Origin of the sequence: uncultured Parvibaculum sp., from assembly GCF_963975745.1 — a bacterium.
In the GTDB taxonomy this organism is placed as follows: domain Bacteria; phylum Pseudomonadota; class Alphaproteobacteria; order Parvibaculales; family Parvibaculaceae; genus Parvibaculum.
Genome location: NZ_CAXBIB010000004.1, coordinates 111,371 through 213,838, shown reverse-complemented (window position 1 = coordinate 213,838; position 102,468 = coordinate 111,371). Strand labels below are relative to the sequence as shown.

General features: G+C 62.5%; 98 protein-coding genes, 1 tRNA gene, 1 other RNA gene and 1 riboswitch (1 of these 101 running past the window's edge). Of the genes, 61 read left to right on the top strand and 39 right to left on the bottom strand.

Annotation, left to right across the window (positions count from 1 at the left end):
- The first annotated feature begins 155 nt into the window (after positions 1 to 155).
- The gene (locus AAC071_RS05225) at positions 156 to 980 is read left to right on the top strand and encodes an SDR family NAD(P)-dependent oxidoreductase (RefSeq protein ID WP_339830685.1); all 825 of its coding nucleotides are present in this window, start codon (positions 156 to 158) and stop codon (positions 978 to 980) included.
- Positions 981 to 1,059: 79 nt separating this feature from the next.
- Here the strand turns inward: AAC071_RS05225 and AAC071_RS05220 are convergent, their stop codons facing one another.
- Positions 1,060 to 1,431 (bottom strand): response regulator, encoded by a 372-nt coding sequence (locus tag AAC071_RS05220; RefSeq protein ID WP_339830684.1) that lies wholly within the window; start codon positions 1,429 to 1,431, stop codon positions 1,060 to 1,062.
- 124 nt (positions 1,432 to 1,555) lie between these two features.
- Here AAC071_RS05220 and AAC071_RS05215 point away from each other — a divergent pair, with 124 nt between their 5' ends.
- Both AAC071_RS05215 and AAC071_RS05210 read left to right on the top strand, forming a co-directional pair.
- Positions 1,556 to 3,361 carry a hypothetical protein gene (locus AAC071_RS05215; protein WP_339830683.1) on the top strand — a complete coding sequence of 602 codons (1,806 nt, stop codon included), beginning with the start codon at positions 1,556 to 1,558 and terminating at the stop codon, positions 3,359 to 3,361.
- 8 nt (positions 3,362 to 3,369) lie between these two features.
- Positions 3,370 to 5,454: an ATP-binding protein gene (locus tag AAC071_RS05210; protein ID WP_339830682.1), complete on the top strand. Its 2,085-nt coding sequence runs from the start codon at positions 3,370 to 3,372 to the stop codon at positions 5,452 to 5,454.
- Between the two features lie 118 nt (positions 5,455 to 5,572).
- On the opposite strand, the gene AAC071_RS05205 is transcribed toward AAC071_RS05210, so the two are convergent.
- From AAC071_RS05205 to AAC071_RS05195, 3 genes are all read right to left on the bottom strand, one after another.
- On the bottom strand, positions 5,573 to 6,313 hold the full coding sequence (locus AAC071_RS05205) for a cell cycle transcriptional regulator TrcR (RefSeq protein WP_339830681.1): 741 nt from the start codon (positions 6,311 to 6,313) through the stop codon (positions 5,573 to 5,575).
- A gap of 199 nt (positions 6,314 to 6,512) precedes the next feature.
- On the bottom strand, positions 6,513 to 7,073 hold the full coding sequence (locus AAC071_RS05200; RefSeq protein WP_339830680.1) for a lipid-binding SYLF domain-containing protein: 561 nt from the start codon (positions 7,071 to 7,073) through the stop codon (positions 6,513 to 6,515).
- A 178-nt stretch (positions 7,074 to 7,251) separates the two neighbouring features.
- Positions 7,252 to 8,250: an NAD(P)H-quinone oxidoreductase gene (locus tag AAC071_RS05195; RefSeq protein WP_339830679.1), complete on the bottom strand. Its 999-nt coding sequence runs from the start codon at positions 8,248 to 8,250 to the stop codon at positions 7,252 to 7,254.
- Positions 8,251 to 8,343: 93 nt separating this feature from the next.
- Here AAC071_RS05195 and AAC071_RS05190 point away from each other — a divergent pair, with 93 nt between their 5' ends.
- The gene (locus AAC071_RS05190) at positions 8,344 to 8,544 is read left to right on the top strand and encodes a DUF1192 domain-containing protein (protein ID WP_339830678.1); all 201 of its coding nucleotides are present in this window, start codon (positions 8,344 to 8,346) and stop codon (positions 8,542 to 8,544) included.
- Positions 8,545 to 8,868: 324 nt separating this feature from the next.
- The gene (locus AAC071_RS05185; RefSeq protein ID WP_339830677.1) at positions 8,869 to 9,459 is read left to right on the top strand and encodes a DUF1465 family protein; all 591 of its coding nucleotides are present in this window, start codon (positions 8,869 to 8,871) and stop codon (positions 9,457 to 9,459) included.
- Positions 9,460 to 9,531: 72 nt separating this feature from the next.
- Here the strand turns inward: AAC071_RS05185 and rpmE are convergent, their stop codons facing one another.
- The gene (gene rpmE, locus AAC071_RS05180) at positions 9,532 to 9,756 is read right to left on the bottom strand and encodes a 50S ribosomal protein L31 (RefSeq protein WP_339830676.1); all 225 of its coding nucleotides are present in this window, start codon (positions 9,754 to 9,756) and stop codon (positions 9,532 to 9,534) included.
- Between the two features lie 292 nt (positions 9,757 to 10,048).
- On the opposite strand from rpmE, the gene AAC071_RS05175 reads away from it, so the two are divergent.
- Complete coding sequence (locus AAC071_RS05175) at positions 10,049 to 11,917, top strand: ABC transporter transmembrane domain-containing protein (RefSeq protein ID WP_339830675.1); 1,869 nt, start codon at positions 10,049 to 10,051, stop codon at positions 11,915 to 11,917.
- 23 nt (positions 11,918 to 11,940) lie between these two features.
- Positions 11,941 to 13,044, top strand: coding sequence for an SMP-30/gluconolactonase/LRE family protein (locus AAC071_RS05170; protein ID WP_339830673.1), 1,104 nt, complete (start codon positions 11,941 to 11,943; stop codon positions 13,042 to 13,044).
- Here the strand turns inward: AAC071_RS05170 and AAC071_RS05165 are convergent, their stop codons facing one another.
- The 12 genes from AAC071_RS05165 to tkt form a co-directional block, all read right to left on the bottom strand.
- Positions 13,045 to 14,067 (bottom strand): peptidoglycan -binding protein, encoded by a 1,023-nt coding sequence (locus tag AAC071_RS05165; RefSeq protein ID WP_339830671.1) that lies wholly within the window; start codon positions 14,065 to 14,067, stop codon positions 13,045 to 13,047.
- Positions 14,068 to 14,073: 6 nt separating this feature from the next.
- On the bottom strand, positions 14,074 to 15,039 hold the full coding sequence (locus tag AAC071_RS05160) for a flagellar motor protein MotA (protein WP_339830670.1): 966 nt from the start codon (positions 15,037 to 15,039) through the stop codon (positions 14,074 to 14,076).
- 37 nt (positions 15,040 to 15,076) lie between these two features.
- Positions 15,077 to 15,484, bottom strand: a complete 408-nt coding sequence (locus tag AAC071_RS05155) for an OmpA family protein (RefSeq protein WP_339830669.1) — start codon at positions 15,482 to 15,484, stop codon at positions 15,077 to 15,079.
- 151 nt (positions 15,485 to 15,635) lie between these two features.
- On the bottom strand, positions 15,636 to 16,379 hold the full coding sequence (locus tag AAC071_RS05150) for an OmpA family protein (RefSeq protein WP_339830668.1): 744 nt from the start codon (positions 16,377 to 16,379) through the stop codon (positions 15,636 to 15,638).
- Positions 16,380 to 16,499: 120 nt separating this feature from the next.
- The gene (locus tag AAC071_RS05145) at positions 16,500 to 17,303 is read right to left on the bottom strand and encodes an inositol monophosphatase family protein (protein ID WP_339830666.1); all 804 of its coding nucleotides are present in this window, start codon (positions 17,301 to 17,303) and stop codon (positions 16,500 to 16,502) included.
- Between the two features lie 20 nt (positions 17,304 to 17,323).
- Positions 17,324 to 17,887, bottom strand: coding sequence for an elongation factor P (gene efp / locus AAC071_RS05140; RefSeq protein WP_339830664.1), 564 nt, complete (start codon positions 17,885 to 17,887; stop codon positions 17,324 to 17,326).
- Positions 17,888 to 18,014: 127 nt separating this feature from the next.
- Complete coding sequence (locus AAC071_RS05135; RefSeq protein WP_339830662.1) at positions 18,015 to 19,094, bottom strand: tetratricopeptide repeat protein; 1,080 nt, start codon at positions 19,092 to 19,094, stop codon at positions 18,015 to 18,017.
- Complete coding sequence (gene thiE, locus AAC071_RS05130) at positions 19,094 to 19,762, bottom strand: thiamine phosphate synthase (protein ID WP_339830660.1); 669 nt, start codon at positions 19,760 to 19,762, stop codon at positions 19,094 to 19,096. The genes AAC071_RS05135 and thiE overlap by 1 nt, the downstream gene beginning before the upstream one ends.
- A 129-nt stretch (positions 19,763 to 19,891) precedes the next feature.
- Positions 19,892 to 20,911, bottom strand: a complete 1,020-nt coding sequence (locus tag AAC071_RS05125) for a class I fructose-bisphosphate aldolase (protein ID WP_339830658.1) — start codon at positions 20,909 to 20,911, stop codon at positions 19,892 to 19,894.
- Between the two features lie 39 nt (positions 20,912 to 20,950).
- On the bottom strand, positions 20,951 to 22,159 hold the full coding sequence (locus AAC071_RS05120; RefSeq protein WP_339830657.1) for a phosphoglycerate kinase: 1,209 nt from the start codon (positions 22,157 to 22,159) through the stop codon (positions 20,951 to 20,953).
- Between the two features lie 18 nt (positions 22,160 to 22,177).
- The gene (gap, locus tag AAC071_RS05115) at positions 22,178 to 23,185 is read right to left on the bottom strand and encodes a type I glyceraldehyde-3-phosphate dehydrogenase (RefSeq protein ID WP_339830656.1); all 1,008 of its coding nucleotides are present in this window, start codon (positions 23,183 to 23,185) and stop codon (positions 22,178 to 22,180) included.
- A 27-nt stretch (positions 23,186 to 23,212) separates the two neighbouring features.
- Positions 23,213 to 25,261, bottom strand: a complete 2,049-nt coding sequence (tkt, locus tag AAC071_RS05110) for a transketolase (protein WP_339830655.1) — start codon at positions 25,259 to 25,261, stop codon at positions 23,213 to 23,215.
- 288 nt (positions 25,262 to 25,549) lie between these two features.
- Between tkt and AAC071_RS05105 the strand changes: the two genes are divergently transcribed.
- The 23 genes from AAC071_RS05105 to AAC071_RS04995 all read left to right on the top strand — a co-directional run bounded on the left by AAC071_RS05105 (position 25,550) and on the right by AAC071_RS04995 (position 44,827).
- Entirely contained in the window at positions 25,550 to 25,816 is a 267-nt protein-coding gene (locus AAC071_RS05105) for a DUF4164 family protein (RefSeq protein ID WP_339830653.1), read from the top strand.
- Between the two features lie 26 nt (positions 25,817 to 25,842).
- Positions 25,843 to 26,202: a cell division protein ZapA gene (gene zapA / locus AAC071_RS05100; RefSeq protein WP_339830651.1), complete on the top strand. Its 360-nt coding sequence runs from the start codon at positions 25,843 to 25,845 to the stop codon at positions 26,200 to 26,202.
- Between the two features lie 67 nt (positions 26,203 to 26,269).
- Positions 26,270 to 26,426: non-coding RNA, 6S RNA (gene ssrS / locus AAC071_RS05095), on the top strand.
- A 27-nt stretch (positions 26,427 to 26,453) separates the two neighbouring features.
- Positions 26,454 to 27,041 carry a 5-formyltetrahydrofolate cyclo-ligase gene (locus AAC071_RS05090; RefSeq protein WP_339830649.1) on the top strand — a complete coding sequence of 196 codons (588 nt, stop codon included), beginning with the start codon at positions 26,454 to 26,456 and terminating at the stop codon, positions 27,039 to 27,041.
- A gap of 2 nt (positions 27,042 to 27,043) precedes the next feature.
- Positions 27,044 to 27,859: a TIGR00282 family metallophosphoesterase gene (locus tag AAC071_RS05085; RefSeq protein ID WP_339830647.1), complete on the top strand. Its 816-nt coding sequence runs from the start codon at positions 27,044 to 27,046 to the stop codon at positions 27,857 to 27,859.
- Positions 27,860 to 27,864: 5 nt separating this feature from the next.
- Positions 27,865 to 28,893 carry a glycosyltransferase gene (locus AAC071_RS05080; protein WP_339830645.1) on the top strand — a complete coding sequence of 343 codons (1,029 nt, stop codon included), beginning with the start codon at positions 27,865 to 27,867 and terminating at the stop codon, positions 28,891 to 28,893.
- A gap of 98 nt (positions 28,894 to 28,991) precedes the next feature.
- Entirely contained in the window at positions 28,992 to 29,738 is a 747-nt protein-coding gene (locus AAC071_RS05075) for a YebC/PmpR family DNA-binding transcriptional regulator (protein WP_339830643.1), read from the top strand.
- A 101-nt stretch (positions 29,739 to 29,839) separates the two neighbouring features.
- Positions 29,840 to 30,367 carry a crossover junction endodeoxyribonuclease RuvC gene (gene ruvC, locus AAC071_RS05070; protein ID WP_339830641.1) on the top strand — a complete coding sequence of 176 codons (528 nt, stop codon included), beginning with the start codon at positions 29,840 to 29,842 and terminating at the stop codon, positions 30,365 to 30,367.
- Positions 30,364 to 30,975 (top strand): Holliday junction branch migration protein RuvA, encoded by a 612-nt coding sequence (gene ruvA, locus AAC071_RS05065; protein ID WP_339830639.1) that lies wholly within the window; start codon positions 30,364 to 30,366, stop codon positions 30,973 to 30,975. Before ruvC ends, ruvA begins: the two co-directional genes overlap by 4 nt.
- Positions 30,972 to 32,024, top strand: a complete 1,053-nt coding sequence (gene ruvB / locus AAC071_RS05060; RefSeq protein WP_339830637.1) for a Holliday junction branch migration DNA helicase RuvB — start codon at positions 30,972 to 30,974, stop codon at positions 32,022 to 32,024. Before ruvA ends, ruvB begins: the two co-directional genes overlap by 4 nt.
- Positions 32,021 to 32,506: a YbgC/FadM family acyl-CoA thioesterase gene (locus tag AAC071_RS05055; RefSeq protein WP_339830636.1), complete on the top strand. Its 486-nt coding sequence runs from the start codon at positions 32,021 to 32,023 to the stop codon at positions 32,504 to 32,506. The genes ruvB and AAC071_RS05055 overlap by 4 nt, the downstream gene beginning before the upstream one ends.
- A gap of 239 nt (positions 32,507 to 32,745) precedes the next feature.
- Positions 32,746 to 33,471, top strand: a complete 726-nt coding sequence (gene tolQ / locus AAC071_RS05050) for a protein TolQ (RefSeq protein ID WP_339830635.1) — start codon at positions 32,746 to 32,748, stop codon at positions 33,469 to 33,471.
- Between the two features lie 3 nt (positions 33,472 to 33,474).
- Positions 33,475 to 33,933, top strand: a complete 459-nt coding sequence (locus tag AAC071_RS05045) for a biopolymer transporter ExbD (protein ID WP_339830633.1) — start codon at positions 33,475 to 33,477, stop codon at positions 33,931 to 33,933.
- Positions 33,934 to 33,942: 9 nt separating this feature from the next.
- A complete protein-coding gene (locus AAC071_RS05040; RefSeq protein ID WP_339830631.1) occupies positions 33,943 to 34,749 on the top strand; it encodes a hypothetical protein in 807 nt (268 codons plus the stop codon).
- Between the two features lie 184 nt (positions 34,750 to 34,933).
- Positions 34,934 to 36,208 (top strand): Tol-Pal system beta propeller repeat protein TolB, encoded by a 1,275-nt coding sequence (gene tolB / locus AAC071_RS05035; protein WP_339830688.1) that lies wholly within the window; start codon positions 34,934 to 34,936, stop codon positions 36,206 to 36,208.
- 345 nt (positions 36,209 to 36,553) lie between these two features.
- Entirely contained in the window at positions 36,554 to 37,048 is a 495-nt protein-coding gene (gene pal, locus AAC071_RS05030) for a peptidoglycan-associated lipoprotein Pal (protein ID WP_339830629.1), read from the top strand.
- Positions 37,049 to 37,193: 145 nt separating this feature from the next.
- Positions 37,194 to 38,126, top strand: coding sequence for a tol-pal system protein YbgF (ybgF, locus tag AAC071_RS05025; RefSeq protein ID WP_339830627.1), 933 nt, complete (start codon positions 37,194 to 37,196; stop codon positions 38,124 to 38,126).
- Between the two features lie 25 nt (positions 38,127 to 38,151).
- Positions 38,152 to 39,501, top strand: a complete 1,350-nt coding sequence (tilS, locus tag AAC071_RS05020; RefSeq protein ID WP_339830625.1) for a tRNA lysidine(34) synthetase TilS — start codon at positions 38,152 to 38,154, stop codon at positions 39,499 to 39,501.
- A 150-nt stretch (positions 39,502 to 39,651) separates the two neighbouring features.
- Complete coding sequence (ftsH, locus tag AAC071_RS05015) at positions 39,652 to 41,559, top strand: ATP-dependent zinc metalloprotease FtsH (protein WP_339830623.1); 1,908 nt, start codon at positions 39,652 to 39,654, stop codon at positions 41,557 to 41,559.
- A 699-nt stretch (positions 41,560 to 42,258) separates the two neighbouring features.
- Positions 42,259 to 42,912: a DUF433 domain-containing protein gene (locus AAC071_RS05010; RefSeq protein ID WP_339830621.1), complete on the top strand. Its 654-nt coding sequence runs from the start codon at positions 42,259 to 42,261 to the stop codon at positions 42,910 to 42,912.
- Entirely contained in the window at positions 42,909 to 43,325 is a 417-nt protein-coding gene (locus AAC071_RS05005) for a DUF5615 family PIN-like protein (RefSeq protein WP_012112382.1), read from the top strand. The genes AAC071_RS05010 and AAC071_RS05005 overlap by 4 nt, the downstream gene beginning before the upstream one ends.
- A gap of 348 nt (positions 43,326 to 43,673) precedes the next feature.
- Positions 43,674 to 44,021 carry a DUF6634 family protein gene (locus tag AAC071_RS05000; RefSeq protein WP_339830619.1) on the top strand — a complete coding sequence of 116 codons (348 nt, stop codon included), beginning with the start codon at positions 43,674 to 43,676 and terminating at the stop codon, positions 44,019 to 44,021.
- A gap of 197 nt (positions 44,022 to 44,218) precedes the next feature.
- Positions 44,219 to 44,827, top strand: a complete 609-nt coding sequence (locus AAC071_RS04995; protein WP_012112380.1) for a hypothetical protein — start codon at positions 44,219 to 44,221, stop codon at positions 44,825 to 44,827.
- Between the two features lie 106 nt (positions 44,828 to 44,933).
- On the opposite strand, the gene AAC071_RS04990 is transcribed toward AAC071_RS04995, so the two are convergent.
- Together AAC071_RS04990 and AAC071_RS04985 are read right to left on the bottom strand one after the other, a co-directional pair.
- The gene (locus AAC071_RS04990) at positions 44,934 to 46,097 is read right to left on the bottom strand and encodes an NAD(P)/FAD-dependent oxidoreductase (RefSeq protein ID WP_245545176.1); all 1,164 of its coding nucleotides are present in this window, start codon (positions 46,095 to 46,097) and stop codon (positions 44,934 to 44,936) included.
- Between the two features lie 45 nt (positions 46,098 to 46,142).
- Positions 46,143 to 48,269 carry a heavy metal translocating P-type ATPase gene (locus AAC071_RS04985; RefSeq protein WP_339830613.1) on the bottom strand — a complete coding sequence of 709 codons (2,127 nt, stop codon included), beginning with the start codon at positions 48,267 to 48,269 and terminating at the stop codon, positions 46,143 to 46,145.
- A 66-nt stretch (positions 48,270 to 48,335) separates the two neighbouring features.
- Here AAC071_RS04985 and AAC071_RS04980 point away from each other — a divergent pair, with 66 nt between their 5' ends.
- The 8 genes from AAC071_RS04980 to AAC071_RS04945 all read left to right on the top strand — a co-directional run bounded on the left by AAC071_RS04980 (position 48,336) and on the right by AAC071_RS04945 (position 59,092).
- Positions 48,336 to 48,746 (top strand): helix-turn-helix domain-containing protein, encoded by a 411-nt coding sequence (locus AAC071_RS04980; protein ID WP_012112307.1) that lies wholly within the window; start codon positions 48,336 to 48,338, stop codon positions 48,744 to 48,746.
- A 122-nt stretch (positions 48,747 to 48,868) separates the two neighbouring features.
- Positions 48,869 to 49,186 carry a hypothetical protein gene (locus tag AAC071_RS04975; protein WP_012112306.1) on the top strand — a complete coding sequence of 106 codons (318 nt, stop codon included), beginning with the start codon at positions 48,869 to 48,871 and terminating at the stop codon, positions 49,184 to 49,186.
- A gap of 121 nt (positions 49,187 to 49,307) precedes the next feature.
- Positions 49,308 to 50,531, top strand: coding sequence for a TolC family protein (locus tag AAC071_RS04970; protein ID WP_012112305.1), 1,224 nt, complete (start codon positions 49,308 to 49,310; stop codon positions 50,529 to 50,531).
- A complete protein-coding gene (locus AAC071_RS04965) occupies positions 50,528 to 51,634 on the top strand; it encodes an efflux RND transporter periplasmic adaptor subunit (protein WP_012112304.1) in 1,107 nt (368 codons plus the stop codon). The genes AAC071_RS04970 and AAC071_RS04965 overlap by 4 nt, the downstream gene beginning before the upstream one ends.
- 11 nt (positions 51,635 to 51,645) lie before the next feature.
- Complete coding sequence (locus AAC071_RS04960) at positions 51,646 to 54,828, top strand: CusA/CzcA family heavy metal efflux RND transporter (RefSeq protein WP_012112303.1); 3,183 nt, start codon at positions 51,646 to 51,648, stop codon at positions 54,826 to 54,828.
- Positions 54,829 to 55,029: 201 nt separating this feature from the next.
- Positions 55,030 to 57,459, top strand: a complete 2,430-nt coding sequence (locus AAC071_RS04955; protein ID WP_012112302.1) for a heavy metal translocating P-type ATPase — start codon at positions 55,030 to 55,032, stop codon at positions 57,457 to 57,459.
- Between the two features lie 147 nt (positions 57,460 to 57,606).
- Positions 57,607 to 58,401: a universal stress protein gene (locus tag AAC071_RS04950; protein WP_012112301.1), complete on the top strand. Its 795-nt coding sequence runs from the start codon at positions 57,607 to 57,609 to the stop codon at positions 58,399 to 58,401.
- Positions 58,402 to 58,858: 457 nt separating this feature from the next.
- Entirely contained in the window at positions 58,859 to 59,092 is a 234-nt protein-coding gene (locus tag AAC071_RS04945; RefSeq protein ID WP_049767825.1) for a hypothetical protein, read from the top strand.
- A 191-nt stretch (positions 59,093 to 59,283) separates the two neighbouring features.
- Here the strand turns inward: AAC071_RS04945 and AAC071_RS04940 are convergent, their stop codons facing one another.
- The 4 genes from AAC071_RS04940 to AAC071_RS04925 all read right to left on the bottom strand — a co-directional run bounded on the left by AAC071_RS04940 (position 59,284) and on the right by AAC071_RS04925 (position 64,245).
- Positions 59,284 to 61,068 (bottom strand): hypothetical protein, encoded by a 1,785-nt coding sequence (locus AAC071_RS04940; RefSeq protein ID WP_012112299.1) that lies wholly within the window; start codon positions 61,066 to 61,068, stop codon positions 59,284 to 59,286.
- A 120-nt stretch (positions 61,069 to 61,188) separates the two neighbouring features.
- On the bottom strand, positions 61,189 to 62,442 hold the full coding sequence (locus AAC071_RS04935; RefSeq protein WP_339830608.1) for a cytochrome P450: 1,254 nt from the start codon (positions 62,440 to 62,442) through the stop codon (positions 61,189 to 61,191).
- A gap of 198 nt (positions 62,443 to 62,640) precedes the next feature.
- Positions 62,641 to 62,964, bottom strand: coding sequence for a 2Fe-2S iron-sulfur cluster-binding protein (locus tag AAC071_RS04930; RefSeq protein ID WP_339830606.1), 324 nt, complete (start codon positions 62,962 to 62,964; stop codon positions 62,641 to 62,643).
- 18 nt (positions 62,965 to 62,982) lie between these two features.
- Complete coding sequence (locus AAC071_RS04925; RefSeq protein WP_339830605.1) at positions 62,983 to 64,245, bottom strand: cytochrome P450; 1,263 nt, start codon at positions 64,243 to 64,245, stop codon at positions 62,983 to 62,985.
- Positions 64,246 to 64,444: 199 nt separating this feature from the next.
- On the opposite strand from AAC071_RS04925, the gene AAC071_RS04920 reads away from it, so the two are divergent.
- The 4 genes from AAC071_RS04920 (at position 64,445) to thiD (ending at position 68,253) form a co-directional block, all read left to right on the top strand.
- A complete protein-coding gene (locus tag AAC071_RS04920; RefSeq protein ID WP_339830604.1) occupies positions 64,445 to 65,080 on the top strand; it encodes a TetR/AcrR family transcriptional regulator in 636 nt (211 codons plus the stop codon).
- Entirely contained in the window at positions 65,077 to 65,901 is an 825-nt protein-coding gene (gene folP, locus AAC071_RS04915; RefSeq protein ID WP_339830603.1) for a dihydropteroate synthase, read from the top strand. Before AAC071_RS04920 ends, folP begins: the two co-directional genes overlap by 4 nt.
- A 150-nt stretch (positions 65,902 to 66,051) precedes the next feature.
- Positions 66,052 to 67,398 (top strand): phosphoglucosamine mutase, encoded by a 1,347-nt coding sequence (gene glmM, locus AAC071_RS04910; protein ID WP_339830602.1) that lies wholly within the window; start codon positions 66,052 to 66,054, stop codon positions 67,396 to 67,398.
- Positions 67,399 to 67,428: 30 nt separating this feature from the next.
- Positions 67,429 to 68,253: a bifunctional hydroxymethylpyrimidine kinase/phosphomethylpyrimidine kinase gene (gene thiD / locus AAC071_RS04905; RefSeq protein ID WP_339830601.1), complete on the top strand. Its 825-nt coding sequence runs from the start codon at positions 67,429 to 67,431 to the stop codon at positions 68,251 to 68,253.
- Here the strand turns inward: thiD and AAC071_RS04900 are convergent.
- Positions 68,242 to 69,666, bottom strand: a complete 1,425-nt coding sequence (locus AAC071_RS04900; protein ID WP_339830600.1) for a PLP-dependent aminotransferase family protein — start codon at positions 69,664 to 69,666, stop codon at positions 68,242 to 68,244. The two genes, thiD and AAC071_RS04900, sit on opposite strands and share 12 nt — an antisense overlap.
- 151 nt (positions 69,667 to 69,817) lie before the next feature.
- Here AAC071_RS04900 and AAC071_RS04895 point away from each other — a divergent pair, with 151 nt between their 5' ends.
- Together AAC071_RS04895 and AAC071_RS04890 are read left to right on the top strand one after the other, a co-directional pair.
- A complete protein-coding gene (locus AAC071_RS04895; protein WP_339830599.1) occupies positions 69,818 to 70,615 on the top strand; it encodes a PhzF family phenazine biosynthesis protein in 798 nt (265 codons plus the stop codon).
- Positions 70,616 to 70,637: 22 nt separating this feature from the next.
- Complete coding sequence (locus tag AAC071_RS04890; RefSeq protein ID WP_339830598.1) at positions 70,638 to 71,231, top strand: LysE family translocator; 594 nt, start codon at positions 70,638 to 70,640, stop codon at positions 71,229 to 71,231.
- Here the strand turns inward: AAC071_RS04890 and AAC071_RS04885 are convergent.
- The gene (locus AAC071_RS04885) at positions 71,228 to 72,121 is read right to left on the bottom strand and encodes a DMT family transporter (protein ID WP_339830597.1); all 894 of its coding nucleotides are present in this window, start codon (positions 72,119 to 72,121) and stop codon (positions 71,228 to 71,230) included. The two genes, AAC071_RS04890 and AAC071_RS04885, sit on opposite strands and share 4 nt — an antisense overlap.
- 226 nt (positions 72,122 to 72,347) lie before the next feature.
- Here AAC071_RS04885 and AAC071_RS04880 point away from each other — a divergent pair, with 226 nt between their 5' ends.
- A complete protein-coding gene (locus AAC071_RS04880) occupies positions 72,348 to 73,523 on the top strand; it encodes a phosphoserine transaminase (protein WP_339830596.1) in 1,176 nt (391 codons plus the stop codon).
- Between the two features lie 76 nt (positions 73,524 to 73,599).
- Positions 73,600 to 75,177, top strand: coding sequence for a phosphoglycerate dehydrogenase (gene serA / locus AAC071_RS04875; protein WP_339830595.1), 1,578 nt, complete (start codon positions 73,600 to 73,602; stop codon positions 75,175 to 75,177).
- 51 nt (positions 75,178 to 75,228) lie between these two features.
- Here serA and AAC071_RS04870 read toward each other — a convergent pair whose 3' ends face one another.
- Positions 75,229 to 75,813, bottom strand: a complete 585-nt coding sequence (locus AAC071_RS04870) for a hypothetical protein (protein WP_339830594.1) — start codon at positions 75,811 to 75,813, stop codon at positions 75,229 to 75,231.
- 154 nt (positions 75,814 to 75,967) lie between these two features.
- Here AAC071_RS04870 and AAC071_RS04865 point away from each other — a divergent pair, with 154 nt between their 5' ends.
- Positions 75,968 to 76,459, top strand: a complete 492-nt coding sequence (locus AAC071_RS04865) for a PAS domain-containing protein (protein WP_339830593.1) — start codon at positions 75,968 to 75,970, stop codon at positions 76,457 to 76,459.
- A 34-nt stretch (positions 76,460 to 76,493) separates the two neighbouring features.
- On the top strand, positions 76,494 to 76,979 hold the full coding sequence (locus AAC071_RS04860; RefSeq protein WP_339830592.1) for a PAS domain-containing protein: 486 nt from the start codon (positions 76,494 to 76,496) through the stop codon (positions 76,977 to 76,979).
- A 10-nt stretch (positions 76,980 to 76,989) separates the two neighbouring features.
- Here AAC071_RS04860 and AAC071_RS04855 read toward each other — a convergent pair whose 3' ends face one another.
- A complete protein-coding gene (locus AAC071_RS04855; protein WP_339830591.1) occupies positions 76,990 to 77,661 on the bottom strand; it encodes a pentapeptide repeat-containing protein in 672 nt (223 codons plus the stop codon).
- 231 nt (positions 77,662 to 77,892) lie between these two features.
- Here AAC071_RS04855 and AAC071_RS04850 point away from each other — a divergent pair, with 231 nt between their 5' ends.
- Together AAC071_RS04850 and AAC071_RS04845 are read left to right on the top strand one after the other, a co-directional pair.
- Positions 77,893 to 79,038: a hypothetical protein gene (locus AAC071_RS04850; RefSeq protein ID WP_339830590.1), complete on the top strand. Its 1,146-nt coding sequence runs from the start codon at positions 77,893 to 77,895 to the stop codon at positions 79,036 to 79,038.
- 154 nt (positions 79,039 to 79,192) lie between these two features.
- Positions 79,193 to 80,485 (top strand): adenylosuccinate synthase, encoded by a 1,293-nt coding sequence (locus AAC071_RS04845; protein WP_339830589.1) that lies wholly within the window; start codon positions 79,193 to 79,195, stop codon positions 80,483 to 80,485.
- Between the two features lie 123 nt (positions 80,486 to 80,608).
- On the opposite strand, the gene AAC071_RS04840 is transcribed toward AAC071_RS04845, so the two are convergent.
- Complete coding sequence (locus tag AAC071_RS04840) at positions 80,609 to 81,010, bottom strand: MAPEG family protein (RefSeq protein WP_339830588.1); 402 nt, start codon at positions 81,008 to 81,010, stop codon at positions 80,609 to 80,611.
- An 88-nt stretch (positions 81,011 to 81,098) separates the two neighbouring features.
- The gene (locus tag AAC071_RS04835; RefSeq protein WP_339830587.1) at positions 81,099 to 81,515 is read right to left on the bottom strand and encodes an MAPEG family protein; all 417 of its coding nucleotides are present in this window, start codon (positions 81,513 to 81,515) and stop codon (positions 81,099 to 81,101) included.
- A 96-nt stretch (positions 81,516 to 81,611) separates the two neighbouring features.
- Positions 81,612 to 81,723, top strand: a riboswitch (TPP riboswitch).
- 63 nt (positions 81,724 to 81,786) lie between these two features.
- On the opposite strand from AAC071_RS04835, the gene thiC reads away from it, so the two are divergent.
- Positions 81,787 to 83,658: a phosphomethylpyrimidine synthase ThiC gene (thiC, locus tag AAC071_RS04830; protein WP_339830586.1), complete on the top strand. Its 1,872-nt coding sequence runs from the start codon at positions 81,787 to 81,789 to the stop codon at positions 83,656 to 83,658.
- A gap of 51 nt (positions 83,659 to 83,709) precedes the next feature.
- Here thiC and AAC071_RS04825 read toward each other — a convergent pair whose 3' ends face one another.
- Positions 83,710 to 84,399, bottom strand: a complete 690-nt coding sequence (locus AAC071_RS04825; RefSeq protein ID WP_339830585.1) for an outer membrane beta-barrel protein — start codon at positions 84,397 to 84,399, stop codon at positions 83,710 to 83,712.
- Positions 84,400 to 84,603: 204 nt separating this feature from the next.
- Here AAC071_RS04825 and AAC071_RS04820 point away from each other — a divergent pair, with 204 nt between their 5' ends.
- The 3 genes from AAC071_RS04820 (at position 84,604) to msrA (ending at position 87,493) form a co-directional block, all read left to right on the top strand.
- Positions 84,604 to 85,146: a mismatch-specific DNA-glycosylase gene (locus AAC071_RS04820; protein ID WP_339830583.1), complete on the top strand. Its 543-nt coding sequence runs from the start codon at positions 84,604 to 84,606 to the stop codon at positions 85,144 to 85,146.
- 66 nt (positions 85,147 to 85,212) lie between these two features.
- The gene (locus AAC071_RS04815; RefSeq protein ID WP_339830581.1) at positions 85,213 to 86,763 is read left to right on the top strand and encodes a phospholipase D family protein; all 1,551 of its coding nucleotides are present in this window, start codon (positions 85,213 to 85,215) and stop codon (positions 86,761 to 86,763) included.
- A gap of 82 nt (positions 86,764 to 86,845) precedes the next feature.
- The gene (gene msrA, locus AAC071_RS04810; protein WP_339830579.1) at positions 86,846 to 87,493 is read left to right on the top strand and encodes a peptide-methionine (S)-S-oxide reductase MsrA; all 648 of its coding nucleotides are present in this window, start codon (positions 86,846 to 86,848) and stop codon (positions 87,491 to 87,493) included.
- Between the two features lie 220 nt (positions 87,494 to 87,713).
- Here msrA and rpoH read toward each other — a convergent pair whose 3' ends face one another.
- Positions 87,714 to 88,673, bottom strand: a complete 960-nt coding sequence (rpoH, locus tag AAC071_RS04805; protein WP_339830578.1) for an RNA polymerase sigma factor RpoH — start codon at positions 88,671 to 88,673, stop codon at positions 87,714 to 87,716.
- A gap of 211 nt (positions 88,674 to 88,884) precedes the next feature.
- Between rpoH and AAC071_RS04800 the strand changes: the two genes are divergently transcribed.
- On the top strand, positions 88,885 to 90,144 hold the full coding sequence (locus AAC071_RS04800; protein WP_339830577.1) for a MarR family transcriptional regulator: 1,260 nt from the start codon (positions 88,885 to 88,887) through the stop codon (positions 90,142 to 90,144).
- Positions 90,138 to 90,905: a hypothetical protein gene (locus AAC071_RS04795; RefSeq protein ID WP_339830576.1), complete on the top strand. Its 768-nt coding sequence runs from the start codon at positions 90,138 to 90,140 to the stop codon at positions 90,903 to 90,905. The genes AAC071_RS04800 and AAC071_RS04795 overlap by 7 nt, the downstream gene beginning before the upstream one ends.
- 122 nt (positions 90,906 to 91,027) lie before the next feature.
- On the opposite strand, the gene AAC071_RS04790 is transcribed toward AAC071_RS04795, so the two are convergent.
- Both AAC071_RS04790 and AAC071_RS04785 read right to left on the bottom strand, forming a co-directional pair.
- On the bottom strand, positions 91,028 to 91,417 hold the full coding sequence (locus tag AAC071_RS04790; protein WP_339830575.1) for a helix-turn-helix domain-containing protein: 390 nt from the start codon (positions 91,415 to 91,417) through the stop codon (positions 91,028 to 91,030).
- Positions 91,414 to 91,713 (bottom strand): DUF6516 family protein, encoded by a 300-nt coding sequence (locus AAC071_RS04785; RefSeq protein WP_339830573.1) that lies wholly within the window; start codon positions 91,711 to 91,713, stop codon positions 91,414 to 91,416. Before AAC071_RS04785 ends, AAC071_RS04790 begins: the two co-directional genes overlap by 4 nt.
- Before the next feature lie 316 nt (positions 91,714 to 92,029).
- On the opposite strand from AAC071_RS04785, the gene AAC071_RS04780 reads away from it, so the two are divergent.
- Both AAC071_RS04780 and AAC071_RS04775 read left to right on the top strand, forming a co-directional pair.
- Positions 92,030 to 93,184 (top strand): hypothetical protein, encoded by a 1,155-nt coding sequence (locus AAC071_RS04780; protein ID WP_339830572.1) that lies wholly within the window; start codon positions 92,030 to 92,032, stop codon positions 93,182 to 93,184.
- Positions 93,185 to 93,349: 165 nt separating this feature from the next.
- Positions 93,350 to 93,853: a DUF6082 family protein gene (locus tag AAC071_RS04775; RefSeq protein WP_339830570.1), complete on the top strand. Its 504-nt coding sequence runs from the start codon at positions 93,350 to 93,352 to the stop codon at positions 93,851 to 93,853.
- A gap of 31 nt (positions 93,854 to 93,884) precedes the next feature.
- On the opposite strand, the gene AAC071_RS04770 is transcribed toward AAC071_RS04775, so the two are convergent.
- From AAC071_RS04770 to AAC071_RS04760, 3 genes are all read right to left on the bottom strand, one after another.
- On the bottom strand, positions 93,885 to 94,238 hold the full coding sequence (locus AAC071_RS04770; RefSeq protein WP_339830569.1) for a transcriptional regulator: 354 nt from the start codon (positions 94,236 to 94,238) through the stop codon (positions 93,885 to 93,887).
- A 215-nt stretch (positions 94,239 to 94,453) separates the two neighbouring features.
- Complete coding sequence (locus AAC071_RS04765) at positions 94,454 to 97,198, bottom strand: ATP-dependent DNA helicase (protein WP_339830568.1); 2,745 nt, start codon at positions 97,196 to 97,198, stop codon at positions 94,454 to 94,456.
- Between the two features lie 118 nt (positions 97,199 to 97,316).
- On the bottom strand, positions 97,317 to 98,384 hold the full coding sequence (locus tag AAC071_RS04760; protein WP_339830567.1) for an RluA family pseudouridine synthase: 1,068 nt from the start codon (positions 98,382 to 98,384) through the stop codon (positions 97,317 to 97,319).
- Between AAC071_RS04760 and AAC071_RS04755 the strand changes: the two genes are divergently transcribed.
- Together AAC071_RS04755 and AAC071_RS04750 are read left to right on the top strand one after the other, a co-directional pair.
- On the top strand, positions 98,383 to 98,778 hold the full coding sequence (locus AAC071_RS04755) for a hypothetical protein (protein ID WP_339830566.1): 396 nt from the start codon (positions 98,383 to 98,385) through the stop codon (positions 98,776 to 98,778). The two genes, AAC071_RS04760 and AAC071_RS04755, sit on opposite strands and share 2 nt — an antisense overlap.
- A gap of 1,336 nt (positions 98,779 to 100,114) precedes the next feature.
- Positions 100,115 to 100,189, top strand: a tRNA-Glu gene (locus AAC071_RS04750).
- Positions 100,190 to 100,221: 32 nt separating this feature from the next.
- On the opposite strand, the gene AAC071_RS04745 is transcribed toward AAC071_RS04750, so the two are convergent.
- From AAC071_RS04745 to AAC071_RS04735, 3 genes are all read right to left on the bottom strand, one after another.
- Complete coding sequence (locus tag AAC071_RS04745; RefSeq protein WP_339830564.1) at positions 100,222 to 100,629, bottom strand: MAPEG family protein; 408 nt, start codon at positions 100,627 to 100,629, stop codon at positions 100,222 to 100,224.
- Positions 100,630 to 100,745: 116 nt separating this feature from the next.
- Positions 100,746 to 101,450: a hypothetical protein gene (locus AAC071_RS04740; protein ID WP_339830563.1), complete on the bottom strand. Its 705-nt coding sequence runs from the start codon at positions 101,448 to 101,450 to the stop codon at positions 100,746 to 100,748.
- An 83-nt stretch (positions 101,451 to 101,533) separates the two neighbouring features.
- The gene (locus AAC071_RS04735) at positions 101,534 to 102,175 is read right to left on the bottom strand and encodes a DUF1134 domain-containing protein (RefSeq protein WP_339830562.1); all 642 of its coding nucleotides are present in this window, start codon (positions 102,173 to 102,175) and stop codon (positions 101,534 to 101,536) included.
- A 169-nt stretch (positions 102,176 to 102,344) separates the two neighbouring features.
- Between AAC071_RS04735 and AAC071_RS04730 the strand changes: the two genes are divergently transcribed.
- On the top strand, positions 102,345 to 102,468 hold the 5' end (the start) of the coding sequence (locus tag AAC071_RS04730) for a YdbH domain-containing protein (RefSeq protein WP_339830560.1). The gene runs 1,952 nt beyond the window's last position; 124 of the gene's 2,076 nt are visible here — the first part of the coding sequence; the start codon lies at positions 102,345 to 102,347; the stop codon falls past the right edge of the window.

Genomic DNA, 102,468 nt, shown 5'->3' with positions numbered 1-102,468 from the left:
AACTGTTGCACTTCAAATGTGAATCCACACCCCGGCTTTCGCCGGGGTGACACTTGCGGGTTGGGTTCAGGCAGCGTGAAACGCCCCACCACCGCCCCTCTCCCCCTCACATCCCTCAAGTGCTATAACGCCCCCTCCCGAACCGGAGCATCCTCATGGCGACAGGCGAGACACTCAAGGGCAAGGTGGCGATCGTCACCGGCGGCGCCAGCGGCATCGGCCGCGCCATCGCGCATGCCTATGCCGATCAGGGCGCGAAGGTGATGGTCTGCGACATCGACGAGGAAGCGGGCGAGGGCGTCGCCGCCGATATCGTCGACAGCGGCGGCGAGGCGCGCTTCCGGCATTGCGATGTCGGCGAGCGTCTCGATGTGCGCAATCTGATCTGTGCCACGACCGATGCCTTCGACCGTCTCGACATTCTCGTCAACAATGCCGGCATCGTCGCCGGCGGTGATTTCCTGACGCTGACCGAAGAGGATTTCGACCGCGTCATCCGCGTCAATCTCAAGGGCCATTTCCTGGTCGGCCAGGCGGCGGCGCAGCAGATGGTCCGGCAGATCGAGGCGGGCGGCGCGCCCGGCACGATCATCAACATGTCGTCGATCAACGCTGTCGTCGCGATCCCGACACAGGCCGCCTATGCCGCCTCCAAGGGCGGCGTCAAGCAGCTCACCGAAGCGATGGCACTGTCGCTGGCGCCTTACGGCATCCGCGTCAACGCGATCGGTCCCGGCACCATCGCCACGCCGATGGCCGGCGCCGTCAACAGCGATGCAGCGGCGCAGCGCATGGTGCTGTCGCGCACGCCGCTGGGCCGCATCGGCCAGCCCGGGGAAATCGCCTCGGTCGCCGTCTTCCTGGCGTCGGACGCCGCCAGCTACATGACCGGCGAAACCATCTATGTCGATGGCGGCCGCCTCGCGCTCAACTATCTGGCCCAGCGGCCGGTCAAGGCCGGCGAGGAAAAGAAGAAATAGGGGCAGGCGCGCGCCCCGGTCGTCCGATCGGAAAGACGTCCGTCGCCAGCCTTGACCGAAGCCGCGGCTGGTGCGGATTTTACATCAGCAGCTTCTCGATCGTCTGGGCGAGTTCGGCCGGACGGAACGGTTTGGCGAGCGATGCATTGGCGCCGAGCTTCTCGGCCGTTTTCAGGAAATCCAGCCGCTTCGTGCGGCCGCCGCCCGAGATGGCCACGATCGGGATCGTCGTATTGACCTCCCGGATCGCCATGATCGTCTCGATCCCTTCCTGCACCGGCATCAGGATATCCGTTATCACGATATCGGGCGCAGGTTTGCTTCGCTGCAACTGGGCCAGACCGGCCGCGCCGTCGCCCGAACAGGTCACATTGTGACCGTATCTTGCCAGGGCCGATTTCAGCATTCGCGCCACATCGGGGTCGTCTTCAATCAGCAGCACATTTGCCATTTTCGGGGGGCCCTCGGGAGCGGGTTCATAGCCCACCAAACTGTCAGCAACCGGTTTCCGAACTGTTAAGACCTCTGTCCTATTCATGGTCACGGGGGCTGTTCATGTTGCGCGGAAAATTCGAATGGCCGCAGGATTGCACACTACTCAACGGACGCTCGCCGGCTGGTTTGGGCGGTTTTGGCCTTTCGGACGTGCCGATGCGCGACCGTCCGCACTGGCCGAACCCCGGCATGTCGGCGGACCGCAGGCGCCGGAAGCCGAGGCGCGGCTCCGGGCGCTTTTCGCCGATGCATCCGATCGCGGGCCGGTCGCGCTTGCTCATCTGCAATTGCTGAATCTTGCGGCAATCCGTCAGCAGGTCGGTGCCCGCTGGCCGCAGGTTCGGCGGCTGGTCCATCTCCTCACCGAAACGACACTGTACCGCTATCTCGGACCCGACGATTTCTTCTTCGTCTGCCGCGAAGACGTCTATGTCGTCGCCTTTCCGCGTCTGACGCCGGACGAGGCGGCCGCGGCCTGCCAGCGGATCGTCGATGAGATATCGCATCACCTGTTCGGCAAGGAGGACGGCGCAGGGGAAGCTGTCCCGGGCAGCGATGGGGTCGGCCGGCTGGATGTCGTCGCAACGTCGTTCGAGGTCGATCGACAGCAACTTCGCGAAGCGCCCTCGGCGCGCGATCATATCGCCGGTGCCGCCCTGGATATCGCCGACCGGAATGCGCTCGCAATGAGCGCGCTGGACCGCAAGATGGAACAGGCCCTCGATGCGGCGGAGACCTTTCTCGCCGGCATGTCGGAAGAGCAGCCGGCCGCCAGCGTACCGGAGATCGTGCGGCGGCTCGGCCTCCTGGTCGATCAGCTTCGCGCATTGGAGCGGGAACTCGTCGGGACGGCCGCAGCCGGCACCCCGAGGCCGGAAGCTGGGATTTCCTGTCGTCCGATCGAATGGGACGGGCTCAAGAAGGGACACGATTTCGAGGCGCCGCAGGAATGGCGCGCCATCCCGGGATCGCGGCAGGATGCGCTGTCGCGCCTGTCGCAGACATTGATCGTCGCCACGGAACGTCTGGCGCATTTCGAGAGTCTTGCCGCGTCGAGCGCCACGGCGGGCGAAGACATCTGCTGGATGACGGTTCCGGACATGGCCGTCTCCTATACGATCGACTATCTCCCGATGCTCGAAACGCGTCGCAGCGTTGTCGCGATATATCTCGCGCGCACCCGATTCCGGCTCGGCGATCTTCCGGTGACGCTCGACGAACTCCTGGAGGTCGAGGACGATCTGGAAGTGCGTGCCGTCGCAAGCCGCCTCGGTGCCCGTGCGGTCGTGAAGCGCACTGCTGCGGCATCGGGCGAGAAATCGCTCCGCGCCATATCTGTCGATGACGCGATTTTCCGGTCCGCACCGCACCGGCGAACCTTTTTCGAATTCATCTCCAATATCGAGAACGAGGTTCGGCGGCAGCTTGTTGTCGAGGTCGTTCTTCATGCCGGCTGGCCGCCGCTTCAGATCGAGCAATGTCTGATGCAATTGCAGCCCTTCTGCCGCGCCATCTTCCTGCGCTTGTCAGACCTCGACATCGACCTTGCCAATACCGCGACCTTCACGCCCAAGATCAGGAAGGCGGTCAGTGCCGTCGGCGTGGCGGCACCGGCGGCCGGGGGGAATGAGCCGGAGTTCCTGTGCGATCTGAGGAAACTCGTTCAGCAGTGCGAGAAGCTCGGCCTCAACACCTATCTCGTCGAGATACCGTCTCTCGCCATCTTCATGAATGCGGTCGCCATGGGCATTACCTTCACCAGCGGTGCGGCGATATTGCCGGCCTGCAACGAACCATCGGCGCTGCACACGGAAACGATTGAGGACATTTTTGCAGCGCGTGCGCAGGCCCGGACCGGATCCGGCCGGACCGCGCGCCTCGCGTGACAGTCGCCATGTCTCTCGACCGCCTCGCCTTCCGCACGACCGGCATGCGCCGGCTCGTCGCCGCCTTCGACTGGGGCGCCACGCCGCTCGGCCCCGTGAGCGACTGGTCGCCCGAGCTCAGGAGCCAGGTGCAACTCTGTCTGGACTCCGATCATCCCATGTTGCTTGCCCTGGGCGACGATCTTGTGCAGATCTACAATGACGGCTACGTCCCCATTCTGGCCGACAAGCATCCGGCAGCACTCGGCCAGTCGGCCATGGTGACATGGTCCGAGATCAGGGACTTTCTTGCGCCGGCGATCGCGGAGCTGCGCATGGGCAAATCCTTGCGTCAGACCGATTTTCCTCTCGTCCTGAAGCGGAACGGCAAGTTCTCCGAGCGCCATTACACATTCGCCTATAGTCCGTTGCGGGGCAGCGATGGATTGATGTCGGGCGTCCTCTCCGTCGCCTCCGACACAAGCGCGCGCGTCTGGAACGACCGCCGCGCCGCGACACTGGACAGGCTTGCGGAAACCGCACGGCCCTATGCGAGCAATGACGAGGTGTGGGCGGGTGTAAGAGAGGCATTCGTCAGGAACCGGAGAGACATCGCTGCCGCGGTCCTTTTCGCGCATCGCGATGGCAAGCCCTGCGAACCGATCTGGTCGATCGGCATCTCTGCGCGCCAGGAGCTTGCGCAATTGCGGTCGCAGATCGTTCCCTCCCGGAGCCCGCGGCGCCAGATCAAAATTCGCTGTCCGGGGGGCATCAGCGCGAAGCGGCAGATCGGGAAGGTCGGCATTGCGCTTCCGGTACGGACACGCAAGCGGGATATTGTCGCGAATCTTGTCGTCTTTCCCCACGATCTGGTGCCGATGACGCGGCGCCTGCTCGGCTTCTACAACGATCTGCGGAACGCCTGTGAGCGCTCCATCGAAATTGCCGCCGCGAACCGGGAGGAAATCATCGCGCTGCGCAACGAGCTGGCCGAGGCGGATATCCGCTACCAGTTTCTGTTCGAAAGTCTGGGTGAGGGGGTCATCTATTCCGCCACCGAGGGACGTGCCGTCGAAGGCGAACGCATTCTTGCCGTTAATGCAAGTTGCTGCCGCATGCTCGGATATACGAATGCGGATCTTACCGGCAGCGTGCGGGAGAAGATCTTCTTCGACGACGACCCGTTACTGGCGCAGGCCCTGCTGCAGCGTGAAAGGCAGGGTTGTTTCCGCGGTGAACTCAGGCTCAGACGGGCGGATGGTGCCCCGCTCTGGGTCGATCTGACCTCAAATCTGATGACCGACGAGAGCGGCCGCCGTCAGGCGGTCACCATCTTCCGCGACGCCACGCAACGCAAGGAGCTTGAGCAGAAGGCCAAGCATGCCGAGCGTATGGAGGCGCTTGGCCAGCTGACCGGCGGCGTGGCGCATGACTTCAACAATCTGCTTACCGTGTTCCTCGGCGGCGCCGACGAACTGGTCAAGGACAGCGCGCTTGGCCTCTATGAACGCGAGCTGGCCGACACCATGAAGGCGGCGGCGGAGCGGGGCCACAGGCTGACCGGCCAGTTACTGGCCTATGCACGTCGGCAGGAGCTGCGGCCGCGCCGGATCGACGTCAATCGCGTCATCATGGACTCAGCGCAGCTGCTGCGGCGTCTGTTCACCGGCAGCGTCGGCCTGCGGCTGGATCTGGAGAGGGACCTGCCTTGCGTCAAGCTCGACTCGGGAAAGTTCCAGACGGCCCTGCTCAATCTTGTTGCCAATGCGCGCGATGCGATGTCGGCGGGCGGCGGCGATGTGAGGATCGTCACGGCGGTCCTTCGCCTTGGCGAGAGCGAACAGGGCCTTTATGCCGGTCTGCCGGGCGGCCGCTATGTTCGGGTCAGCGTCGAGGACAGGGGTACCGGCATTCCCGAAGATGCGATGCCGCGGCTTTTCGAACCCTATTTCACCACCAAGCCGCTCGGCGAGGGAACGGGGCTCGGGCTTCCGATGGTCCAGGGTTTCATGGCCCAGTCCGGCGGCGATGTCCGGATCGAGAGCGAATGGGGCAAGGGGACGTCGGTCCATCTTGTTCTGCCCGCCTTGCAGAACCGGTCGCCCGAGACATGATCTCTTTCTGTCGACACCCCGGGGACAAGTTGCCTTTGTCCCCGGTGTTCGTCCGTAGACGGATGAAGTTATCCGCGCATTATGACAGTTTTGTGACAGTTGCGTGACAGAGGGGGGGTTACGCCTCGTCCTCGTCGTCCGCGATCTTGACGTCCTTGAGGCTCGCAAAAACGCTGTCGGCGTCGTAGCTCTTGCGTTCCTCGTCTTCCGGCTTCTTTTCCGGCGCGGCGATGGTCGCGTGCAGCGGTTCGGCCGGGCTGGGCGCGGTTTCGCTGGCCGGCAGCAGGGTTTCAGAGATGCCGGCCGCCTTGTTGGCCTTCTTGCGCTCGCGTTCGGCCTTGCGCGCGGCCTTCTGCACCGCCGCGTCGAGCTCGATCTGCGTGCAGAGACTGAGGGTTACGGGATCGACCGGCTTGATGTTCGGGGCGTTCCAGTGGCTTCGGTCGCGCACGCTCTGGATCGTCGGCTTGGTGGTGCCGACGAGGCGGGCGATCTGCGCATCGGTCAGTTCCGGGTGGTTGCGCAGCAGCCAGGCGATGGCGTCCGGGCGGTCCTGGCGGCGCGAGACCGGCGTGTAGCGGGGCCCCGTGCGCGTCGGCATCGGCGGCAATTTGTATTTGCTTTCAGCGGTTTGCAGGCGCGCATCGGGGTCCTGCTGGCAGCGCTCGATTTCGGCGCGGGTCAGCTGGCCGGAGACCACCGGGTCCATGCCCTTGATCCCCTGGGCCACGTCGCCATCGGCGATCCCCTTCACTTCGAGCACATGCAGGCCGCAGAAATCGGCCACCTGGTCGAAGGTCAGCGAGGTATTCTCGACCAGCCAGACAGCGGTCGCCTTGGGCATTAGGGGCTGAGTCATGTCGGTTCCTCTGATCCACCCGGCAGTGAGCCGGATAAACCGCTTTTCGTGTCCATCGAAGATTGAATTAGGGCGTTATATAGGGCGAAAAAGCGGCCAATGAAAGCGGAATGATGCCGCGACCGCTAATTGTGATGCGCGCCGCAGAAAGGCCGGAACCCAAGGGATTCCGGCCTTTTCACCGCGGTATTGCGCGGTTTTAGCGCTTGATCTCGGTGATCTTGGTGCCTTCGATGCTGACGCCGGCCATCAGACCCGACTGGTCGAAGACGAAGGCATAGGCGTCGTCCTTCAGCGTCGAGGTCGAGAGGTTCTTGGCCGCGCCCTCATCGACGATGACGACGGTCGGGCCGACGCCGACTTCCCAGCCATGCGTCTCCTTCAGATAGTTCACGGCCTCGCTGTTCATCAGGAACACGGCGTAACCATAGGTCTGGGCGCCGGCCTGCAGGCCCCAGGAACCGGTGACCGAGTTGTAGTAGTGATTGACCTTGCCGCCTTCCATCAGCACGCCTTCGCCATAGGCGCCGCCGAAAATCAGGCCGGCCTTCACGACGTTCGGAAAGACCAGCACGGCCTGCGCCTTGCTTCCGATCGTCTTGGCCACCGAATTGGTCGCGTAGAGTTTGTCCAGCGCGTGGGCGGCCTCCTTGTTCAGATCTTCTGCTGTTGCTGCCTGGGCGCCATGAAACGCGCCGAGTGAAACCGATGTCACCGCGGCGAAGATCGCTGCAAGCATGAATCGTCTGAGGTTTTTCATCGGATTTTCCTTCTGTCGTGGATACGGCGGTCTGCTCGACCGGGCGGGGCATCGCGCGACGCGACAATGCGCGACGGGCAATGCCGTCGACGTCCGGACCTTCGGCGCCGCCTGTGGCGAGATAGGGGTGAGACTGTGTTCATTTCGGGTGCAAATATGGCCGCGCCCGGAAAACGGCTCAGATCGTCAGCACGATCTTGCCGATATGGCTGCTTTTTTCCATCAGCGCATGCGCCCTGGCGGCGTCCTTCAGCGGGAAAACCGTGTCGATCAAGGGTTTTACGCGGCCGGCTTCGATCAGTGGCCAGACTTTTTCACGCAAGGTGCGGGCGAGGCTGGCCTTTTCCTCGATGCTGCGGGGGCGCAGCGTCGAGCCGGTCAGCGTCAGGCGTTTCAGCATCACCGGCATGAAATTGACTTCTGTCGTCGCACCGTTGAGGAAGGCGATCGAGACGATGCGGCCGTCGACCGCCGCCGCCTGGATGTTGCGGGGAATATAGTCGCCGCCCACCATGTCGAGGATCACGTCGGCGCCGCGATTGTCGGTCAGCCGCCTGGTTTCGGCGACGAAATCCTGCGTCTTGTAGTCGATGGCCGCCGCGGCGCCGAGCTTCAGGCAGGCCGCGCATTTCTCGGCCGAGCCGGCGGTTGCGATCACGCTTGCACCGAAAAGGCTGGCCAGCTGGATCGCCGTCGTGCCGATGCCGCTCGAGCCCCCATGCACCAGCAACGTCTCGCCAGCCTTGAGCGCGCCGCGCTCGAAGACATTGGCCCAGACTGTGAAAAAGGTTTCGGGCAGCGCGGCCGCTTCGGTCATCGACAGGCCATGCGGCATCGGCAGCGCATGCGCTTCATGCGCAACGCAATATTCGGCATAGCCGCCGCCGCCGACCAGCGCGCAGACCCGGTCGCCGGTCTTCCACAGCGTCACGCCCGGTCCGGTCGCCACCACCTCGCCGGCGACCTCGAGCCCCGGCGTTTCCGGGGCGCCGGGCGGCGGCGGATAGAGGCCCATGCGCTGGATCGTGTCCGGACGGTTGACGCCGGCCGCCGCGACCTTGATCAGGATTTCGCCATGCGCCGGCTCGGGCCGCGGAATCTGGCGGGGTTCCAGTACATCCGGTCCGCCCGGCTCGCGGATCGCAATCGCCGTCATGGTTTCGGGCAGGTTCGGCACTGGGCGCGTTCCTCGGTCGTCGCGGCTGGGCTTGCAGGTCTAGCCCGCTGTCCCCAAACTGGCAACCTGAGGCCAGCAGGGAGAACGAGCGTCATGGATCGGGACGATCTGGAGCCGCGCAAGCGGCGCGATGAGGCGCTGGCAGCGCTGGCCAGGGAGGATTTGAGCCTGCTCGGGATCGAGGAGCTCAACGACCGAATCACTGCGCTCGAGAGTGAAATTGCACGAATCCGCGATCAGCTGACCCGGAAGCACAGTTCGCTGTCGGCGGCCGAGGCACTGTTCAAAAAGTAGACGCCCTCAGTTAACACATTAAAAATACAGCGCTTTCAGTTGGCCCTTCTCAATGTTCGGGCGTTGCCTGTCTTGCCGGTGCCGCGTCAAATTGCCACAAGATTAACTTCCTGTTAGGAATGATGGCGCTAGGGTGACCTTGCGTAATCCAGTTCTCTGGATTTCTGAGTGGCTCCTATCCACTCTGTTTGACGCCTCCCTGTTAGAACTTGAGCCGCGGGCTTTCCCGCGGCTCTTTTTTGTCCGCCGGCCCCTGGCTGGCACGGATATTGATCCCTCAGACCCTGACTGTGCCGCAATGGCGCGACGTAAGGGGTTTGCAGGATGACTGTTCACGAGATCACCGGCGGCGACGAAATCGGCTTCGCGGAGGCCGACTGCGTCACCTTGAGCGAATTCATGGCCTCCGGGCTGTTCCAGCGCACTTACAGCGAGGGCATGCGCCTGGTCGAGGAAACCTCGGCCTATCTGGACGGGGAGGGCCGTGCGGCCTCCAAAAGCCTGCCGCGCGAAGCCTCGCTCGCCTATGCCGGCGAAAGCATGCGGCTGACCACGCGGCTGATGCAGGTCGCTTCCTGGCTGCTGGTGCGCAAGGCCGTCCATGAGGGCGAAATCACGGCCGAGGAAGCCAATGCCGAGAAATACCGTCTCGCCACCAAGGAGATAGCCCGCCAGCCGCGCTTTGCCGGGGCCGATGCGCTGCCGCAGCGCCTGCAGGACCTGATCGAGCGCTCGGAACGGCTCTATGCGCGGGTCGAGCGGCTCGACAGCCGGCTGCGCGAACCGGTCGCCCGGCCGGCGCTCAACCACCCGCTGGCCGAACAGCTGCAGCGTGTCGAGGCATTCTACCGCGAAAGCCTGTCCCATGATTTCCCGCGGCCCCAGTTCGGCCGCCGCAAGAACCGGCCCGAATAGGCGTTCGGCGCCGGCGACAACAAAAAAGCCCCGCAAAGCGGGGCTTTTTCCGTTCCGGTCGGTCGCGCAGGATCAGTTGCTGCTGACGAAGCCGAATTTCTTGTTGAAGCGGCTGACGCGGCCGCCACGATCGAGAATCTGCTGGCCGCCGCCGGTCCATGCCGGGTGCGTCGTCGGATCGATATCGAGAACCAGCGTCGCGCCCTCCGAGCCATAGGTCGAGCGCGTCTGAAAGGTGGTGCCATTGTTCATCGTCACGGTGATGAAATGGTAGTCCGGATGGGTGTCTTTCTTCATGGCTCTCGGCCTTCCCGAATTGAAAACGGCGCGCCCTGGCTGTTCCCTCAGGGAACGCCGCGCTGCCGGAATGGGGGCTTATAGCGAACAGGCAGGGCCCATGCAAGCCGAGATCGGTGCCTGCGATCAGGGGCCTGAAGGCCGGGTTTCGGGCGCTCATGCCGCAGAGAACGGCGCCCGTCGGCGTTGCGGCGGCAGGGCCCCGATTGCTATACCCGGCAGGAACTTATTCCCGGGGTAGACCCGAACGGCTAGTGTGGCCGGTCCCGCAGCCAAGAGCCGGCAAGAACGCATGAGCGATACATCGAATCCGGTCATCGAGGCCATCGAGGAAGAAGCGCAGCGGCGCAAGCCCGCCAGGCGCGTCCGCCCGATCCTGAGGCTATTGCCCTTCCTGGCCGTCTATCGGGGCATGGTCGCGCTGGCGATCTTTGCGCTGGTTCTGGCGACGCTCGCCACGCTTGCCATCCCGATGGCCGGCGGCCGGCTGGTCGATCTCGTCGGTGATGCCGACAATGCGGGGACTGCGGCCTTTGTCGACCGCTATTTTCTGGCGCTTATTGCTGTGGCGCTGACGCTTGGCATTGCCAGCGCCGCACGGTTCTATTTCGTCAGCTGGCTCGGCGAGCGCGTGGTGGCCGACCTCCGGCAGGCGGTCTATGGCCATGTGCTGAAGCTTTCGCCGGAATTCTTCGAGATGACGCGTACCGGCGAGGTGCTGTCGCGGCTGACGGCCGACACGACGCTGATCAAGACCGTTGTCGGCTCCTCGGCCTCGATCGCGCTGCGCAATCTTTTCCTCTTTGTCGGTGCTTCGTCGATGATGGTCGTCACCAGTGCGCGGCTCTCGAGCCTGGTGCTTTTTGCCATTCCGATGATCGTGCTGCCGCTGGTTCTCCTTGGCCGCTGGGTCCGGCGGCTGTCGCGTTCGGCGCAGGACCGGCTGGCCGATACCAGCGCTTTCGGTACCGAGAGCCTCAACGCCATTCAGACGGTGCAGGCCTTCACGCATGAGGATCACGACCGGCGACATTTCTCCGACACGGTCGAACGGTCTTTCGACACCGCGCGGGCGCGGATTGTTGCCCGCGCGATATTGACGGCACTGATCTTCTTTCTCGGCCTGACGAGCATCGTCGGCGTCATCTGGTTCGGGATGAAGGATGTGATCGCCGGCGATATGACGGGCGGGGCGCTGGCGCAGTTCATCCTGTATGCGCTTTTTGCGGCCGGCGCGCTGGCGGCCCTGTCGGAGATCTGGGGCGACATGCAGATGGCGGCGGGCGCCACCGAGCGGCTGATGGAGCTTCTCGATGTCGAACCGCAGATCGCCGTGCCGGCCCACCCGGTTGCCCTGCCGGCGCCGTCGCGTGGCGAGATTCGTTTCGAGGAGGTGACTTTCGCCTATCCGGCGCGGCCCGGCATGTCGGCGCTTCAACGGTTCCGGCTCAACGTCGATCCGGGGGAAACCGTGGCGCTGGTCGGACCGTCCGGTGCCGGAAAGAGCACCGTGTTCCAGTTGCTGCTCCGTTTCTACGACCCGCAGTCGGGACGCATCGTGCTGGACGGGGTCGATGTGCGCGATGCCGACCCCCGCGCGGTGCGGGCGCGGATCGCCGTCGTCCCGCAGGAGACAGTCATCTTCGGCACGACGATTGCCGAGAACATCCGCTATGGGCGGCCCGAGGCCGGCCGTGCCGAGATCGAGGCGGCGGCCCGGGCGGCGCGGATCGACGATTTTATTGCGCGTCTGCCGGAGGGCTACGACACTCAGGTCGGCGAGCGCGGCGTGACGCTTTCCGGCGGTCAGCGCCAGCGCATCGCGATTGCCCGTGCCATTCTGCGCGACGCGCCGGTGCTGCTGCTCGACGAAGCAACCAGTGCGCTCGATGCGGAAAGCGAAGCGGCCGTCCAGCAGGCGCTTGAGGGTCTGATGCAGGACCGGACGACGCTGGTCATCGCGCATCGCTTGGCAACCGTGCTGAAGGCCGACCGGATCGTCGTCATGGAAGACGGCCGCGTCGTTGCCTCGGGCACGCATGAGGAACTTCTGCGGCAGGGCGGGCTCTATGCGCGGCTGGCGCGGCTGCAGTTTACCGGCGATCTTCCGGCTGAAGCGGATGCGCTCCCGTCCGGACAGGTCAGCGCGGCCATTGGTTGAACGAATTTCATCGAGGGAATGCAATGTCGAAGCGTTGGCAGATTGCAGGCTATGCCCTGCTGGCACTGGTCATAATCGTCAGCGTGCTCGCGTGGCGATTTCTGTCGGCGGCTGGCTACTTCACCGCCATCAATCAGGAAATCCCGGCCGATTGCCGGGTCATCGCGGCGGTGCCGGGGCCGGAAGACATCGTCATCGACCATGCGCGCGGCATTGCCTATGTGTCGGCCTATGACCGCCGTGCGGTACAGGGCGGTGCGCCGGGATCGGAAGCCATTCGCGGCGGCATCTACGCAATCGATCTCAATGCGCCGGAGAGCGAATGGGCGCTCTATCCGGTGACACCCACGGCGCCGGCCGATTTTCGCCCCCATGGCATCGATCTTCATGTCGGCGCGGACGGTGCCCGGCGGCTCTTCGCGGTCAGTCATCCGGCGGCAGGCCATGAGGTCGTCGAGATTTTCGACATCGCGGATGACGGCACGCTCAGCCATGCAGCAAGCGTCACGGACCCGCTTTTCGTCTCGCTCAACGACGTTGCGGCGGCGGGTCCCGACAGCTTCTATACGACCAACGACCATGCTTCGAAGAACGGCCTGCACCAGCTCTTCAGCAACCTTCTTCTGCTGCGCAACACCAATGTCGTCTATCACGACGGTGCCGCGGCGCGGGTGGCCGCCGACAGATTCGGTCTGGCCAACGGCATCGCCATCAGTGCCGATGGTGCTCAGGTCTATGTTGCCGATCTGATGAGCATGAGCCTGCATGTTTTCGACCGCGATCCGGCGACCGGCGATCTCCGCGGCGTCGACATGGCACGGCTCGGCACCGGTATCGACAATATCGACGTGCAGCCCGACGGATCGCTGCTGATCGGCGCGCATCCGAAGCTGATCGATTTTCTCGGCCATGCGGGCGACCCCGCCGCGCTGTCGCCCAGCCAGGTCGTCCGGGTCGAACCCGGCGCGAATGGCGGCGGCAAGGCCGGCACGATCTATCTCAATCTCGGCACCGAGATTTCGGGTATCAGCGTTGCTGCCGGCTATGGCGACCTTATGCTGCTCGGGCAGGTTTTCGAGCCCGAGGTTCTCGTTTGCACGCAGTCGAAAGAACTGAAGGCCTGGTAGTCAGCGTTCGGTCAGCTTGAATTCGATACGGCGGTTGCGCGTATTGTCGGTGGTCGTCCGCCCGGCAACAAGCGGGTGGTGCTCGCCGAATCCTGCCGCCACCAGGTTGCGCGCCGGAACACCCTGGGCGACCAGGTAGTCCACGACGGCGATGGCGCGGGCGCTCGACAGGTACCAGTTCGAGGGGAACTGCGGCGTTGCGATCGGGTTGGCGTCGGTATGCCCATCGACGCGCAGCACCCAGGCAATGTCGTCGGGGATCTCGGCCGAGATTTCGCGAACCGCCAGGGCGATCTTGTCGAGCTGCTCCTGCCCGGATGGATTGATATCGGCCGAGCCCGAGGCGAAGAAGATTTCCGACTGCATGGCAAAGCGATCGCCGACGATCTCGATGTCGGTCCGGTCGCCCAGAATGGTGCGCAGCCGGCCGAAGAATTCCGAGCGGTAGCGGGCCAGTTCCTGGACTTTCTGTGCCAGCGCCGCATTGAGGCGGCGGCCGAGATCGGCGATCTGGGCCTGCGATTCACGGTCTCTCTGCTCGGAGGCCTCCAGTGCGGCTTCCAGCGTCGCGAGCTGGCGGCGCAGCGCGGCAATCTGCTGGTTCAGCAGCTCGACCTGCGACAGGGCTTCGCTGGAGACGCGCTGTTCGTCGGCGAGGCGGCTTTCGAGATCGGCGATACGGGAACCGGCGCCGGCGCCCTCATCGGCCATGGCCGCAAGGCGGGCGTTCTCGGCGGAGGCGGTCGCGAGCGATTCCTGCAGCGAGAGGATGGTGACCTCGAGATCGGCCTTTTCACGCCGCTCGAGTGCCAGCTGGTTGACCAGTTCGGCAATCTGGCTGCGCAGGCTGTCCAGCGCCGAATCCTTGTCGCTGACCAGAAGGCTGAGGAAGAACTGCGTGATCATGAAGATGGTCAGCAGGAATATCAGCACCAGCAGCAGGCTCGACATGGCGTCGACAAAGCCCGGCCAGTAGTCGCTGCTCGGCGCGCGGCCGCGAATGCGTCTGTTGGCGAGCGCCATCCTGCGTCAGCTCCGGCCGTCGAGGCGGCGGGCCAGTTGCTCGAGCACCGGCCTCAGCGCCTCCTGATTTTGTGCAAGCTGGCGGACAAGTTGCTGTTCGTTCCGCAACTGTTCGGTCAGGGCCGATATCTGGCCGGCCAGGGCCATCAGCGTCGCATTGGCACCTTCGCCGCCACCGGCCAGCGCCTGCTCGATATTGCGCAGCCGCCGCGAGGTTTCGCCCAGCATCGAGGGGTTGTCGGGATTGGCTTCCGAGAGGCTCGTGACGGTCGAAAGCCACTCTTCGAGCTCGTTGTAGAAGCGGTTCTGCGCCTGGCCTGCCTGCAGATCGAGAAAACCCAGCACCAGCGATCCGGCCAGGCCGAACAGCGAGGAGGAAAAGGCCGTGCCCATGCCGCGCAGGGGCCCGTCGAGCCCCGCTTTCAGATTGGTGAAGACGGTGGCGGCCTCCGCGGTTTCGACATCGAGGCTCTGGATCGTGCCGGCGACAGAGGCGACCGTGCTCAGCAGCCCCCAGAAGGTTCCGAGCAGGCCGAGAAAGATCAACAGGCCAATGACATAGCGCGAAATCTCGCGCTGCTCATCGAGGCGGGAGCCGAGCGAATCGAGGATCGAGCGCATCGACATGGCGTTGAGCTGCATACGGCCCTTGCGGTCGCCCAGCATGGTGGCCATCGGCGCCAGCAGGCGCGGTGCGGCCGGAATGGTGAGGCCGGGGTCGGCACGGCGAAACTCGTTCACCCAGCGCACTTCCGGGTTGATGCTCAGGACCTGGCGGAACGCATAGAGAATGCCCACAGCGAGGACAAAGACGATCAGGCCGTTCAGGAGCGGGTTGGCCATGAAGGCCACTTCGATCTGCGGAAACAAGATGGCGGCGGCGAAGGCCACGATCACGACGAAAAGTACCATGCGGGTGACATAGGGGCGGGGCCGGGAAAGGCCGATGCCGTCCTTGTGTTCCTTTGCCATGCGTCGTCAGTCCCCTCTCAGATTCGAACGGATCGGTTCAGCCGCCCGCCAACACAATGTCCACTCGGTCCTGCGGCCCGCTGTCGGATGTACCACCGAGCGCACGAACGTGAATGCGGCCCGAAACGACGCCGCTTTCGATCAGCTTGTTCCTGACTGACAATGCGCGCCGCAGTGACAGCTTGCGGGCCGTCGAGGAGGCGTCGCGGGGTGGCCCGGCATAGGCCTTGATCAGCAGACGGCTGCTTTGCCGTTGTACATCCGCAGCAAAAGCGGCGATCTCGTCATGCGCAGAAGAGCTCAGGGCGGATTCGTTGGGCGTAAATTCGATGCGCAGCAGCGCCGTTTCGGGAGGTGGCAGCGGTGTCTCGGCGGCCCGGGCCGCGAAGACAGCCGTCAGCAGAATGGCGAGTGCCGCAAATCCAGCCTTGTTGCGAAAGAACATGCGGTCATCCGTGGATGGGTATCAAGCAGGTGCAGCAACGCGGTTCGCCGCACAGTCTAGGCCTGTTCGCGCCGAGCGAACAGACCCGGACCCTGGATGGCGTCTAGGCAGGGAATTGGGCGGAAATAGGGCTATGCGGTGCGGTCCGCGTTCAGTAGCCGTCGAACAGAATGTCGACCCGGTCGGCTGCGGCCATGGTGCTGTCGATATTGCCCATGCCACTTGCGCGTACGCGGCCGGTACTCATGCCCTGGTCGATCAACGCCTGCTGCACGGCCAGCGCGCGTTGCATGGCGATGTCCGCTGCGGTTGCGTCGCCGCCGCGGGATCTGTCGGCGTGGCCCCGGACCTTGACATTGCCGACACGTTTTGCAAAGGCGTTCACGAAGCCGGCAACCTGATTGCGGGCGCTGAGATCGAGAACTGTCTCGCCGGGCTGGAAATAGATGCGCGCCAGCGTCCCCTCCGGCAGCATGTCGGGCGTATAGGGATAGAAGGCATCGCGCGGCCGGAATTCTTCGCGTGCATGGTTGCTCGACTGCGCCGGTCCGGCGGAAGATGGGGGCTGTGCGGTCAAGGTGCCAAGGGGCTGCCGGATGTCGCCGCCAAGTCTGTCGGGTGACGGCAGGGAGTTGCTGTTTTGAATCGTGCTGCCGAGTGGCGGTAAACCCGGCATGTTCGCGGTCCGGCTCACCGTTTCTCCGACATTCTGCACTGTCTGCCCGGCGGTGCTGACCGTGTTTTCAAGGGGCTCGCCAACCGGCGAAAGCGGCCCTGCAATGGCATCGGGGCCATGGATCGCGATGGTCAGGACGAGGACACCGAGAACGGCGTTGAGAAGTCGCCGGATGGTTGCGGCTTGCAGAACGGCATCAGATACAGCGGATTCCGCCATGACTCGGCCTCCGTCAGTTCCGGTCGAAAAAAATGTCGGTGCGCAAAAGTCTAACACATGGGCGGCGCTGGCACAGGGTAACGGGCCAGTCGTGTGTTTCAATGGAAAGTTTTCAGGCAATCAGGCCGGTTTATGGGCCTTTTTCAGCACTGTGCCGAGCTGGCGATGCAATGCCTCGTTACCGGCCAGAATGCCGCCCGTATCGAGCATGGCATCGCCCCCCTTGAGGTCGGTCACATACCCGCCAGCCTCGCGCACGAGAATGATGCCGGCGGCAACGTCCCAGGGGGCGAGATTTGCTTCCCAATAAACGTCGAACCGTCCCGCGGCGACATAGGCCAGGTCGAGGGCGGCCGAGCCCATGCGCCGGACGCCGGCGACTTCGTTCATCACGAGGTCAAGTTCGGCCGAGAAGCCCTTGTGACCGGGCCGGCCGATATGTGGAATTCCGGTCGCGACGATCGATTGTGCCAGTTCGCGGCGCACGGCGACGCGGATGCGTCGGTCGTTGAGGAAGGCGCCCTGTCCCTTTTCGGCAATGAACATTTCGTCGGAGATCGGATTGTAGACGAGACCGGCAACGATCTGGCCGTCGCGTTCGAGACCGATCGAGATCGAAAACATCGGGATGCCGTGCAGGAAATTCGTCGTGCCATCCAGCGGATCGATGATCCAGCGATGCGACTTGTCGCTCCCCTCGACAACGCCGCCCTCTTCCATCAGGAAGCCATAGCCGGGCCGTGCCTTCGACAGTTCCTCGAACAGAACCTTTTCGGCCTTGCGGTCGGCGGCGGTGACGAAGTTCGCCGGTCCCTTCAGCGAGACCTGAAGGTTTTCCACCTCGCCGAAGTCGCGCTGGAGGCCCCGCGCGGCCTTGCGGGCGGCGGCAACCATGACGGACATCGAGGGTGTATGACGGGACATCTGGTCTATCCGGTTTCGCGTCAGTCGGCGCGACGCAGATAGGTGACTTCGTTGGTGTCGACAACGATCCGCTCGCCGGTCGTTATGAAGGGCGGGACCATGACGCGCACGCCGTTCTCGAGCAGGGCGGGCTTGTAGGAGCTTGCGGCCGTCTGCCCCTTCACGGTCGGCTCGGTTTCGGTGATTTCCAGTACAACCTGATCGGGGAGAGAAATACCCAGGGCCTTGCCCTCATGGCTTTCGACGGTCACCTTCATGCCATCCTGCAGAAAGGCCGCGCGCTCGCCGACCCAATCCTTCGCCAGTTCGATCTGTTCGTAGGTTTCATTGTCCATGAAGGTCAGCATCCCGTCATTCTCGTAGAGATACTGGTAGTCCTTCTGTTCGAGACGGACGCGCTCGACCGTTTCGGCGGACCGGAAGCGCTCGTTCAGCTTGCGGCCGTCGACGAGGTTCTTCAGTTCGACCTGTGCGAAGGCGCCGCCCTTGCCGGGCTTTACATGCTGCACCTTGACTGCTGCCCAGAGCCCGCCCTCATGTTCGATGACGTTACCGGGGCGGATTTCATTGCCGTTGATCTTCATGGGATGCTCGAATTCGGGGATTGGTCAAAACTGGACAGGCTGCCGGACAAGCGACAGCCGGCGCTCTGATAACACCATGCGCCGCCGATGGACAGAGTCTTTCCGCCGAATGGCACCTGCCGGACGGTCAGTCGCCACTGGTGGCGCCTGTCGCGCCCTGGTCCCATCTGGCGATCTGACGATCGACGCTGGCCCGGATTTCAGGGGTGATTTCGGGCTCCAGAGCGCTTCGGAGCGCCTCGTCCTCATATCCGCCCTTTTCGGCCAATGTCAGCCAGAGCAGCGCGGCCGCCACGTCCCGCGCCACGCCCTGACCCAGAAAATACAGGCGGGCGAGCCGGGCCTGGGCCAGCGGTTCGCCGCGCATGGCGGCCTCCGTGAACCATTTGGCCGCAAGTGTGGCGTTCCGCTCCACGCCGTCGCCGGCAAGATAGGCAAAAGCCAGTGCGGTTTGCGCTTCCGGAAGGCCGCTTTCGGCCGCGCCGCTGAAGCGGCGTGCTGCCTCAATGGCGTTCTTGGTCGTGCCGACGCCGTCCTGCAGCATCAGGCCAAGCTGGTAACTCGCTTCGGGCTGACCCTGATCGGCGGCCAGGCGGAAATAGGCTGCAGCCTCACCAAGATCCTGCGGCCTGCCGCGGCCTGTCGCGAAAAGCGTGCCGAGATAGTATTGCGCATCGGCGTGCCCTGTTTTTGCTGCGCGCTCGAACAGAGCCGCTGCCGTATCAATGTCGCGCGGGCCGCCATGGCCGGTCGTATACATCATGCCGAGTTCGGTCTGAGCGGCGGCATGGCCCTGATCCGCCGCCTGCTGAAACAACCGTCGTGCCGCAGCAGGTGTCGCGCCGGCGACGTCGCCGTATTCCATCAACAAACCGAGTGCATATTGCGCACTTGCGTCGCCCTGCTCGGCCGCCATGCCGAACCATCTTGCCGCCTCGTTGCGGTCCGGCGTCACGCCCTCGCCGTTGTTGTAGATCGATCCAAGCATCAGCTGGGCGGCGATCTCGCCGCTCTCGGCCAAGGGCAGGGCGAGGCGCCGTGCTTCGTCATAGCGCTGCCCCCGGTAGGCTTCCATTGCCGCCGCCATTGCATCGGCCGGTTTTTCCTGCATGGACCCCGTTGGCGGCGTGCTCTGGGCGGTCACTTCGGGCGCCGATCCGACGATGGCCACTACGCTCAGGCTCAACGCAACAAGAAGCTGTCTCATCAGGACGTGCTTTCCTCGATCATAATTCTGTTGAGCTGCCGGACAGCCGCAGCCGGACCGTCGGCATGCGCCCAGACACCGGACGACACAGCCAGAAAATCCGCGCCCGCACGTACCAGCGGTGCTGCATTCTCGACCGTAATGCCGCCGATCGCCACGCAAGGCACTTCGAAGAGTTCCGACCACCAGGTCAGTATCTCCGGCTCCGCCTTACTTATAGGCGTTTTTGTATCAGTTTCGTAAAAGGCACCAAAAGCCACATAATCCGCGCCCGCCTCGCCGGCCTCCATCGCCAGATGGCGGGAAGCATGGCAGGTCACGCCGACGATGCGATCGGGGCCGACCGTCCGCCGCGCCTCTGCATAGGAGCCGTCCTTCTGGCCGATATGAACGCCGTCAGCGTCGAGCTCGGCGGCGAGGTCCGGCCGGTCATTGATGATAAAGGCAATGTCGCGTGCATGCGCGAGCGGCATCAGCGTCTCGGCGGCGCGGCGAATGGCATCGGCTGTCGGCGGGGCCTCGTTCTCGCCCTTCAGGCGCAGTTGCAGACTTGCGACGTCGCCGGCATCGAGCGCCGCCTTCAGCGTGTCGGCAAACGCGCGCGGCTCAAAGCGCGGCGGCGTAATGAGATACAGGCGGCAGGCGGTATCGGCGTTGCGGTTGGTCATGGGCCTGTTTTGTACCGCGAAGCGCCGATCGGTGCACCTTCTTCCGGCGAGGTCATTTCGCAGAATTGCGCATCTAGAAAAAACCCCGCTCAATGAGCGGGGCTTTCGGTTTCCTCATCCGGTGGCGGTTCAGGCCGCCTTTTCCAGCGCGGTCTTCCAGTCTCCGATTGTGGCGAGGCTGTTCATTTTCGCGCGGTGCAGGAAGGCCTTCTGGCCCGCTGCGACATTCTCCGCCTTGCCGCTCCAAGCCTTGAGGGGGGCCGCCTGGAGTGCGCGGCCGTAGGAGAAGGACATCTTCCAGGGGAAGCCGCCGATGGCGTTCATCGCATTCAGATGCGCGGTCGCATCCTCGTCCGACTGGCCGCCCGACAGGAAGACAATGCCCGGAATGGCGGCTGGAACTGTGCGCTTGAAGCAGGCGATGGTCATCTCGGCGACCTCCTCGACGCTGGCCTGCTTGCCACACTTCTTGCCGGCGATCACCATGTTGGGTTTCAGGATCGTGCCTTCGAGCTTCACGCGATGGGCCGCCAGGCGCTTGAACACGATGCGCAGCGTCTCTTCCGTGACGTCGAAACAGCGTCCGATATCGTGGCCGCCATCCATCAGCACTTCGGGCTCGACGATGGGGACGATCTTCGCTTGCTGGCAAAGCGCGGCATAGCGCGCCAAGGCCTCGGCATTGGCTTCGAGGCAGGTGCGGGTCGGGATGCCGGAGGCAATGTCGATGACCGCGCGCCATTTCGCGAAGCGAGCGCCGAGATCGTAATATTCCGCCAGACGCTCGGCGAGGCCATCGAGACCTTCCGTGACTTTCTCGCCCGGGAAGCCGGCCATGTCCTTTGCGCCGGCGTCCACCTTGATGCCGGGGATCGAACCGGCCTTCTTGATCAACTCAACCAGCGGCGTGCCGTCCTTCGTCTTCTGGCGGATCGTCTCGTCATAGAGGATCACGCCCGAAATGTAGCTCTTCATCGCTTCTTCGGTGCGGAACAGCATTTCGCGGTAGTCGCGGCGGTTGTCCGCCGTCGATTCCACGTTGATGCTGTCGAACCGCTTCTTGATCGTGCCCGAGCTTTCATCGGCGGCGAGAATGCCTTTGCCCGGCGCGACCATCGCCTCGGCAATCGATTCAAGGGTCTCAGTCATATCGTTGTCCTCTCGATCCCAATCCTGCCTTGCGGCCTCTTATTTTCGTGCCAGCGCTGCGACGCCCGGCAGTTCCACGCCTTCCATCCATTCGAGAAAGGCGCCCCCGGCGGCCGACACATAGGTGAAATCATCGGCCGCACCAGCTTCGTTGAGGGCCGCCACCGTATCGCCGCCGCCGGCCACCGAGACGAGTTCGCCCTGCTTGCTGCGCATGGCGACGATGCGGGCAGCCTCGACCGTGCCGCGGTCGAAGGGCGGCACCTCGAAAGCGCCGAGCGGCCCGTTCCAGACCACCGTCTTTGCCGTTTCGAAGCGGCCCGCCAGATGCTTCAGGGTGTCGGGCCCGACATCGAGGATCATCATATCGTCCGGCACATCGTCCACCGAGACTGTCCTTGCGGCGGCACCGGCCTTGAACTCGGCGGCCACCACCACGTCTGTCGGCAGAACAATATCGCAATTGGCGGCGCGCGCATTGGCAAGAATATGCCGAGCGGTGTCGAGCAAATCCGGTTCGCAAAGGGACTTGCCCACCTTCTTGCCTTGTGCCGCCAGGAAGGTGTTGGCCATGCCGCCGCCAATGACCAGCGCATCGACCTTCTTCACCAGATTCCCGAGAAGCGCGATCTTGGTCGAGACCTTGGCGCCGCCAACGATAGCGACGACCGGGCGTTGCGGATTTCCGAGGGCGGCGTCGAGGGCCCGCAATTCAGCTTCCATGGCACGGCCGGCATAGGAGGGCAGGAAATGCGTGATGCCTTCGGTCGACCCGTGCGCGCGATGGGCGCAGGAAAAGGCGTCATTGACGTATACATTGCCGTTCTCTGCCAGAGCGGCCGCAAAGTCGGGATCGTTGTTTTCCTCGCCGGCATGAAAGCGGGTGTTCTCAAGCACGAGAATGTCGCCAGGCGCCAATGCTTCCACCGCGCGCGCGGCAGCATCGCCGATGCAGTCCTCGCCAAAGGCAATCTTGCCGCCGATGAAGGTGGCAAGTGCCTCGGCAACGGGTCTCAACGAGTATTTGGTGTCCGGCTTGCCCTTGGGGCGACCGAAATGCGACAGCACGATGACCTTCGCGCCCCTGCCGGCCAACTCGGTCAGTGTCGGGGCCACACGCTCCAGTCGCGTGGCGTCCGACACCGCGCCGTCAAGCATCGGTACGTTGAGGTCGGCACGAATGAGGACGCGAACGCCCTTCAGATCGATCGCCGCGAACAGGTCATCGAGTGTCTTGTGGCCGGCCATGAGGTCCAGAGGCTCCAATCAGAGAAGCTTGCCCATCGCGACGGCGGTGTCGCCCATGCGGTTTGAAAAGCCCCATTCGTTGTCGTACCAGCTCAGCACGCGGACGAGGCGTCCATCGATCACCTGTGTCTGGGTCAGATCGAAGGTCGACGAGGCCGGGTTGTGATTGAAGTCGATCGACACATTGGGTTCGTTGGTCGTCGCCAGAATGCCCTTCAGCGGTCCCTTGGCAGCGGCAATGATCGCGGCGTTCACTTCTTCCACGGTCACCTTCTTCTTTGCCGTGAAGACAAGGTCTATCACCGATACGTTCGGTGTCGGCACGCGGATCGAAGTGCCGTCGAGCTTGCCCTTCAGTTCCGGCAGCACCAGGCCGACGGCCTTTGCGGCGCCGGTCGAGGTCGGGATCATCGAGACCGCGGCGGCGCGGGCGCGGCGTGGGTCCTTGTGCAGCGTGTCGACCGTGTTCTGGTCGCCCGTATAGGCGTGGATTGTCGTCATGTAGCCCTGCTCGATGCCGCAGGACTTGTGGAGCACCTGCGCGACCGGAGCGAGGCAGTTGGTGGTGCAGGAGGCGTTCGAGACGATCTTGTGGCTCTTCTTCAGATCCTTGTGGTTGACGCCGTAGACGACCGTCAGGTCTGCTTCTTCGCCCGGTGCCGAAATCAGCACCTTTTTCGCGCCAGCGGCCAGATGGGCGGCCGCCTTGTCGCGTGCGGTGAAGAGGCCCGTGCATTCAAGTGCAATATCGACGCCGAGTTCCGTCCAGGGGAGCTTCGCAGGATCGCGTTCGGCGATCACCTTGATCGGACCGCGGCCGAGATCCATCGACGACTTCGTCGTCTTGATCTTGCCGGGGAAGGGGCCGTGGACGCTGTCATATTTCAGCAGCAGGGCGTTGGCATCGACCGAACCGAGATCGTTGATCGCGACAACCTCAAGGTCCTTGCGGCCCGATTCGGCGATGGCGCGAAGCACCAGCCGCCCGATCCGACCGAATCCGTTAATCGCAACGCGCACAGCCATTTTCTGTCTCCCGAAACTTGTGATGTCTTACGGTTTTTCCGCAAGGCGGGCCTTGGCCGCAGCGACGGCCGCCTCCGCGGTGATGTTGAAGTGCTTGTAGAGATCGGGTGCCGGGGCCGAAGCGCCGAAGCCTTCCATGCCGACAAAGTCGCCATCGGGACCGATATAGCGGTCCCAGCCGTACCGAACGGCAGCTTCAATGGCAATCTTCACGGTACCTTCGCCCAGCATCCCCTCGCGATATTCGCGCGATTGCCGTTCGAAGAGCTCGATGCAGGGCATCGAAACGACACGGGCCGGGATGCCATCCCTTTCGAGTTGTGCCTGTGCGGCCATTGCAATCTCGATCTCCGAGCCGGTCGCCAGCAGCGATACCTTCGCCTTGGCCGATGCCGGGGAGAGTTCGTAGGCGCCGCGCGCGCAGAGGTTTTTCTCGGAATTCTCGAGCCGGACAGGCGTGAGATTCTGGCGTGTCAGGGCGAGTACCGAAGGTGCGTCCTTCGCTTCAAGCGCCAGTTGCCAGCATTCGAGCGTTTCGACGGCGTCCGCCGGGCGGAAGACCAGCAGGTTCGGCATGGCGCGCAGGCTAGCCAGATGCTCGACCGGCTGGTGCGTCGGGCCGTCCTCGCCCAGACCAATCGAGTCATGGGTCATGACATAGATGACGCGCTGACCCATCAGCGCCGAAAGGCGGATTGCCGGGCGGCAATAGTCGGTGAAGACCAGGAAAGTCCCAGAATAGGGGATGAGACCCTTGTGCAAGGCCATGCCATTCATGGCGGCGGCCATGCCGTGTTCGCGAATGCCGTAATGGATGAAAGAGCCCGAAAAATCCTCGGCCGTCACAACTTTCTGCTCTTTCGAACGGGTGTTGTTGGAACCGGTCAGGTCGGCGGAGCCGCCGATCGTATCGGGTAGCGCCGCATTGATGACGTTGAGCGCTTCTTCGGAAGACTTGCGCGTCGCCCATTTCGGCTTGTCGGCGACCAGCTTTTCCTTGAAGGCGGCAATCGCCTTGCCCAGTTCGGCCGGCAGGTCGCCCGCAAGGCGACGCTCGAAGTCGATGCGCAGCGGTGCATCAAGTGCTGCGAGCCGTTCCTCCCAAGCCTTGCGTGTCTTGACGTTGCGCAGGCCGGCGATGCGCCATGCATCCAGCGTTTCACTGGGTATGGCGAAAGTCTCTGCTTCCCAGTGGAGTTCCTTGCGCGCCAAGGCAATCTCGTCGGCGCCGAGCGGCGAGCCATGGGACGAGGATTTGCCCTGCTTGTTAGGCGACCCATAGCCGATCACCGTGCGGCAGGCGATCAAGGTTGGCCGATCCGATTTCTGGGCCTTTTCGATGGCCGAGGCGATCTCATCGGGATTGTGGCCGTCGATCCGGACTGCGTTCCAGCCTGCCGCTTCGAAGCGTTTCAGCGCATCGCCCGATTCGGAAAGCGACAGGGCGCCGTCGATGGTGATGCCGTTGTCGTCGTAGAGAACGATCAGTTTTGACAGCTTCAGATGCCCGGCAAGGCCGATCGCTTCGTGGCTGATGCCTTCCATCAGATCGCCGTCGGAGGCGAGCACATAGGTATGGTGATCGACAATCTTGTCGCCGAAACGCGCGGCCAGCAGACGTTCCGCCAGTGCCATGCCGACGGCGGTCGCGATACCCTGGCCAAGCGGGCCGGTGGTGGTTTCGACACCGGCCGCATGGCCATACTCCGGATGCCCGGCCGTAATGGAGCCGAGTTGGCGGAAATTCCGGATCTGCTCGATGGTCATGTCCTCGTAGCCGAGGAGATAGTTCACCGCGTAGAGCAGCATCGATCCGTGACCGGCCGACAGCACAAAACGATCGCGGTCCGGCCATTCGGGGGCCCGCGGATCGATTTTCAGGAACCGGGTGAAAAGGACCGTTGCAATGTCGGCCGTGCCCATGGGCATGCCCGGATGACCGGAATTGGCCTGTTGCACCGCGTCCATCGCCAGCGCCCGAATGGCGTTTGCGAGGGACTGATGGGAAGCCGCCGCCGTTTTTCCTGATGAGGCTTCCGCCTTCTTGGCGAGGGCGGATTTTTCAGTTGGTGTCATGTGTCACTCTGTAGCCCAGGCGGGCCTGAGCGGGCATGGAGGTCGCGGGCTTCAAGAACCGCAGGTCTGGCTCGGATCGGGCCCTCCCGAGAGCGGCGCCACAATGACCACGGGACCCCGTTGAGTCAATGCCGGAATGGTCGTTCCCATTGTCGATTTCCGGCAGGCCATGCTGCATTTTTGCCGGCGCGCTGCCGCTTTATTTGATGGCCTGCCGTTGACCTCGTTTCCCGGCCGCGCCTATCTTGGGCCGCGAGGGCGGATGGTGCCTCGAAGCCGGACAAAAGCATGACCAAACTCGATTCGGCGATGGAGCGCTTCTCAAGCGCTGTCGACAAGCTGGAGGCGACGATCAACCGCCAGGTCGTGCGTGTGCAGGCGGCAAAGCTTCTGCAGGAACAGGTCGACACGCTCAAGGAAGACAGGGCCGTTCTCGCCGAGGAACTCGACGAGATGCGCGCAGAGGCGCGACGGCTCAACGAACTCAATGAGCGTGCTTCGGAGACATTGGCGGACGCCATTGAGGGCATCCGCGAGGTGCTGGCCGAGGCCTGAATCGTAGTGTGCTGAAGGGGAACTAGATGGGACAGGTCAAGGTTTCGCTGAACGACCGCACCTATACCGTTGCCTGTGGCGACGGCGAGGAGGATCACGTTCGTGAGCTTGCGGCCTATATGAACAAGCACATGATTGCGCTGGCGCAGGAAGTCGGGCAGGTCGGCGATGCCCGTTTGCTGCTGATGGCGGGGTTGCTGATTACCGATGAGCTGTCCGAAGCCCTGCAAAAGACCAAAATGCTCGACCAGGAGATCGAAAGCCTCTCCGGTGCCCGGACCTCCGCGCTGGATCGCTCGCAGAAGGCGGAGGACGCCCTTGCCGATGTGCTCGACAATGCGGCGCGGCGCATCGAGGATCTGGCCAAGCGCATCGAGGCGGCGTGAGTGTTGTTCCGCCCGCCTGCCGTGCCCCGCTTGACCCGGGGGGGCTCAAAGGCCGATAGAATAGAGCCGGGTGCTGCCTGGTACGTCAGGAACACATACTCTCGGGGCCTTACGGTCCTCAAGGGAGCTGTCCCTGAGGGAGACCGTGGTCTTCTTCATACGGCGCCCACCTACGTTAGTAGGTCTCCGGGGAACGACGTTCCAACGGCCAAGGTGGCCCCACCTGTCTCACATTGCCATGGGGCGGCATCATGAACGCGGCAAAGCAGGCGGCGCGTTCTGCGGCCATTCTGCGACGGGATGCCGCCAGGGCGATGGCGGCGCCGGACGCCATGCGCCGGATTGCCGATCATTTTTTTCGTTCGGTGCCGCTTCGGCCCGACGCCGCTATCGCTGGTTATGTTGCGATCGGGAGCGAGGCAGACCCCGCCGAGATACTCGCACGGGCCTCGGCAAATGGGCATGTCTGCGGACTGCCGCGTGTTGCGCAGAAGGCGGCGCCGCTGGCGTTTCTGCAATGGGCGCCGGGCGATGCTCTCGCCGGCGGCGCTCATGGCACGCGCGAACCCCTGGCGAACATGCCCGAGGTTCGCCCGGACATCGTGCTTGTGCCGCTGCTCGCCTTCGACCGGCGCGGCCGCCGTATCGGCTATGGCGGTGGGTATTATGACCGCACGCTGGCGAAACTTCGAGGGAACGGCGGGGTTGTCGCGGTTGGGATTGCCTTTGCGGCGCAGGCGGTCGACGAGCTGCCCGAAGAGGAATTTGATGCCAGGCTCGACTGGATCGTCACCGAATCGGGCGCGCGTGCCTTCGCCGCCGCGCCTTCCGGAGTTTGAAAATGAGACTTCTTTTTCTCGGCGACATTGTCGGCCGCAGCGGCCGTGACGTTCTGGTCGCCGAACTGCCGAAACTGCGTCGCGATCTGCGGCTCGATTTTGTGGTCGTCAATGGCGAGAACGCCGCCGGCGGCTTCGGCATTACCGGCGCCATTTGCGACGAATTTTTCGATGCGGGTGCCGATATCATCACGCTCGGAAATCACTCATGGGATCAGCGCGAGGCGCTGGTTCATATTGCGCGGGAGCCGCGCCTGATCCGCCCCGTCAACTATCCGGCGGGAACGCCCGGGCGCGGTGCAACGCTTGTCGAAGCTGCGTCGGGCGGCCGCGTGTTGGTCGTCAATGCGCTCGGCCGTGTTTTCATGGACTCGCTCGATTGCCCCTTTGCGGCCGTCGACCGGGAACTGGATGCATGTCCGCTTGGACAGGCAGTGGATGCGATCGTCATCGACATTCATGCCGAGGCGACGTCCGAGAAGATGGCGATGGGACATTTCTGCGACGGCCGTGCATCGCTGGTTGTCGGCACGCATAGCCACGTGCCGACGGCGGATGCCCAGATACTTCCCGGCGGTACCGCGTATCAGACTGACGCCGGTATGTGCGGCGACTACAATTCGGTCATCGGCATGGAAAAGGACGAGCCACTCAACCGGTTTGTCACGAAGATTCCAAGCGGCCGGTTCCAGCCGGCCATGGGCCCCGCTACGCTGTGCGGCGTGTTTGTCGAGACCGATGCGGGATCGGGACTCGCGCAGCGGGTCGAGCCTGTTCGCGTCGGCGGTCGCCTTCGCATGACTCTGCCGGAGATATGAAGGAAATGCGGATTGTTGTTGCAGGCAATTACAATGAAAAGCGTGCGGGTGCCAATTTTTATGCGACGGTGCGCAAGCTGACGAACGGCTTTGTGCGCAACGGACATCTGGTAATGCCGTTCAGCGATCGCGATGTGGCGCGCGAGCAGGGGCGTTTCGGCATCGGCCGTGCCGGTGCCGGACACGTCAATCGGCGCCTGCTGGAGTTATGCGAGAATTTTCATCCGGATCTGCTGGTTCTCTTCCATGCGGACCATATCGACAACGACACCATACGTAGCATACGTCAGATGCTGCCGGTACTTCGCGTTGCGGTTGTCAGTCTCGATGCACTCTTTCTTTCCGAAAATGTTGAGCGCATTCACCGACTTGCCGAGGTTGCCGACCTGACGTTCATCACAACGGCGGGCGAGCGTCTGCGTGAATTCGTCACGCCGACGCACCGGCTTGCCTTCATTCCCAATCCGGCGGATCGCTCCGTCGAGACGCTAGAAGGTTTTGCGTGCGACGATCAGCCATTCGATTTTCTTTGCACCATCGGTACCGAACGAACCACACCTGAGCGCGGTCAGACGATGCGCGAGATCGCTGCGCGTGTGCCAGAAGCGCGCTATGCGTTCTACGGATTGGCCGAGCGGCCCTATGTCTACGGACAGGCATATTTCGAGGCCATCGCCTCGGCTCGCATGGGGCTCAATCTCAATCGGTCGGACGACTACTATCTCTATTCGTCGGATCGCCTTGCCCAGTATGCCGGCAACGGCCTGCTGGTCTTTGTTTCCCGATCGACCGGGTACGACGGTATCTTTTCCGACGACGAGTTTGCCTTCTATCGGGACATTGACGAATTGACAGGCCGGTTGCGTTACTTCCTGGAGAATGACGGCGAACGCCAGCGTGTGGCCCGGAACGGCCATGCGCGGTATCATGCTCTGTTCAGCGAGCGTCTGGTTGCCCGCTTTGTCGAGGAAGTGACGTTCGATCGGTCGTTGTCCGGCGATTATGCTTGGCCGACCGAAATCCACAAAATTTGAATGTAATTATTGTTGAAGGCCGCTACTGGATTTTGAACAGGGCGGCTTCTATAAAAGCGCCCGAAATCAGCTTGCATCGATGGGTGTTGGGAGACGGAATGGCCGGCCATTCGCAATTCAAGAACATCATGTACCGCAAGGGTGCGCAGGATAAAAAGCGCGCCAAGATGTTTGCCAAGCTCGCCAAGGAGATAACCGTGGCGGCCAAGATGGGCCTGCCGGACCCGGAATATAATCCGCGCCTCCGCGCGGCCATTCAGGCCGCGCGTGCCGAAAACATGCCCAAGGACAACATCGAGCGGGCGATCAAGCGCAGTACGGATCAGGGCGGCGAGAACTATGAAGAGGTTCGCTATGAAGGGTTCGGGCCGGGCGGTATCGGCGTCATCGTCGAGACGCTGACCGACAATCGCAACCGGACAGCCGGCGAAGTGCGGGCGATTTTCACGAAGAATGGCGGCAATCTGGGCGAAACGGGATCGGTGTCGTTCATGTTCGACCGTCTCGGTCTGATCGAATACCCGGCTGAAACAGCCAATGCCGATGAGATGATCGAAGCGGCGATCGAGGCGGGCGCCGACGATTGCCAGTCGAGCGCCGATGGCCACGAGCTCTACAGCGCGCCCGATGCCCTGCACGAGGTCGCCAAGGCACTTGAGGCCCGGTTTGGCGAGCCGCGCGCTGCCCGCATCGTCTGGAAGCCGCAAAACACCATCGGTCTTGACGACGAAAAGGCCGAGACGGTGCTGAAGATGCTCGAAGCGCTGGACGACAACGACGATGTGCAGCAGGTTTATGCGAACTTCGAGATGTCCGATTCGGTGCTGGAGAAGATGTCAGCCTGATTGATCCGTTGCGATCAGTCTATCCGGGCCTGCTCCGGCCCCGTTGCGGATGTGAAACCGGCAGACTCTTGCTGCTCGTCTGTTTGGAGGACAAGCCGCCCATGCCGGCATCGCTCAGAATTCTCGGCATCGATCCGGGCCTCGGCGCGACCGGTTGGGGCGTGCTCGAAATCGCCGGATCGCGGCTTATCCACATTGCCAACGGTACCATCGTTTCAAATGCGCGGTTGGCGATCGCGCGGCGCCTCGTCGAGATCGAAGCGGGACTTCTCAACGTGCTTGCTTGCCATGCGCCCGATGCAGTGGCTGTTGAGCAGGCATTCGTTGCCCGGGATGCGGCCGCGGCGCTGAAACTTGGCCAGGCGCGGGCTATTGCGCTCCTGGTTGCCGCCCGGGCCGGATTGCCTGTTGCGGAATATGCGCCGAACCGGATCAAGAAGTCGGTTGTCGGTGCCGGTCACGCCGACAAGAAGCAGATCGCATTGATGGTCGAGATGTTGTTGCCGGGTGCGAGGCCGGGCACAGAGCATGCTGCCGATGCGCTTGCCATCGCCATTTGCCATGCCCACTCAGGTGGGGCCGATGAGCGCATTGCGGCCGCGCTGTCGCGGGCCGGAGCCGTGCGATGATCGGTAAGCTCAAAGGTATCGTCGATTCAACGGGTGAGGACTGGGTCGTCGTCGATGTCGGCGGTGTCGGCTATCATGTCACCTGTTCGCGGCGAACGCTTTCCGCGTTGCCGGCGCAAGGCAATCCCGTGACGCTTTCGATCGAAACCAAGATGAGCGAAGAGGCAATCCGGCTGATCGGGTTTTCGAGCGATGGCGAGCGGGAATGGTTTCGTCTCCTGCTTGGCGTACAGGGTGTCGGCACACGTGTTGCGCTTGGCGTTCTCGGCGCGCTGACCCCGATGGATCTTGCGCGGGCCATCGCACTCGATGACAAGAAGGCGGTTTCAGCGGCACCGGGTGTTGGCCCGAAGGTTGCGGCGCGCATCGTTGCCGAATTGAAGGACAAGGCGCCCGCGGGAGCCGGACTCGCCGTCGTTGCCGCCGGCAACGGTACGGAGGCTGTACCCGCATCCGAGCCGATGCGCGATGCCGTTTCGGCGCTGGTCAATCTCGGCTATCCGCAGGCACAAGCTGCCGGTGCGGTTTCGTCCGCGGCACGTCGGCTTGACGAGGATGCCAGCGCCGAAGCGCTGATCCGCCAGGGACTCAAGGAGCTGGCGCGATGACTGAACGTATTCTCGGGGCCGCAAAACGTCAGGAAGACGAAATGGAGCGCTCGCTCCGGCCGCAGATCCTGGCCGACTTTGTCGGGCAGGCCCGCGCCAGAGACAATCTTTCGGTCTTCATCGAGGCGGCGCGGGTGCGGGATGAGGCACTCGATCATGTGCTTTTTGCCGGTCCTCCCGGCCTGGGAAAGACGACGCTGGCGCAGATCGTGGCGCGCGAACTCGGCGTCAATTTCCGGGCAACATCGGGCCCTGTCATTTCGAAGGCTGGCGATCTCGCTGCGCTCCTTACCAACCTTGAACCGCGGGATGTGCTGTTCATCGACGAAATCCATCGCTTGTCACCGGCGGTCGAGGAAATTCTCTACCCGGCGATGGAGGATTTTCAGCTTGATCTGATTATCGGCGAGGGGCCCGGTGCGCGTTCGGTGCGGATCGAGTTGGCGCCCTTTACCCTGATCGGCGCGACGACGCGGACAGGGCTGTTGACGACGCCGCTGCGCGACCGGTTCGGTATTCCGGTTCGGCTCAATTTCTACGAAATTGCCGAACTCGAAAGCATCGTGCGCCGGGGTGCAGGTGTGCTCGGCATTGAACTGACACCTGACGGCGCGCATGAAATCGCGCGCCGGGCGCGCGGCACACCGCGTATTGCCGGCCGCCTGCTGCGTCGCGTCAGGGATTTCGCCGCTGTCGAAGGCGTGGAGTCCATTGATGCCAAGGCTGCCGACAAGGCATTGCGGCGCCTGGAGGTCGACGAGTTGGGGCTCGATGCGCTCGATCATCGTTACCTACGATGCATCGCTATCGGCTTCTCGGGCGGCCCGGTCGGCGTCGAGACCATTGCTGCAGCGCTTTCCGAACCGCGCGATGCCATCGAAGAAATCATCGAGCCGTATCTGATCCAGCAGGCCCTGGTAAACCGGACACCGCGCGGACGGATACTGACGGCGGCGGCCTTTGCCCATCTCGGCCTTGCGATGCCAAAGGGCGAGAAGGGTGGGCAGGGTGCGCTCTTCGATGGCGACGACGAGGATGATCAGCCATGAGTTCCGATTGGCCCGACCTTGCGGGCCGGATCGACGGCCAGACGCATCGTCTGCCGGTCCGGGTCTACTACGAAGACACGGATTTCTCGGGCATCGTCTATCACGCCAACTATCTGCGTTTTGCCGAGCGCGGTCGGTCGGATTTCCTGCGTCTGGCGGGCGTTCACCATGCCGATCTTTTCGCGGGCGACGATCCGCTTGCCTTCGCGGTCCATCGCATGGAAATCGAGTTCCTCAAGCCTGCCCGTATCGACGAGCGGCTTGAGGTCCGGACACGCTATGTCCGGGCAGGTGGTGCCAGGATCGAAGCCACGCAAGCGATCGTCCGGCTATCGGATGGCGGTGAAACCGAACCGATATGGCGGGCGCGGGTCTTTGCAGCCTGTCTCGATACTGCGGGCCGGCCGCGGCGCCTCCCTCCAAGGGTGGCACAGGCGCTGGCTCCTTTCATCAATGCCGGAGGCCCTGAAACAGGGCGGTAAGAGTTATCGATCTATGATGTTGTCGGGCCGCCACACCGGACCGCTAACCTCTTGTGGTGGCAGCCCTAATCGGGAAATGCGCCACGGTAATGACATAATTGAGAGACTAACTTCGGCCTTAATTCGGGGGCACACATTCAACGGTGAGGCGCGGCGGGCACTGGTGGCCCGGATGCGGACGCCGCGACTGCGATGTGCCGCTCCCTGCATCGAGCCTGAAAGCACGGAGAGGCAATCTGATGGATCCCGTCACCACCGCCCAGATCATAACCGAGACGACGGTTGAAACTGCCGCCATGGACTTTTCCATGTGGGGGCTGTTCCTGCGCGCCGATATCGTCGTCAAGCTGGTGATGCTCGGCCTTTTGTTCGCCTCGATCTGGTCATGGGCGATCATTTTCGACAAATGGTGGCGCTTCTCCCGCGTCGAGCGGCGTGCCGATCAATTCGAGCGCATTTTCTGGTCGGGCCGGTCGCTGGACGATCTCTATCAGGAGATGGGGCACCGCCCGCAACACCCGTTTTCGGTACTCTTCATCGCCGCCATGCGCGAATGGCGGCGTTCGCAGGATATTGTCTCGAGTTCCTTCATCGGGCTCAAGGAACGTGTCGACAAGGTCATGCAGGTCACGATCAGCCGCGAGATGATGAATCTCGAGAGCCGGTTGCTGTTTCTTGCAACGGTCGGCGCGACCGCGCCGTTCATCGGCCTTTTCGGTACGGTGTGGGGGATCATGAATTCCTTCCAGTCGATCGCCATCAGCCGGGACACCAATCTCGCGGTCGTCGCCCCGGGTATTGCCGAAGCTCTTTTTGCGACGGCGCTCGGGCTGCTCGCCGCCATTCCGGCCGTCATCTTCTACAATCGTTTCTCCAATCAGGTTTCGCGGATCGGTGCACGTCTCGAGAGCTTCTCGGACGAATTTTCCGCCATTCTGTCGCGACAGCTGGACGAGCGGGGCTGAACCATGGGCATGTCCGTCGGAAACGGAAAGTCCGGGCGCGGCCGCTACAGTCGGGCGCCGATGGCGGAGATCAACGTCACGCCGGTCGTCGACGTCATGCTGGTGTTGCTGATCGTATTCATGGTGGCTGCACCGCTCCTGACGGTGGGTGTGCCGGTGGATCTGCCGAAAACCCAGGCTGCCCCGATATCGGGCGATAATGAGCCGTTGACGATCACGCTCAACGGAAATGGCGATCTCTTCGTGCAGGAGACGCCGAGCGAAATCGACTCGATGGTGCCGCAATTGCTTGCCATTGCAGAGAATGGCTACGAGCAGCGCATTTTCGTTCGTGCCGACGGCTCGCTGCCCTATTCGCAGGTGATGCAGGTGATGGGTGTCATCAGTTCTTCCGGATTTACCCGCGTTGCCCTTGTAACCGAGTCCGAGACCAAGCCGGCGCGCGGGACCGGCGAAAGATAAACGGCGAGAATGCGCAACTCAGTCCTCTTTTCGGTCGCCGCGCATGGTCTGGTGGTGGCGATGGCGCTGGTGGCTCTTCCTTCGCCCGAGGAGCTGCCCATGGTCGAGACGCGTGCCGTTCCTGTCGATCTCATCACGGTAGATGAACTGACAAATCTGAAGCGTCTGCCGAAAATCGAACGGCCGCCGGTCGAAGAGCCTGAGCCACCGAAGGAAATCGAGCGGCCGAAAGCCGATGCGCAGCCCGTACCGCGGCCGCCCGCACCGCCGCCGCCTCAGCAGGCGCCGGAACCTCTGCCGGAAAAGACGGTGGAAAAGAAAGAACCGCCGAAGCCCGTGGAGAAAAAAGTCGAGAAGCCAGCGCCGCCGAAGCCGCCGGAGCGCAAGTTCGATCCTAACCAGATCGCCGCTCTGCTCAACAAGGCGCCCGAGGCCGCGGCCAAGCCGCAGCCGGCCCCGCCTGTCGAGGACAGCACGGCCGCGGACTATACCGACGATCCGACAATGCAATTGTCACTCAGCGAAATGGATGCAATGCGGCAGGCCGTTTCACGCTGCTACAATGTGCTCGATCTCGTGGGCAGCGCCGATGCCGACAAGCTCTATGCGCATGTAAGCGTCGGTCTCAATCAGGATGGCTCGATCATCGGACGTCCACAAGTCTTGCGGTCAGGGGGCGGCGCCGGGTCGCGTGTGCTTGCCGACCGGGCGGTTCGCGCGGTGCTGCAATGTGCGCCCTATGCCTTTCTGCCGCTCAACAAGTATCAGAACTGGCGCGAAACAACTCTGAAATTCAGTGTACGCGGCATGATGTGAAGCCAGTTTCAACAGGACGGCGACGTGTGTTGACCGTCCTTGGTAGAAGACGACGAAATGCCGGATGAGCGTTCCTTTATCAGGAGAAGCTGCGATGCATGAATTTCGCAATATCGACCGTGCCCTGCCTTGGATAGGGACCGTCCGTTTCCTTGCGCTACGTTCGTTCGCATTCATATTGGCAATGGTGCTTCCATTCGGCGCCGCACATGCCGCGCTCGAGATCGACATTGACAAGGGTACGATCGATCCGCTGAAGATCGCGATCGTCGATTTTCTGGGTACGCCCGGCCAGGAGAGTTCGGTTGGCGCCGACATTGCCGGCGTCGTCACCAACAATCTCGAGCGGTCGGGGTTCTTCCGTCCGTTACCCAAGGCATCCTTCATTGAGAAACTCGGCGACATCAACGTTCAGCCGCGTTTCGGCGACTGGCGCATCATCGAGGCACAGGCGTTCGTCACCGGACAGGCGCGTCTTGAGTCCGATGGGCGTCTTCGTGTCGAGTTCCGCCTCTGGGATGCCTATGCGGAACAGCAGCTGACCGGCCTTCAGTTCTTCACGACGCCGGACAATTGGCGCCGTGTGGCGCATCTGATTTCCGACGCGATCTACAAGCGTCTTACCGGCGAAGACGGGTATTTCGATACGCGCATTGTCTATGTCTCGGAAACGGGTCCGAAAAACAATCGCGTCAAGCGTCTGACCATCATGGATCAGGACGGCCACAATCCCCGCATGCTGACGCGCGGCAATGAACTGGTGCTGACGCCGCGGTTCAGCCCCAACTCGCAGGAAATCACCTATCTCGCCTATCGCAACAACCAGCCGCGCGTCTATGTGCTCGATATCGAGACCGGCCAGCAGGAGGTTGTTGGCGAGTTTCCCGGCATGACTTTCGCGCCGCGATTCTCGCCGGATGGACAGAAGATCATCATGAGCCTGCAGCGGGGGGGCAATGCGGATATCTACACGATGGATCTGCGAAGCCGGCAGGTGACGCGGTTGACGAATACTGCCGCCATCGATACCGCGCCGAGCTATTCGCCCGACGGCCGCCAGATTGCCTTCGAGTCGGATCGCGGCGGCTCGCAGCAGATCTATGTGATGAATGCCGACGGCTCGAATCAGCGGCGCATCAGCTTTGGCCAGGGCAGCTATGCGACGCCGGTCTGGTCGCCGCGCGGCGACCTCATTTCGTTCACCAAGATTTCGGGCGGCCGGTTCGTGATCGGCGTGATGCGTCCGGACGGGACAGGCGATCGGGTGTTGACCGAGGGCTATCACAATGAAGGGCCGACCTGGGCGCCCAACGGCCGGGTGCTGATGTTCTTCCGCGAGACGCGGGGTGCGCAGGGCGGTCCGAACCTCTGGACGGTGGACGTGACCGGGCATAACGAGCGCCCGGCGCCAACCCCGACTTTTGCGTCTGATCCGGCCTGGTCACCTCGTATCCAGTGACCGCGTCAAGTATTCGCATGTGTCTTTGGAGACCGATGTTTTAACGATGATGTAAAAATGTCACGCAAGCTTCACCGAAAAGTGGCAGAATGGCAAGCACTTCTTGCGAAGCATTCAAGACTGTGGCACAGAGTGTGTTGCGGTACAGCAACCCCCAGCGTCGGCCAATTGTGGGCGATGCGAGCTGGCCTCCGGGACCCCGGGAGCCGGTAAGACCTTGGGCGCGGATGTCTTCAGGTAAATCAGGCATCGCCTGTTTTGTCGCCGGGCATCTCGTGCAAAAGTAGCAATATCGATTGAGCGCTGAGGCGCCATGGCCGCTGAGATCAAAAGGAGATCACCCGAATGAAGTCCCCGAACGCTGGCCTGCGGATTGCCGCTGTGGCCGCTGCTTTCTTCATGTTGGCCGCTTGCTCGACACCCGCCGCAGATGGTGGCGGTTCGACCTCAGGCGCCGGCACTATCACGCCCGGCACGCAGGAAGATCTGGTCACGAATGTTGGCGACCGTGTCTTCTTCGATACCGACCGGTCGTCGCTCAGCGATGAGGCCCGTGCCACCCTGCAGCGTCAGGCGGCATGGATGCAGCTCTACCCGAACCTGACCTTCACGCTTGAAGGGCATGCCGACGAGCGCGGCACGCGCGAATACAACCTCGCGCTCGGTGGCCGCCGTGCCAACGCCGCGAAGGACTATCTTGTGAGCCTCGGCGTCAATGGCGGTCGCATCAACACCGTTTCCTACGGCAAAGAGCGCCCGGTCTGCCTCGACTCCAACGAGAACTGCTGGAGCCAGAACCGTCGCGCCGTGACGGTTGTCGCCTCCGGTGTCGGCAGCTAAGCGGCTTCATTGCCGATAGCGGCCAAGTGCCTTGAAGCGCTCTTCCGCCTTTGCGGAAGAGCGCTTCTTTGTTTGGGGCCTGTACGCTTTGGCGCCCCAATTTTGTCTTGTTTGCAGCTAGGATGCGGAGGGTCGAGTGAGATACTTGCTGGAGGTTCGATTGCATCCCGGTCTTCAACCAAGACATAAGGGCCTGTGGGTCGCAGGGGCATCCGTTCTGATCGGTCTGTCCATGCTGGCCGCCGGCGCGGCCGTCGCACAGTCCGGCAGCGAACTTGATTTGCGGGCAGTCGGCAATCGGCTCGACCGGATCGAGCGAGAGATCACCGATCTGCAGCGGCAGAGTTATGGTGCAGGCACTTCTGCAGGCGTACCCACGCCGCTTGGTGGCGGCGGTGCTGCGGCGGCGGATGCCCAATCGCGTATCTTCGAGCTCGAAGAGCAGGTGCGCCGCCTCAATGGCAGCCTCGAAGAGATAAGCCACCGTGTCGATCAGATGAGCCGGGATCTGCAGCTTTTCAAGGCCGATACTGACTTGCGCTTCCAGGACGGGACAGGCGGTGCATCGGCATCCGGGGGCGCAATGGCCACCGTTGAAGATTACGAAACCGGCGGTTCCGGTCCGGCCGCAGGCGAAGGTACGCTTGGCACCGCACCGGTCTCCGCGCCACCCGTTGCTGCCGTGCTTCCGAATGGTACCCCTGAAGTTCAATATGATTTTGCGATCGATCTGATGAAACGTGGTCAGTACGATCAGGCACGCGGGGCCTTCGTCGAGTTTCTGCAACTCCACCCCAAGCACACGCTTGCGGGCAATGCACAGTACTGGCTTGGTGAAACCTATTACGCGCAGAACCGGCACAAGGAAGCTGGCGATGCCTTCCTGACGGGCTACACGACCTACGCGTCCAGCAACAAGGCGCCCGACAGTCTGCTGAAGCTCGGCATGAGTCTCGCCGCGCTCGGCAACAAGGATGCGGCCTGCACGGTGTGGAGTGAACTCGGCTCGCGCTTTCCGCAGGCATCGCCCGCAGTCGTCGCCCGCAACAAGCTGGAGCGCGAGAAGGCTGGCTGCTGATCCGCCTGAAAGCGAGGGGGGGGGAATGAGCGCGCAGGACAAGACCGCGCGGCAGGCTGTCCCTCCAGTGACTGCTTCGGAATTTGCCGAACGGCTTGGTTCTCTCTCGCCGTCGAAGAATGTCGCGGTCGCCTTTTCGGGCGGGCCGGATTCGCTTGCGCTTCTCATTCTTGCCGTGCAATGGGCGAAGCGCCGCAAAAGCGTTTCGCTCCACGCGCTTACCGTCGATCACGGGCTGCGTGCCGCTTCTGCCGCCGAGGCGAGGCGGGCGGCTGCGATGGCGAAGGAGCTCGGCGTTCCGCATCTAATTCTACGCTGGAAAGGTGAGAAGCCAGCGCGCGGCATTCAGGCGGCAGCGCGCGATGCGCGCTATCGTTTGCTGCTCGATGCCTGCTGGAAATTGGGTGCCTGTGATCTTCTCGCCGCTCATCATCTCGACGATCAGGCAGAAACCCTCTTGCTTCGCCTTGTGCGCGGCAGTGGCGTCGACGGGCTTGCGGCGATGGCCGCGGAAAGGATGTTGATCGGAGGCGGGCCTCACGTTCGCCTGCTTCGGCCGCTGCTTGATTTGCCGCGCGAAAGGCTTGTCGCCACAGTTCGCCGCGCAGGGCTGGTGCCCATCGACGATCCGAGCAATGAGAACGAGACTTTCGATCGCGTGAAGGTCCGCAAGCTGCTTGTTGCGCTGGCGCCACTCGGGCTCGACGCCGCGCGGCTTGCGCGCACCGCGGCGTTGATGGCGCGGGCTCGAGAGGCGCTCGAGGCGGCGACGGCGGCGTTACTCGCGGATCATGCCATTCTGTCCTCTATCGGTCATGTCGAGGTCGATTGCGAGGCGCTTCTGTCCGCGCCGGGTGAAATCAGGCTCCGCGCCCTTGCTGCGATCATCCGTACGGTCGGTGGGCATGACTATGCGCCGCGTCTCGGTGCGCTGGAGAGTGTCGAGGCGGCTCTTCGCGCGGGGACGCTCGGCCGCGGACGGACGCTTGCGGGCGTGAAGCTCGCCATCGCGGCGGGGCGGCTCGTTGCGGTACGAGAGCTTGCGGCGGCCTCCAGCGCCGAGCCGATCGCGCTCGGGCCCAAGGAAGAAGGGCTCTGGGACGGCCGTTTCTATGTCGGGGTACTGAAGGCGCCGCGTGGTCCGCGTCTCACCGTCCGTCCGCTCGGCCAAAAAGGGCTGGCGCAGCTTGCCGCCCATGGCGTCGCAGTTCCTGCGGGGCCGAAAACAGCGCTTTTTGCGCTGCCGGCCCTATGGCGGGACGGCGTGCTTGTGGGGGCGCCTCATTTGGGGACGCTCGATCCGCGAGTTGTTGCCAAAGCGGCGTGTCGTCGCAGCACCGGGCTCTGGGCTGCTAGGACGTCCAGGACCGCCTGAAAGAACGCCAAACGATCTTCCGCTGGCACTTGGTAAACCTTTATATGGTCACTATGTTTCTCATAGATTAGAAACAGTCGAGGGCAGGGGCCGTCTCTGGCACATCCCCTGCAGAGCCAAGCCTGTCGTCAGGTAAAGAAGGTCAAGCCTTTGTCCAATTTCAAGAATTTCGCCGTCTGGGTGTTGGGTGCGCTGCTGTTGATCGCGCTGTTCAACCTGTTTCAGGGCCCGGCGCCGCAAAGTGGTACATCGACCGAGATCGACTATTCGCGGCTGCTTGACGATGTCGATGCAGGCACGGTGCGCGAGGTCACGATCCAGGGCGAAAAGATCACTGGTCAGTATGCCGATGGGCGCCGGTTCTCGACTGTGGCACCAGCCGATCCAGCGCTGATCGAGCGGCTTCGCGCCAAGGGCGTGCAGATTGCCGCCAAGCCGTCAGACGAAAACGTGCCCTCGCTGCTCGGGGTCCTCGTTTCCTGGTTCCCGATGCTGCTCCTCATTGCCGTCTGGATTTTCTTCATGCGGCAGATGCAGGGCGGTGGCGGCAAGGCCATGGGGTTTGGAAAATCGAAGGCGAAGCTGCTGACCGAGCGCCATGGTCGTGTCATGTTCGACGACGTCGCCGGCATTGACGAAGCCAAGGACGACCTGACCGAGATCGTCGACTTCCTGCGCGATCCGGCGAAGTTCCAGCGTCTCGGCGGCCGCATCCCGAAGGGCGTGTTGCTGGTCGGCCCGCCCGGCACCGGCAAGACCCTGCTGGCGCGTGCCATCGCCGGCGAAGCCAATGTTCCCTTCTTCACGATTTCCGGTTCCGACTTTGTCGAGATGTTCGTCGGCGTTGGCGCCTCCCGCGTGCGCGACATGTTCGAGCAGGCCAAGAAGAATGCGCCTTGCATCATCTTCATCGACGAAATCGATGCGGTCGGACGTCATCGCGGCGCCGGCCTTGGCGGTGGCAATGACGAGCGCGAGCAGACATTGAACCAGTTGCTGGTCGAGATGGACGGCTTCGAACCCAATGAAGGCATTATCCTGATCGCAGCAACCAACCGTCCGGATGTGCTCGACCCGGCGCTGCTGCGTCCGGGCCGCTTCGACCGCCAGGTCGTTGTGCCCAATCCGGACGTCATCGGCCGCGAGAAGATTCTCAAGGTTCACATGAAAAAGGTGCCGTTGGCGCCTGACGTCGATCCGCGCACGATTGCGCGTGGGACGCCCGGTTTTTCGGGAGCCGACCTGGCGAACCTCGTCAACGAGGCGGCGTTGATGGCGGCGCGGCGCGGCAAGCGGCTCGTCACCATGGCCGATTTCGAGGACTCCAAGGACAAGGTGATGATGGGCGCCGAGCGCCGCTCGATGGTGATGACCGAAGAGGAGAAGAAGCTCACGGCGTACCATGAGGGCGGTCATGCGCTTGTGGCGCTGCACATGCCGGACTCCGATCCGATTCACAAGGCGACCATCATTCCGCGCGGCCGCGCGCTCGGTATGGTGATGCGCCTGCCGGAACGCGACCAGCTTTCGGTCACGCGCGCCAAGCTCAAGGCCGATCTTGCGGTCGCGATGGGCGGCCGTATCGCCGAGGAGTTGATCTTTGGCCATGACAAGGTGACGTCCGGGGCATCGTCCGATATCTCGATGGCGACCAAGATGGCGAAGGCCATGGTTACGCGCTGGGGCATGAGCGACAAGCTCGGCCCTCTGGCCTATCAGGACAATGAGGAAGAAGTATTCCTCGGTCACTCGGTCGCGCGCCACCAGAACATGTCCGAGGAGACGCAGCGCCAGATCGACGCCGAGGTGCGCCGCATCGTCGAGGAAGGTTATGGAACCGCGAAGCAGGTTCTCAGCGAGCATCTCGACGATTTGCATACGATCGCCAAGGGCCTGCTCGAATACGAGACGCTTTCCGGGGATGAAATCATCGGTCTGCTCAAAGGCGATATGCCTGTACGTGAGCGCGGCGAGCCCGAGAAGGTCGATCTGGGGCCCGTGTCGTCTGTGCCTACCACAGGGCCTGTCGGCGCGCCGCCGGCCCCGCAAGGCACCTGAACCGGGCCATCGGTGAGGACGAAAAAGGGAGGCTCCGGCCTCCAGCCCCTATGATAAATGTTGAAAGGCTGTGAGGCCGGTTCCCCAGCCCCTTTGGTCCCCGAATTGTCGTAGCCTTCTAACGCCAGCGTCCCCTTTCTGCCCTCTGCAGGGTGCTTATCTGCACACCGCTACGTTTCACAACTGGTTGCGGGATTTCAGAAATCCGATTTGAACCTCCGCTTGCAAGGCGGTTGATTTTGTTGAAGTGGGACAGTGCATGCAAAACAAAACCCCGATAACCGATTGGTTTTGCGGGGTTTTTGTTGTGTGATCTGGTTACGGTGGAGGCAACCGTCTCAACTTGTGGCTCCTCTTAACCTGCCGGCCAGTACTCGACCAGCTTGCCCAAGAGAGCTGTAGCGGATTGTTTCGTGCCGCAGCGTAGTATTTGCAACCCCCGCCACAAAACGACAATTATATAATATATTACATGTTTTTCTTGATAATCAGGATCGTCTTGCTCCTACGTATATACCTGTCCCGGTTAAGGCGGCGATACCCCTGCCGGGGGAGACCGGCGGCGTTCGCCCGCATGCTCGCCGACGTGATGTCGGGCCAACTCGTCATCTCGTCTCACAATGCCCGGATTAGGGATTGAAATTTCGGACTCTCTGATATACATTCCGATGTGTCGGAATATTTAATCAGGAGGCTCCCATGCCCGCAGTCGCGGAAATGCTGAAGGTCAGCGAGGTCGCCGTTGTCTCGCGCGTGAGCCTGCGCGACGTCAATCGTGCTCTCGACGAACGCATCCTGCCGGACGCCTTCGTCTCGTTCGACAATGGCCGTTACGTCCTGGCCGGCGCCTGTTCGCTCATCACCTTCTATTTCGCGAGCGCCCGGCGCCTGACCTCGGAAGAGCGCCTGTCGGCCATCAGGACCGCAGAGCCTCGGCTTGCGCGGTCCCGCGCCCTGCCTTGGGCTGCGCTGTTGCGTGAGGACTGGACCGTCCGCGACGATTTCCTGACCATCGACCTGCTGCCCTTCATGAAGGGCGCGAGCGAGCGGCTGGACGATCTCGCCGCCGCGCGGGAGATGGTCACGACCTCACCCGACATTCTCGGCGGCACACCCGTCATTCGGGGCACCCGTGTTCCGGTCTATGATGTCGCGGCATCCGTAGCCGCCGGCCATTCGACGGAGCGCATCCTCGCGACCTGGCCCAGCCTGGATACCGAAAAAGTCAGGCTTGCCACAATCTACGCGGAGGCAAACCCGCTGCGCGGTCGCCCACGCGCTCCCGCCGATCTTTGCGAAGGCTCGGTCATTATCACGGATCGCCGCATTCCTCGAGCCAGGAAGGCGGGATGAAGTTTCTGATCGACGAGTGCCTAAGTCCCGAACTGGCGAAGCTGGCATTGAAAAAAGGATATAACGAGACCAGCCACGTTGTCTGGATGAAGCTCGCCGGCCTGAAAGACTGGGAGCTGAAGCCGATCATTCTCGGCGGAGACTGGACGTTCGTCACCAGGAATTCGGTGGATTTCCGGGGTCCGAAAGATAAGCCAGGCACCAAGGGCCAGTATGCCGACGTCGCCATCCATGCCGGGTTGATCTGTCTCAACGGCCCACCCAGCATGAATCTCGACATGCACATCGAGCTGTTCGAGCAGGCGCTGGTCGAACTCAGTGCCGACGATGATCTCATCAACCAGGTTCTTGAAATCTTTCTGGAGGACGGGATTGAGCTTCGGGTGCTGCGCTACGCCTTGCCCAAGGATTGAGCAGCACCGGATCGGATAGAGAATCCGTCATCGTCGCTTAGACCATCAAGGTTTCCCCAGAAAGACGGGACGCCCACTCGTTCATGCTCACGCTGGGGGAGACTTCTCTCCTTGGCCCGCACTTCGTTGCAGTGCGGGCCGGGTTTCCGTGACGGGTTGGTTGCCGGAGAGATGCTCCCGAGCCTCGCGCTCGACAAGAAATTCCCTGCCTCGCCATCTGGGGAAGCGGCGCGATCCTTAGAGTTTCCATCGAAGAAGCTTCTTGACTCGGGATATCGCACATGTTTTTGTTCTTGTTATGTTCTAATGGTGCCCTTAGCCTGCCTCCGATCAACAAGGAGGACGGACATGGTCATCTATGTAGGACGGGAAGGTGTTCTGCGAACGAACCACCTGAATGAGGAACTGGCGCGGCTGAAAGAGCTCTGCGTCGATCTCGAATGGCTGAGAGCCGGCGTCCTGCCGTCATTCGAAGACCTCGAGGACGCTCCCTTCATCGACGATTATTCATTCGTCCAGCGTGGCGTGGCCGCGCTGCAGGGAAAGGTCACGGGTCATCCCCTTCTCGGAGCGACGACAGCCATGACGTCGGACCTCTGTGTGTTCGCCCCCGACCTCGGATGGGCCCGAACTCTCTCCCGCTTCTACAGGCTCGGATCGCCATCTCCGGCAATGGCGAAATGGATACAGGCCTGATGCCGGGCGGGATTTAATCTGCGGTTCCGGACAAAATATGTCCGGAACCGCAGATTAAAGCGCAGAGCAGGCGGAGAACGCCGGTAAAACAGCAATCGGCACGGCAAGCGCGCAGAAGCCGCCGCTATCCCGTCACCCGAATGGCAGGCCATGAAGAACCCGGCAATGTCATTCCCCAGCGCCGCAGGAGCGCTTCCATGTCAAAGGCATCCAGCACCGAACAAAAGGCCGCTGCCAGACTGGCTGAGCAGCTGGACAGGCTTCCCGCGGATATCCGGAGGGTTCTGATGGAGTCTTTTGCCGATGCCGCAGAGGCGATAGCGGAGCGATACGATCCGGGGCGCGAGCAAAACAAGCCTCTGACCGATGCCGAACGGAAAGCTCTCGAATCCGTCGGTGTATCGGTCGATCGCTCCGGGACGTTCTATCGTCCGATCGTGCGGACGGCCATTCTCGAGGGCACTCTCCTCGCAACAGCGCTGTCGCCGGCGCAGGCGGCGAGGGTTCTAGGTATTTCCGGCCGCCGGCTGCGCCAGCACCTCTCTGAGCGGACGCTGATCGGTGTCAAAAGAGCGAACGCGTGGCTCATTCCGTCATTCCAGTTTGCCGGGGAAAGCGAGTTGCCCGGGCTTGCCATCGTTCTGAAGGCAATCCGGGAAACGGCCCTGCCGATCGAGATCGCCGGTTTCTTCGAGAGCGAACAACCCGATCTCGTCGACGAATCCGAAGAACCCATGACGCCGAGGCAGTGGCTGATCGAGGGACGGGATCCTCAGGCCGTCGCCAGTCTCGCCAGGGGGATTTGATGGCGCGGGTATCGATGCCGAAGTTTACGCAGAGACTCGGAGTGCTCGTGCAATTGCTATGGGAAAGCCACACCCCAAGACCCACAAGACATAGAAACAGGTCACCTCAACCCGGTCGAATAACCTGAGTTTGGGTCATAGGTACATTCAGATAGTCTCGAACGAATGCGACGATTTCCGCCGCGTCTTCTTCTATTCCCATCACGAGCGCAGAGGCACGGTTGCGTTGCCAGGGCAAGCCAAGATGAAAAAGACCGGGGACGGAGGTTCGTCCGCCTTCGTGCTGGAAGCGGCCGTGTGGATCCTTCGTGCCGGGGATATCAAGCCATGCGTTGTCGCCATGATAGCCGGCACACCAGATGACACAGTTCAACTCCCGCGTCGATCCATCGGCAAAGAATGCGGTCCGGCCATCGGCACCGACGAGGCGGGGGACAACCGCGACACCCAGGACCCGTAAATCGTCGAGACTACGCCCCCGGTCGGGGAAGGGGTCGGTGCGGCGCATCAGGCGGCCCGCAAGCGAGCCCGGTTTCGCTTTCATCAATCCGAGAATCCTCAACCACCACCATGTGCTTTTGCCGAGGATGCGTTCGGGAAACAGCCGGCGTCTCCGGCCCGTTGCAAGCGCGACATTGTGGGTCACCGATAGCTCGGCGGCAATATCGCGCCCCGACGCTCCGTCTCCAGCCACCAGGACAGCGCCTCGCGGAACATCACCGGGATTGCGATAGGTGTCCGGTGTCAGTTGCTTGACGGTGTTGTCGAAATCGGCGGCAACCGGCGGAATCCGGGACTTCTGGAAGGCACCCGTAGCGACAATCACGGCTCTGGCTGCGATTTTCCGTCCATCGTCGAGCGTTGCCTCGAAGCGCCCGGCCCGTAACCGGAGTTGTTTCACCCCGTTGCCGGAAAGGACGGGCAGATCAAAATAATCTGCATAGGTCTCAAGATAGTCGGCGAACTCATCGCGTGTTGGATAGCCATCCGGCGCACCATCGAGAGAGAGCCCCGGGAGCATACTGAAAGCCCGTGGCGTAAACAGGGTGAGTGAATCGTAGCGTCCGCGCCAGCTGTCTCCGATACGGGCTTGGCGATCTACAATCAGAAAGGAGCATCCCGTTCCGGCAAGACGATACCCCGCGGCGAGGCCCGCCTGCCCGGCACCGATGACCAGCACATCGAACGTCTTCGCCCAAAGCTCCGCCGTTCGGCCATCATCGGGATGCACAACCTCCGGTATCATCCTCATGTCTTCCTGTTGTTGCACGTCGTCTCTTGCAGGACGCCTGGGCTTCCACAGCTCCTAACTCACCTATTTCGATGGCTCGCGAACAAGAAGACGCAGCGCGTTGGCTGTAACAAGCACAGTAGCACCCGTATCCGCGAGGATCGCCATCCACAACGTTGTGACGCCGAGAAGAGTCGTTGCGAGGAAGACGGCCTTCAATCCCAGCGCGATTGCGATGTTCTGCCGGATGTTGCCAAGGGTCGCCTGCGACAGGTCGATGAGATCGGCGACGCCCGTTACCCGATTTTTCAGGAGTGCGGCGTCCGCCGTCTCCAGCGCGACATCGGTGCCGACACCCATGGCAACGCCGACCGAGGCCGCAGCGAGCGCGGGCGCGTCATTGATGCCGTCTCCCACCATGACGACAGGGCCATCCTCTTTAAGCCGGCTGATTTCGGCGAGCTTGGCGTCCGGCAGAAGCTCGGCACTCGCCTCCATGCCGAGGTGACCCGCAATGGCGTTGGCCGTGCGCAGGTTGTCGCCGGTCAGCATCAAGGCACGGATGCCACGCTCCGTCAGCCTCTTCACGCCCTCCATCGCGTCTTCACGCGGTTCGTCGCGAAGTGCAATCAATCCCTCGACGGCTTTTTCCGACAGGAGCACGACAACCGTCTTGCCCTCGCTTTCCAGCGTCGCGATCTTCTCTGCGACCTCGGCGGCGATGGCAGTCTGCTCCGCAGCATAACGGGGTGAACCGACAGAAGCAAAGCCGGTTTCTAGCCGCACCGTCACTGCCTTGCCAGGTGTTGCGGTGCCGCCGCCGAAGGTAGCCGGCATGTCCAGCCCGCGCATCACCGCCACCTCGACGATCGCGCGACCGAGCGGGTGACTGGTGTTGCGCTCGACCGCTGCCGCTACCGCCAACACCGAATCTTCACTACCCATGACCGGCACGACATCCGTTACCTGCGGGCAGCCGCGTGTCAGCGTTCCGGTCTTGTCGAAAGCAACGGTCCTGACCTTGCCAAGCGTTTCGAGCGCCGCACCCCCCTTGATCAACAATCCCCGCCGCGCTCCGGCGGCAAGGCCCGAGGCGATTGCCGCGGGCGTCGAGATGACGAGTGCGCAGGGGCAGGCGATCAGCAGCGTGGCAAGTCCCCGATAGGTCCACGTCATCCAGTCGCCGTCAAAGGCGAGTGGTGGAACCATGACGATCAGAGCCGCCACAACCATTGCACCCGGCGTATACCACCGGCTGAAGCGGTCGATCAGGCGCGCGGTCGGCGCCTTTGATTCCTGGGCTTTCTCAACCATGTGGATGATGCGTGTAATCGTGTTGTCGGACGTGACACGGTCGATCGAGACACGCAGCTCGCCATTGGCGTTGATGCTGCCGGCATAGACCGTCGAACCTGCTTTCTTGAGTGCCTGCACGGACTCGCCGGTCACTGGCGCTTCGTCGACCTCCGATATGCCGTCGATCACCGTGCCGTCGGAAGGAACACGGTCGCCGGGCCGCACTACGACGACATCGCCAACAACCAGATCTTCCGCCGCGACTTTTTCGACCGTGCCGTTACGCTCGCAAAACGCCACGCGCGGCACGAGGTCGATCAGCGCCTTGATGCCCGCTCGCGCCCGGCCGGCCGCGACGGTTTCGAGCAGCTCTCCGACCGCGAACAGGAAAATGACGACGGCAGCTTCCTCGGCCTCTCCGATGACGACCGCACCGAGCACCGCAATCGTCATCAGCGTCTCGATAGTAAAAGGCGAGCCGGACATTGCTCCGGCAACAGCGCGCCTCGCAAAGGGAATGACGCTTAAAAGCGCGGCGCCCGAATAAAGCCATTGTTCCCGTTCGGGAAAGATCTGCGCCATCGCGAAGGCAAGTGCGAAGAGGGCGCCGGTCAAAAGGACGAGTCGGCTCTTGCGCCCCTTGCACAAAGGCTCCCTGGCGCGCTTTCGGGGTATTCTCGCTTCCGGCTCCACATGACCGGCCAATGGGATGTAGCCAAGCGATCGAACTCTCTCCTCTATGAGGAACGATGCGGTACGATCCTCATCCAGTTGCAGCGCAAGCGTTCCGTTTGCATGGCTGACATCGACATCGCTCACGCCGGGCAGGTGGTACATCGCCTTTTCGATTTTCAATGCGCAGGCGGCGCAATCCATGCCGTCGATATACAGCTTGTAGGGGCGTGTCGCCGCCATGATGTCACCTCGACAAACTCGATGTGACGCACTAGATAGACCCTGTAGTAACTACAGGGTCAAGCGATGAACCGGGAAATCCTGACAATCGGCCATCTGGCGCGGCAGACGGGCACCAAAGTCGAGACGATCCGCTTCTATGAGAAGAACGGTCTCTTGCCGGAACCTTCGCGCACCGACGGCAATTATCGTGCCTATGAACAGGAACATCTCGACCGGTTGAGCTTCATCAGGCGTGCCCGCGACCTCGGCTTCTCGCTCGACCAGGTCAGGACGCTATTGATGCTCGCCGACGACCGCAGCCAGTCCTGTGCGGCCGTCGATGCAGTTGCCAGGGAACGTCGAAACGAGGTCGAGAGAAAGATAAGCGACCTTATCGCGCTCAAGGGTGAACTCGACAGGATTATAGATCGGTGCGAATGCGGGATAGTTGCCGACTGCAGAATCATCGAGTCGCTATCAACAGCAGGCTCGTAGTCTCCCACACCGGTATGTCCTTCACGCATTCAGGTTGATAACGCGCTCCCGGGTTCCATATGTGGCTTTTCGCAACGTTCGGCTGAACGGGTTGAAATTTCGCGAGAATTGGTCAGTATCGCATGATGTCCCGTTTCCTCGCCCAGCTCATTGTCGTCAGCCTTTTGTGGGGGTGCCTGTCCGCTGGCGCATCCGCCGACTCGTTCTATGGTGAGGCGAACGAGGCCATCGTTCATGCGACAGGAACGGAGCGCGCTGCGGATTCCACTTCCGGCTCGATCTGCGATGTCTGCCACATTCTCCAGCATGTCGTGCTTGTGCCCCGAAGCGAGTTCCTGGTGACGCTCGCGACGAGCCATGTTCCCGTTTCCGGTGACGAAAGTGCTGCAAGCCGGCTGCTTTATCCCGAAGGTCCCCCTCCAGAAATAGCGATCGCCTGAGCCTGAACGCGTTCCCGTCCGGGGACGCCCGATGTCTTTTATCTACAGGTGATCCATGAAAGGTTCATTCCGCCCTTGGCGGAGAGCCCTGTCCGGCATTTTTCTGTCGGCGGGACTCGCGATGCCGGTGTTCGCGTCGGACACGGCATCGGTAACGCTCGACGAAGCCATCGCCATCGCGCTGTCGCAGAACACGCAGGCGCGCATCGCTTTCGAGGCAATCGGTGAACGAACCGCAGAAGCGCGGCAAGCGGGGCTTCCGCCCAATCCCGAACTCGGCCTCGAAGTCGAGAATGTGCTCGGCTCCGGCCTCTATCGCGGCACGGAGGAGGCGGATGTCACGCTCGGCCTCACGCAGCGTATCGAAACGGGCGGCAAGCGCGAAAACAGGAAGCGTCTCTCCCGCCTTTCGGAAGCGGTCGCCGCCGCAGAAAGAGATGTTGTGGAGCGCCGCCTGCGCGAGGCGGTAACGCATGCCTTCAACGGATTGCTTGCCGCACAGCAAGAAGCGGAAACGACTTCGGCCGCGGCGGAGCGGGTCCGCGGCCTCGTGCCGGCGCTGCGTCAGCGCTTCGAACGGGGAGCTTCTTCAGAAGCCGATCTCAATCGCGGATTGCTCGCACTCGATCTCGCCGAGATCAGGGCGGGGACGAAACAGGCCGAGTTGCGCACGGCACAGCAAACACTGCTCGCCCTCTGGTCGGAGAGCGCCTATCGTCCGTTACGCGCCGAGGGCGCTTTCGCCGTTCCGGCAACGCCGCTTCCCGGCCTCGACGAACTCGAAGCCATGCTCGACAGCCATCCGGCGGTGCTGGGCGGACAACAGACCGTGAGTGTGCGCCGCGCGGCCTTCGACCTGGAAAAGTCGAATGCCTATCCGGATGTGACGCTGGGCGCAGGCGCCCGCCATTTCGCAGGAACGGACGAAAGCGCGTTCCTCTTCTCCGTCTCCATTCCTATCTCCGTCTTCGACCGCAATCAGGGCAATATCGACGCCGCATCGAGCCGCGTCGTGCAAGCCGATCTCGATGCGCGGCGAACGAGGGTGGAACTCGCCCGCGAATTGCAACAGTCGCATCAGACCTACAGCAGCCGTTGCCGTGAAGCGGAGCGGCTTGGCAGATCGGTCGTCCCCACATCGGCAAAAACATCCGCCGCAATCCGCGAAGGCTATCTCGCGGGCCGTTTTGGCGTACTCGATCTTCTCGATGCGCTGCAGACCAGCGCCGACAGCCGGATGCAGGAAACGGAGGCCCTTCTCGCCTGCCGTAATGCGCTGGCCTCCATCGAAATTCTGACCGGCCTTTCCGGCAAGGAAGAAGCGGCCGAAGGAGATGCACAATGAAAACGATCAAGACGGAAATCCTGGCGCGCCGGTTGCTCGCTTCGGGCCTGGCTGTCGCCCTCGCCATATCGCCCGCCCTGGCACAGGGCGACCGCGATCATGACCATGGCGGCGACAAGGCCGTGGAGGAACATCACGACCATCGTGATGGGAGTGAAAGCGAAGAGGAGCACGACGCTCATGGCGAGGACGCCCATGACGGTCACGGCCACGACGAAGAGGATGGACATGACGAGAGCGGCCACGGGCACAGCCATGACGACGAGCATGACGAGCATGAAGATGGTCATGTAACGCTGACGCCTGCGCAGATCGGCAACGCACGGCTGGAAATCGCCGAGGCGGGGCCGGGCATGCTCCGCCCCTCGCTCAATCTTTTCGGTATCGTCAGGCCCGATCTCGACAGGCTTGTCCATGTCGTGCCGCGCTTTCCGGGGATCGTGATCGGTGTGAACAAGCGCCTTGGCGACCGCGTGGAGCGGGGAGACATTCTGGCGACCATTGAAAGCAACGAGAGCCTGCGCGCCTATCCGCTCATCGCTTCCGTTTCCGGGCGCGTCATCCTCGGAAATGTCGTGCCCGGCCAGTTCGCGGGAACGGACGATCCGCTGATGGTCGTCGCCGATCTTTCGACCGTCTGGCTCGATCTTCAGGTTCATCGCCACGATGCCGGCCTCATCCGCGAGGGACAGCGTGTCGTTTTTCCATCGGAGAATGGCGGCGGCGAGGTCGAGGCGGTGATTTCCTATGTGTCGCCTATCGCCGCGCAGGACACGCAGAGCGTACTCGCCCGCGCGACGGTCGCGAACCCGGAGGGCCATCTTCAGCCCGGACTTTTTGTTACGGCCTCGGTGATGCAGGAACCCTTAGCGGCGCCGGTGACGGTGAAGCGCGAGGCGATCCTCCATGACGGTGCGGCGGCATTCGTCTATGTGCCGGGCGAGGAAGGCTCCTTCGAGCGGGCGCCGGTGAAGACCGGCCGGAGCGACGGCGTCCGCATCGAAATCCTCGAAGGGCTCGATGCAGGCGCATCCTATGTCGCGGGCAATGCCTTCCTCCTCAAGGCCGAGGCGGGCAAGAACGCCGCCGCGCATTCGCATTGAGGAGATGAAACATGATACCTGCAATCGTCTCCTTCTGCGTCAGGCACCGCTGGCTGGTGCTGCTGACGGTCGCCTTCGTCGCGGGCTTCGGCGCCTATAATTTCACGCGCCTGCCGATCGACGCCGTGCCGGACATCACCAATGTCCAGGTGCAGATCAACACCTCCGCGCCCGGCTATTCTCCCGTCGAGGTGGAGCAGCGCATCACCTTTCCGCTGGAAACGGCGATGGGCGGCCTGCCCGGCCTCGACTACACGCGCTCGCTTTCGCGCTACGGCCTGTCGCAGGTCACGGTCGTCTTCGTGGACGGCACGGACATCTACCGCGCGCGGCAGTTGATTGGCGAACGTATTCAGGCCGTTTCCGGCGAGTTGCCGCCCGACGTCGAAACGGCCATGGGCCCGGTTTCGACCGGCCTCGGCGAAATCTACATGTACCGCATGGAGGCCGCTCCGGATGCGCGCAATGCTGAAGGCGTGCCCTATACGCTCTCGGACCTGCGCGCGATCCATGACTGGATGGTGCGTCCGCAACTGCGCACCGTTCCGGGCGTGGTCGAGGTAAATGCCATCGGCGGTTATGAGCGGCAGATCCATGTCGTGCCCGACCCTTACCGGCTCACCTCCTTCAATCTCTCCTTCGCCGATGTCGCGAAGGCGCTCGAGGACAACAACGTCAATCAGGGCGCGGGCTATATCGAGCGGAACGGAGAGCAATATCTGATCCGCCTGCCGGGCCAGCTTGGCGATGCGGCGGAGTTCGGCGAGGTGCTGCTCGGCACGCATAATGGCAGGCCAATCTATATCCACGATGTCGCGGAAGTGACCTTCGGCAAGGAGCTCCGCACCGGCGCGGCGACGCATGACGGCGAGGAAACCGTTCTCGGCACCGCTGTGATGCTGATGGGCGAGAACAGCCGCGAAGTGGCAAGCGCCGTTCGCGGCAAGCTGAAGCAGATCGAGCGAAACCTGCCCGACGGCGTGACAATCGAAACGCTCTACGACCGCACCGATCTCGTCCAGAAGACCATCGCCACCGTCCGTAACAATCTCGTGGAAGGCGCGGTGCTCGTCATCGTTGTCCTTTTCATGCTGTTGCGAAGTATCCGGGCGGCGCTCATCACCGCCGCTGTCATTCCGCTTTCCATGCTGATCGCGGTGACGGGCATGGTGGAGTACCGCATCAGCGCCAACCTGATGAGCCTCGGCGCCATCGACTTCGGCCTGATCGTGGATGGCGCCGTCATCATCACAGAGAATTGCTTGAGACGTCTTTCCGAAGAACGGAAGCATCTGGGGCGCACACTCGGCCTCGACGAACGCTTCGCTGTGGTGGTGGACGCGACGCGCGAGGTGATAACGCCGGCCATGTTCGGCTCCTTCATCATCACGGTCGTCTATCTGCCGATCCTCACATTGACCGGCGTGGAAGGAAAAATGTTCACGCCTATGGCGGTCACGGTCGTCCTCGCGCTTCTCGGGGCAATGGCGCTGGCGGTCACTTTCGTTCCGGCGGCCATCGCCATTTTCGTGCGCGGCGATGTGGAGGAGAAGGAGAGCCTCATCATGCGCTGGGCGCAGAAGGGTTACCAGCCAGCACTTCGCTTCGCGCTTGGCCGTCAGAAGACAATCGCCATCGCGGCGGCGGCGCTCGTGCTCGTGGCCGCGCTCGGCGCGACGCGCTTCGGCACCGAGTTCATCCCGAGGCTCGACGAGGGCGACGTTGCGGTGCAGGTGCTCCGCATGCCGGGCACGAGCCTTACGCAATCGGTGGAGATGCAGAAACAGGTCGAAAGGGCACTGATCGAGCTTCCCGAAGTGCGGGAGGTCTTCGCAAGGACGGGCACGGCGGAAGTTGCAACCGACCCTATGCCGCCCAGCATCTCGGACGCCTATGTGATGATCGAACCGCGCTCCTCCTGGCCGAACCCGCGCAAGCGGAAAGCCGAGCTTCTGCAGGAGATAGACGAGAAGCTCGCCGCCATACCGGGAGCGAATTACGAGGTCTCGCAGCCCATCGAGCTCCGCTTCAACGAGCTCATCTCGGGCGTCCGTTCGGATGTCGGCATCAAGATATTCGGCGACGATATGGACAAGCTCCTCGCCTCTGCGAACGAGGTGGCCGCTATCGTTCAACGGATCGAAGGCGCGACCGACGTGCAGGTGGAGCAGGTGGAGGGGCTTCCCGTCCTCTCCATCGAGGTGAAGCGCGATGTGGCGGCCCGCTTCGGGCTCTCCGTCGCGGAGATACAGACGGTCGTGCAGGCGGCGATAGGCGGCGCGCGGGCAGGTACCTTTTATGAAGGAGATTGGCGTACGCCCGTTTTCGTGCGCCTGCCTGAGACACTCCGGCAGGATATGGACCGCCTGCGGGAACTGCCGATTCCGCTACCGCCGGCACATGAAGCGGAGGACCGTTTCGCGCCTGCCTCCTATTCACCCTTCGGCGAAGGCATGCCGCGCGTCGTACCGCTCCGCGAGGTGGCGGAGATCGCCCTCGCGCCCGGACCGAACCAGATCAGCCGCGAGAACGGCAAGCGGCGGATCACGGTGACGGCCAATATCCGCGAGCGCGACCTCGGCTCCTTCGTGGACGAGGCGCGGGCTGCCGTGGCGGCGCAGGTGCAATTGCCGCCCGGCTACTGGTTCGAATGGGGCGGGCAGTTCGAGCAGCTCGTCTCGGCGGCGAAGCGGCTTTCCATCGTCGTGCCCGCAGCGCTGGTGCTGATCTTCGCTTTGCTCTTCGCGAGCCTCGGCACGGCGAGGGACGCGCTGCTCGTTTTCTCGGGCGTACCGCTCGCGCTCACGGGCGGGCTCGCGGCGCTGGCGCTTCGGGGCATGCCGCTCTCGATCTCGGCGGGCGTCGGCTTCATCGCGCTCTCGGGCGTCGCGGTGCTGAACGGCCTCGTCATCATCAGCTTCATCAAGAACCTGCGGGCGCGGGGTCTTCCCCTCGATGAAGCGATCCGGCAGGGGGCCATGACGCGGCTCCGCCCGGTGCTGATGACGGCGCTCGTTGCCTCGCTCGGCTTCGTGCCTATGGCGCTGGCGACAAGCGCGGGCGCGGAGGTGCAGCGCCCGCTCGCCACGGTGGTGATCGGCGGCATCCTGTCCTCCACCATCCTCACGCTGCTCGTGCTGCCCGCGATCTACCGCCTCGCCCATGCGCGGGACGAAGAAGAACGAGCAGCCTGACGGGTCCGTGCGGACCCGATGGCGGCACCCCCGGCCGGGCTTCCGTGTCCCGGCCGGGGGGCATCTTTCGACGCTTCTCCGAGGATCCGGAATGAAAAGAAAATCAATCGCCTGGCTCGTCTGGATCAACAATGGTCGATTGAATCACATTGGACCTGCTTCTAAGAACCCGAACCCGCGCTGGCAAGAGGATAGGCAAGCATGACCGAGAAACTTCGCCTGGACATTCCGATCCTGTTGCCGGAGGTCAACACCGCCGCCGACGCCTGCGTCCAGATCCTGATTGAGCAGATTGCGGGGAAGGAAGGAGTGGAAGACGCGCATGTCGTGGCGGGCGTGGACGGCGAACCGGCGCGGCTTTGCATACATTACGATCCTGACATCCTGCCGCTGCCGCGTATCCGCGACCTGATCGCCGCCGCGGGCGCCAGGATCTCGGAACGGTATGGGCACGCGGTCTGGCAGCTTGATATTCCGCACCAGCGGCGAGCGCGGTCCATTGCCGAACGGCTGAGAACGCTCGACGGCGTGATAGAGGCTGAAGCGAGCGCCACCGGCACCGTGCGCGTGGAGTTCGATAGATCAGCCACATCCGAGGCGACACTCAAGGGCAAACTCGACAAGTTGCAAACCGGCGGCGCAAGGCCGGAAAGGGATTCCCGGGCGGATGAGCATGCCGGTCATGATCACGAAGGCGGCGCATTCGGAGCGAACACCGAGCTGATCTTTTCCTTGCTTTGTGGTGCTCTGCTCGCCGGGGGCTATCTCATCGGGAAGCTTCTGACGGTCCCGGCCTGGCTACCCTTCGCCTGTTATCTCGGTGCCTATTTCTTTGGCGGTCTCTTCACCTTGCGTGAGGCGATAGAGAACCTGCGCCTGAAGAAGTTTGAGATCGACACCCTGATGCTGGTGGCGGCGGCCGGCGCCGCTGTCCTTGGTGCCTGGGCGGAGGGGGCTCTGCTGTTGTTCCTGTTCAGCCTTGGTCATGCCCTTGAGCACTACGCCATGGGACGCGCGAAGCAGGCAATCGAGGCTCTGGCGAAGCTCGCGCCAAGGACCGCACTGGTACGGCGCGACGGCGAATTGCGAGAGGTACCGGTAGAGGATCTCGCCGTCGGCGACATCGTGATCGTCAAGCCGGATTTGCGGCTACCCGCTGACGGTTTCCTGATCAAGGGCGTCAGCAGCGTCAATCAGGCGCCGGTCACCGGCGAAAGCATCCCCGTGGACAAGCGGCCGGTGAGCGATGCGGACGCGGCGCGGGCCAATCCCGACAAGGTCAATGCGGCCCACCGCGTCTTCGCGGGCACCATCAACGGCAATGGCGCTATCGAGATCGAAGTTACGCGCAAGTCTTCCGACACGACCCTCGCAAAGGTCGTGAAGATGGTCAGCGAGGCCGAGACCCAAAAATCGCCGACGCAGCGCTTCACCGACAAATTCGAGCATATCTTCGTGCCGGTGGTACTGGCGTTGGCGGTCATTTTACTGTTCGCCGGACTGGTGATCGACGAACCGTTCCGCGACACCTTTTATCGCGCCATGGCGGTTCTGGTCGCCGCCAGCCCCTGCGCGCTTGCGATCGCAACCCCGAGCGCGGTTCTCTCCGGCGTCGCGCGGGCCGCGCGCGGCGGTGTGCTGGTCAAGGGCGGCGCTCCGCTGGAAAATCTGGGATCCCTGACCGCGATTGCCTTCGACAAGACCGGCACGCTGACGTCCGGAACCCCGCGGATCACCGATATCGTGCCGGCTCATGGCGTGACCGAAAATGAATTGCTGGCGGTCGCGGTTGCCGTGGAAAGCCTCAGCGACCATCCGCTCGCCCGCGCCATTGCGCGGGATGGACGCGAGCGGCTGGGCGGCAAGCCGGTGCCGGAGGCGGACGGCCTCGACAGCCTGACCGGACGTGGTGTGTCGGCGCGCGTCGGTGGCGAAACTGTGTTGATCGGCAAGGCGGAAATGTTCGGGGCCGAGGGCATCGCGCCACTGTCGGATGCCATGCAGAAGACTATCGCGAGGCTGCGTGAGGGGGGCCGAACGACAATGGTGGTCCGGCGCGGCGACCGCGACATCGGCGCCATCGGGCTGATGGATACGCCGCGCGAGGCCGCGAAGATCGCGCTCGCCCGCCTTCACGAACTCGGCATCAAGCGGCTGATCATGATATCTGGCGACCATCAAAAGGTTGCCGAGGCCATTGCCGGTCAGGTTGGCATAGACGAGGCATGGGGCGATCTGATGCCGCAGGACAAGGTCGAGGCGATCAAGAAGCTCCGATCCGAAGGCAAAGTCGCCATGGTTGGCGATGGCGTCAATGACGCGCCCGCCATGGCGACAGCGACGGTCGGCATCGCCATGGGCGCGGCCGGCTCCGACGTTGCCCTGGAGACAGCGGACGTGGCGCTCATGGCCGATGATCTCTCTCATCTTCCTTTTGCGGTGGGGCTGAGCCGGACCGCACGGGCCGTGGTCCTGCAGAATGTGATCGTGAGCCTCGGCGTGGTTGCGCTGCTAGTTCCGTTGACGATCATGGGCCTTGGCATCGGTGCCGCTGTCGCTGTCCATGAGGGATCGACGCTGCTCGTTGTGTTCAATGCGCTGAGGCTGCTCGCATACCGGAAAGAAGTATGAGGCTGAGCGACCACTGATCAGAGACAGGCCACACGCATGCCAAGCCTGAAGCGAGAATGCGGGACCGTTACACAGATTTCCATACTGATGCGTGTCGGAACATGGGAATCTTCGGGCAAGAAAAACTTTGGCACAGGAGTCAATTCCATGAGTTTTCGTGACATTGTCGTTGATGCTTGCCCCAGAAACGACATTCCGCGGACGCTTGAACTGGCGCGTGAAATGGCCATCGCATTTGACGCAAGGCTGTTCGTCGTCGCTTATGCTTGGCCGGTCACAACTGCCGCAGATGTGCTTGCCGGGAACAGGCTCATCGCCGAGAGGCAGATGCAGGAGGCGCTATACGTCACGCGCGCCGCCTTCGATCGCGTTTTCGAGGATACGTCGATTAACGTTGAATGGTGTTCGGGAGTCGGTGATCCGACCACAGTGTTGGGTGAGCATCTCTTGACCGCCGATCTCCTGATCACGAGCGCAGCCGAAGGCCATGGTAACGTTGCGCCCGAGCCGGCAAATCTCGCGCTAGGATCTGGCGCGCCCGTTTTACGACTAGGCTCCGCCTCAGTGACAGGTCGCTTTTCCAGCGTTCTTGTGGCGTGGAAAGGGTGCCCGCAGGCACGTCGCGCTTTACATGACGCATTGCCTATCCTGAAGCGCGCTGACAAGGTGACCGTCGTCGGGGTTGGAAACGAGACAACCGTTGCACAACTCGAAGCGGTTGCCGAACATCTATGCCGGCATGATGTGACGGCAAGCCACCTGCACCTTTCGCATTCGGAGCAAGACGTCTGCGCCGAGCTCATCGGCCATGCACAGCGGGAGAACGCGGACATGATTGTCGCCGGAATTTACAGTCGCGGTCCCCTTGCCCAGCGCGTTTTGGGCGGCGTGACCAGAGAATTGCTCAAGACGTCCGATCTGTCCTGGTTTATGGCCCGTTAATCCCCTCGGTGCCGAAAAACGCCTACAAGGCGGGCAAACAAGGAATTGGCCCGACGGAATCGCCAAACTTCGCGCGGGCCTCCGATTATTCTGGCTCATTGAAAGATTGGCAGCAGGCTGAGGGTCCTGTCTCTCAAGCAGCCACTACCCCGGCATTGTGGGCTCTTCGCTTTCATCAATGGAATTCGGATGAACGGTCTGGAAGACCCCGGCGATATCGACAGGCAAGGCCGTTTTCCGATTGTCGTTTCGCACCACTACCTTCTTCCAGTTCCGCGCTAAATCTCCGGTTCCGGACATATTTCGTCTGGAGCCTTAGATTTAAGTGCGAAGCCGGAAAAAGTTGAAACGAACTGGTAGCGGGCGACCTGCGCTTCGACCCGGTTGCCCCTGCGGCAGGAGGATCGCCGTCGGAGCGATTGCCGGCCTCGTTCCCTGTTCGCTCACTCTCTTCGTCATGACGTATTCGGTATCCTGCGAGACGCCCGGAGCGGGGCTCGCCTTCGCCGCCATCATGATGATCGACGTGGTCGTGACCCTGTGCTTCGTCGCATGGGCAAGTATTTTTGCGCAGCAAGACCTTCTGACATTTATTGCGGAACAGCCTGTGCTTATTGACCGGGCGACGCGATCGCTCGAAGGAGGCGCTGGTGTCGTATTTCTCGCCGTCGCAGTCTTTGAGTTCCTCTAATCCTCTCCTATAAAAACCAGGTTGCGAGGCACCCCATAGCCAACACTCGACAGCGCCGACACGATATATTCCCTCCCACAGTGAATCGAGCACCTGTCACCGCGAGGAGAATGGAAGATTCAAACCTGCGATAGACCGGCGGCAGCATAGTGCCCGAGCCCTGATCAACCGGGTAGTGCTTATCGCACCTGTTATCCAAAACCGAACAGATCGCGTTCATAGACAATGCCTCTCGCCAACCCGAGCTTCATCGCCGGCGTCGCTTTCTCTTTGCCTCGCGGCAGCATGTAGTTGTGATAGAAGCGCAGGATCGTCGCAAGCTTGGGCACCATCTCGGGATTGTAGAAGCTGTAGGCGTGCCAGATGCGCTGCCTGTTCGAGGCCGTGGGAAGGCCGCGCTCGAAGCCCGCGATGCGGCGGCGGGCAAGGTTGAAATAGGCGTCGACCGGATGGATGCTTGCGCGCGTCATGAACTTCGCGAGTCCGTCCCAGTCCATCAGGCCGATATCCGTTTTCAGCCGGATGGTCTTTTCCGGCTCCGCCTTGGAATGATATGGCCAGTCCAGGCCAATTGTCGCCAGCATCTTGCCGCGCGCCGGTTGCGGACCCGGGCCGCAGGTGAGGCGAAGGATGTGGACCGCAAGCGCTTCCTCGTCTTCGATATCGGGATACTCGACCTGGATTTGCGCAATCTCGGCCGCGAAGCGCTTCAGCTCCTCGCGGTAGCGCTTGCGGCCTTCAACCGCCAGTGCCGCCCGCTCATCGTTGGTCAGGCCTTTCGAGAATGAAATCTCCGCGATATTGACCTTGCCGGCTTTCACCTCATCGACCAAAAGCGCCGCGATTGCATTTGCAAGTCCCGATTCCGCATCGACGCAGAAATTCGCAACGCGATACGAGCGTCCGACCAGCTTCCTGACGAGCATCATATGGGCGTAGTGGAAGATGTCGCCCCGCACACGCGAGCCCCGGCCGGGCAGTTCGTATTTGCCGCCAGCAGCCAGGTCTTCCCTCGTGAAGATGTGCGGCAAGCGTTTCACGACCGATGCCCGGTATTCGCTCGCTGGCCAGAGGCGCGCGAACCGGCGCATCGACCGGGGCCTGGCGAAGTCGCCCGCGGCGTCCATGGCCTTCTCCAGCTCGTCCGGGTCGACATCCGGGTCGTAATCGATGGTTGCCGCCACCACGAACTGCGATGATTTGTGAACGGTCGCCATGTGAAGGAGCGGGACTGTTCCTCGCCGGTTCTTGATCGGCCAGTTCACAAGGATTGTCTGGGCGTCGGTCGAGAAGAAGGGCTCCTTGCCGTCGAAGCACTGGTGAAGCCGCGCTTCCCGCTCTCCGGCGAAGGCCAGGCATTGGTTGAAGAGGAAATCTATCTTGGAATGGATGTGCGGAAAGGTGACCTGCGCTGTTTCGCATAGCCGGCTCATGGCCATCTTGTTCACCAGCCCGCGCATGATGGCGCCCGTCTTGTCCGTCTTCTTGTGCCGCCTGGTGGGAAGCCCGATGGAAAAGGTCTTGCGACAGGCCTTGCATTGATAGCGGGCATCGCCCTTCGCGGTCTTCCCGAACAGTCTGTAGGCGGACGGCATCAGGCCTATCGGGAGCCGATGATTGCCGCAGACGGCATTCGGACAGGTTTCCCGTTTTGTTCTCCTATACAGGTCCGAGAGGCGGGAATACTCTTCCGCTATCGCGTGATTTGATTTGATCGCGTGGGCAAGACCGCAAGCCGGGCAGAAGAACGAGCGGTCATCGCCCGCGCCTGTAATCTTCCCGTGAGGCTGATTTCCGGGAGACGGGCTTTGGCCGGTGCGCCGATACGGGTCCGGCGCAATGCCGAACAGCCGGCATTGCGCGTTGCGGCAGAAATTGACCGAAAACACCCCTACATTGCGAGGGAGGCGGCGCGTTTGCGCTCTCGAAGATTTCTTCGGGGCATTTGCCGCCGGTATCGACTCGCCCTCGGACACTAAGCCCCCGATTCAAAACAGGAAACGCCGACAGGTTACTGTCGGCGCTCCGTCGAATCAACATTTAGCTTAGGGGCTGGGCTCCGGCCTCCCTTTCTTTGTTTCCGCCTTGGATTCGCGTCAGGCGTGCAGGCGGACCGGCATATAGGCGTAGCCGCGCACGAAGTTCGAGCGGACGCGCTCGGGTTCCTTCAGCACTTCGATATGAGAGAAGCGCGTGAGGATTTCCTCCCAGAGAATCTTCAACTGCATTTCGGCCAATCGGTTGCCGACACAGCGATGGACGCCGAAGCCGAAAGAGAGGTGCTGACGTGGCCGGGCGCGGTCGATGATGAGTTCTTCCGGGCGTTCGATCGCGTCTTCGTCGCGATTGCCCGAGAGGTACCACATCACCACCTTGTCGCCCTTTTTGATCGTCTTGCCGCCGAGTTCATGGTCTTCCAGCGCCGTGCGACGCATATGGGCGAGCGGCGTCTGCCAGCGGATAACTTCCGGTACCATGCTGTCGATGAGAGCGTGATTGGCTTTCAGCTTTTCGAATTCCTTCGGAAAGCGGTTTAGCGCCAATACACTGCCTGTCATCGAGTTGCGCGTGGTGTCGTTGCCGCCCACGATCAGCAGCAGAATATTGCCGAGGAATTCTTCCGGCGGCATGTTCCGCGTTGCCGGCGAATGGGCGAGCATCGAGATCAGATCGTTGCGGGGTTCTTTTTCATTGACCCGTTCGTTCCACAGGGTCATGAAGCTCGCCGCGCATTCCTGAAGCTCCTTCGTGCGCTGCTCCCAGCTGTCGATGATGCCGCTGCCTGGTTCTGCTGTGGTTACGTCGGACCAGCGCGTCAGCTTGCGGCGCTCCTCGAAGGGGAAGTCGAAAAGCGTTGCCAGCATCTGCGTCGTCAGTTCGATGGAAACGTTGTCCACCCAGTCGAACTCCTCGCCGACAGGCAGGCGGTCGAGGATGTTTTGCATCCGCTCGCGAATTGTCTTCTCCAGCACCATGAGATTGCTCGGCGCGACGATGGGGCTCACCGTCTTGCGCTGCGCGTCGTGGTCCGGCGGGTCCATGGTAATGAAGCTGCGTAGAGGCAGGCCTTCGCTGCGCACATTGTTGTCGTCGATGATGATGCCGCCGACGCCCGCTTCCGACGAGAAGACCTTGTGGTTGGTATCGACCACCATGATGTCGTTGTACTTGGTGATCGACCAGTAAGGGCCGTAGGCACTTTCCGCGCAATAGTGCACGGGGTCTTCCTTGCGCAGTCTTGCGAAATAGTCGCCAACGGTGTCGTTCACGAAGAGATCGGGGTTGCTCACATCGATCTTGTCGAGGGGAACGGACTGGGCGGGACTCACATCAAGCGTTGCAATGCTCATTTCTCTCTCCCACAGACTTTTTCTTGTTGGGTCCATTAGCGCCGTTCCGATGCCGGAATGTCAATACGGGGCTCGTAGCCATGCAACGTATTTTTGCCGGAATTCTGCCCGTCGATTATGCGGGGTACGAAAAAAGGCGGACAAAAATGGAAAGGGAGGCTCTTTCGAGCCTCCCCTTTTTCATTGTCGCGGGATCGGTCAATGCTGCTTTTCGGGCAGTCTCAGCGCCAATCCATCAAGATCGTCTGCAATCGTGATCTGACAGGCGAGGCGGCTGTTTTCCTGCACATCCTCCGCAAACTCGAGCATGCTTTTCTCGAGTCCCTCGGCAGCCGGTCCGGTCTTCGCAATCCAGTCCGTATCGACATAGACGTGGCATGTTGCGCATGCGGCTGCGCCGCCGCAATCGCCGTCAATACCCGGCACGCCGTGTTTCACGGCTGCTTCCATGGCCGAAACGCCGTTCTCGGCCTCCACCGTGTATTCAGTGCCGTTCGCTTCTATGTATCTGATCTGCGTCATGCTGGGCGTCCTTTCTTTTCAGGCGTGCAGGCGCACGGGCAACGAGGCGTAGCCACGGACGAAATTCGAGCGGACGCGCGTCGGCTCGGCCATCATCTCGACATTGCTGAATCGCGCCATGATTTCCTCCCAGAGAATGCGCAACTGCATTTCCGCGAGTCGGTTGCCGACACAGCGGTGAATACCGAATCCGAAAGAGAGGTGCTGGCGCGGACGGGCGCGATCGATGATAAAATCATCCGGTCGTTCGATGACTTCATCGTCACGGTTTCCGGAGAAATACCACATCACGACCTTGTCGCCCTTGCGGATCTTCTTTCCGCCCAGTTCCGTGTCGGCGATTGCCGTGCGCCGCATATGCGCAAGCGGCGTCTGCCAACGGATGATTTCCGAAACCATGCTTTCGATAAGGTCAGGGTTGCGCCGCAGCTTTTCATATTCACCGGGAAAGCAATTGAGGGCCACGACACCGCCCGACATCGAGTTCCGCGTGGTGTCGTTGCCGCCAACGATCAGCAGCAGCACATTGCCGAGATACTCCTCCGGGGTCATGTGACGCGTTGCCGGCGAATGTGCGAGCATTGAGATCAGGTCGGATTTCGGATCGGCATTCACGCGTTCGTTCCAGAGATTCTGGAAATAGAGCGCACAGTCCATAAGTTCGGATCTGCGCTGCGACCAGGAATCGATGATCCCGCCGCCGGGCTCGGCTGTCGTGACGTCCGACCAGCGCGTGAGCTTGCGGCGGTCGTCAAAGGGAAAGTCGAAGAGTGTGGCGAGCATCTGGGTAGTGAGTTCGATTGAAACCCGATCGACCCAGTCGAATGTTTCACCCACGGGCAGGCTGTCGAGAATACCGGCGGTGCGGCCCCGGATCGTCTCCTCCATGCGTGCCAGATTGGCCGGCGCCACGATGGGGCTTACCGCCTTGCGCTGCTCATCGTGGCGAGGCGGATCCATTGCAATGAAATTCGGCAGATCCAGTCCCTCGTCACCGCCACCCTTCTGGATGTTGTCATCGATGACAATGCCGCCGAGGCCCGCTTCGGACGAGAACACCTGATGATTGGTGTCCACGGCCATGATGTCGTTGTACCTGGTGATCGACCAGTAGGGGCCGTAGGCGCTTTCGGCGCAGTAGTGCACGGGGTCTTCCCGGCGCAGACGCCGGAAATAGGCGCCGGCCAGATCGTGCTCGAACAGTTCGGGATTGCTGACATCGATCTTGTCGAGTGGGAGCGCATCGGGGTCGCCGGTCCGCTGCAGCGTGTCGGTGGTCATGGTGTCCTCCTCCGGATTTCGGTACCTTCCTCTATTGAGTATATTATCAATAACTATTGTGTTTGTGGTCAATAGGGAATGAATCACACGATTTTGGCTGTTTTCCGTGCTTTTTGACGAGGGATGGTGAGGTGGAGGAGGCCGGAGGTGTATAGTTGTAAATCTTGACGGATCGATCGGATTGAAGAGGCCTGCCGATATGACCATTGCCACAAAGGCATTGCGCACGCGCATGCCGCCGCGCGCCCGACGGGCCCAGTTGCTGCATTGCGCGCTGGCGGCCTTCGCCGAGCACGGCATTGCGCGCGCAACCCATTCTCATGTGGCGGAGCGGGCGTGCGTTTCCGTCTCGGCCGTCTATTCCTATTTCCGGACCCGCGACGATCTCGTCGAGGCGACGCTGGGCGAAGTCGAGGCCTATCTCGACAACATCGCCGCAGATTTTCTGGGTGCCGACAAGCCGGTCTATGATGTTCTCGTGGGCCTTGCGCAGGGCTTTGCCGCCGATTCCGAGCGCCGCCCGGATTTGATCAAGGTCTGGCTTGACTGGAGTACCGGCGTCGACGCAACAACCTGGGCGCGCTACCTCGAGGTTCTCGACCGTCTGCATGCGGCGGCGCGCCGCGTGTTTGAACGCGGCAAGAAGGAGGGATTGCTGTCAGACCGTCTCGATGAGTCGGCCGCCGCCCGTATCTATATCGGTGGTGGGCACACGGTTGCGCTGATGCAGTTTGCCGGCGTGTCGCACGATCAGCTCGACAAGGTCATCGACCAGCTTGTGCGTGGTGTCATGGGCATCGGCATGGATACGGCTGTTCATCGCAGCCTGACATGACAGAAACTTTCACGGTATCCGGGCCGCGCATTCTCGGAATCGTCAACATCACGCCGGACTCCTTCTCTGACGGAGGCCGGTATTTTTCGGCCGATGCCGCCATTGCGCATGCCCGGAAGCTGGTGGCGGAAGGGGCGCATATTGTCGACCTCGGTCCGGCGTCGTCCAATCCTGATGCGTCGCCGGTCTCGCCGGAGGAGGAAATGCGGCGTCTTGTGCCGGTCATGGAGGCTTTGGTGGCCGAAGGCATGTCCGTATCGGTCGACAGCTTTCTTGCATCGACGCAAGCGTATGCGCTTGCGCATGGTGCGCGCTATCTGAACGATATTCAGGGGTTCGATGAGCCGAGCATCTATCCGGCGCTCGCTGCCTCCGACGCGAACCTGATCGTCATGCATTCGATCCAGGGGCGCGGCAATGCAGATCGGCGGCAAGCGCCGCAAGGTGATATTTTTGATCGCATCAGTCGCTTTTTCGAGGCACGGATCGAGCGTCTGAAAGTGGCGGGCATTGCCCGCGAGCGCCTGATTCTCGATCCCGGTATGGGTTTCTTCCTCGGGCCGACACCGGAGACCTCGTTCGAGGTGCTGGCGCGGCTGGGTGAGTTGAAAGCCCGCTTTTCCTTGCCGGTTCTGATCTCCGTATCGCGAAAGTCCTTCCTGCGGACCGTTACGGGGCGTTCGCCTCAAGAGGCAGGGGCGGCGAGCCTGGCGGCCGAATTGCTTGCGTCCATCGGCGGCGCGGACTACATCCGCACGCATGAGCCGCAACCTCTGACCGATGCCTTGGCCGTTCACGCCGCCTTGATGCGTCACCGCTGAAAGATTTGGCAAGAAAACGTTAACTGCAAAGGCCTCATAGAATTCTAATATTCACCCCGTAGGCTTTGTGGCTCAGGGGCGGCCGGGGTCCGAATGGGGGGGCGCTGGCAGGCCGGAATGACAAGACAAGGCGCAAGGACCGCTCGATTCATGTCGCGCAAATATTTCGGTACCGATGGTATTCGCGGCAAGGCGAATACCGGTCATATGACGGCGGAAACCGCGCTGCGTGTCGGCATGGCGGCGGGGCGTGTCTTCCGGCGCGGCGACCATCGTCATCGTGTGGTGATCGGCAAGGACACGCGGTTGTCCGGCTACATGATCGAGCCCGCGCTCACGGCCGGTTTCACGTCGATGGGCATGGATGTCTTTCTGTTCGGTCCGCTGCCGACGCCTGCGGTTGCAATGCTGACGCGGTCGCTGCGTGCCGATCTCGGCGTGATGATTTCAGCGTCACATAATTCCTTCGAGGATAATGGCATCAAGCTCTTCGGGCCCGACGGCTTCAAGTTGTCCGACGAGGTCGAGCTTGCGATCGAGCATCACATGGACAATGGTCTGGCCGACAATCTGGCCGGTTCGCGCGATCTCGGCCGTGCCAAGCGCATCGAAGACGCGCAGGCCCGCTACATCGAACATGTGAAGCACACCTTTCCCAAGCAGCAGACGCTCGAAGGGCTGCGCGTCGTTGTCGATTGTGCCAATGGCGCGGCCTACAAGGTCGCGCCTGCCGTGTTGTGGGAACTCGGCGCCGAAGTCGTGCAGGTCGGCACCGATCCGAACGGGTTCAACATCAACGAAGATTGCGGCTCGACGGCGCCGGAGCGCATGTGTGCAGCAGTACGCGAACGCCGCGCGGATATCGGCATTGCACTTGATGGCGATGCGGATCGGCTGATTGTCGCCGACGAGAATGGCAGGATCGTCGACGGCGACCAGATCATGGGTCTGATTGCCTGCCACTGGAAAGAAATGGGAACGCTGTCGGCGCCGGGTGTCGTCGCGACGGTGATGTCGAATCTGGGGCTTGAGCGTTATCTCGATTCACTGGGGTTGGGGCTCGTGCGTACCCAGGTCGGGGACAGGTATGTCGTCGAGTACATGCGCGAGCATGGCTACAATGTCGGTGGCGAACAATCCGGACATATCGTCCTGAAGGACTTCTCGACCACCGGCGATGGACTCATAGCTGCCTTGCAGGTTCTTTCGGTGCTGAAAAGCGGTAACAAGCCTGTCAGCGAGCTCTGTCATCTCTTCGATCCACTGCCGCAGCTTCTCAAGAATGTCCGCTTCAGGCATGGCGAGCCGTTGCGTGAGAAGGCGGTCGAGGAGGCGATCCGTGAGGGCGAGGCGCGTCTCGGCAAGGCCGGACGTCTCGTCATTCGCAAGTCGGGCACCGAACCCCTGATCCGCGTCATGGGCGAGGGCGACGATGCCGGACTGGTCAAGGCGGTCGTCAACGACATTGTCTCGGCGATCGAGCACAATGCCGCCTGATTGGCATCCCGGCTCCCGGAACGGTTCTTCATGAATACATTGCTGCAAGGCCGCCTGCTCATCGTTGCCGGTTCGGATTCGGGCGGCGGCGCAGGTATTCAGGCCGACATCAAGGCGGCCACAGCGATGGGCGGCTTCGCCATGACGGCGATTACGGCCATTACGGTACAGAACACACTTGGTGTTCACGGTATCCATGAGGTGCCGGTCGAGATCGTGCGGGGACAGATGAAGGCTGTTCTCGACGATATCGGCGCAGACGCCGTGAAGACCGGCATGCTCCACAGCGCCGAGATCGTTGAAGCGGTTGCCGCGGCGCTAGAAGAACATCCGGAGATTCCGTTCTTCGTTGTCGATCCCGTCATGGTGGCCAAGGGCGGCGCATCGCTTCTTGAGGGGTCAGCGGTTACCGCTCTGAAAGAGGTGCTGATACCGCTGGCGACGCTCGTCACCCCCAATGTACCGGAAGCCGAAGCGCTGACAGGACGAAAGATCGTCGATCTTGACAGCCAGAAGGCCGCGGCCGACGCGCTGCTCGGCCTCGGCTGCGAAGCGGTGCTGCTCAAGGGCGGGCATCTCGAAGGCTCGACGCTGTTCGATGTGCTGGCGACGCAGGAGACGATGCAGACGTTTTCTTCACCGCGCATCGACACGCGCCACACGCATGGCACGGGCTGCACGCTTGCCTCTGCCGTCGCCGCGCTTCTGGCACAGGGCGTCGAACTCACGGCGGCCGTCGCCACGGCGCGCGACTATGTGCATGAGGCGATCCGCACCGCGCCCGGTTTCGGCAAGGGGCATGGGCCGCTCAATTTTCTGGCGTCCGTCGGCGGCGACAGCCCGTCACGCGACTAGCGGGCTCGACATCGGCCCGGATGCCAGCAGGTCGGCGACGATCGAAAGACCCGTGGCAAGTTCCATGCGTGTTTGCGGCTGTCCGAGGGCCAGGCGCACATGGCGCGAGGCGCGGTCGGTCGGGCCCACCATGAAATCCTCGCCGGCGGCCAGTGCGACGCCACGTGTCCTTGCGGCCTCGGCGAAGGCATGGGAACGCCATGCCTCGGGCAGCGTGAGCCAGGCATAGGGCGCAGTGTCGCGGGTTGCGACGTTGCGGTGCGGAAGCGCCTTGCGCAGCATTGCGTGGCGCGCGTGTGTTTCCTCGATCTGACGCCGCGTGAGCGTGTCGGCATCGCCGCTTTCGATCAGCATGGCGGCAAGCTCGGCCATCAACGGCGGCACGGTCTGACCGAACCCATATTGAATCGCACGGGCGCGCTCGAGTTGCGTGGCCGGCGGCTTCAGAAAACCGATACGCAGCCCGCAGGCCACGGTCTTGGCAAGGCTTGCCGCATACCATGTGCCTTCCGGATAGAAGCCGGCGATGGTCGGTGGCCGATCGTCCACCAGCTTGCCATAGATGTCGTCCTCGATGATCGCGAGGCCGTGTGTCCGCGCGACGTCGGCGATGTCGCGCCGCCGCTGATCGCTCATGATGGCGCTGGTCGGATTGTGCAGGGTTGGCACAACGAAGACGGCTCTTGCCCTCGTCTCGCGGGCCGCGCGGTCGAGTGCTTGCGGCACAAGGCCTTCCTCGTCGATATCGACCGCGGCGACCCGCCGTCCCACCGACGCCGCCTGGTTCACCATCGCCGTGTAGGTCAGGGCTTCGGTCAGGATCGTGTCGCCCGGTTCTGTCGTGCCGAGGACTGCTGTCAGGATCGCCTGTTGCGTCCCCGAACAGATGATCAGTTCTTCGGCGTCAGGCGCGAAGGCGCCATGCGCGATCCATTTTGCGGCCATCATCCGCTGATGCGGTGTACCGCCGACGGGCGGGTAGCTGTTGAAAGGCGAGCGGCCAGGCATGTCCGGCAGCATGTCGAGCAGGTGCCGCATCGCTGCGCCGAGAATTTCCGTCTGGCCGACAGGCGCGGGAAGGGCCGCCTTCATCGCTGCCAGCATCGCATCGGGAACCGCGTGGAACACCGTCGCACCAGCCCCCGGTCCGCTTCGCGCATTGCGGTCGCGCACATAGGTGCCGCGTCCGACTTCGCCCGACACTTCGCCGCGTTGCGCTGCGACGGCGTAGGCGCGCGAGACCGTGCCCACGGTTACACCCAGCGCATAGGCAAGGTCGCGTAGCGGCGGCAGCCGGGTGCCTGGCGCGGCCGTCCGCGTCTTCACGGCGTCGCTCAGCGCGTCGGCGATGGCCTTGTAGCGTGGGCCGGGGCGGGCGGCGATGTCGGCCGGATCGAAGGGAAAAATTGTCATAGTAACAATAAACTCATTGAATCCATTTCGAACGTAGAACATCTTTCAAAAACGGACTCAATATCGGTGTTTTTGATCTGTTGAGCAAGGATCTTGTCAGTGAGGCGCTCAGCAACTAGAAATTGTACCCATACAATATGGAACGAAGGCGATGAAAGCTGATCTCTATCAGGTCGATGCGTTCGCGGACCGCGTTTTCGAAGGCAATCCGGCGGCCGTCGTGCCGCTCGACAGCTGGCCGGCGGATGCCGTCATGCAGGCGATTGCGGCCGAGAACAATCTCGCCGAAACGGCCTTCCTTGTGCCCGAGGGCGAGGGGTATCGGCTGCGCTGGTTCACGCCGGCGGTCGAGGTGCCGCTTTGCGGCCATGCGACGCTGGCCTCGGCACATGTGCTTTTCACACATCTCGGCCATGCGGCGCCGGAAATCCATTTCGAGACGAAGAGCGGGCGGCTCACCATTGTGCGCGAGGACAATCTGATCGCGATGAACTTTCCGGCCAGTCCGGCAAAGCCATATCCGGCACAGGCGGATATCGCCGCAGCGCTCGGCGCGGGCCCGCGTGTCTGGGCGAAATCCAGCCATCTTCTTGCCGTCTTCGACAGTGCAGACGACGTGAAGGCGCTTGCGCCCGACATGGCTGCTCTGAAGCGGTTGCTGACGCCGCTCGATTTGCTGCTGATCGTCACGGCGCCCGGCGAGGAGGGCTCGGGCTTCGATTTCGTTTCGCGCGTCTTCGCGCCGGCGCACGGCATCGACGAAGACCCGGTAACGGGTTCGGCGCATTGCACGCTGGTTCCCTACTGGTCGAGGAAGCTCGGCAAGAGCGATCTGGTTGCACGGCAGGTGTCGGCGCGCGGCGGCACGCTCCGGTGCAGCGACGCCGGCGAACGCGTCATCATTCGCGGCCGCTGCGCCGACTACATGAAGGCCGAGATCTCCGTCTGAACAATCACATCGGTCTCTTGTCATGCCATTTGAAACGCTGGCGCTCGGCGCGCTTTTCATCGCGACGATGAGCTTCACGCCCGGGCCCGCCAACCTCAGCCTGTTGTCGGTCGGTGCCTCGCTCGGGCTGGCACGTGCCTTGCCCTATCTCGCCGGGATATGGCTTGGCGGGCTTGTTGTCATCGTTGCGGGCGCGCTCGGGCTCGGGGCGCTTCTGGTTGCCGTGCCGGAGGTCTTTGTCGCCCTCAAGATTTTCGGCTTTTCCTATATCTGCTGGCTTGCCTGGCGTCTTGCCCGCGCGGGTTTTGGCGGGCCGTTGCCTGAGGCGGCACCGTCATTCTGGGCCGGCATGCTGCTGCATCCAATCAATCCCAAGGCCTATGTGCAGAACGTGATGGTCTTCACGGCCTTTGTCGTGCCTGCTGCTCCCTACGGACCGCAGGCGGCGGCTCTGATCGGGATCAGCATGCTGCTGATGATGGTTGCGACTTCGCTCTGGGGCATCGGCGGCGATGCCATGCGCATTCTCATCGGCGACGCAGGCATCAGTCGCATCGTCGCTGTCTCCGCTTCGCTGCTGATGGTTGCCAGCGTCTCTGTTGCCCTGGTGATCTAGCTGTTGTGGCGCCACTCGCTGATCGCGATGCCGGCGAGAATCATCGCGAAGCCTGCAAGCACCCCCGGCCGCAGCGTTTCACCGAAGATCAGATAGCCTGCCAGTGCGGCGAAGACCGGTACCAGGTAGTTCGACAGCGACACAAAGGTCGGACCGGCACTTTCGACCAGCCTGAAGAAGACAAGGGCAGCCAAGGCGGTCGGAAAGAGGCCGAGTGCACCGAGGGCGAGCAGTGCGTTCGGGCCGGCCTCGACGAGGAAACTCGGCGGCGTCGCGGTGCTGGCCAGAACAATGCCCGCCGGCGCTCCCACCAGCATCACGCCTGTCGATTTGGCGATCAGCGGCATGGCGGGTGCGAGACGCGCCATGACATTGTTGAGTGCAAAACAGAACGCGCCGCCCAGCACGGCAAGCTGGGCCAGGAGCCGGGGTCCTTCACCGCCGAAATCGCGCATCGCGCCCGGGCCGATCACGACGATCAATCCGGCAAATCCGATCGCGAACCCGGCAAGTCGCAGTGGGGTTACGCGCTCGTCCGGCACCAGCGCACGGGCAATGAAGAGCGTCGCCAGCGGCGTGAAGCCGATCAGAATGCCGGCCAGCGCCGAGGAAATATGCTGCTGGCCCCAGGCGATGGCGAAGAAAGGGACAATGTTGCCGACCAGCGCCAGCGCCGCCAGCCATGTCCAGGCCTGCCGGCCGCGCGGCATGCGCTGGCCGGCGATGAGGCAGAGCGGCAGGAGCAGCAGCGCGGCGACGGCCATGCGTCCAGCCATGGTCCATTCGGGCGCGATCGTCTCGACGGCGATCTTGGCGAAGGCAAAAGCCGAACCCCAAAGCGCCACGAGGCAGGTCAGAAGCAGCCAGTGAGACAGGCGGTGGGCGGGCAAGGCTTGGATCCTCGGCGGGAAAGGGGAGGTCGCCGTTTCACTCTTCGCGGGCATGGCCGCTGCTGTCAAATGCAGGATATTGTGCGCAATTTCGGAGTCTGCCGCGATTTTTCGCCACGGTATCCCGGGCAGGCCGCCGTTTGACTTCGCGCGGCAAGGAGCCTATACGCGGCGGCGGGACACCCCTCCCCACCGAGGGGCAGCTATCTGAAAGGGTAGGTTGCAAATGACCGCCATCGAGCGTCCGGCCGTGCGTCCGGCCAATCCGCACTTCTCGTCCGGCCCCTGTGCCAAGCGCCCCGGCTGGAACATCAAAAATCTCGAAAACGCACTTGTCGGCCGGAGCCACCGCTCCAAGCCGGGCAAGGCCCGTCTCGCCGCCGCGATCGAAAAGACGCGGGCCATACTCGACGTGCCCGCCGACTACCGGATCGGCATCGTGCCGGCATCCGATACCGGCGCTGTCGAAATGGCGCTCTGGTCGCTGCTCGGCGCACGTGGTGTCGATCTGCTTGCCTGGGAGAGTTTCGGCGAAGGCTGGGTCTCCGATGTCGTCAAGCAGCTCAAGCTGAAAGACGCACGGACGCTGAAAGCCGACTACGGCAAGCTGCCGGACCTCGGTGAGGTCAATTTCGACAATGACGTCGTCTTCACATGGAACGGCACGACGTCGGGCGTGCGCGTGCCGAACGCCGACTGGATTCCGGCCGACCGCAAGGGGCTGACCATCTGTGACGCGACGTCGGCCGCCTTTGCGCAGGATCTTGCCTGGCCGAAACTCGATGTCGTCACCTTCTCCTGGCAGAAAGTGCTGGGTGGCGAGGCCGCGCATGGCATGCTCATCCTGTCGCCGCGCGCCGTAGAGCGGCTCGAGAGCTATACGCCGGCCTGGCCAATGCCGAAGATCTTCCGCATGACCAAGGGCGGCAAGCTGATCGAGGGCATCTTCAAGGGCGAAACCATCAACACGCCGTCGATGATCGCGGTCGAGGACTATCTCGATGCGCTCGACTGGGCGGCCTCCATTGGCGGTCTCAAGTCGCTGATCGGCCGCGCCGACGCCAATGCCGCCGTCATCGCCGAATGGGCAAGCCGCACGGCCTGGGTCGATTTTCTGGCCGAGAAGGTCGATACGCGTTCCAACACCTCGGTCTGTCTCAAGGTGGTCGATCCCGACGTCACCGCGTTATCGGATGACGATCAGGCGGCCTTCGCCAAGAAGATTGCCGATCTGCTCGACAAGGAAGGCGTTGCCAACGACATCGCCGGCTATCGCGATGCGCCGGCCGGTCTTCGCATCTGGGCGGGCGCGACCGTCGAGACGAGCGACATGCGTGCGCTGATGCCCTGGCTCGACTGGGCCTATGCCGAAGCCAAGGCGGCGCTGAAGGCCGCCGCCTGACGAATTCCGTTCATTCTGCGTCCGACCCGGCGAGTCCTTCTCGCGGGTCGGACCGCCATTCAACCAGGAGGCACTGATGCCCAAGGTTCTTATTTCCGATCAGCTTTCGCCTGCCGCCGTGCAGATTTTCAAGGATCGTGGCGTCGAAGTCGACGTCAAGACGGGTCTCGACCGCGACGAACTGATCAAGATCATCGGCGACTATGACGGCCTGGCGATCCGCTCGGCGACCAAGGTGACGCCGCCGGTTCTTGCCGCTGCGAAGAAGCTGAAGGTTGTCGGCCGTGCCGGCATCGGTGTCGACAATGTCGATCTCCCGGCCGCCACCGCCGCCGGCGTCATCGTCATGAATACGCCATTCGGCAATTCGATCACCACCGCCGAACACGCCATCGCAATGATGTTCGCGCTTGCGCGCGACATTCCTCAGGCCAATGCGTCCACGCATGCCGGCAAATGGGAGAAGTCGAAATTCATGGGCGTCGAAGTGACGGCCAAGACGCTCGGCGTGATCGGATGCGGCAATATCGGCTCCATTGTCGCCGACCGGGCCCTTGGCCTGCGCATGAAAGTCGTGGCTTTCGATCCCTTCCTGACGCCGGAGCGGGCGAGCGATCTCGGTGTCGAGAAGGTCGAGCTCGACGAACTGCTGAAGCGGGCCGATTTCATCACCCTGCACACGCCGTTGACCGACAAGACGCGCAACATCCTGAACGCCGAGAGCCTTGCCAAGTGCAAGAAGGGCGTACGTATCGTCAATTGCGCGCGCGGCGGCCTGATCGTCGAGGCCGATCTCAAGGCGGCAATCGAGAGTGGCCATGTGGCAGGCGCGGCGCTCGACGTGTTCGAGGAAGAACCGGCCAAGACCAACATCCTGTTCGGCATGGAGCAGGTCATCTGCACGCCGCATCTTGGTGCTTCGACCGGTGAAGCGCAGGAAAATGTGGCGCTTCAGGTCGCCGAGCAGATGGCGGACTACCTGCTGAACGGTGCGATCACCAATTCGATTAATGTGCCGGCGGTTTCGGCCGAAGAGGCTCCGAAGCTGACGCCGTTCCTGACGCTCGCTCAGCAGCTCGGCTCCTTCGCCGGTCAGCTCACCGAAACGGGCATATTGGCCGTCACCATCGAGTATGCGGGTGAAATTGCCGAAATGAACACCCGTGTGCTGACCAATGCGGCACTGACCGGCCTGCTCAAGCCGCAGCTGGAGGACGTCAACATGGTCTCGGCGCCGGTCATCGCCAAAGAGCGTGACATCAAGGTCACGGAAGTAAAGCGTGAGCAGCAGGGCGCTTACGAGACCTATATCAAGATCAATGTAAAGACGGAGCGCCAGGAACGCTCGGTCGCTGGCACGGTCTTTTCCGGCGGTCTGTCGCGCGTGATCCAGATCAAGGGTGTCAACATGGAGGCGTCGCTGGGTCACCACATGCTCTATGTGACCAACCAGGACAAGCCGGGCTTCATCGGTTCGCTCGGGTCGCTGCTCGGCAAGTCCGGCATCAATATCGCCAATTTCAATCTCGGCCGTGAAAAGGCCGGTGGCGATGCGATCTGTCTGGTCGAGGTCGATGCCGATGTGCCGGCCAGCGTGCTGGCCGAAATCCAGGCCTTGCCGCATGTCGTGCAGGCAAAGTCGCTGACCTTCTGAGCCGCACCTTCGGCGGCAGGCAAACGGGCGGCGTCCTTCCGGGGGCGCCGCCTATTTCTTGCGCGCAGCCTGCTCCAGTTCGGTGATCCGCCGGCGATAGGCATCGGCATCGCCGAAGGGGACGAAGTTCCGGTATTTTTCGTGTGCGCCGATCGCCTTTTTTGCGTGCTTGATCGGACACCAATGGGCCTCGGTTCGGGCGGCGATTTCGCGGACATAGGCGATCAGACCGTTGGCATAGGAGCAATAGGCGCAATTGAGCTTTTCCAGGGCATTGAGATAGGCCAGGTGGCCGCGATCGAAGATCATGTAGTCGCGCCGCTTCACCTTCTCGATGCCATAGGCCGGGAAGCAGACCGCCTGATAGAGGCTGACGCAGATATCGAGCAGGACCAGCGGCACGATCAAGGCGTAGATGACCGGCGCGGTCACCACCACGAGGGGCCTTGCGTGGACAATGTAGCGCAGCAGGCGCGTCTGGAGCTCGCGGTGGCGGCGCAGCACTTCTTCCTCGAAGACGGCACGTCCCTGGTCCAGGCCAAATCGAAGCGCCGCACCCTGGCGGGCGATTTCCGCTTCGAGTTCGCTTTCTAGCTCCTGGATGCGCCCGGTCAGTTCGTCGATTTTCTCGCCCAAAACGTCCTCCCCGGCTTGTCCGGCCACTATCGCAGCTTCGGTCGGTCCTGTCCCCCTTGTGACAGGACCGATCCGGTAACGCTCCCTTAACCATGCCATCCGAGACTTGTCCGGGGTATGTCGATTTCCCGCGTATCGGGATCTTGGGGGCAGCGTGACGACGGAACTATTCTGGGACAGGCGTCTCGATCGACTCTATGCGCACTGGCTGATGAAGAAGGGCGATCGGCTGGCGCCGTCGCGCACGGACTTCAATCCGGCCGAGATCAAGGCGTTTCTGCCGATCGTCAATTTCGTCGATGTGTGCTGGGAACCCGAGGGCTTTCGCCATCGGCTTGTCGGCACCGAGATCGTCCAGCATCTCGGCCGCGATGCGACCGGCCGCTGGGTCGATGCCGATCTCTATGGCGAGGCGGCGGACCGCATCTTTGCATCATTGCTGCAGGTCGCGCGCGAAGTGCGCCCCTATCGCCGCCGCTCGCCGATGACATGGCATCCGCATTCCTGGCTGACGATGGAGTCGATGGAACTGCCGCTGATCGACGAGAGCGGCCGGGTCAACATGATCCTGCGCGGCGTCAGCTATTCCGCGCCGAAGGACCCGCCGTGCGATCACTATGTCGTCGCGGCGCTGCCGCTGCACTGAACCAGCCTGCGCCAGCCACAGGAAAGGGTGAGCGATGGATGATCTTTTCTGGGACGAGCGCCTGAGCGCGCTCTACCGCGCCTGGCGGGAGAGGAAGGGTGTGCGGCCCGCGCCAACCCGGGCCGATTTCGACCCGGCGGAATTCTTTGCGTTGATGCCGATTGTCAATCTGATCGATGTCCATCGGGACCCGATCGGATTTCGGCATCGGCTGGTCGGTACCGAGCTTGTCGAGCGCATGGGCCGCGATGTGACGGGGCGTTGGGTCGATGCCGATCTCTATGGCGAGGCCGCCACGAGCATCTTCGAGGGGCTCCGTGCCGTTGCCACCGAGATCCGGCCCTATCGCCGTCGTGCCCGGCTCGATTGGCACACGCAGCACTGGCTGACCACCGAGGCGGTCGAATTGCCGCTTCTGGGGCCGGCCGGCACGGTCAACATGATCCTGCGCGGCGCAACCTTCATCGTTCGTTCGGAGCCTTTGCCCGAGCGCCTCGACTATCTGGCTCTGGCCGCCTGAGAGTAGCCCGCTAGTTCCCGCTGCAATGCGGAATCGAAAGGCCGGGCGGCAGGATCGTCCGCTCGTCGCCGCAGGCTCTGGCCAGTTGCGCATTGGTCAGGCCGGTGGCGCGTGTGAAGTCCGCGCCGCGCAGATCGGCGTCCGAAAAATCGACACCGCCCAGAAATGCGTGACGGAAAATCGCGTTGCGCGCATCGGCGCCGGCGAAAGTCAGCCGTTTGACATATTCGAGCATGCGGAGATTGGCGCGCTGAAGATTGGCGCCGCTGAAATTCGCACCATGCACGCGCACGGCGTCGAGACGCGCATCGGCGAGATTTGCGCCGCGCAGGTCGGCGTTTGTCAGCACCGCGCCGGCCATGTTGGCGCCGCTGAAATTGGCGCCTTCAAGCCTGGCCCGTGTGAGGTGGATGCCGGTCAGGTCGGCATGTCGGAAGCTTGCGCCGCGCATGTCCGCCCCCTCGAGTGCGGCAAGCCGCAGGAACTGCCCGTCGAAATTGGCACCGGCGAGGTTGCAGCCCTCGCAGTTGATAATGATCCGGTACTGGTCGGCAATGATCCGGGCCGCCAGCGCCTCCACGGCCGGTGTGGCCTGAGCGGCCGCGACGGCGGGGAGGAGGACGGTTCCGGTTGCCAGAGCAAGGGCGGCGGAGCAGCGTTTTATGGACTGAAATATCGACATGGGAAGCAGTCTAGACCAAGACCTCCGTCGAGGGCGTGCGACGTATTGACGATTTTGTGATCGATTTTTCTGCCGGTGCCCGCCGGCGGGGCGTCCTGGCATCCCGGGGTCCGTACGGCTGGTCCATGCATGTGACCTGGCGTCGATTTTATGGCCATGGCGGCGCATAAATCGTTCGGGCGCAGCGCAACCTGCGTTAAGGTTTTGTGCTCTGGTGACCGGGGGGTAAGCATGTCAATCATCCGTCTGATGATCTGTGCGCTATTCATGAGTGCCGTTCTGGCCGCCTGCGGTGCGCAGCCGCCGCGCCAGAACGTTTCGGGTGCGGCTTCGTCCGGCGTCTCGCCATCGAGCAATCTGGCTGCCGTCATGGCCAGTATCGACGATGCAGGCGACAAGGCGGCACAAGGCGATCTGTCGGCGGCCCGCGCGCTTCCCTACAACATCGCCGTGTTGACCCGCGCGATCAACGGACAGGAGGTCGATGCCGAGGGCATCCTGCTGCTGCGGTACTATCGGGCCGTGGCCAGCCAGTTGCTGAGCTATCTCAACCAGGCGCTTGGTCTGCCGGCCGACAGGCAACTGGCAGCGGCTGCGCTTGCTGATTACGAAATCGTTCTGAAAGCGGCCGGCGATGATGGACGAGGCGATCTTCGGCGAAATGCGATGCTTGGTGCGGCTCAGGTTTTGCTCGGCCATCTCGACGACGAAGCGCGGGCCTACAGCTATTTCCGTCAATGCGCCGAGCTGAAGCATGGCGCATGCATGAGCGTCATTGCCGAAGCCAAGACGCGGGGGGCCGGCGGCTTTTCAGTTGATCTGAATGAGGCTGTTGCGCTTCATGCCGAGGTTTACCGCACCGGATCGGATTTCGGTTGCGCCGGCAGCTATTCGGCACATGCGGTGGCCCGTATCGTTCATTTTCGGAATGTTCGCCCGGACGAGGACGACCAGTTCGCCTGGATTCGCAAGGCCTATCGCTTGTCGGACCAGGTCAAGGTCAGGAGCAAGGGTCAGGATCTCTGCTCGGGTGCGTTTATTCAGATCAATGAATTCATGATGCGGCTCGAAAATGGCGAAAGGCGTGCGGCTCTTCTCTACCAGGTGCGCGACGAGAGCGAGTGGACCGGCGAGGCGGAGCGCCTGCTGATCGGGTACCTGCTTGGCGAAGTGCAGGATCAGCAGTTCCGGTCGCAGGTTGTGGCAATCAAGAACCCCGACATTCGCTGTGAATATGCCTTTCTGGGTTTGTGGAAATCGGCGATCGCCCGGCAAACGAGCATGGCGCGGAGCTATCGCGAACTGATGCAGGGGACGCAGCGCGCGGGAGCATGCGGCGAAAACCTGCTGTTCGCTCGCAAGTTCCTGCCGGCCTAGATCTGTTCTTCAAAGGCCTTCCCATCCGCCGCCCGATCCGCTAGACAATGCCAAAGCCCCCGGCCCGAGAGGCCAAGGGGGCTTTCGGCTTGTCTGGGGGTCCGTATCCATACGGCGCCCGGCCGGGCACCCACTCTCTAAGGCATTGAATCAAATGGCAAATGTGGCGGTTGTCGGCTCCCAATGGGGCGACGAGGGCAAGGGCAAGATCGTGGACTGGCTGTCGGAGCGCGCCGATGTGGTGGTGCGCTTCCAGGGTGGCCACAATGCCGGCCACACGCTCGTCATCGACGGCGTCACCTACAAGCTGTCGCTGCTGCCATCGGGCATTGTGCGCAAGGGCAAGCTCTCGATCCTCGGCAATGGCGTCGTGCTCGATCCCTGGGCCTTCGCGAAGGAAGTCGACGATATCGCCGCGAAAGGCGTCACCGTCACGCCCGACAATCTCAGGATCGCCGAGAATGCGGTCCTCATCCTGCCGGTTCACCGCGAACTGGACGAGATGCGCGAAGGGGCGAATTCCGGGGTGAAGATCGGCACGACCAAGCGCGGCATCGGGCCGGCCTATGAAGACAAGGCCGGACGCCGCGCCATTCGAGTCATCGATCTCGCCGATCCGGCCACACTGCCGCTCAAGGTCGAAGGTCTCCTCGCGCACCACAATGCGCTTCGGCGCGGCAATCGCCTCGACGAACTCGAAGCCGCGCCGATCGTTGCGGCGCTGCTGGAAATCGCGCCGCGTGTGCTGCCCTTCGTGGCGCCGGTCTGGCGCGTACTCGACGAGGCCAAGCGCCAGGGCCAGCGCATTCTGTTCGAGGGCGCGCAGGGCACCATGCTCGATGTCGATCACGGCACCTATCCCTTCGTCACCTCGTCCAACACGGTCGCGGGCCAGGCGGCTGGCGGCTCGGGTGTCGGGCCCGGCGCCATCGGCTATGTGCTCGGCATCACCAAGGCCTATACGACACGGGTCGGCGAGGGCCCGTTCCCGACCGAGCTCACCGACGAGGTGGGTCAGCGGCTCGGCGAGCGCGGTCACGAATTCGGCACGGTGACGGGGCGCAAGCGCCGCTGCGGCTGGTTCGATGCGGTCATGGTCCGTCAGGCGATCAAGACGGGCGGCATCACCGGCATTGCGCTGACCAAGCTCGACGTGCTCGACGGTTTCGACGAGCTGAAAGTCTGCACGGCCTATGAAGTGGACGGCATGCGGTTCGATCATTTCCCGGCCGGCATGGACGCGCAGGCGAAGGTCACGCCCGTCTACGAAACGCTCGAGGGCTGGCAGGACAGCACGCAGGGTGCGCGTTCCTGGGCGCAGTTGCCCGCCGCGGCCGTCAAGTATGTGCGCTATGTCGAAGAACTGATCGAGGCGCCGGTGGCACTGCTTTCGACCTCTCCCGACCGCGAGGACACGATCCTGATGACGGATCCGTTTGCGGATTGACAGGGATAAGGATGAAGGACTTGGGTGACTCGCATAAGCCGGGTCATGACGGGTTTGGGTAGAGACAACGAAAAAGCGCCGGGGAAAACCCCGGCGCTTTCTTCTTGAAACAACCCTGTTGCGTCAGGCGTTCATCAGCAGGGAGATGAAGATCATCGCATAGCCGACCACGCCGCCGAACCAGCAGATGGTGCGGATGCCGGCCACGGTCCATCCCGCGACATAGACGATCGCATAGAGGATGCGCGCGATGATGAAGATCTGCGCGCCCAGTATCGTCAGTTCGGTGCTGACCCCGGCCAGATGTGCCGGCACGGCGATCGCCGCATAGATCAGCAGGTTTTCGAGATGGTTGAGATAGGCGCGCCGCGCCCGGGCGCCCCAGCCCGTCGTCCTTGCCGGTTCGTCGCGGTTGCCGATGCCCCAGCCCATGCCCATCGCCGACACATTGGCATTGGCCGAAAGCGCAATCAGAATGAACAGAAGCACGCCGCCCCATACGAGCGACCAGAGTTCCACCGTCATGGGTATTCTCCCCCGGTTGGTTGTGTTGCCACCGCGGCGAATCCTAGCGGCAAAAACGAGTCGGGGCGAGCCGCGCGTTCGGGCGGGGTTATTCCATCAGTACCGTGAGCAGCGCCCGGTCGAACAGCGGCACCATGCAGAGCACGATGCCGATGGTGGCGATCTGCCAGATCAGGGTCCGGATCCAGGGCAGGCCCGAGGCATAGGCCGGGATATAGGCCAGGCGGCCCCAGAAATAGATCTGCGCACCGATCTCGCTCCACTGATTCGTGCGTTCGGTCGCATAGACGGCCAGAATCACCGCCGCGAAGACCGGAAAGGTCTCGAGGAAGTTGCGCAGCGCCCGCTCCATGCGCCCGGCCATGCCGGTGGCCGGCAGCGCCTCGTCGCGCGGGCCCACCGTGTAGCGGTTGCCGGCCTGGCGCTTGTAGGCAAGGCTTTGCAGTCCGACCTGCACCAGGCCCAGCACGGAGGCCCAGAAAAGCATGGCGATTTCAACGGTCATGGCGTCCTCCCTCGTTCGGAACCAGTCTAGCGCCGCGACCGCTGGCGGCCTAACGCGATCCATCCTTTACGGGGGCGATCCTGCGAGTCACACTCGCGCCATACCGAGGGGGGCCGGCGCAACCGGCTGAGATGGGTCTGAGGCGGATCCACCACCCTTAAAACCTGATCCGGGTCATGCCGGCGAAGGGACGGGCACCGGCCGCCGCGTGCAGCCGCCATCCTCCGCTCTCACTCCCGGATTTCCGACGCCAGCGTCACGGAGATCCCAGATGAACATTCAAGCCCCCCCCAAGGACGCACTCCCGGAAGTCACCACCGGGCCGCTTCCCGCCAGCACCAAGGTCTTCACCGCACCGGACGGCTTTCCCGATCTGAAAGTCCCGTTCCGCGAGATCGCGCTGCATCCGACGGCCAAGGAGCCGCCGGTGCGTGTCTACGACACCTCGGGCCCCTATACCGACCCCACCGCGAAGATTGATGTCGAGCAGGGTCTCGTCCGCCACCGCGAGGCCTGGATCGCGGCACGCGGCGGCACGGAGTTGTACGATGGGCGCGAGGTGAAGCCCGAAGACAACGGCAATGTCGGCGCAAAGCATCTGGCGCGCGCCTTTCCGGTCGCCAACCGTCCGCGCCGCGGCCTGCCCGGCCAGCCGGTCACGCAATATGAGTTTGCGAAGGCCGGCATCGTCACCGCCGAAATGGCCTATATCGCGGAACGCGAGAATATCGGCCGCAAGCAGGCGCTGGCCAATGCCGCGCACAAGCTGGCCGAAGGCGAGAGCTTCGGTGCAAATATTCCCGAATTCATCACACCGGAATTCGTGCGTTCGGAAGTCGCCGCCGGCCGCGCCATCATCCCGGCCAACATCAACCACCCGGAACTCGAGCCGATGATCATCGGCCGCAATTTCCTGGTCAAGATCAACGCCAATATCGGCAATTCGGCGGTCGCCTCCTCGGTCGCCGAGGAAGTCGACAAGATGGTCTGGGCGATCCGCTGGGGCGCCGACAATGTGATGGACCTCTCGACGGGCCGCAACATCCACAACACGCGCGAATGGATCATCCGCAATTCGCCGGTCCCGATCGGCACCGTGCCGATCTATCAGGCACTCGAAAAGGTCGACGGTGTCGCCGAAGATCTGACATGGGAAGTTTACCGCGACACGCTGATCGAACAGGCCGAGCAGGGCGTCGATTATTTCACCATCCATGCCGGCGTGCGCCTCGCCTATGTGCCCATGACCGCCAAGCGTGTCACCGGCATCGTGTCGCGCGGCGGCTCGATCATGGCCAAGTGGTGTCTCGCGCATCACAAGGAGAGTTTCCTCTACGAACATTTCGCCGACATTTGCGACATCATGCGGCAATACGATGTGTCGTTCTCATTGGGCGACGGGTTGCGTCCAGGCTCGATTGCCGATGCCAATGACGAGGCGCAGTTCGCCGAGCTCGAAACGCTGGGCGAGCTGACGCAGATCGCGTGGAAGAAGGGATGCCAGGTGATGATCGAAGGGCCGGGTCATGTGCCGATGCACAAGATCAAGGTCAATATGGACAAGCAGCTGAAACATTGCGGTGGTGCGCCCTTCTACACGCTGGGGCCGCTGACGACCGACATCGCACCGGGCTACGACCACATCACGTCCGGCATCGGCGCGGCCATGATCGGCTGGTTCGGCTGCGCGATGCTCTGCTACGTCACGCCGAAGGAACATCTCGGCCTGCCGGACCGCGCCGACGTGAAAGACGGTGTCATCACCTACAAGATCGCCGCGCACGCCGCCGATCTCGCCAAGGGCCATCCGGCGGCGCAGCTTCGCGACGACGCGCTCAGCCGCGCGCGTTTCGAATTCCGCTGGGAAGACCAGTTCAACCTCGCCCTCGACCCCGAACGCGCCAAGGAGTTCCACGACCGCACGCTGCCCAAGGAAGCCCACAAGGTCGCCCATTTCTGTTCGATGTGCGGCCCGAAATTCTGCTCGATGAAAATCACGCAGGAAGTCCGCGACTATGCGGAATCGGGCATGGCCGGCAAGTCGCAGGAATTCCGTGAAGCGGGCGGCGAGATCTATCTCGAAGAAGCCGACGCGGCCAACAAGGCGTCCAACAAGGCGCTTTCCGGCAAGGCGGCCGAATAGGCCGCAAGGCGCGTTCCCGCCCGCCGCAGGGCGGGCGGGAGCCGCATGGGTCTAGAGCAGTCCGTCGAAGGACATTGTCAGCGTCAGGCCGATATCGATTCCCGACTGGTCGAGATCGTAGGAGCCGGCCGCCGGGCCGCCGCCGAGAATAAAGAGATTGGCGCCGACCTTGCCGTAATCGATATAGCGGACCGAGCCCGTCAGATCGACATTGTCGAGGATGCGCTGCTTGACGCCGCCGCCGAGATTCCAGGCATAGGCGCTCGACTTGTTCTGTCCGCCGACGACGCCGTCGGTCACGCTCAGATCGTGGCGGAAGCCGCCGAAGCCGCCGCCGACAAAGACGCCGGTTCCGGCCGAGATTTCCGGCACCGCAATGTCGAGATAGAGATTGACGAAGCCGCCATACATCTCGTCATTGGCGTAATAGGGCCAGGCCAGGCTGAAGGTCTCGTAGCTGGCCTTTTCGGGCATCAGGAATTCAAGCTCGCCGCGCAGGCTGACCCGCTCGCCGAGCCGGGCCATGTTGGCGAGGCCGGCGACCGCGCGGAAGCCGAAGACCTGGTCGTTGTCGGTATCGGCATTCGAGAACGGGCCGGCCGTGTTGACGCCGCCCGAGTCGGCCTCGAGAATCTGATAGGAAATGCCGAGACCGGCATAAGGCGACATGCCCTGGGCCTGAGCCGATGTCGCCGCAAGACTTCCGGCCGCGAGCGCCGCGGCAAGGGCAAGTTTGTGCATGTTCTGGTCCATCCCACCATTGGGCAGCGCCGCCATCGGGCGACGTCTGCCGGTTCGACCGCAAGGTGCGGCTTATCGCGCCGCCGGTCGACTGAAATGCTAGGCCCGGCGCGGCGCCCTGTCGCCGCGCATTTCCGCACAGGGCCCGATCCGGGTTAGCATGGCGCGAAACGGCGATTTCCGATCCTTCCTGCAAGGAGCCTCATGTCCCGGCGCTGGCGCAAGACCATCAGCCGCGAAAAGCTGCCCGATCTTCTGGTCCCCGGCCTCGATGTCGTCTTTGTCGGCACGGCGGCCGGCCGCCCGGCCGCGGTCGGCGCCTATTATGCCCATCCCGGCAACCGCTTCTGGCCGACGCTGCACGAGGTCGGGCTGACGCCGCGGCTCTACCAGCCGCACGAGTTTCCCGATCTCGTCCGGCTCGGCATCGGCTTCACCGACATGGCCAAGCTTGCCTCGGGCATGGATCACGAAATCGACCCCGCGCAGTTCGACATTCCGCGTTTCGAGGCCGCGATGGAGCGCTGCGCGCCGCGCGCCATCGCCTTCACCTCGAAGAAGGCCGCCAGCGTCTTTCTGCGCGCGCCGACCGGGCGGCTGGCGCTGGGCCGGCAGGGAAGGCTTTACCGGCGTTCGGAAATCTTCGTGCTGGCCTCGCCGTCGGGCGCCGCCACGCGCTACTGGACCGTCGCGCCCTGGCGCGATCTGGCGGCGTTTCTCGGGCGGGTGCCGCCGGACGAGGGCTGACAGGGGCCGGATGCCGGTCTAGGCTCGCCGGGATCGGCCGGGAAGTGCGGGCCGCACGGGACAGCGATGAAATTCACCGGTCTTCTGGTTGCGATCTGTCTCGGTCTTGCCGGCTGTGCGGCGCCGATGCGTATGCCCGGCCTGCCGCCGGCGAGCGCGCTCGCCGCGCCCGATGAGACGCCGCTCTGGTCGCAACTGGTGGCGCCGGCGGAAGCGGCGGCCGGACGGTCGGGCTTCGATTTTCTCGAATGCGGGCTCGATGCCTATCAGCTGCGCCTGACCGCCATCGAGGCGGCGACGCGCAGCATCGACATCCAGTATTACATCTGGGATCTCGATGCCAGCGGCCGGGCGATCAGCGAGGCGCTGCTGCGCGCGGCCGCGCGCGGTGTGCGCGTGCGGGCCCTGGTCGACGGCTTCCACATCCATGACGGGGCGGCGCCGCTGCAGCGCATCGCGCGCCATCCCAATGTCGAGGTGCGTCTCCACAATCCCTTCCGCAGCTCGTTCCGGCCCAACGGCTTGCGCTACGCCGAACTGGTCTTCGACTTCGCGCGCCTGAACCAGCGCATGCACAACAAGATCGTCGCGGTCGACAACACGCTGGCGATCGTCGGCGGCCGCAATGTCAGCGACGCCTATTTCGGCCTCGATCCGGCGCGCTATTTCCTTGACCGCGATGTCGTCGTCGCCGGACCGCTGACGGCCGACATCTCGGCCAGCTTCGATGCCTTCTGGAACGATCCGCAGGCGGTGCCGGTGGGCGATTTCGCCGTTGCCGATGCGGATCCGGCCGTCGATGCCGCCGCGCTCTGGGCCGATGCGCCGCCGCTCGATCCTGCTTCCTTTCCGCTGCCGCGCCGGATCGAGGGGGCGGCGCTTGCCGCCAGGCTCGACGCGATCCGTGACAGTCTTCTCTGGGCGGAAGGGCTGGTCAGTCTGACCGCGCCCGGTCCGGTCTTTGCCGCGCAGGCGCCGGCGCCCGGCAGCGGCATCGAGGCGCGGCTGCTGGCGCTTCTGGCGGCGGCCGAAAGCGAGGTCGTCATCCAGACGCCCTACATGATGCTGACGGAGGCGCGCAGCGCCGCCTTCGCGGCGGCGCGGGCGCGCGGCGTGACGCTGACGCTGCACACCAATTCGCTGGCCTCGACCGATTCCTCGATCGTCCATTACGGCTATGCGCGCGACCGGCTGGAACTGGCGCGTCTCGGCGTCGAACTGCACGAGATGAAGGAGCGGCCGCGGCCCTGTCCCGGCGCCGCCGCGCTCGGCCTCGCGCCCGAAAAGACAACGCTGCACCCCAAGACCGTCGTCTTCGACCGCCGATGGGTTCTGGTCGGCTCCTTCAATCTCGATCACCGCTCGATCCTCTACAATTCCGAGATCGCGATCCTGATCGACAGTCCGGCCGTCGCCGCCCGCGTGCTCGAGGCGATGGCGCGCGACATGGCGCCCGAAAGCAACTGGCGCGTCGCGCTCGAAGCGCCGGCGCGCCTCGTCTGGATCGACAACGGCCAGGACCCGCCGCTGCGCCATGACAGCGAGCCCCATACCGGTGTCCTGCAGCAGGTGCTGGCCTGGATCGGCTATTTCCTGCCGATCGACCATCTTCTGTGAGGGCTGACAGGACTGGCCGGCGGCTCTAAGCTCACCTACATCATGGACAGTCCCATTCCCGCCCCCTGAAGGGAGATGCCCGATGTTCAACCTGCGCAAGAAGACCGAAATGCCGGCGCCGGCCGATGCGCTGCCGGGCCGCGATTTCGAGATTCCGACCGCCAGCCGCCATTTCGTCAATGGCGCGGCGCTGAAGGGGCCTTACCCGGAAGGCCATCAGAAGGCGATGTTCGGGCTGGGCTGCTTCTGGGGCGCCGAGCGCAAGTTCTGGGCCGCGCCCGGCGTTTCGGTGACGGCGGTGGGTTACGCCGCCGGCTTCACGCCCAACCCGACCTATGAGGAAGTCTGTTCGGGCCTGACCGGCCATAACGAGGTGGTGCTGGTGGTCTTCGACCCGGCGAAAACCTCCTACGAGGCGCTTCTGAAGCTGTTCTGGGAGAGCCACAACCCGACGCAAGGCATGCGCCAGGGCAATGATGTCGGCACGCAATACCGTTCCGGCATCTATGTCTTCTCGGAAGCGCAGCGCAAACTGGCCGAAGCCTCGCGCGCGGCCTATGCGGCCGAACTTTCAAGGCGCGGCTTCCCCGACATCACCACCGAGATCCTCGACGCGCCCGACTTCTATTTCGCCGAGGATTATCACCAGCAATATCTGGCCAAGAACCCCAACGGCTATTGCGGCCTTGGCGGCCTCGGCATCTCCTGCCCGGTCGGCATCACGGCCTGAGCGCGGCCTGACGGGCATCTCCTTCGTCCCACCGGCGCAGCCTGAGCGCCTTGGCGGGCAAGCCGACAAGGATGGGGGTGGGGCAACCGCATGTGGTCCTGGAGCCGTTCCTTCACCAACCATTCAGTGTCACCCCGGCGCAAGCCGGGATGACACTGAGTTTTGGCGCCCCTTAGGGAGGAGGGTGGAAGAAGGCGCAACGTCCTCATCCGCCCCCGGATCAGAACTCCGCCAGCGCCTCGCGGCGTTCCTCGGCTTCGGCGCGCATTTCGGCCTTCATCGCCTTTTGCAGCTTCTCGAAGGCGCGCACCTCGATCTGGCGGACGCGCTCGCGGCTGATGCCATACTCCTGGCTGAGATCTTCCAGCGTCGCCGGCTCGTCCTTCAGCCGCCGCTCGGTCAATATGTGCATTTCGCGTTCGTTCAGCGTTTCCATCGCCCGGGCCAGCATTTCGCGGCGCTGGTCGAGTTCCTGTTCCTCGCCCAGCGTCACTTCCTGGTCGGCCGTGTCGTCGACCAGCCAGTCCTGCCATTCGCCGGTTTCGCTATCCTGCCGCAAGGGCGCGTTCAGCGAATTGTCGGGGCCCGACATGCGCCGGTTCATCGAGATCACCTCGTCTTCCGTCACGCCGAGGCGCTCGGAAATCTCCTTGACCTGTTCGGGGCGCAGATCGCCTTCCTCGATCGCCTGGATCTGGCCCTTCACCTTGCGCAGGTTGAAAAAGAGCTTCTTCTGCGCCGCCGTCGTGCCCATCTTCACCAGCGACCAGGAGCGCAGGATATATTCCTGGATCGAGGCGCGGATCCACCACATCGCATAGGTCGCGAGGCGAAAGCCGCGTTCGGGCTCGAAGCGCTTGACCGCCTGCATCAGCCCGACATTGCCTTCCGAAATCACCTCGCCGATGGGCAGCCCATAGCCGCGATAGCCCATCGCGATCTTGGCGACGAGGCGCAGATGCGAGGTCACCAGCTTGTGCGCGGCCTCGGCATCCTCATGCTCGCGCCAGCGCTTGGCCAGCATGTATTCCTCCTGCGGCTCCAGCATCGGGAACTTGCGGATTTCCTGCAGGTAGCGCGACAGCGAGCCTTCGGGATTGGGCGCCGGGGCGAGCCGGGTCCCGGCGGTGCGGGCCAGCGCCTTGCCGGCGGGCTTCTTCTCGGTTGCATCATCGGCCATCTCGAACCCCTTCGTCTCGTCTTCGGCGTCGCGTCTTCGGCGTCTGGTCTCCGGCGCCGCGTCTTCGGCATCGGCAGGCGCATATCATAGCAAATCGCTCGGATACCCGGGGATAAGTTCGCGTGAAGACCCCCGCCGCACCAGCCTATATGGGAAGCCGGCCGGCCGATAAAAGGGGGGTTTCAGGCTGGAAAGCGCGGGAAAAGGGGGGGTGAGGGGTGGCTCGCGGAACGCGAGCGAAAAGGTCCGGGGGCCTGTCCCGGCGCAGGCCGGGAACCTTTTCGAACCCCGAACGCCCGTAGCGAAGCGAAGGGCCAGGGCGGCGACGCAATCCAGACGGCGGGCGAGGGCGGCGATACGCCGGTTCAGAGGTGTTGGGGACAAAAGAAGCAAAAAGACCGGCCGGTCTTTGATAACATTTTTATTTGATAGTAACATTATGAATGTTATCGTCATCGCAAATGTTATTGTGAGAGTCATGTCCGCGCTGGCCACAAATTTCAAACGCTATCTGACGGAGACAACCGGCCTTGATGTGGCGCTCCGCCGCAAGGATGCGGAACGTCTGCCGGTGTTCCTTCGGCAGCTCTACGACTTGTTCAGGCTGGAGATCGGCGGCGAGATATTTACCGGGATTTTTCTGAAACCCGGGCATGAATTCACGGCATCCGCGTTCAGGAAGCAGCTCCCCATGCTGATGAAGCACGGAAGCGGCGAAAAATATGTGCTGGTTGCGCCGGCCCTGTCCGGCTTTTCCCGACGAAGCCTGATTGAAAAGAGAATCCCGTTTGTCGTTCCGGAAACGCAAATTCACTGGCCGGAGCTGGGGGTCGTGCTTCGCGCCCGTCAGGGTCAACGGACGCAGACGCATTTGCCGGTGGAGCGCGTGAGCCCGGCCACGCAGGCGGTCATCGTCTTTGCCCTGACGACGGATTTGACCGGCATCGTCACCCCGAAGGAACTGACCCGTCGTCTCGGCTATACGCCGATGAGCATGACGCGGGCGCTGAACGAAATGGAAAGCGCCGGACTGGCGGAAATAGAGAGAGTGGGGCGGGAAAGACATCTGCACCTGCCCGGCAATCGAAGGGCCTTCTGGGAACGGGCAAGGCCCCGAATGAGAAATCCGGTCCGAATGGAGGTTCGCCTTTGGGAAAGGGACGTGCCGGAGGAATGCAGGCTTCCGGCCGGCGAGACGGCGCTGGCCCGGCGCACCATGCTGGCGCAGCCGGCGGTTCCGGTTTTTGCGGTCGGCCGGAAGGGCTGGCGGGCAATCGAACGGCAAGGCGTCGAGCGGGTGCCCGAGCCCGAATCCGGAACCTGCCTGTTGCAGGTCTGGCTTTATGAGCCGTCCCTGTTCTGCGACGCTGGCGGCGTCGACGTGTTTTCGTTGTACCTGAGTCTCGAAGCCGAGCAGGACGAGCGCGTGGCGGCCGCGCGCGAAACCATGATGGAAAAGCATGCATGGTAAAGGGTCTCGAAAAATTCCGCGCGCATTTCGCGGGCTACGCCGATCAGTACGTATTGATCGGCGGCACGGCGACCTTTCTGGCCCTGAGCGAAGCCGCGCTCCAGGCCAGGGCGACAAAGGACCTCGACATCGTCCTCTGCGTCGAGGCGCTGAATCCGGATTTCGTCGCGGCTTTTTGGGCCTTTGTGAAAGAAGGCGCTTACGAAAACCGGCAGAGAAGCACGGGCGAAAGGACTTTCTACCGGTTTGACAAACCGGCGGACGAGACCTTTCCGGCCATGCTGGAGCTTTTCTCCCGCAAGCCGGACAATCTGGAACTCGACGAGGCGGCGACGCTGACGCCCATTCCCGTCGATGAGGATCTATCGAGCCTTTCCGCAATTCTGCTGGATGACGACTATTACCGCTTCATCCACGCGCACAAGAAGGAAATCGAGGGCCTGCCGATCGTGAGTGAGCAATGTCTCATCCCGCTCAAGGCGCGCGCCTGGCTCGATCTCACGGCGCGGCGGGAGGCGGGGGCCGCGATAGACAGCAAAAACATAAACAAGCATCGCGGTGATGTCCTGAGGCTTTCCCGGTTGCTGGTCGAAGGCGAGGAGGTAAGGTTGCCGGACCGGATTCGCGCCGACATGAATTCGTTTCTCGCTGCGCTGGAGAAACAGGACGGCCTCGACCTGAAGAGCATGGGGTTGCAAGGGACCACGCTGCCACAGCTCATCGGCGTATTGCGAAGCGTCTTTTGCCGCGACGGGGCGTGAACCGGCGCTGTCAATGGGCCCGGGCCGAAGCCCACCGCTCACGCCGCCTTCTTCTTCGCCCGCGCCGCCACATCCACCCGCGGTTAGCCGCATCGGTGGGAAGGGTGAGAGGGCTCGCGGCCTCAAGCCGCCTTGCGGTCCAGCACCATATCAAGCGCCACCCGGTCATATGGCACTTCCGGCACGATCCGCCGCCCCTCGGCGCGCGTCAGGCACACAAGGCCATAGCGGGCGAGCGTCTGCAGGGTCCGCGAAAGATTGCCCTCGGCGCGGCCGGAAAGTTCGGCCAGTTCCTTCAGCGAGCTTGGGCGCGCGCTGCGGATCGTTTCCAGCAGAAGCTGGTTCTTGCTGGAGAGCACCTGCGCCAGCGATTCCAGCGAGGTGAACCAGACCTTCGGATCGGAAGGCGAGGGCTTCAATTCGCCCCGCGCAACGGCCAGCGTCCGCGCGCGCATCTCGGCGCGCGAGGCAATCCCGATCCGCAGCACTTTCTCGGCCTTGCGCCTGGTCACGATATGCCTTCCTTCCTCAAATGCGCTTCCACTGCGTTCCAGAAATCCTCCAGCAGCGTTTCGGCGCTCGCATAGACATAGGGCTTCATCCTGTCGCCCTCATGCCGGTGGTCGAAGCGCGTCTCCCGCTTGCGCGACGGCGGCTTGCCGGTAAACACCGCATGCGCATTGTCGAAGCCGATCACACGCGCGTTCTTCGGGCTGAACAGGCAGAGGCTGTAATCGATGCCAAAGGGTTTCGCCTCGCTCGGCGGCACCCGCGTCGCCTCGATCTTCACCCAAAAGCCGCCGCCCATTTCCATGACCGTCCCGTCGAGATCGAGAAGCCGGTCAAGTGTGTTATCAGTTAAGTTATGATCTGATGATAAGTTTGTCAAGAGGTTGGCCCACTCATGTTTGCATCGCGAGCAAGCATTGAACGCTCTTTGGCCGCCGATCCGCTCATGATAATCCCCATGATGGAAGTCGGCTACGGATGACTGCGCACCACACTTCCCGCTGCACGAAATCGCACCGAAAACTCGGCAGAAACCCCCGATTATACCGAACACGGAACGTTTCTTGACTCTGCGTCCCTGTGTGGCGAGGCTTTGGTCCGGGGGGGATCCGAAAATGGTTCGACGTCTTGTTGCCATGATCGGCGTCGCGGTGCTCATACTCATCGCGGCAATGATACTGTCGCTCTCGATTCCCGGTGAGGGCGCGCTCCAGTTGTCCTATTCCGACTGGGCCGAAGTCTGCATCGGCGCCCCCGATTTCGCGCCCTGCCTCCAGCACAATATGCAGTTGATCGACGATTCGCTCCGCTCGGCGCTCGAGCGGTTGCGGTTCTTCTGGCACAGCTACACCGTGGCGACGATGGGCGGCGGGATCATCCTCGTAGTCTTAATGCTCGTCCTTCAGCACCGGCCATTGATCACCAGCTTCATAGGCGCGTTCGTATTCCTCGCCCTGATTTCGGGAATCTATGTGCTGGCTGAACGGGACTGGCAAACGACAGCTTCCATAGTCGTTCAGGTCGGGCAATTGATCTTCCTGGCGCTGACGGCCGTTGCGTTGATTGCAGGCTCGCTGATGCTGTTCGGTACGACTCTTCGGTTGAGGAGAACGCGAAATCTGACCGACAAGTTCGTCATTCGAACAGCTCACTCGACCTCATTCCCGCAGACGCAAGAGCAGATCGAAAAAGGCCTGTCGCCGGATATGAGGGCCCCAGAGATGGTCGGCGATATAGACGGGGTGACTGGATCGATCAGAGTCAGCAATACCTGCAGCAACAAGCTGAAGGCCGCGGGAATGCAAAAGGGCAATCTGGTTCGGATTAGCTGGAAGGATCGACCGAACGGACAACACAGCGCTCGATTCCTGTATCGCCGGCTGCGGATATACAAAAGCATATCCACACCGTCTTCACCTCCTTTTGCTTTCGTAGGTTTCGAGTACAAACCCAAGCTCGCGAAATCCGAATTCCCATTGTGTATTCTGCACTTTGAGGACAAGGGCAAGCTGTTCGGGGACGAAGGACTTCAACTCTCGGCTTCCGAACGGGAAGCTTCGGGGCTCAGAAGAAACGATAACCGCGATTTGGCGGAATTGACGATCGAGAGAGCCTATTTCTGGGACTGGTTTTACTATGTGTTCAACCATACCGATCCGGCCGTCGCATGGTCGTTTCGGATGGGTATTGTCGTCTCGATTGTGCTGATGGTGACGCAGATCACGATATTGGAGCCGATCCTTTCGGCCGGCAGGATCGCGCTGGACTAACGAGGCGCGGGGACCGCCTGGGCGTGCTCACGCCGCCTTCTTCTTCGTCCGCGCTTCCACATCCACCCGCAAATGCGCGCTCATCGCCGCGAAGATCGTGGCGAGATTGATGCAACGATCCCATTGGGCGTAAAGTCTCATGCCTTGACCGCTTGGGGGGACGCCGTGACGCTCGAACACATCTATTACATTGGCCAAACGGTCGCGGTCGTTGCGGTTCTCGGCACACTCATTACGCTGGTAGTCCAGATGCGGCGCGCCGAAAATCTTACGCGTGTCGAAATAACAAGAGCCGTCGCAACGGAGGCGACCAACCTTCAGCTTGCGCTTTTCAACTCGCCCGAAGCGGCCGCGTTCATGCATCGTGCCCTGTACACGTCCGAGCCATTGACCGATGCCGAAACGCTCCGCTTTTCGCTTTCAATGAACAGTCTCCTCGTCAGTCTCGAGGTGGCGTGGATGATGGCAGGCAGGGGATTTGTGGAGAGCATCACAATCCCCCGGACACAAGGCACGATCCGGGAATATATGAGCTCGCCAAGGGCCCGAAGCTGGTGGAAGGGGGCACGCAATACCTGGTTCGCGCCCAACCCCTATTTCTGCGCATTCGTCGACCGGCTTGTCGCATCGGCGGAACAGGCGGAACGCGAAGCGCCTGACGCATCGTGAACAGGAGTATCTGACGGCAAGGGCTGCCGCCTCACGCGGCCTTGCGCTTCGCCCGCGCTTCCACATCCACCCGCAAATGCCCGCTCATCGCCGCGAAGATCGCGGCCAGATTGTCCATGCCGGGATTGCCCCGTGCGGACAGCATGCGGTGCAGGCTTTTCGGCGGAATGCCGGTGAGGTCGGAAAGTTCCTCGAAGCCGAGCGTGCCGCCCGCGATGTCGCGCAGCATTGCCCTCGCCACTTCCGGCTCGCCGCCGAGAAACACCGTCACCGCCTCCGCGAAAGCGCCGCGCGCGAAAACCGGATCGCGGCGGATGCGCTCGATCATCGTCAGGCTGGCATCGCGGGTCAGCATGGTGGGCTCGCTGGCTTTGGATCCGCTCATGTTGGACCAAGGGTAGATCGCTCAGGTACTCGGGGAGAAATTGCCGTGAACGCCCAGATCCCGCTCTGCGGCCGAAAGCCGCCCAGAACGACGGGAGAAAAGGGGGGAAGCGGGTAGCTAGTCTGCCCGAATCTGTTCAAATAGCCCAGTGGTTGGGATCTATCCCGATCAGACGCTACCTTCTTCGCAAGAACTGCCAGCCTAAGGGTGTTTGGTTAGGCGCGAGATGCACATAGACGCGCGAAGTCACAGCGTCCACATATCTGCTTTTTTGGATTGGCAGGAAACTCATTTTTGCGAAGTGCGCTCGCAGCGTCTTGGACTCGAGCCTTCACATCATCAACAAATACTTCGTCAACCGGCCGAGAGATACGATTCTGCTTATCCAATTCATATGTTTCAACGTAATCGGCATTTTTCCCGGTTAGGTCTCGATAGCCCAAAGCATAAATGTGTAATTGCGCTTCGGTTAGCTCCTGAGGCTGGGAGTCTTCGCTCGATTTAAGGTCGACGATTGCGATCTCGTCTGTATCTCTGCTTCTGACGAGATCGATTCTGCCAGCGACCGTTACGCCATCGCCAAGGCGGACTTCGACATTTTTCTCAGAGAACTCGATCTTGTTGAACTCCGCTTTTCGTTTTTCGATGTACTGTTCAATGACTTTCTCGGCTGATGCCATGAGTGTCCGGCGTAGCTCAGGATATGCGTAAGGAACGCGCATGTGCCGTTCCACGAGTTCTTTAGCCATTCCCGATTCTATTTCTTTGCCTTCAATCGCGCGCGCATGAAGCTCGGATAGCGCATCATGCAGTGACTTGCCATATCCCAAAGCTTCAGCGAGCGGTGCGTTAAACCCGTATAGAGTTCGCAGTTTGAATTGATAAGGGCATTCAAAGAAGTACTTGAGATCTGAAAAAGTCAGAACGACATCGGCGACCGATGATCGGGGTTGTGGTTCTCCGTGCTCTCTTGTGGCGTAGTCCACCGTCCGTCGTTTCACATATTTGGATTCAAGAACGTCAAACCAAAATTCTGACGGCTTAGCATAGAGCTGGTTTCCTGGAGTGGGTGCCGTGGTCATGTGTAGATGCTTCTGACTCCGAGTAACCGCGACATAAAACAATCGACGTTCGTCTTCAATCGACCCCAAGTAGCGTGCTTGTCCGATAACGCTTTCCTGTGGCAAAAGATGCCAGACTGACAACCCGCCTTGCCTTTTTCCCGGAAATCGATTTCTCACAAGCTGAGGTACAAAAACAACTGGCCATTGCAATCCTTTGGCCTTGTGCACTGTGACAATCTGCACTGCGTCCGGAGAAATAAAATTCTCCTCTATCGCGCCAACTTCGTACACGCGCTCAGCTTGATACTTGAGAAAATCTCTAAAGGATTCATACTTTTGGACGGGTGCAGAGTGAAAATTTATTGCCTCAAAGTCTGAGATAAGTTGGCTGAACTTTGCTAGGTTGTAAAAGACTGTCTCGCCTCTCCCGGCGGGAACTTTCTCTTCTGTTAGCTCTATGGTTTCGAGGAATGCAATGAACTGGCGCTGTATGTTGTAGACAGCGAATCGAACCTGATCGCTCTCGTTGACCATCTTCTCTCTGGTGACGACAAAGTCCGCTATCGTTTGTTTTAGAACTTTCTCGGAAACGCCTAGATCTGCTTTTATCCACGCATTCAGGACTTCTTCCTCCGAGGCCCCGTTCCCCATGAGATAAAATAATTGCCTGGCTGCTTCAGCTTCGACAGCGTCGAACAACGCGTTCATTCCCACTGAGACAAATGGGATGCCGGCCGCTCTTAGTGCTTCGCGAATTGGTTCGCCACTCACATTTGCTCTCAGCAACACGGACATATCAGACCACGAGATTGCGCGTCGTTGGCCTTCTTGATCGAGGACGTATGTGCCGCGTAGCGCACGACAGGTCTCGGCAATATGCGCCGCTTCCGCTTCTGGTGTGTCGAATTGAAGTGCTACGATGTCTCCGTCCTCATAGACTTGAGCCCTCGTGGAGCGCATCGTCTTTTCGAGACGTTCCTTGTTCTTTCGAATAATGAAATCCGCGACGCTTACAATGCCGTCACTAGAACGAAAGTTGTCTTCCAGACGAATATCGTCAGCAGGTTTGTAGCGATCTTTGAACGTCAGAATGTTTTGGACATCGCTTCCGCGCCACTGATAGATAGTTTGATCGTCGTCGCCAACGACCTTCACGTCTGCACCCAATTCAAAAAGCAGTTGAACCAAACGCTCTTGAATAGGATTCAGATCTTGATATTCATCTACGATAACGACCTTGAGTCTCTGTTTTAGTCGACCGCGCAGATGCTCATCGCTTTCTAGTGCGTGAATGGCCTCTTCAATGATCGCGGTGTAATCGAGATATCCTTTCTCGTGTAGTAGCGTTCGGTATTTTTCAAGGCCTGCGAACACACTATTGTTCTTGAGCATCTCAAAGTTGCAATCCGATTCTCGGAGAACCGATAGGGCTTGAATGTACACGTGTGTGTTTGTGTATCGGTGAAGTGGCTGCCCATCTAATTTAGTTGCTTCAGTTAGGCCGCTTTTCTTCGAGGTTCGATCTACGAGGAGCGTTTGTTGAACGTCGCTTAGAACCTCGTACTTGGCGAACTCAGGAACTTCATCCTTGAGAAGCGTTAAACAAAATCCATGAATTGTTCCGACGAACATCTCGGCTAAACCGATAATGTCTGGCGTCAATTCAAGCGTTCTATCTGTAATTCTTTGCTTTAGTTCTGCCGCTGCTTTTTCCGTGAATGTGAATGCAACTACATTTGCCGGAACCGCCGCGTGACTTTCCCCACTCTTCTTGGCAAGTAGGTTTGCGATCAGTTGAGCAACCACTTCTGTCTTGCCGGAACCCGCACATGCTATGAGCTGCAAGTTTCCATTCAGGTGCTGAGTTGCTTCGAGTTGTTTTTCCGTGAGAGCCATTGCGACCTCTGAGCTTGGAGTTCCTCTATACTCTCTTACTGGCACTCACTGTAGTTCGTCTGTCGAAAGCGTACATCATTGAAGGTTCTCAGTGATCGGATTTTTCTCTGAGATCTCCTCACCCCTCCAACGCCTCCACCAACGCCACCATATCCGCCGGCAATTCCGCATCGAAGCTCATCTTCGCCCCCGTCACCGGATGCTCGAAGCCCAGATGATGCGCGTGCAGCGCCTGGCGGTCGAGGCGGGCCAGCGCGGTTTGTGCGTTTACGGAGAGTTTGGCCTTGCGGCTTTTCATCCCCGTGCCATAGGTCGGGTCGCCCAGCAGCGGGTGGCCGATCGCGGTCATGTGGACGCGGATCTGGTGCGTGCGCCCCGTCTCGAGGCGGCATTCGACGCGGGAAACGAGCCCCCCGGCATATTCCGCCTTCACCGTGTAATGCGTGATGGCGATGCGGCCCGATGTGATGTCGTCGCCCTCTTCGTCCACACGCGGTTTCAGCGCCGCCATCTTCATGCGGTTGTGGCTCGAACGCGCGATATTGGCGTCGATGGTGCCGCGCTTCGGCGCCGGCACGCCCCAGACGAGGGCGGTGTAAGCGCGCGCGAGTTTGCCGTCGCGGCCATGCGCGGCGAATTGCGCGGCGAGCCCTTTGTGCGCGCGGTCGGTTTTCGCCACCACCATCAGCCCGCTCGTTTCCTTGTCGAGCCGGTGGACGATGCCCGGCCGCCGCTCGCCGCCGATCCCTGAAAGGCTGGCGCCGCAATGGGCGACAAGCGCGTTGACCAGCGTCATGTCGGGATTGCCGGGTGCCGGATGCACCACCAGCCCCGCCGGCTTCATCACCACGATCAGGTCGGCATCCTCGTAGAGAATCTCGAGCGGAATATCCTGGCCCTGCGGCTCGGCGTCGACCGGCGCGGGCAGCGTCACGCGCCAGCACTCGCCCTCCTTCACGCGCCGCGCCGGTTCGGCGACCGGTTTTGCGCCCGCGCCGGGCGCCTCCAGCGCCACATGGCCCTCAAGGATCAGCTGGCGCAGGCGCGCGCGCGAGGGCGCGGCGCCCGCTTCAAGCTTGCCTGCCAGGGCATCGGTGAGATACTTGTCGAGCCGCGCGCCGGCCGCTTCGGCGGCCACCGTCAGCAGGTGATTTTTCTCTTCGGGGTCAGGAGCGCTTTTCATCATGGGCGAGGATACAGCATCGGGCGGTCCTGTGCCGCCGCCGACCGGGCTCAACACGCCGCAAAACATCAAGCGGCTGAAATTCGTCGTGGCCGGTCTCGGCGCGCTGATGGTGCTGGGCTTTCTGGTCGTCGCCGTCACCATCGCCAACCGCGCCTCGCGGCTCGGTTCGGAGGATCGGGTGGCCGCGCCCACGGGCGGGCGTTTCGGCGTCTCGGAAATCGGCGTCGCGCCGGGCGAGCGCATCCGCGAGATCGTGCCGCTCGACGGCGACCGCCTCGCCGTCCATATCGCGTCCGAAGGCGGAGAAATGATCCTGATCCTCCATGCCCGCTCCGGCCAGGAGCTCGGCCGCATCCATCTCGTCCCCCGCTCCGGCTTCGCCGCGCGGGAGTGACGGGCAAGGGGCCGGCACGCGAAGGCGCGAAGACGCGAAGAATTTTTCACGCGGAGACGCGGAGGCGCGGAGAAGAAGCGTTTCACGCGAAGCCGCGAAGGCGCGAAGAAGAAAGATAAGGACTCACGCAGAGGCGCAGAGGTGCTGTGCCCTTGAGTCCGGCCGTGCCTCCACCTCTTTCATGATTGCGCCTGCGGCGCGAAGAAAAGAGAAGGGACTCACGCAGAGACGCAGAGGTGCTGTGCCCTTGAGTCCGGCCGTGCCTCTATCGTTTCAATGATTGCGCCTGCGGCGCGAAGAATCTTCCGGCGCGAAGCGCCATCAAATCTTCTCTTTCGTCGCTGCGGGTTCGTCCATCGGTTCGGCGTATGCCGGGATGACAAATCTGGTCGGGGCGACGCAGTGCCTGGCCCACATATTCGGAACCTCTGCGTCTCTGCGCCTCTGCGTGAGTCCCTTCTTCTTTCTTCGCGTCTTCGCGGCTTCGCGCCTTCGCGTGCACAATCTTTCTCTTCTCCGCGCCTCCGCGTCTCCGCGTGCAAAAAACAGCGGCTGCCCCGAACCCCGGGGATAAGTTTTTTCGCCGCCCGCACGCATCGCGGTGGCGGCGGTCGAAGCGGCATGGTCGTCAAAACCGGGGATATCTTTTTTCGCCGACCCCGCGCCCGCATCCGCCCCCGGGGACAAGTCGCGTCCGAAAGCGGGGATTACTTTTTTTCGCGCGCCGTCCGTCCGTCCGGCACGGGGGTTTGTGACAGTTCCGTGACAGTTCCGTGACAGAGGGGGGGTCTGCTGTCGCGCCGCGCTGCGCGCGCGCCGCGGAATCGGCCGCAAGCCCTTGGCGGCGCTCGGTTTTCGGGCGCGGCGGGCGATTTGTGACAGTTCAATGACAGATCGATGACAGTCAGTGCCGCGCCAGTGCCGGGGCACAGCGGTCAAGCGGCTGAAATCACTGGGATTTTCGGGGGGAGGGGGGGACCGCCAGCGCCGGGGGAGGAGGGAGGATGGCGCTGGCGGTAATCTGAAGCCGACGGTCGGGGAGGAGGTCGACCGGCGTTTCGTGAGATCAATATCCGGCTTTCGTGACAGATTGTCAACTGGATTTCTTGTGCGTTGCAATAATTTCACATAGTTTGCGATGCGTCTCAAACGCACCGTAAGTCATTGATATACCCGGCGTAATTCATATGAATGCGGAGAGGAAATCCGCGTTTTATCGCCCGGTGCGGTCGAATGACGCAGTGCGGCGGGTCGATATTAGGGCGTGTCCCCTAGACATTTTCGATAGGGCTTGCGCCGGATTCCGAACCGTCCTAGAAGGAGCGCCGCCTGCGCTGTCCCCTTCGTCTAGCGGTCAGGACGTCGCCCTCTCACGGCGAAAACAGGGGTTCGAGTCCCCTAGGGGACGCCATTTCTTCCTTTGAAATCAGTGGCTTCAAGTGCTCAGAGATAGAGCGCGACCGCCTGCATGCCGAGCGCGATCAGGGCGCCGATCAGCAGCACCGCCGTGGCCGCCAGGCCGATCGTGAAGCCGGTCGAGCGCTGCAGTGCCGCCGCGTAGTAGCCGCGGGCGTAAACCACTCTGCCGATTGGATAAATCACGCCGATCAGGGCGGCCCAGAGGTCGCCGACCGTCAGGGCGAAGAGCCAGAGCGAGGGCAGGAACAGCAACAGGCCCTCGGCGGTGTTGCCATGGACCCTCAGTACACGGAGGAAATCGTCGGGCCCGTCCATGCGCGGCGCCGGAACCCCATGTTTTCCGCGGGCTTTTCCGACCTGATAGGCCATCCAGAAATAGACCAGCAGGCAGATCAGCGTCACCAGTCCGGTCAGCGGATATGCAAAACCCATTGTCGATCCTCCCCAAGCCGTTGCTCAGACGAGCAAAGCAGCTTGTCGTGATTCCGGCAATGAAAAGAACGGGCTAGCGGGGGCGGCCGGGTGTCGGGCCGGGCCGGCGGGCTGTCTCAGGAGGCGACGCCGGCTTCCAGCGCGCGGATGCGGGCGGCCAGCGCCCGGTCGCCGAGATGGGCCTCGGCGGTCAGGCGGGTCTCGCTGTCGTCATCGGAATTTTCGGCTGAATCCTGCGGGTTTTCGTGGTCCATCCGGTGGATCGAGGCGGCGATTTCGGCCAGCGTCTGGCGGTCGGTTTCGCCCTCCTGGTCGGGATAGGGGGTCAGCGGGACCGCGGCGTCGGGCGCGGCCACGGGCTCTGCCGGGGCCAGGTCGGCGGCCAGGCGCGTTGCCGTTTCGCCAGCCGTTTCAAGGGCCTGGCGCGCCTCGTCCTGGTGGCGGCCGGCCGCGGTCAGCGCCGTGGCGAGGGCGGCGAATTCGCCGGCGAGCCGCTCGAGCTTGGCCTCGCGTGCCGCCAGCGCCGCGCGGGCGGCCGTCAGCTCGGCCTGCAACGAGGCGCTATCTTCTTGCAGGGCCTCGTTTTTCTGGTTCAGTGCCGCAATCTCGTTGTGCAGCGGCTCGAGTTCGCGGCGCTGCCGCGCCAGCAGCGCATCCAGCTCGGCGCTGCGGCCCGCATCGGCCGCATCCGGGTCGTTTTCGATGCCGAGCCGTCTTTCGGTGACCGTCACCGCGCGCCGCCAGACCAGCCGCGCGGTTGCCAGCGCAAACAGGGTCGCGATGAAAAAGCCAAGCGCCATCAGCATCAGGCTTTCGATCATGGGATCCTCTCAATCCTCGGCGGGCAGGGCGGAAAGCGGCGTCAGCCTGCCAGAAAATGCGCCCGGCATCCAGTTTGCGGGGTTCAGAAGGGCAGCCATTCGCGCGACTTTGTATATTTCAGATAGCCGACCGAGGCGCCCAGCCGCAGGCCGACGCCGGCGCGCATCGGCGCCAGGATCACCTCGTCGCGCTGCTGGTAGCTGACCGCGATCCCGCCGATCAGGAAGGCGCTGCCCTCAACCCCCGGAAAACGTTGATAGATCGCGTCGCCATTGGGCAGGTTGTAGACCAGCGTGAAGCTTTTCACCGCATTGCCGCCGAAGTCCCAGCCGGCGCTCGGGCCCTGCCAGTAGACCCGCTGGCGCGGGCCGCTTTTCATCACCAGCTCGCCCTGGCCGTAGCGCAGCCCCAGCACGAAGGCGCCGCCGGCCTCCTCGCCCTTGATATAGGCGTTGGGTTCGCCAAAGCGTTCGAAGACGCTGTGGACCGCGTCGGCCAGACCCTTGGAGACATCGCCGAAGAAATCGCCGGCCTCGCGAACGATCTCGTCTTCCGAATAGGTGCCGGAATTGCCTTTGACTTCAGGCGCTTGCTGGCCCTGGGCCTGGGCGGGCAGGGGCGCGAGCATGAGCATCGCCGCCAGCGCCAGCGTCAGCAGCCCCGTCAGCCCGCGGTGCGGCATCGTCCGGTCCAGTGTCGTCGTCGGGTTCCGGCCTTTGATCATCTTGCCCTTCCTTGCTGTGTTCCCGCCCGGCGGCTCTCGCGCCGCCATCGAATCGCCCCGAAATCGTGCGAAAGTCTAGCTCAAGTCCGAGAATCATGGGCGTCCGGGATGGCAAAACAGTGACGGCAAGAAGGCCAGTTGATGTGGTGCGGCGGCAGGGTGGCCGCGCATGCTGACGACATGGAGGCGCAATCTCGCCGCCGGCCTCGTGTTCTTGCTGCTGATTGCCGCCGCCGGCCTCGGCTGGCTCTGGCTCGAACGTGTCGCGGTCGCCGAACAGGCGATTGCCCGCG

Excerpts from the sequence above, each read along its gene's own strand:
- AAC071_RS05225 (WP_339830685.1), top strand. The coding sequence starts at position 156 with ATGGCGACAGGCGAGACACTCAAGGGCAAGGTGGCGATCGTCACCGGC.
- AAC071_RS05220 (WP_339830684.1), bottom strand. The coding sequence starts at position 1,431 with ATGGCAAATGTGCTGCTGATTGAAGACGACCCCGATGTGGCGCGAATG.
- AAC071_RS05215 (WP_339830683.1), top strand. The coding sequence starts at position 1,556 with ATGGCCGCAGGATTGCACACTACTCAACGGACGCTCGCCGGCTGGTTT.
- AAC071_RS05210 (WP_339830682.1), top strand. The coding sequence starts at position 3,370 with ATGTCTCTCGACCGCCTCGCCTTCCGCACGACCGGCATGCGCCGGCTC.
- AAC071_RS05205 (WP_339830681.1), bottom strand. The coding sequence starts at position 6,313 with ATGACTCAGCCCCTAATGCCCAAGGCGACCGCTGTCTGGCTGGTCGAG.
- AAC071_RS05200 (WP_339830680.1), bottom strand. The coding sequence starts at position 7,073 with ATGAAAAACCTCAGACGATTCATGCTTGCAGCGATCTTCGCCGCGGTG.
- AAC071_RS05190 (WP_339830678.1), top strand. The coding sequence starts at position 8,344 with ATGGATCGGGACGATCTGGAGCCGCGCAAGCGGCGCGATGAGGCGCTG.
- AAC071_RS05185 (WP_339830677.1), top strand. The coding sequence starts at position 8,869 with ATGACTGTTCACGAGATCACCGGCGGCGACGAAATCGGCTTCGCGGAG.
- rpmE (WP_339830676.1), bottom strand. The coding sequence starts at position 9,756 with ATGAAGAAAGACACCCATCCGGACTACCATTTCATCACCGTGACGATG.
- AAC071_RS05175 (WP_339830675.1), top strand. The coding sequence starts at position 10,049 with ATGAGCGATACATCGAATCCGGTCATCGAGGCCATCGAGGAAGAAGCG.
- AAC071_RS05170 (WP_339830673.1), top strand. The coding sequence starts at position 11,941 with ATGTCGAAGCGTTGGCAGATTGCAGGCTATGCCCTGCTGGCACTGGTC.
- AAC071_RS05165 (WP_339830671.1), bottom strand. The coding sequence starts at position 14,067 with ATGGCGCTCGCCAACAGACGCATTCGCGGCCGCGCGCCGAGCAGCGAC.
- AAC071_RS05160 (WP_339830670.1), bottom strand. The coding sequence starts at position 15,039 with ATGGCAAAGGAACACAAGGACGGCATCGGCCTTTCCCGGCCCCGCCCC.
- AAC071_RS05155 (WP_339830669.1), bottom strand. The coding sequence starts at position 15,484 with ATGTTCTTTCGCAACAAGGCTGGATTTGCGGCACTCGCCATTCTGCTG.
- AAC071_RS05150 (WP_339830668.1), bottom strand. The coding sequence starts at position 16,379 with ATGGCGGAATCCGCTGTATCTGATGCCGTTCTGCAAGCCGCAACCATC.
- AAC071_RS05145 (WP_339830666.1), bottom strand. The coding sequence starts at position 17,303 with ATGTCCCGTCATACACCCTCGATGTCCGTCATGGTTGCCGCCGCCCGC.
- efp (WP_339830664.1), bottom strand. The coding sequence starts at position 17,887 with ATGAAGATCAACGGCAATGAAATCCGCCCCGGTAACGTCATCGAACAT.
- AAC071_RS05135 (WP_339830662.1), bottom strand. The coding sequence starts at position 19,094 with ATGAGACAGCTTCTTGTTGCGTTGAGCCTGAGCGTAGTGGCCATCGTC.
- thiE (WP_339830660.1), bottom strand. The coding sequence starts at position 19,762 with ATGACCAACCGCAACGCCGATACCGCCTGCCGCCTGTATCTCATTACG.
- AAC071_RS05125 (WP_339830658.1), bottom strand. The coding sequence starts at position 20,911 with ATGACTGAGACCCTTGAATCGATTGCCGAGGCGATGGTCGCGCCGGGC.
- AAC071_RS05120 (WP_339830657.1), bottom strand. The coding sequence starts at position 22,159 with ATGGCCGGCCACAAGACACTCGATGACCTGTTCGCGGCGATCGATCTG.
- gap (WP_339830656.1), bottom strand. The coding sequence starts at position 23,185 with ATGGCTGTGCGCGTTGCGATTAACGGATTCGGTCGGATCGGGCGGCTG.
- tkt (WP_339830655.1), bottom strand. The coding sequence starts at position 25,261 with ATGACACCAACTGAAAAATCCGCCCTCGCCAAGAAGGCGGAAGCCTCA.
- AAC071_RS05105 (WP_339830653.1), top strand. The coding sequence starts at position 25,550 with ATGACCAAACTCGATTCGGCGATGGAGCGCTTCTCAAGCGCTGTCGAC.
- zapA (WP_339830651.1), top strand. The coding sequence starts at position 25,843 with ATGGGACAGGTCAAGGTTTCGCTGAACGACCGCACCTATACCGTTGCC.
- AAC071_RS05090 (WP_339830649.1), top strand. The coding sequence starts at position 26,454 with ATGAACGCGGCAAAGCAGGCGGCGCGTTCTGCGGCCATTCTGCGACGG.
- AAC071_RS05085 (WP_339830647.1), top strand. The coding sequence starts at position 27,044 with ATGAGACTTCTTTTTCTCGGCGACATTGTCGGCCGCAGCGGCCGTGAC.
- AAC071_RS05080 (WP_339830645.1), top strand. The coding sequence starts at position 27,865 with ATGCGGATTGTTGTTGCAGGCAATTACAATGAAAAGCGTGCGGGTGCC.
- AAC071_RS05075 (WP_339830643.1), top strand. The coding sequence starts at position 28,992 with ATGGCCGGCCATTCGCAATTCAAGAACATCATGTACCGCAAGGGTGCG.
- ruvC (WP_339830641.1), top strand. The coding sequence starts at position 29,840 with ATGCCGGCATCGCTCAGAATTCTCGGCATCGATCCGGGCCTCGGCGCG.
- ruvA (WP_339830639.1), top strand. The coding sequence starts at position 30,364 with ATGATCGGTAAGCTCAAAGGTATCGTCGATTCAACGGGTGAGGACTGG.
- ruvB (WP_339830637.1), top strand. The coding sequence starts at position 30,972 with ATGACTGAACGTATTCTCGGGGCCGCAAAACGTCAGGAAGACGAAATG.
- AAC071_RS05055 (WP_339830636.1), top strand. The coding sequence starts at position 32,021 with ATGAGTTCCGATTGGCCCGACCTTGCGGGCCGGATCGACGGCCAGACG.
- tolQ (WP_339830635.1), top strand. The coding sequence starts at position 32,746 with ATGGATCCCGTCACCACCGCCCAGATCATAACCGAGACGACGGTTGAA.
- AAC071_RS05045 (WP_339830633.1), top strand. The coding sequence starts at position 33,475 with ATGGGCATGTCCGTCGGAAACGGAAAGTCCGGGCGCGGCCGCTACAGT.
- AAC071_RS05040 (WP_339830631.1), top strand. The coding sequence starts at position 33,943 with ATGCGCAACTCAGTCCTCTTTTCGGTCGCCGCGCATGGTCTGGTGGTG.
- tolB (WP_339830688.1), top strand. The coding sequence starts at position 34,934 with ATGGTGCTTCCATTCGGCGCCGCACATGCCGCGCTCGAGATCGACATT.
- pal (WP_339830629.1), top strand. The coding sequence starts at position 36,554 with ATGAAGTCCCCGAACGCTGGCCTGCGGATTGCCGCTGTGGCCGCTGCT.
- tilS (WP_339830625.1), top strand. The coding sequence starts at position 38,152 with ATGAGCGCGCAGGACAAGACCGCGCGGCAGGCTGTCCCTCCAGTGACT.
- AAC071_RS05010 (WP_339830621.1), top strand. The coding sequence starts at position 42,259 with ATGCCCGCAGTCGCGGAAATGCTGAAGGTCAGCGAGGTCGCCGTTGTC.
- AAC071_RS05005 (WP_012112382.1), top strand. The coding sequence starts at position 42,909 with ATGAAGTTTCTGATCGACGAGTGCCTAAGTCCCGAACTGGCGAAGCTG.
- AAC071_RS05000 (WP_339830619.1), top strand. The coding sequence starts at position 43,674 with ATGGTCATCTATGTAGGACGGGAAGGTGTTCTGCGAACGAACCACCTG.
- AAC071_RS04995 (WP_012112380.1), top strand. The coding sequence starts at position 44,219 with ATGTCAAAGGCATCCAGCACCGAACAAAAGGCCGCTGCCAGACTGGCT.
- AAC071_RS04985 (WP_339830613.1), bottom strand. The coding sequence starts at position 48,269 with ATGGCGGCGACACGCCCCTACAAGCTGTATATCGACGGCATGGATTGC.
- AAC071_RS04980 (WP_012112307.1), top strand. The coding sequence starts at position 48,336 with ATGAACCGGGAAATCCTGACAATCGGCCATCTGGCGCGGCAGACGGGC.
- AAC071_RS04975 (WP_012112306.1), top strand. The coding sequence starts at position 48,869 with ATGATGTCCCGTTTCCTCGCCCAGCTCATTGTCGTCAGCCTTTTGTGG.
- AAC071_RS04970 (WP_012112305.1), top strand. The coding sequence starts at position 49,308 with ATGCCGGTGTTCGCGTCGGACACGGCATCGGTAACGCTCGACGAAGCC.
- AAC071_RS04965 (WP_012112304.1), top strand. The coding sequence starts at position 50,528 with ATGAAAACGATCAAGACGGAAATCCTGGCGCGCCGGTTGCTCGCTTCG.
- AAC071_RS04960 (WP_012112303.1), top strand. The coding sequence starts at position 51,646 with ATGATACCTGCAATCGTCTCCTTCTGCGTCAGGCACCGCTGGCTGGTG.
- AAC071_RS04955 (WP_012112302.1), top strand. The coding sequence starts at position 55,030 with ATGACCGAGAAACTTCGCCTGGACATTCCGATCCTGTTGCCGGAGGTC.
- AAC071_RS04950 (WP_012112301.1), top strand. The coding sequence starts at position 57,607 with ATGAGTTTTCGTGACATTGTCGTTGATGCTTGCCCCAGAAACGACATT.
- AAC071_RS04945 (WP_049767825.1), top strand. The coding sequence starts at position 58,859 with ATGACGTATTCGGTATCCTGCGAGACGCCCGGAGCGGGGCTCGCCTTC.
- AAC071_RS04935 (WP_339830608.1), bottom strand. The coding sequence starts at position 62,442 with ATGAGCATTGCAACGCTTGATGTGAGTCCCGCCCAGTCCGTTCCCCTC.
- AAC071_RS04930 (WP_339830606.1), bottom strand. The coding sequence starts at position 62,964 with ATGACGCAGATCAGATACATAGAAGCGAACGGCACTGAATACACGGTG.
- AAC071_RS04925 (WP_339830605.1), bottom strand. The coding sequence starts at position 64,245 with ATGACCACCGACACGCTGCAGCGGACCGGCGACCCCGATGCGCTCCCA.
- AAC071_RS04920 (WP_339830604.1), top strand. The coding sequence starts at position 64,445 with ATGACCATTGCCACAAAGGCATTGCGCACGCGCATGCCGCCGCGCGCC.
- folP (WP_339830603.1), top strand. The coding sequence starts at position 65,077 with ATGACAGAAACTTTCACGGTATCCGGGCCGCGCATTCTCGGAATCGTC.
- glmM (WP_339830602.1), top strand. The coding sequence starts at position 66,052 with ATGTCGCGCAAATATTTCGGTACCGATGGTATTCGCGGCAAGGCGAAT.
- thiD (WP_339830601.1), top strand. The coding sequence starts at position 67,429 with ATGAATACATTGCTGCAAGGCCGCCTGCTCATCGTTGCCGGTTCGGAT.
- AAC071_RS04900 (WP_339830600.1), bottom strand. The coding sequence starts at position 69,666 with ATGACAATTTTTCCCTTCGATCCGGCCGACATCGCCGCCCGCCCCGGC.
- AAC071_RS04895 (WP_339830599.1), top strand. The coding sequence starts at position 69,818 with ATGAAAGCTGATCTCTATCAGGTCGATGCGTTCGCGGACCGCGTTTTC.
- AAC071_RS04890 (WP_339830598.1), top strand. The coding sequence starts at position 70,638 with ATGCCATTTGAAACGCTGGCGCTCGGCGCGCTTTTCATCGCGACGATG.
- AAC071_RS04880 (WP_339830596.1), top strand. The coding sequence starts at position 72,348 with ATGACCGCCATCGAGCGTCCGGCCGTGCGTCCGGCCAATCCGCACTTC.
- serA (WP_339830595.1), top strand. The coding sequence starts at position 73,600 with ATGCCCAAGGTTCTTATTTCCGATCAGCTTTCGCCTGCCGCCGTGCAG.
- AAC071_RS04860 (WP_339830592.1), top strand. The coding sequence starts at position 76,494 with ATGGATGATCTTTTCTGGGACGAGCGCCTGAGCGCGCTCTACCGCGCC.
- AAC071_RS04855 (WP_339830591.1), bottom strand. The coding sequence starts at position 77,661 with ATGTCGATATTTCAGTCCATAAAACGCTGCTCCGCCGCCCTTGCTCTG.
- AAC071_RS04850 (WP_339830590.1), top strand. The coding sequence starts at position 77,893 with ATGTCAATCATCCGTCTGATGATCTGTGCGCTATTCATGAGTGCCGTT.
- AAC071_RS04845 (WP_339830589.1), top strand. The coding sequence starts at position 79,193 with ATGGCAAATGTGGCGGTTGTCGGCTCCCAATGGGGCGACGAGGGCAAG.
- AAC071_RS04840 (WP_339830588.1), bottom strand. The coding sequence starts at position 81,010 with ATGACGGTGGAACTCTGGTCGCTCGTATGGGGCGGCGTGCTTCTGTTC.
- AAC071_RS04835 (WP_339830587.1), bottom strand. The coding sequence starts at position 81,515 with ATGACCGTTGAAATCGCCATGCTTTTCTGGGCCTCCGTGCTGGGCCTG.
- thiC (WP_339830586.1), top strand. The coding sequence starts at position 81,787 with ATGAACATTCAAGCCCCCCCCAAGGACGCACTCCCGGAAGTCACCACC.
- AAC071_RS04825 (WP_339830585.1), bottom strand. The coding sequence starts at position 84,399 with ATGCACAAACTTGCCCTTGCCGCGGCGCTCGCGGCCGGAAGTCTTGCG.
- AAC071_RS04820 (WP_339830583.1), top strand. The coding sequence starts at position 84,604 with ATGTCCCGGCGCTGGCGCAAGACCATCAGCCGCGAAAAGCTGCCCGAT.
- AAC071_RS04815 (WP_339830581.1), top strand. The coding sequence starts at position 85,213 with ATGAAATTCACCGGTCTTCTGGTTGCGATCTGTCTCGGTCTTGCCGGC.
- msrA (WP_339830579.1), top strand. The coding sequence starts at position 86,846 with ATGTTCAACCTGCGCAAGAAGACCGAAATGCCGGCGCCGGCCGATGCG.
- rpoH (WP_339830578.1), bottom strand. The coding sequence starts at position 88,673 with ATGGCCGATGATGCAACCGAGAAGAAGCCCGCCGGCAAGGCGCTGGCC.
- AAC071_RS04795 (WP_339830576.1), top strand. The coding sequence starts at position 90,138 with ATGGTAAAGGGTCTCGAAAAATTCCGCGCGCATTTCGCGGGCTACGCC.
- AAC071_RS04785 (WP_339830573.1), bottom strand. The coding sequence starts at position 91,713 with ATGGGCGGCGGCTTTTGGGTGAAGATCGAGGCGACGCGGGTGCCGCCG.
- AAC071_RS04780 (WP_339830572.1), top strand. The coding sequence starts at position 92,030 with ATGGTTCGACGTCTTGTTGCCATGATCGGCGTCGCGGTGCTCATACTC.
- AAC071_RS04770 (WP_339830569.1), bottom strand. The coding sequence starts at position 94,238 with ATGAGCGGATCCAAAGCCAGCGAGCCCACCATGCTGACCCGCGATGCC.
- AAC071_RS04765 (WP_339830568.1), bottom strand. The coding sequence starts at position 97,198 with ATGGCTCTCACGGAAAAACAACTCGAAGCAACTCAGCACCTGAATGGA.
- AAC071_RS04755 (WP_339830566.1), top strand. The coding sequence starts at position 98,383 with ATGGGCGAGGATACAGCATCGGGCGGTCCTGTGCCGCCGCCGACCGGG.
- AAC071_RS04760 (WP_339830567.1), bottom strand. The coding sequence starts at position 98,384 with ATGATGAAAAGCGCTCCTGACCCCGAAGAGAAAAATCACCTGCTGACG.
- AAC071_RS04745 (WP_339830564.1), bottom strand. The coding sequence starts at position 100,629 with ATGGGTTTTGCATATCCGCTGACCGGACTGGTGACGCTGATCTGCCTG.
- AAC071_RS04740 (WP_339830563.1), bottom strand. The coding sequence starts at position 101,450 with ATGATCGAAAGCCTGATGCTGATGGCGCTTGGCTTTTTCATCGCGACC.
- AAC071_RS04735 (WP_339830562.1), bottom strand. The coding sequence starts at position 102,175 with ATGATCAAAGGCCGGAACCCGACGACGACACTGGACCGGACGATGCCG.